At 69.8% G+C, this 103,083-nt stretch carries 82 protein-coding genes, 1 pseudogene, 1 CRISPR repeat array and 1 riboswitch; of the genes and pseudogenes, 40 read left to right on the forward strand and 43 right to left on the reverse strand.

All coding sequences use genetic code 11. The annotated features are described in order from the left end of the window. Window positions 1-180: 180 nt before the first annotated feature. A CRISPR array of direct repeats spans window positions 181-6,373; the repeat unit is 28 nt; unit sequence GGACCATCCCCGCTCGCGCGGGGAACAC. 86 nt (window positions 6,374-6,459) lie between these two features. The 8 genes from cas2e to cas3 are packed head-to-tail and all read right to left on the reverse strand — an operon-like array spanning window position 6,460 to window position 15,305. Further along, window positions 6,460-6,804, reverse strand: coding sequence for a type I-E CRISPR-associated endoribonuclease Cas2e (gene cas2e, locus AAFO60_RS16275; protein ID WP_347957273.1), 345 nt, complete (start codon window positions 6,802-6,804; stop codon window positions 6,460-6,462). Further along, window positions 6,798-7,775 carry a type I-E CRISPR-associated endonuclease Cas1e gene (gene cas1e / locus AAFO60_RS16280; RefSeq protein ID WP_347957274.1) on the reverse strand — a complete coding sequence of 326 codons (978 nt, stop codon included), beginning with the start codon at window positions 7,773-7,775 and terminating at the stop codon, window positions 6,798-6,800. The genes cas2e and cas1e overlap by 7 nt, the downstream gene beginning before the upstream one ends. Before the next feature lie 2 nt (window positions 7,776-7,777). After that, window positions 7,778-8,455: a type I-E CRISPR-associated protein Cas6/Cse3/CasE gene (gene cas6e, locus AAFO60_RS16285; protein WP_347957275.1), complete on the reverse strand. Its 678-nt coding sequence runs from the start codon at window positions 8,453-8,455 to the stop codon at window positions 7,778-7,780. After that, entirely contained in the window at window positions 8,455-9,156 is a 702-nt protein-coding gene (gene cas5e / locus AAFO60_RS16290; RefSeq protein ID WP_347957276.1) for a type I-E CRISPR-associated protein Cas5/CasD, read from the reverse strand. The genes cas6e and cas5e overlap by 1 nt, the downstream gene beginning before the upstream one ends. Continuing rightward, entirely contained in the window at window positions 9,153-10,268 is a 1,116-nt protein-coding gene (gene cas7e, locus AAFO60_RS16295; protein ID WP_347957277.1) for a type I-E CRISPR-associated protein Cas7/Cse4/CasC, read from the reverse strand. The genes cas5e and cas7e overlap by 4 nt, the downstream gene beginning before the upstream one ends. A gap of 29 nt (window positions 10,269-10,297) precedes the next feature. Then, window positions 10,298-10,927 (reverse strand): type I-E CRISPR-associated protein Cse2/CasB, encoded by a 630-nt coding sequence (gene casB, locus AAFO60_RS16300; RefSeq protein WP_347957278.1) that lies wholly within the window; start codon window positions 10,925-10,927, stop codon window positions 10,298-10,300. Continuing rightward, a complete protein-coding gene (casA, locus tag AAFO60_RS16305; RefSeq protein WP_347957279.1) occupies window positions 10,924-12,519 on the reverse strand; it encodes a type I-E CRISPR-associated protein Cse1/CasA in 1,596 nt (531 codons plus the stop codon). Before casA ends, casB begins: the two co-directional genes overlap by 4 nt. Then, window positions 12,516-15,305, reverse strand: coding sequence for a CRISPR-associated helicase Cas3' (gene cas3, locus AAFO60_RS16310; protein ID WP_347957280.1), 2,790 nt, complete (start codon window positions 15,303-15,305; stop codon window positions 12,516-12,518). Before cas3 ends, casA begins: the two co-directional genes overlap by 4 nt. A gap of 344 nt (window positions 15,306-15,649) precedes the next feature. Between cas3 and AAFO60_RS16315 the strand changes: the two genes are divergently transcribed. From AAFO60_RS16315 to AAFO60_RS16325, 3 genes are all read left to right on the forward strand, one after another. After that, window positions 15,650-16,312 (forward strand): Fic family protein, encoded by a 663-nt coding sequence (locus AAFO60_RS16315; RefSeq protein ID WP_347957281.1) that lies wholly within the window; start codon window positions 15,650-15,652, stop codon window positions 16,310-16,312. Between the two features lie 52 nt (window positions 16,313-16,364). Further along, on the forward strand, window positions 16,365-17,951 hold the full coding sequence (gene guaA / locus AAFO60_RS16320) for a glutamine-hydrolyzing GMP synthase (protein ID WP_347957282.1): 1,587 nt from the start codon (window positions 16,365-16,367) through the stop codon (window positions 17,949-17,951). A gap of 129 nt (window positions 17,952-18,080) precedes the next feature. Further along, a complete protein-coding gene (locus AAFO60_RS16325; RefSeq protein ID WP_347957283.1) occupies window positions 18,081-18,248 on the forward strand; it encodes a hypothetical protein in 168 nt (55 codons plus the stop codon). A gap of 10 nt (window positions 18,249-18,258) precedes the next feature. On the opposite strand, the gene AAFO60_RS16330 is transcribed toward AAFO60_RS16325, so the two are convergent. Beyond that, window positions 18,259-18,480, reverse strand: a complete 222-nt coding sequence (locus AAFO60_RS16330; protein ID WP_347957284.1) for a hypothetical protein — start codon at window positions 18,478-18,480, stop codon at window positions 18,259-18,261. Beyond that, a complete protein-coding gene (locus tag AAFO60_RS16335) occupies window positions 18,477-19,808 on the reverse strand; it encodes a PspC domain-containing protein (protein ID WP_347957285.1) in 1,332 nt (443 codons plus the stop codon). The genes AAFO60_RS16330 and AAFO60_RS16335 overlap by 4 nt, the downstream gene beginning before the upstream one ends. Before the next feature lie 98 nt (window positions 19,809-19,906). Between AAFO60_RS16335 and AAFO60_RS16340 the strand changes: the two genes are divergently transcribed. Together AAFO60_RS16340 and AAFO60_RS16345 are read left to right on the forward strand one after the other, a co-directional pair. Beyond that, complete coding sequence (locus AAFO60_RS16340; protein WP_347957286.1) at window positions 19,907-21,166, forward strand: PspC domain-containing protein; 1,260 nt, start codon at window positions 19,907-19,909, stop codon at window positions 21,164-21,166. Further along, complete coding sequence (locus tag AAFO60_RS16345) at window positions 21,163-21,831, forward strand: response regulator transcription factor (RefSeq protein WP_347957287.1); 669 nt, start codon at window positions 21,163-21,165, stop codon at window positions 21,829-21,831. The genes AAFO60_RS16340 and AAFO60_RS16345 overlap by 4 nt, the downstream gene beginning before the upstream one ends. 19 nt (window positions 21,832-21,850) lie before the next feature. On the opposite strand, the gene AAFO60_RS16350 is transcribed toward AAFO60_RS16345, so the two are convergent. Next, on the reverse strand, window positions 21,851-23,185 hold the full coding sequence (locus AAFO60_RS16350; RefSeq protein ID WP_347957288.1) for a serine/threonine-protein kinase: 1,335 nt from the start codon (window positions 23,183-23,185) through the stop codon (window positions 21,851-21,853). A gap of 79 nt (window positions 23,186-23,264) precedes the next feature. Here AAFO60_RS16350 and AAFO60_RS16355 point away from each other — a divergent pair, with 79 nt between their 5' ends. Next, entirely contained in the window at window positions 23,265-24,200 is a 936-nt protein-coding gene (locus AAFO60_RS16355) for a sam dependent methyltransferase (RefSeq protein ID WP_347957289.1), read from the forward strand. Window positions 24,201-24,259: 59 nt separating this feature from the next. Beyond that, window positions 24,260-25,018: an ABC transporter permease gene (locus AAFO60_RS16360; RefSeq protein ID WP_347957290.1), complete on the forward strand. Its 759-nt coding sequence runs from the start codon at window positions 24,260-24,262 to the stop codon at window positions 25,016-25,018. 57 nt (window positions 25,019-25,075) lie between these two features. On the opposite strand, the gene AAFO60_RS16365 is transcribed toward AAFO60_RS16360, so the two are convergent. Beyond that, the gene (locus AAFO60_RS16365) at window positions 25,076-25,591 is read right to left on the reverse strand and encodes a hypothetical protein (RefSeq protein ID WP_347957291.1); all 516 of its coding nucleotides are present in this window, start codon (window positions 25,589-25,591) and stop codon (window positions 25,076-25,078) included. 218 nt (window positions 25,592-25,809) lie between these two features. On the opposite strand from AAFO60_RS16365, the gene AAFO60_RS16370 reads away from it, so the two are divergent. After that, window positions 25,810-26,640 carry a hypothetical protein gene (locus tag AAFO60_RS16370; protein WP_347957292.1) on the forward strand — a complete coding sequence of 277 codons (831 nt, stop codon included), beginning with the start codon at window positions 25,810-25,812 and terminating at the stop codon, window positions 26,638-26,640. A 74-nt stretch (window positions 26,641-26,714) separates the two neighbouring features. Continuing rightward, window positions 26,715-28,340, forward strand: coding sequence for a DNA polymerase Y family protein (locus tag AAFO60_RS16375; RefSeq protein WP_347957353.1), 1,626 nt, complete (start codon window positions 26,715-26,717; stop codon window positions 28,338-28,340). A 67-nt stretch (window positions 28,341-28,407) separates the two neighbouring features. Here the strand turns inward: AAFO60_RS16375 and AAFO60_RS16380 are convergent, their stop codons facing one another. Next, on the reverse strand, window positions 28,408-29,487 hold the full coding sequence (locus AAFO60_RS16380) for an alanine racemase (protein ID WP_347957293.1): 1,080 nt from the start codon (window positions 29,485-29,487) through the stop codon (window positions 28,408-28,410). A 54-nt stretch (window positions 29,488-29,541) separates the two neighbouring features. After that, window positions 29,542-31,458: an SDR family oxidoreductase gene (locus AAFO60_RS16385; RefSeq protein WP_347957294.1), complete on the reverse strand. Its 1,917-nt coding sequence runs from the start codon at window positions 31,456-31,458 to the stop codon at window positions 29,542-29,544. A 187-nt stretch (window positions 31,459-31,645) separates the two neighbouring features. On the opposite strand from AAFO60_RS16385, the gene AAFO60_RS16390 reads away from it, so the two are divergent. Together AAFO60_RS16390 and nagB are read left to right on the forward strand one after the other, a co-directional pair. Beyond that, entirely contained in the window at window positions 31,646-34,930 is a 3,285-nt protein-coding gene (locus AAFO60_RS16390; protein WP_347957295.1) for an error-prone DNA polymerase, read from the forward strand. A 190-nt stretch (window positions 34,931-35,120) separates the two neighbouring features. Continuing rightward, the gene (gene nagB / locus AAFO60_RS16395) at window positions 35,121-35,870 is read left to right on the forward strand and encodes a glucosamine-6-phosphate deaminase (RefSeq protein WP_347957296.1); all 750 of its coding nucleotides are present in this window, start codon (window positions 35,121-35,123) and stop codon (window positions 35,868-35,870) included. On the opposite strand, the gene AAFO60_RS16400 is transcribed toward nagB, so the two are convergent. Next, window positions 35,871-36,989, reverse strand: a complete 1,119-nt coding sequence (locus tag AAFO60_RS16400; protein WP_347957297.1) for a citrate/2-methylcitrate synthase — start codon at window positions 36,987-36,989, stop codon at window positions 35,871-35,873. Between the two features lie 54 nt (window positions 36,990-37,043). Here AAFO60_RS16400 and AAFO60_RS16405 point away from each other — a divergent pair, with 54 nt between their 5' ends. Next, window positions 37,044-38,108, forward strand: coding sequence for a citrate synthase (locus tag AAFO60_RS16405; RefSeq protein ID WP_347957298.1), 1,065 nt, complete (start codon window positions 37,044-37,046; stop codon window positions 38,106-38,108). Between the two features lie 188 nt (window positions 38,109-38,296). Here AAFO60_RS16405 and AAFO60_RS16410 read toward each other — a convergent pair whose 3' ends face one another. Next, window positions 38,297-38,761, reverse strand: a complete 465-nt coding sequence (locus AAFO60_RS16410; protein ID WP_347957299.1) for a tRNA (cytidine(34)-2'-O)-methyltransferase — start codon at window positions 38,759-38,761, stop codon at window positions 38,297-38,299. Window positions 38,762-38,814: 53 nt separating this feature from the next. Continuing rightward, window positions 38,815-39,048 carry a YgaP-like transmembrane domain gene (locus tag AAFO60_RS16415; RefSeq protein ID WP_347957300.1) on the reverse strand — a complete coding sequence of 78 codons (234 nt, stop codon included), beginning with the start codon at window positions 39,046-39,048 and terminating at the stop codon, window positions 38,815-38,817. A gap of 146 nt (window positions 39,049-39,194) precedes the next feature. Between AAFO60_RS16415 and AAFO60_RS16420 the strand changes: the two genes are divergently transcribed. Both AAFO60_RS16420 and AAFO60_RS16425 read left to right on the forward strand, forming a co-directional pair. Continuing rightward, the gene (locus AAFO60_RS16420; protein ID WP_347957301.1) at window positions 39,195-40,052 is read left to right on the forward strand and encodes a bifunctional methylenetetrahydrofolate dehydrogenase/methenyltetrahydrofolate cyclohydrolase; all 858 of its coding nucleotides are present in this window, start codon (window positions 39,195-39,197) and stop codon (window positions 40,050-40,052) included. A 2-nt stretch (window positions 40,053-40,054) separates the two neighbouring features. Next, window positions 40,055-40,417, forward strand: a complete 363-nt coding sequence (locus AAFO60_RS16425) for a DUF3017 domain-containing protein (RefSeq protein WP_347957302.1) — start codon at window positions 40,055-40,057, stop codon at window positions 40,415-40,417. A 58-nt stretch (window positions 40,418-40,475) separates the two neighbouring features. Here the strand turns inward: AAFO60_RS16425 and metX are convergent, their stop codons facing one another. Together metX and AAFO60_RS16435 are read right to left on the reverse strand one after the other, a co-directional pair. Next, a complete protein-coding gene (gene metX / locus AAFO60_RS16430) occupies window positions 40,476-41,636 on the reverse strand; it encodes a homoserine O-acetyltransferase MetX (protein WP_347957303.1) in 1,161 nt (386 codons plus the stop codon). 33 nt (window positions 41,637-41,669) lie between these two features. Then, a complete protein-coding gene (locus tag AAFO60_RS16435; protein WP_347957304.1) occupies window positions 41,670-42,980 on the reverse strand; it encodes a bifunctional o-acetylhomoserine/o-acetylserine sulfhydrylase in 1,311 nt (436 codons plus the stop codon). Between the two features lie 62 nt (window positions 42,981-43,042). Continuing rightward, a riboswitch (SAM riboswitch) is annotated at window positions 43,043-43,157 on the reverse strand. A gap of 314 nt (window positions 43,158-43,471) precedes the next feature. Here AAFO60_RS16435 and AAFO60_RS16440 point away from each other — a divergent pair. Next, window positions 43,472-44,923, forward strand: coding sequence for a cutinase family protein (locus tag AAFO60_RS16440; protein WP_347957305.1), 1,452 nt, complete (start codon window positions 43,472-43,474; stop codon window positions 44,921-44,923). Between the two features lie 19 nt (window positions 44,924-44,942). Here the strand turns inward: AAFO60_RS16440 and AAFO60_RS16445 are convergent, their stop codons facing one another. Both AAFO60_RS16445 and AAFO60_RS16450 read right to left on the reverse strand, forming a co-directional pair. After that, a complete protein-coding gene (locus AAFO60_RS16445) occupies window positions 44,943-45,074 on the reverse strand; it encodes a putative transporter small subunit (protein ID WP_347957306.1) in 132 nt (43 codons plus the stop codon). Beyond that, window positions 45,071-46,813: a sodium:solute symporter family protein gene (locus AAFO60_RS16450; RefSeq protein WP_347957307.1), complete on the reverse strand. Its 1,743-nt coding sequence runs from the start codon at window positions 46,811-46,813 to the stop codon at window positions 45,071-45,073. The genes AAFO60_RS16445 and AAFO60_RS16450 overlap by 4 nt, the downstream gene beginning before the upstream one ends. A 452-nt stretch (window positions 46,814-47,265) precedes the next feature. Between AAFO60_RS16450 and AAFO60_RS16455 the strand changes: the two genes are divergently transcribed. Together AAFO60_RS16455 and AAFO60_RS16460 are read left to right on the forward strand one after the other, a co-directional pair. Further along, window positions 47,266-48,456, forward strand: coding sequence for an MFS transporter (locus AAFO60_RS16455; protein ID WP_347957354.1), 1,191 nt, complete (start codon window positions 47,266-47,268; stop codon window positions 48,454-48,456). Between the two features lie 40 nt (window positions 48,457-48,496). After that, on the forward strand, window positions 48,497-49,375 hold the full coding sequence (locus AAFO60_RS16460; RefSeq protein ID WP_347957308.1) for an exodeoxyribonuclease III: 879 nt from the start codon (window positions 48,497-48,499) through the stop codon (window positions 49,373-49,375). 19 nt (window positions 49,376-49,394) lie between these two features. Here the strand turns inward: AAFO60_RS16460 and AAFO60_RS16465 are convergent, their stop codons facing one another. Then, window positions 49,395-50,117, reverse strand: a complete 723-nt coding sequence (locus AAFO60_RS16465) for a hypothetical protein (protein ID WP_347957309.1) — start codon at window positions 50,115-50,117, stop codon at window positions 49,395-49,397. 150 nt (window positions 50,118-50,267) lie between these two features. Here AAFO60_RS16465 and trpS point away from each other — a divergent pair, with 150 nt between their 5' ends. Continuing rightward, window positions 50,268-51,287 carry a tryptophan--tRNA ligase gene (gene trpS, locus AAFO60_RS16470; protein ID WP_347957310.1) on the forward strand — a complete coding sequence of 340 codons (1,020 nt, stop codon included), beginning with the start codon at window positions 50,268-50,270 and terminating at the stop codon, window positions 51,285-51,287. A gap of 54 nt (window positions 51,288-51,341) precedes the next feature. Next, a complete protein-coding gene (locus tag AAFO60_RS16475) occupies window positions 51,342-52,403 on the forward strand; it encodes a YhjD/YihY/BrkB family envelope integrity protein (RefSeq protein ID WP_347957311.1) in 1,062 nt (353 codons plus the stop codon). 30 nt (window positions 52,404-52,433) lie between these two features. Here the strand turns inward: AAFO60_RS16475 and AAFO60_RS16480 are convergent, their stop codons facing one another. From AAFO60_RS16480 to sdhC, 5 genes are all read right to left on the reverse strand, one after another. After that, a complete protein-coding gene (locus AAFO60_RS16480) occupies window positions 52,434-53,711 on the reverse strand; it encodes a D-alanyl-D-alanine carboxypeptidase family protein (protein ID WP_347957312.1) in 1,278 nt (425 codons plus the stop codon). A gap of 123 nt (window positions 53,712-53,834) precedes the next feature. Next, window positions 53,835-54,611: a succinate dehydrogenase iron-sulfur subunit gene (locus tag AAFO60_RS16485; protein WP_347957313.1), complete on the reverse strand. Its 777-nt coding sequence runs from the start codon at window positions 54,609-54,611 to the stop codon at window positions 53,835-53,837. After that, on the reverse strand, window positions 54,611-56,365 hold the full coding sequence (sdhA, locus tag AAFO60_RS16490; RefSeq protein WP_347957314.1) for a succinate dehydrogenase flavoprotein subunit: 1,755 nt from the start codon (window positions 56,363-56,365) through the stop codon (window positions 54,611-54,613). The genes AAFO60_RS16485 and sdhA overlap by 1 nt, the downstream gene beginning before the upstream one ends. A 16-nt stretch (window positions 56,366-56,381) precedes the next feature. Further along, a complete protein-coding gene (locus AAFO60_RS16495; RefSeq protein ID WP_347957315.1) occupies window positions 56,382-56,813 on the reverse strand; it encodes a succinate dehydrogenase hydrophobic membrane anchor subunit in 432 nt (143 codons plus the stop codon). 15 nt (window positions 56,814-56,828) lie between these two features. Next, window positions 56,829-57,236 (reverse strand): succinate dehydrogenase, cytochrome b556 subunit, encoded by a 408-nt coding sequence (gene sdhC, locus AAFO60_RS16500; RefSeq protein ID WP_347957316.1) that lies wholly within the window; start codon window positions 57,234-57,236, stop codon window positions 56,829-56,831. Between the two features lie 195 nt (window positions 57,237-57,431). On the opposite strand from sdhC, the gene AAFO60_RS16505 reads away from it, so the two are divergent. The 3 genes from AAFO60_RS16505 to AAFO60_RS16515 all read left to right on the forward strand — a co-directional run bounded on the left by AAFO60_RS16505 (window position 57,432) and on the right by AAFO60_RS16515 (window position 60,351). Next, window positions 57,432-57,860: a cytidine deaminase gene (locus AAFO60_RS16505; protein ID WP_347957317.1), complete on the forward strand. Its 429-nt coding sequence runs from the start codon at window positions 57,432-57,434 to the stop codon at window positions 57,858-57,860. After that, window positions 57,857-59,167 (forward strand): thymidine phosphorylase, encoded by a 1,311-nt coding sequence (locus AAFO60_RS16510; protein ID WP_347957318.1) that lies wholly within the window; start codon window positions 57,857-57,859, stop codon window positions 59,165-59,167. The genes AAFO60_RS16505 and AAFO60_RS16510 overlap by 4 nt, the downstream gene beginning before the upstream one ends. Window positions 59,168-59,232: 65 nt before the next feature. After that, complete coding sequence (locus AAFO60_RS16515; protein ID WP_347957319.1) at window positions 59,233-60,351, forward strand: adenosine deaminase; 1,119 nt, start codon at window positions 59,233-59,235, stop codon at window positions 60,349-60,351. 27 nt (window positions 60,352-60,378) lie between these two features. On the opposite strand, the gene AAFO60_RS16520 is transcribed toward AAFO60_RS16515, so the two are convergent. The 4 genes from AAFO60_RS16520 to AAFO60_RS16535 form a co-directional block, all read right to left on the reverse strand. Beyond that, window positions 60,379-61,635: a primosomal protein gene (locus AAFO60_RS16520; protein ID WP_347957320.1), complete on the reverse strand. Its 1,257-nt coding sequence runs from the start codon at window positions 61,633-61,635 to the stop codon at window positions 60,379-60,381. 96 nt (window positions 61,636-61,731) lie between these two features. Then, entirely contained in the window at window positions 61,732-62,922 is a 1,191-nt protein-coding gene (locus AAFO60_RS16525) for a GTP-binding protein (protein ID WP_347957321.1), read from the reverse strand. Between the two features lie 59 nt (window positions 62,923-62,981). Further along, a complete protein-coding gene (locus tag AAFO60_RS16530; protein ID WP_347957322.1) occupies window positions 62,982-63,950 on the reverse strand; it encodes a C40 family peptidase in 969 nt (322 codons plus the stop codon). Then, on the reverse strand, window positions 63,947-64,288 hold the full coding sequence (locus AAFO60_RS16535; protein WP_347957323.1) for a type VII secretion target: 342 nt from the start codon (window positions 64,286-64,288) through the stop codon (window positions 63,947-63,949). The genes AAFO60_RS16530 and AAFO60_RS16535 overlap by 4 nt, the downstream gene beginning before the upstream one ends. A gap of 135 nt (window positions 64,289-64,423) precedes the next feature. Here AAFO60_RS16535 and upp point away from each other — a divergent pair, with 135 nt between their 5' ends. Both upp and AAFO60_RS16545 read left to right on the forward strand, forming a co-directional pair. Continuing rightward, window positions 64,424-65,074: a uracil phosphoribosyltransferase gene (upp, locus tag AAFO60_RS16540; RefSeq protein WP_347957324.1), complete on the forward strand. Its 651-nt coding sequence runs from the start codon at window positions 64,424-64,426 to the stop codon at window positions 65,072-65,074. Window positions 65,075-65,184: 110 nt separating this feature from the next. After that, window positions 65,185-67,071, forward strand: a complete 1,887-nt coding sequence (locus tag AAFO60_RS16545; RefSeq protein ID WP_347957325.1) for an ABC transporter ATP-binding protein — start codon at window positions 65,185-65,187, stop codon at window positions 67,069-67,071. Window positions 67,072-67,078: 7 nt separating this feature from the next. On the opposite strand, the gene AAFO60_RS16550 is transcribed toward AAFO60_RS16545, so the two are convergent. From AAFO60_RS16550 to AAFO60_RS16560, 3 genes are read right to left on the reverse strand one after another with little or no spacing between them, the layout of a single operon-like run. Beyond that, window positions 67,079-67,711, reverse strand: a complete 633-nt coding sequence (locus tag AAFO60_RS16550) for a hypothetical protein (protein ID WP_347957326.1) — start codon at window positions 67,709-67,711, stop codon at window positions 67,079-67,081. Continuing rightward, window positions 67,708-69,267 (reverse strand): phospho-sugar mutase, encoded by a 1,560-nt coding sequence (locus AAFO60_RS16555; RefSeq protein WP_347957327.1) that lies wholly within the window; start codon window positions 69,265-69,267, stop codon window positions 67,708-67,710. The genes AAFO60_RS16550 and AAFO60_RS16555 overlap by 4 nt, the downstream gene beginning before the upstream one ends. 8 nt (window positions 69,268-69,275) lie before the next feature. Next, window positions 69,276-70,088, reverse strand: coding sequence for a purine-nucleoside phosphorylase (locus AAFO60_RS16560; RefSeq protein ID WP_347957328.1), 813 nt, complete (start codon window positions 70,086-70,088; stop codon window positions 69,276-69,278). Between the two features lie 67 nt (window positions 70,089-70,155). On the opposite strand from AAFO60_RS16560, the gene AAFO60_RS16565 reads away from it, so the two are divergent. Further along, window positions 70,156-70,851, forward strand: a complete 696-nt coding sequence (locus AAFO60_RS16565; protein ID WP_347957329.1) for an enoyl-CoA hydratase/isomerase family protein — start codon at window positions 70,156-70,158, stop codon at window positions 70,849-70,851. Then, window positions 70,848-72,026, forward strand: coding sequence for an amidohydrolase (locus tag AAFO60_RS16570; protein WP_347957330.1), 1,179 nt, complete (start codon window positions 70,848-70,850; stop codon window positions 72,024-72,026). Before AAFO60_RS16565 ends, AAFO60_RS16570 begins: the two co-directional genes overlap by 4 nt. A gap of 96 nt (window positions 72,027-72,122) precedes the next feature. Here AAFO60_RS16570 and AAFO60_RS16575 read toward each other — a convergent pair whose 3' ends face one another. Continuing rightward, the gene (locus tag AAFO60_RS16575) at window positions 72,123-72,614 is read right to left on the reverse strand and encodes a gamma-glutamylcyclotransferase (protein WP_347957331.1); all 492 of its coding nucleotides are present in this window, start codon (window positions 72,612-72,614) and stop codon (window positions 72,123-72,125) included. A gap of 144 nt (window positions 72,615-72,758) precedes the next feature. On the opposite strand from AAFO60_RS16575, the gene AAFO60_RS16580 reads away from it, so the two are divergent. Both AAFO60_RS16580 and AAFO60_RS16585 read left to right on the forward strand, forming a co-directional pair. Further along, a complete protein-coding gene (locus tag AAFO60_RS16580) occupies window positions 72,759-74,162 on the forward strand; it encodes an NAD(P)H-quinone dehydrogenase (RefSeq protein ID WP_347957332.1) in 1,404 nt (467 codons plus the stop codon). A gap of 43 nt (window positions 74,163-74,205) precedes the next feature. Continuing rightward, window positions 74,206-75,603 (forward strand): MFS transporter, encoded by a 1,398-nt coding sequence (locus AAFO60_RS16585; protein WP_347957333.1) that lies wholly within the window; start codon window positions 74,206-74,208, stop codon window positions 75,601-75,603. A gap of 9 nt (window positions 75,604-75,612) precedes the next feature. Here the strand turns inward: AAFO60_RS16585 and AAFO60_RS16590 are convergent, their stop codons facing one another. From AAFO60_RS16590 to glpK, 3 genes are all read right to left on the reverse strand, one after another. Next, on the reverse strand, window positions 75,613-76,098 hold the full coding sequence (locus AAFO60_RS16590; protein ID WP_347957334.1) for an SRPBCC family protein: 486 nt from the start codon (window positions 76,096-76,098) through the stop codon (window positions 75,613-75,615). A 94-nt stretch (window positions 76,099-76,192) separates the two neighbouring features. Beyond that, on the reverse strand, window positions 76,193-76,528 hold the full coding sequence (locus AAFO60_RS16595; RefSeq protein ID WP_424311181.1) for an ArsR/SmtB family transcription factor: 336 nt from the start codon (window positions 76,526-76,528) through the stop codon (window positions 76,193-76,195). A gap of 398 nt (window positions 76,529-76,926) precedes the next feature. Beyond that, window positions 76,927-78,435 (reverse strand): glycerol kinase GlpK, encoded by a 1,509-nt coding sequence (glpK, locus tag AAFO60_RS16600; protein ID WP_347957336.1) that lies wholly within the window; start codon window positions 78,433-78,435, stop codon window positions 76,927-76,929. Window positions 78,436-78,486: 51 nt separating this feature from the next. Between glpK and AAFO60_RS16605 the strand changes: the two genes are divergently transcribed. Together AAFO60_RS16605 and AAFO60_RS16610 are read left to right on the forward strand one after the other, a co-directional pair. After that, window positions 78,487-80,229 carry a glycerol-3-phosphate dehydrogenase/oxidase gene (locus tag AAFO60_RS16605; RefSeq protein ID WP_347957337.1) on the forward strand — a complete coding sequence of 581 codons (1,743 nt, stop codon included), beginning with the start codon at window positions 78,487-78,489 and terminating at the stop codon, window positions 80,227-80,229. Window positions 80,230-80,335: 106 nt separating this feature from the next. Beyond that, window positions 80,336-80,758, forward strand: coding sequence for a pyridoxamine 5'-phosphate oxidase family protein (locus AAFO60_RS16610; RefSeq protein ID WP_347957338.1), 423 nt, complete (start codon window positions 80,336-80,338; stop codon window positions 80,756-80,758). A 122-nt stretch (window positions 80,759-80,880) separates the two neighbouring features. Here AAFO60_RS16610 and AAFO60_RS16615 read toward each other — a convergent pair whose 3' ends face one another. After that, window positions 80,881-81,372, reverse strand: coding sequence for a nuclear transport factor 2 family protein (locus tag AAFO60_RS16615; RefSeq protein ID WP_347957339.1), 492 nt, complete (start codon window positions 81,370-81,372; stop codon window positions 80,881-80,883). Between the two features lie 116 nt (window positions 81,373-81,488). Further along, complete coding sequence (locus AAFO60_RS16620) at window positions 81,489-86,153, reverse strand: ATP-dependent helicase (protein WP_347957340.1); 4,665 nt, start codon at window positions 86,151-86,153, stop codon at window positions 81,489-81,491. A gap of 329 nt (window positions 86,154-86,482) precedes the next feature. Here AAFO60_RS16620 and AAFO60_RS16625 point away from each other — a divergent pair, with 329 nt between their 5' ends. From AAFO60_RS16625 to AAFO60_RS16655, 7 genes are all read left to right on the forward strand, one after another. Then, window positions 86,483-86,707: a CbtB domain-containing protein gene (locus AAFO60_RS16625; RefSeq protein ID WP_347957341.1), complete on the forward strand. Its 225-nt coding sequence runs from the start codon at window positions 86,483-86,485 to the stop codon at window positions 86,705-86,707. A 22-nt stretch (window positions 86,708-86,729) separates the two neighbouring features. Next, on the forward strand, window positions 86,730-87,536 hold the full coding sequence (locus AAFO60_RS16630; RefSeq protein WP_347957342.1) for a CbtA family protein: 807 nt from the start codon (window positions 86,730-86,732) through the stop codon (window positions 87,534-87,536). A 14-nt stretch (window positions 87,537-87,550) separates the two neighbouring features. Further along, window positions 87,551-88,027 carry a histidine phosphatase family protein gene (locus tag AAFO60_RS16635; protein ID WP_347957343.1) on the forward strand — a complete coding sequence of 159 codons (477 nt, stop codon included), beginning with the start codon at window positions 87,551-87,553 and terminating at the stop codon, window positions 88,025-88,027. Window positions 88,028-88,101: 74 nt separating this feature from the next. Beyond that, window positions 88,102-88,881, forward strand: coding sequence for a hypothetical protein (locus tag AAFO60_RS16640; protein WP_347957344.1), 780 nt, complete (start codon window positions 88,102-88,104; stop codon window positions 88,879-88,881). Between the two features lie 107 nt (window positions 88,882-88,988). Further along, window positions 88,989-90,215, forward strand: a complete 1,227-nt coding sequence (locus tag AAFO60_RS16645; RefSeq protein WP_347957345.1) for an acyl-CoA dehydrogenase family protein — start codon at window positions 88,989-88,991, stop codon at window positions 90,213-90,215. A gap of 251 nt (window positions 90,216-90,466) precedes the next feature. After that, window positions 90,467-91,408, forward strand: coding sequence for a hypothetical protein (locus tag AAFO60_RS16650; RefSeq protein WP_347957346.1), 942 nt, complete (start codon window positions 90,467-90,469; stop codon window positions 91,406-91,408). 87 nt (window positions 91,409-91,495) lie between these two features. Further along, window positions 91,496-92,359, forward strand: a complete 864-nt coding sequence (locus tag AAFO60_RS16655) for a hypothetical protein (RefSeq protein WP_347957347.1) — start codon at window positions 91,496-91,498, stop codon at window positions 92,357-92,359. Between the two features lie 92 nt (window positions 92,360-92,451). Here AAFO60_RS16655 and AAFO60_RS16660 read toward each other — a convergent pair whose 3' ends face one another. Further along, on the reverse strand, window positions 92,452-93,969 hold the full coding sequence (locus AAFO60_RS16660; RefSeq protein WP_347957348.1) for a flavin-containing monooxygenase: 1,518 nt from the start codon (window positions 93,967-93,969) through the stop codon (window positions 92,452-92,454). Window positions 93,970-94,089: 120 nt separating this feature from the next. Between AAFO60_RS16660 and AAFO60_RS16665 the strand changes: the two genes are divergently transcribed. Beyond that, window positions 94,090-95,307 carry a helix-turn-helix domain-containing protein gene (locus AAFO60_RS16665; RefSeq protein WP_347957349.1) on the forward strand — a complete coding sequence of 406 codons (1,218 nt, stop codon included), beginning with the start codon at window positions 94,090-94,092 and terminating at the stop codon, window positions 95,305-95,307. A 12-nt stretch (window positions 95,308-95,319) separates the two neighbouring features. Here AAFO60_RS16665 and putP read toward each other — a convergent pair whose 3' ends face one another. Together putP and AAFO60_RS16675 are read right to left on the reverse strand one after the other, a co-directional pair. Further along, on the reverse strand, window positions 95,320-96,870 hold the full coding sequence (putP, locus tag AAFO60_RS16670) for a sodium/proline symporter PutP (protein ID WP_347957350.1): 1,551 nt from the start codon (window positions 96,868-96,870) through the stop codon (window positions 95,320-95,322). Window positions 96,871-97,057: 187 nt separating this feature from the next. After that, window positions 97,058-100,585: a proline dehydrogenase family protein gene (locus AAFO60_RS16675; RefSeq protein ID WP_347957351.1), complete on the reverse strand. Its 3,528-nt coding sequence runs from the start codon at window positions 100,583-100,585 to the stop codon at window positions 97,058-97,060. A 107-nt stretch (window positions 100,586-100,692) separates the two neighbouring features. Between AAFO60_RS16675 and AAFO60_RS16680 the strand changes: the two genes are divergently transcribed. Together AAFO60_RS16680 and AAFO60_RS16685 are read left to right on the forward strand one after the other, a co-directional pair. Continuing rightward, window positions 100,693-102,285 (forward strand): PucR family transcriptional regulator, encoded by a 1,593-nt coding sequence (locus AAFO60_RS16680; protein ID WP_347957352.1) that lies wholly within the window; start codon window positions 100,693-100,695, stop codon window positions 102,283-102,285. A gap of 553 nt (window positions 102,286-102,838) precedes the next feature. Next, a pseudogene (locus AAFO60_RS16685) lies at window positions 102,839-103,083 on the forward strand (hypothetical protein); the annotation flags it as partial.

The following is a 103,083-nucleotide window of genomic DNA, read 5'->3' on the forward strand; positions in this document are numbered from 1 at the left end:
GCCGCCTCACCCTGAACACCGACACCAGCCCAACGACGGAGGTAGCCACAGACGACCTGATGCAACTTCCCGCCTGATCACCAACGAAGGATCAGAAACGAGTTACACCACTACCAGGGACTTGACCCCCGCTCGCGCGGGGAACACGATTGGCCGCGAGAGCTGGAAGCGCCGGATGTCGGACCATCCCCGCTCGCGCGGGGAACACTCTTCGATGGTGCCGCCACTGCACGCCGCGACGGGACCATCCCCGCTCGCGCGGGGAACACCGGTCCATCCACGATGATCTCCTGGTCAGGCGCGGACCATCCCCGCTCGCGCGGGGAACACGCCGCAGACACCGGCTTCCCGGCGTCACTCGTGGGACCATCCCCGCTCGCGCGGGGAACACCAGCTCGACGCGGCGTCCGAGAGGCGGGGGTCCGGACCATCCCCGCTCGCGCGGGGAACACGCTTTCTCGTCCGCATCGAGTGACCCGTGGACATGGACCATCCCCGCTCGCGCGGGGAACACGGTACGCGGACGGCGGTTTCAATGCGACGCAGCGGACCATCCCCGCTCGCGCGGGGAACACCAGACGATGCACTCGGTGCTGTACTGCTTGCCGGGACCATCCCCGCTCGCGCGGGGAACACCCGACCAGATCGAGATGCTGCGTGGACGTGACCGGACCATCCCCGCTCGCGCGGGGAACACGAGGGCGATCTGACGGTCGCATCCTGCGCCGACGGACCATCCCCGCTCGCGCGGGGAACACGATTCGGGGGCGTTCGATCAAGTGCAGTCGACGGGACCATCCCCGCTCGCGCGGGGAACACTCCGGCGGTGACCCCGATGTGAGCTACGCCGAGGGACCATCCCCGCTCGCGCGGGGAACACGAAGGATCCGGGGATTCAGTCTCTGGTCCGCGGGGACCATCCCCGCTCGCGCGGGGAACACTCAGTATCCGGATCGATCTGCGGCGGAATCACAGGACCATCCCCGCTCGCGCGGGGAACACCGGCAGGCACCGCACCCGGTCATGACGATTGACGGACCATCCCCGCTCGCGCGGGGAACACAACGCCGACATGGCGCCCGAACAGTCGCCCCAGGGACCATCCCCGCTCGCGCGGGGAACACGCGGCCTGTCCGTGTCGCTCGCGGCCGGGGACAGGACCATCCCCGCTCGCGCGGGGAACACACGACCATCGGCCAGTTCCGGTAGTCCGCGGCCGGACCATCCCCGCTCGCGCGGGGAACACGATAGGGGCGATCCGCACGAGTTGGGGCCGCTGGGACCATCCCCGCTCGCGCGGGGAACACATCGATGCTTCGGCGTGGGATATGGCCGGCAAGGGACCATCCCCGCTCGCGCGGGGAACACCGGCACGGCACCGATGTCGCGAAGAGTGTTTCGGGACCATCCCCGCTCGCGCGGGGAACACCACTGCGTCCCCGACCACACATACAGCTTCCCGGGACCATCCCCGCTCGCGCGGGGAACACGCGAGGGTGTGCTGTCGGTTGACGTCGTGACGGGGACCATCCCCGCTCGCGCGGGGAACACCCGCACCACTGTCGGGCGAGGGTGTGCTGTCGGGGACCATCCCCGCTCGCGCGGGGAACACATGGCACTCTCAGAGAACGCGACCAAAGAGGCGGGACCATCCCCGCTCGCGCGGGGAACACTTGATGATGCGTGGCGAGTTTGATCCGGCGGCGGGACCATCCCCGCTCGCGCGGGGAACACAATGGTGGCCAGACGATCGAGTCGCCGAACGCCGGACCATCCCCGCTCGCGCGGGGAACACGTGACCGGCCTGCGCAGGGAGATGCCCGCCCAGGGACCATCCCCGCTCGCGCGGGGAACACTCCTTGCGGGGCATGCGGGTGTGCTCGCACGGGGGACCATCCCCGCTCGCGCGGGGAACACCGAAGCGTTCCCGGAAGGAAGCTGCGCGACTCGGGACCATCCCCGCTCGCGCGGGGAACACGCGGTGCTCCCGGCGGGGTCGGTGACCGCGGGCGGACCATCCCCGCTCGCGCGGGGAACACATGGTGTGGGATGCGCCTGAGTCTGTGGTGTCGGGACCATCCCCGCTCGCGCGGGGAACACGAACTTCTGGTCCGCTACATGGAGAACGCCGACGGACCATCCCCGCTCGCGCGGGGAACACGGTCACAGGCAACTTTTCGGAAATTCCAGACGGGGACCATCCCCGCTCGCGCGGGGAACACCGGACGGCGACGCGCACTGAGGTGTCGGCGGAGGGACCATCCCCGCTCGCGCGGGGAACACGAAGGGTGGCTCGGCGTTGTCGGGTGTGAAGCCGGACCATCCCCGCTCGCGCGGGGAACACGTGGCGGGGAGCTTGGTGAACTCTGGTTCCCGGGGACCATCCCCGCTCGCGCGGGGAACACGTCCGCAGTCGTCGCAAGAATGTCCGTGCTGCGGGACCATCCCCGCTCGCGCGGGGAACACATCGCGATCCCACCTGAGTTGACGGACCTGGAGGGACCATCCCCGCTCGCGCGGGGAACACATGCGGGCGCGTAGGGCGCGTCGGCGGGCGCCGGGACCATCCCCGCTCGCGCGGGGAACACAGGCACGCCACTGTGGTGTGGCGACGTCCTTGGGGACCATCCCCGCTCGCGCGGGGAACACCGGGCACCTGGATCGACGTCACACCCGCCTGACGGACCATCCCCGCTCGCGCGGGGAACACGGGCTGGGACCATTCACCTGTCGTGGTGGGAGCGGACCATCCCCGCTCGCGCGGGGAACACGATGCTCCGATGCGGCCGAGCGCGGCGACCATGGGACCATCCCCGCTCGCGCGGGGAACACAACCGGTGGCTCCATTGCTTCCGGCCGCGACCGGGACCATCCCCGCTCGCGCGGGGAACACTTCTCGGCCTCGAAATCGGCTTTGAGCTGCTGCGGACCATCCCCGCTCGCGCGGGGAACACGGATGCGCCGGGCAGGGTCGAACCTGCTGGGCCGGACCATCCCCGCTCGCGCGGGGAACACCACGGAAGTCACGATCAGTGTCGGATTTTGCCGGGACCATCCCCGCTCGCGCGGGGAACACCTAGGCCTTTCCCTCTCTGCCTCGATGATTCTGGGACCATCCCCGCTCGCGCGGGGAACACATGCGAGTGACCCCCAGCTCCTGATGGAGTGCGGGACCATCCCCGCTCGCGCGGGGAACACTAGTCAGAGGGGCCAGGCGTGGAGTTCTCCTTGGGACCATCCCCGCTCGCGCGGGGAACACACAACACGATCGGCAAGTACAGGTCGCAGTACGGGACCATCCCCGCTCGCGCGGGGAACACGAGGGAATGGGAGTTCGTAAATGTACAAGTTCGGGACCATCCCCGCTCGCGCGGGGAACACGTCGGCGGATCGGTTGGGGCAGACCATAGTCAGGGACCATCCCCGCTCGCGCGGGGAACACTCGAAGCTCACGACGAGCGTCCCGTACTTGATGGGACCATCCCCGCTCGCGCGGGGAACACTGTGACGGCTGTCGGTACGACGCCGGGCGCGGGGGACCATCCCCGCTCGCGCGGGGAACACCCAAATGCCATTGCAGCCATGCGATCCTGGATCGGACCATCCCCGCTCGCGCGGGGAACACCCGCGGTGGTTCGCGGACGCGGCGATGAGGCGGGGACCATCCCCGCTCGCGCGGGGAACACGCGCCGTCAATGGCGGCACCATCTTCGATGGCCGGACCATCCCCGCTCGCGCGGGGAACACATCCAGCTGACCGGCCGCCACAACTTCGGCCGGGGACCATCCCCGCTCGCGCGGGGAACACGCCCATACCGCGAGCAAGAGTCGTGACGAGAAGGGACCATCCCCGCTCGCGCGGGGAACACGAGTGGGAGGAAACAGCGAATCCCGGCGAGCGGGGACCATCCCCGCTCGCGCGGGGAACACGGCGAAGGCGATCCTGCGTGGCGCGATCCTGCGGGACCATCCCCGCTCGCGCGGGGAACACCTCGTCAGTCGTCAGCGGACGACCGAGCCGCGCGGACCATCCCCGCTCGCGCGGGGAACACGACTTCCCGTCCGGCGTCGTGTCGACCTGAATCGGACCATCCCCGCTCGCGCGGGGAACACGAGCACGGGCACGCGTGATATACACATCCCTAGGGACCATCCCCGCTCGCGCGGGGAACACGTGCGGCGAGCCTGCCGATCGTGTCGGCAGCTGGGACCATCCCCGCTCGCGCGGGGAACACGCGGTCGTCAGCCTGGAGGAGTGCAAGCCGCACGGACCATCCCCGCTCGCGCGGGGAACACGAGACGCTGTATCTGCCGAATGAGACGATCCGGGGACCATCCCCGCTCGCGCGGGGAACACTGATGCGGGTGGCCGAGAATCATCTCGGCGATGGGACCATCCCCGCTCGCGCGGGGAACACCCGCACGCGCACGAAAACCCGTCCGCCGACACAGGACCATCCCCGCTCGCGCGGGGAACACTCACCGAGGAGATGTTATGAGTCGCGGGACGACGGACCATCCCCGCTCGCGCGGGGAACACCTTGCGCGTGTGTTCGAGCCGCGCGGCTTCTAGGGACCATCCCCGCTCGCGCGGGGAACACGACAGGTAGGCGACGACCTGGTCGGGCGTGACGGGACCATCCCCGCTCGCGCGGGGAACACGCCGCAGCCTGCTGGCCGGAACCGACGACCGCCGGACCATCCCCGCTCGCGCGGGGAACACCAGCACCGGGGCCGTTTCTTATGCGGACTTGCGGGACCATCCCCGCTCGCGCGGGGAACACGCAGATCACCCTCGGCCTCGACAGCGGACGCCGGGACCATCCCCGCTCGCGCGGGGAACACGACCTCACCGCGAGCCGGACCCTCGCTGTCGTGGGACCATCCCCGCTCGCGCGGGGAACACGCGGGTCCGACTGACTGGTGCGCCCGAATGGGGGGACCATCCCCGCTCGCGCGGGGAACACCTAGGCCTTTCCCTCTCTGCCTCGATGATTCTGGGACCATCCCCGCTCGCGCGGGGAACACGTGCTTCGCGTCGACTGTCGAGGGTGGCCGGGAGGACCATCCCCGCTCGCGCGGGGAACACCGAGACAGCACCTCATCCTTGGTGCGTGCCGGGGGACCATCCCCGCTCGCGCGGGGAACACAGAAACTGCTTTCGGGACTCAAGATGTTGGGGGGGACCATCCCCGCTCGCGCGGGGAACACCCATCCCTTGGAAGCCGACAGTAGAAGGCGAAGGGACCATCCCCGCTCGCGCGGGGAACACACGTCAATGTCGGCAGAGAGATAGCCGGAGTAGGGACCATCCCCGCTCGCGCGGGGAACACGTCCGCAGCCGATTGCGTGGTCGGATGCGATGGGGACCATCCCCGCTCGCGCGGGGAACACCCAGTCGAGGAAATCAGCCGGGTACGAGGCTTGGGACCATCCCCGCTCGCGCGGGGAACACGCGGCCGTCGTCGACAGTCGGATGCTCGACACGGGACCATCCCCGCTCGCGCGGGGAACACTCCCGCTTCGTCGCCTGCCGCTTCGGAGCCGCCGGACCATCCCCGCTCGCGCGGGGAACACTCGGCTGCGGATATGGCGAAGGGGTGCGGGCAGGGACCATCCCCGCTCGCGCGGGGAACACCTCGTCAGTCGTCAGCGGACGACCGAGCCGCGCGGACCATCCCCGCTCGCGCGGGGAACACCAACGCACCGACCTCCTCGCCGCCGTCGTCGAACTGGGACCATCCCCGCTCGCGCGGGGAACACTTCCCCGCACCCCAGGGACAAGAGCCGATCGTGGGACCATCCCCGCTCGCGCGGGGAACACCCCCGCTGATGAACTCGGATGAGCGACCTCACGGGACCATCCCCGCTCGCGCGGGGAACACGTCGGCATGAGGATCGTCTTCCACAAGGAAGCGGGACCATCCCCGCTCGCGCGGGGAACACTGGCCTTCTGTGGGTTAGCCATTGCGGATGTCCGGACCATCCCCGCTCGCGCGGGGAACACGGTGCTCATGACTCCACCACCTCGGGCTCTGCGGGACCATCCCCGCTCGCGCGGGGAACACCATGACTGTATGGCGACATACAAGCGCTAGACGGGACCATCCCCGCTCGCGCGGGGAACACCGAGAGTGGTCAGGGCATCGGCGTCGCGGACCGGGACCATCCCCGCTCGCGCGGGGAACACTGCTGGCCTTCACAGCTTGGGCCGGCACGAAAGGGACCATCCCCGCTCGCGCGGGGAACACCATCAACCCGCTGACCGGCGCACTGCTGACGGGGGACCATCCCCGCTCGCGCGGGGAACACCCCCACTCATCAAAGACCTTGTCGGCGAACGCGGGACCATCCCCGCTCGCGCGGGGAACACACTTCCTGACCAGCGATATTACAGGCAGGAAGTCGCTTTCAGTATCACTTTGGTTCGCGCCGACGGTCGAACGCGTGTGGAAGGGGCTATCCGCGGCGTCGTCGGCGTTGCGACGCGGTGCTCCAGCCTTTTCGCACCCGACCGCGCGTGGTCGCGTTGTCGGTCGGACGACGCATCAGCATGACGCCGTCGAAGTCGACCGGCTCCCACTCGTGACGGTGTGTTCGAAACGCGAGCCGCTGTTCGCCATCGGAGTTGTGAACCATGATCGCCTTGCCGTCCTTGACGTACTCGATGATCTGGCTCCACAGCAGGTCGCGCACACGCGCAGACACGTGACCGACGTACACGCCGGCACTGACTTCGAGAAGCCAGCGCGTCAGATGGCCGCGGAGCTTCGCCGGACAGTTGGTGAGAACGACGACTACCACGGCAGTTCCTCGTCATCGGGTGCAAAGTTGGTGCCGCCGACCACGTTTCCGCTCCGGTTGTCCCACAACTCGATGACGTCGGCGTAGTCGTCGTCGACGTTCCCGCGATCGTCACCGGGTAGCAGCAGTTGGTGGATGTCGCGGACACAGCGTGTCAGGATCGCACCGGATCGGACGGCGTCGCGGACGGCACGACGGGTGATGCCGCCGACGTCGTCTTCGGGAAGGTCCTCTCGCTCAATGGTTTCGGCGACGTCGAAGGCGACTGGGATGGTGATCTCGGCCTTGTACAGGTCGGCGACGTCGTAGACGAACGAACGGTCGTGACCGGTGTGGACGAATCCGAGGCCGGGACTGCACCCGAGTGCGACGACGACCGAATGCACGATGCCGTACAGGCAGGAATGCGCTGCCGACAGCGCCTGATTCACCACGTCGGAACCGGCGAAGTCGAGGGGATCGTAATCGCGCCGAGCCCACTCGACCCCGGTCCGCTCCGAGTGCGTCCGATACAGGCCGCGCACGCGCGCCCCCTCACGGCCCCGCAACTGCTGCATCGAGCAACCGGCGACGTCGTCGTCCGGGAATCGCATCTCGTACATCGCCCGGGCGACGGCGAGACGTTCGCGCGTATTGCTGACGGCCCGCGCCTGGGCGTCGAGCAGGCGCGTCGTCCGCCCGAGGGGCCGACCGTGCGCGTAGTACCGAACTCCGCGCTCGCCGACCCAGACCGCAGTGGAGCCGCTGTCCGCGAGCAATACCATCGCCTGATGCGTGACCCGTGTTCCGGGACCGAGCAGGAGCGCCCCGAGCGATGCTGCCGGAATATGAACGACCCCGGCGTCATCGGTCGCGGTGATCGCACTGTCGTCGCGACCGATCGTCGCCCGCTCGACATAGACGAACGACAATCGGTCACGGACCCTGACCAGCTCACTCGGGCGCGCGGGCCGGACTCCTGGAATCTCCATCGTCAGTCCACCGGCATCAGGGTGAGGAGACCGCAGCCGTACCCCTTGGCACGACCGATCCCATGCGTGAGGGCGTGCCGCGCGCGGTCGACGTCCGTGACGCGCACTCGGCCCTCGAACGCCGCAGTCACCAGCGTGACGCGACGCGACTGGCGACTGAAGACGGCAGTGTCCCGTTCACGCAGAACGAGTTCCTCCTCTCCCGCCGCATCATCTCCCATCGAATGGCCCTGCCCGGACACGACGACGAACCCGTGATCGGCGATCTTGTCGAGAAACCAGTTCCGCTGCTGCTCGTTCGTCACATGGCCGACGATCTGCTTCCGGCCATCCGCGCCGGTCATCCGATGGGTCGGGTTCCCGGTGAACCGGAACACGTACTCGTGTTCGCTGCGGATCCGTGCGAGGAAATCGGTGTACACGCGGGTCTCCCATACCGAATCCGGCCAGCCGGCCTGCTCGACGATGTGGGTCAGGCACGGCTTCGCCGGACTGACGATCAACAGTTCGGTGCCCTCGTCGCGCCGATCGATCCGCCACAGCACCCGCCCCTCGGCGGTGTCGGTCGGCGTGCCGGGCGGGAACGACGACATCACCGCCGCGTGCATCGCATGGCGGTTGCCGAGGAGTTTGACGGCGCCGCGGCGGCGGCGATTGAGCGCGATTCGCGACATGTACATCAGCTGCCTCCCAACGCCGCGAGCCAGTCGGGCCGACTCTCCGGACGAGCAGAATCAGGATTGGGCACCCGGGCGATCTCGTGCACCACGTCGCGCCATTCGTACTTCCGATGATCGGGGTCGAAACTTACCGGGAAGTCGCGGACGGATTCGGCTGCCGCCTCGCCCGGTTCGGCGTCCCGGACGATCGGCAGTCGGACGGTTTCGCCCTGTTTCCGCCGATACCAGTCGCTCGCAGTCCAGTCCGCGGCCATGAGCGCGTCGCGAACACCCGAGTCGACCAACCGGCCGCGGATCGGTCCCGCCGGCGGGAACGCGCGCCGACCCAGATAGAGCGGGAACGTCGGTTGCCGGAGCCCGGCGACGAGTCCTTCGAGAAGGTCGTCGGGCCCGGACACCGCGGCGACGAACCGCGCATCGGCCAGGTAGTAGCGGTTGGTCAGAGCCTTGGCCTTTCTCGTCCGCCAGTCGATCTCGGTCTGGAAATCGCGCTCGACCCGACCGGCCTGATCGGTGCGGACCCCGAACGTCAAGCCTGCGAGATCCTCGATCGGTTCGGTGCGGCGACGACCGAGGGCGGCCGCGAGCAGTCCGATAACCCCGCTCTTCGTCGGTTCGGGACGTGTCTGACGTTGAGTGAACCGGCTCGCATCACCCCACGACTGCTGGGGTCCGGACAACCCGATGAGCAGGGTGGTCACTGCGCGCTCCCGACACGGTCGCGGACCTGTGAGCCGAGCGCGTCGATCAGTGCGTTCAGACTGACCGGTTCAGCGAACTCGCCCAGGCCCTCCACCTCGACCGTCGACATCGCGTACGAGGCGTCGGGTGCGGCGTCGAACGCGGCGTAGACGCGTTCGGCCTCGGCGATGAGCTTCTCCACCGATCGCTTGGTGAGCCCGCCGGCGGGGCGGACGGCGTCCTCGAAAGCGGCGGCGAGATTGATCGGCTGGTCGGCGCGAATCGTCGCGAGCACGAACGACGGGAGCGTCTTGTTCGCGAACGTGTTGCGCTTACCGGTGGGCATCGACGTGATGAACGCTCGCGCGAAGGCCTCCACGCCGCGCGCGGTGGCCTCGGTCGATCCCAGATTCTCGGTCAGAAGTGTGACGTTGACCGTCGCGTACCGGTACAGCGTGGCGGTGTTGAACTCGACGGTACCGATCATCCCGGCACCCGCATTGTCCTCCGACTGTTTATCGTCGACGGCGGTGAAGTAGTCGAACTCGGGCACCACGGTGTGTGTGCCGAGGGCGTGCGCCACCTGTGCGGCCGCATCGACATTGATGTCGGGAGCGTCGGCGATCATCCGCCCGAACAGTGCGAGGTCGATCGAATTGCCTTTGGCGAGGACTGCTTTCGCCTCCTTCTTGTCGATCTTGTCCTCGGTGGTCGTCGCCAGTTCGGCGAGCGCGTCGATCTGCGGATTGCTCAAGAACAGCAGCGCGCCGGTCTTGGCGTATTCGGTCTGATCGGTATCGGTCTTGCGCGGCTTCACCTTCTCCACCTTGATCCCGGTGGCACTGAGCACCTCGGTGGCCCGCGCCTGGGCGGTGGCGTCGTCGATGGCATCGTCGAACGTCCGAATGCGCTCGGCGATCTGATCCACCATGCGCAACGTGCGGATCCCGAGCTCGGAGGTGTCCAGATGCCCGTCGAAGTCGTGCCGCATGGCGCGCTTCCACGCCTGGCTGGAGACGCGGGCCCGGCGGGTGCCGCCGAACACGGCCGACTTGGGGCTCCCGTCCTCGTCGCGGTTGATGTTGGCGGGCGGAACGGGATGGATCGCGTGGAAATCGATGAAGAGGGACATGGTTGCTCCTAGCGGTGGGGGAAGAGGTATCAGTCGGTTTCGGAGGGGGTGGCGGCCTTGGGCGCCCGGCTGAAGTCGCGGGACCACCGCAACTGCACCCGGCGCCGCCCGGCTCCGTCGGGCTCGCCTTTGCGGCGTCGGCCGGCCAGCGCGGCGAGGTCCGCCGCGAGGAGCCCGTAGTCCAGCGGGATGCCGTGTGCGCGAAGCTGACCGACGAGGCTGCGCAGATGCCACCGCGTCTCCTCGCCGGTGTCTGCGGTGACGAGCGCGTTGAACCGCCGGATCACCGATTCGCTGGGGCCGTCGCCACCGGCGTGCGCCAGTCGGTTCAGTGCGGTTCCCAGGGAGGGGCCGTCGACGTGCATCGGGTCGTTCTTCGACTGCTGGTGCAGGGCGAAGAGCGTCATCGCCAGATAGATCCCCTGCTCGTCGTACGTCGGGAACGGCCAGTCCTCGTCGGGAGCGGGGTAGCCGAGGAACGCGACCTGCCAGGCGGCCGGGTCGGTGCCGGGCTCCGATCCGGCGGCGCGACGGAGCTTTGCGAGGGCGCCGACGGCGGCACCGCTGTCGCGCCGCAGACCGGCATAGAGTTCGGCGGCCCGTTGGGCGACGTGTCTGTCGACCCCGTACCTCGTGCGAGGTTCGTCGGTGCTGGTCATCGGTCGGCGTCCTTTCGGCTGTCGGGGAGGTGTTTGCGCAGATGATGGTGGAACCAGTTGGCGGAGGTGCCCGCGGAGATCTCGCTGCCGTCGACCAGGCGGATCGCCCGCGATCGTGGACTCGCCGAATCGAGCATCTGGTCGGCGAGGTCGGTGAGGGTCTCGCGGACGAGGCCGTACCAGGCCTGAGACAGCTCGTGGCTGTCACGGGAGTTGTCGACGTGCTGAATCCAGGCCCGGAAGTGCTGATCGAGAGCGCTGTAGCCGGCCGCACGGGCCGTCGTCGCCGCGACCGCGCGGTCGCCGCCGTCGGCTGTGGCCAGGTCGCCGGCCAGGCGGGCGAGCGCCGAGACCGCATCGTCGGCGCGGTCGACGGCGTCGATGACGCATGCGCGCGCCGACCCCGCGGCGTCGGCGATGGCCGGGTGGAGCACCAGCCGGTCGGTGAAGATCTCGGCGTACGTCGACATCTGCGGTCCGTACTCGACACCGACCGATACCAGTCCGATCAGTGTGTTCGGAACCTGTTGCCGCACCACCCGCAGTGCCAGCTGCTCGACGATCCGCGACGGAAAGGCGATCACGGTGCCCTTGGCATCGGTCTTCTGCGTCGGTGCGGGGAGCAGGGCGCTCAGGCCGCGCCACAGGGCTCGACTCGGATCGTGGGCGCGCGGCATGTACAGCGGCGTGGCCGACTTCTCCTTCTTGGTCTGCGGTTCGCTGTAGCGCCACGACGTCATCGGCTCGACCTTGCGCTGGTTGGCTTTGGCGATCGGATCGCCGACGCAGATGAGAACCCGACTCACCCGGTCGCCGTCATCGGTCGGGAACAGTCGGATGTGACGAATCGGCCAGGTGAACAGTCCGGCCGGGCCGAACGGCCCGATCCGGGCGGCCGGACGTGGAGCTGGCGTGAGTGGATTGAGTTCCCACAGCGCGGCGTCGTCCTCGTCCCGATCGTCCGACGGCACCCAGTTGTGCAGCAGGGTCTCCCGCAGGTCGGCCCCTTCCAGATACAGTCCGCCGAGCCACCCCGCCCAGCCCACCCCGACGGGATAACCTTTCCCGCCCTTCGTCCTCGGATCGTCGAGGGCACCGGACTTGATGCCGTCGAAGTCGTAGGCCTGGCAGTGGACGAGCCACCGCGCGGCTTCCGCGAAACCGATGTCGGGGACATCTCGACGCATGGTGAACAGAGCGCCGACACCGGGGGCGTCGGGCACCAGGAGGGTCAGCGGTCGCGTCTCGCCCGAGGTGCTCTGCAGTCCGGCGACCTGCATGAACGGATGAGTGTCGTCGAACAGATCGAACCGGTCGTGCCAGTGGTCGAGATAGTCGTCGATGTCTTCCAGCGGCAGGGTCTCGGAGTTCCAGAGCTGGTCGATCTCGTCGTCGGAGCCCCATGCCCGGTACAGCACCGTCAACGCGACCCGGAGGATCGCGAAGTCCTGCGTCGGGAGGTCGCCGGCGATCCGGCGGATCTGCGTGCACCGATGGAACAGTTGGCGCAGCGACACGGTGTCCGGGGTTCCGTCCACCAGCCGGACTCGAATCCACGGTTCGTCGACGAGATTGAAGGCGGGGCCGGTCATGAGTTCTCCGATCGGGTGACGACGAGACCGAGGTCGGTGTCGTAATGGAAGAGGTGGCCGACGTGCTCGGCGTCGCCGTTCGCGTCCAACACCAGGGGCAGCACGCCCTTGAGCCACCGCGAGTTCTGCCAGGTGTCGATGCAGTTCTGCTCGAGGTCGTCGATGAGCAGGTCCCCGATGCCCGCACTGCTGAGATAGCCGGGGAGGCGGAGGGTGTTCTTCGCCGCCGCGACGGCGATGTCGTCGTCGATGACGGTTGCGAAATCCAGTTGCGCGCCGGCATGCTCTGCGGCCCACTCCGGGATGATCGGGCAACCGTTGATCCGCTGGATCACCACCACCTCGATGCTGTCCTCGGCGTCGCGGACCTGAGCGACGGCACGTTCGTCGACTGCATCGGCGGCCGATTGATCGGCCCACCCGACCAGATCTCGTCGCGCCGGCGATGGAATGAGGAAGCCCTTGGCCCGCCGCCGCTTCTCGTGGCGCAGGTCGTCGTCCTTCTCCTGCGCCCGGGCCCAGGCGTCCTCCCAGCCGGCGGGCGGGCCGATGGTCTCGTAGGCGCGGGTCACGAGATCGGCCACGTGATCGGGACTGACGATGGTGTCGTGATTTCCGAAGTGCTCGTCCAAGGTCGCGATGGCACGTAGCAGTGCCGCGGCTCCGTAGACGGCGGTGCAGCCCCGGTCCAGCCGGGGCGGTTCACCCTCGGTGCGCTCGAATCCGGTGAAGATCAACGTCGCGGTCCGATGCGCGGGAGGGCGCGTCTCGTGTTTCCACTCGTGGCGGTGCAGTCGGCCGGCGCGCTGCAACAGCAGATCGACGGGGGCGATGTCGCTGAACATCACGTCGAAGTCGATGTCGAGGGACTGCTCGATGACCTGGGTGGCGACCACGACGAGGGGCCGCTGTCCATCGGTGTGCTGAGCCGACGGCCCGAGCCGGGCCCGCAACCGCTGCTCCTTGTCGATCCGCTCGGGTGTGAGGAACCGTGAATGCAACAGTTCCAGTTCGACGTCGTCGGCGGTCTCACCGATCGCGCGGAACACGTCCTGGGCTCGGCGCACGGTGTTGCAGATGACCGCCACGTTCCCGCCGCGACGTGCGGCCGCCAGCGCCGCGGCGGCGATATCGTCGGTACCGCCCGCCAGCTCGCTCCGTCGGATCGTCGATGACCGAGCGGATGCGGGCAGCGCGACGACCGCGGCGCCGTCGGGCGCGGTGTGCGTGATGCGCGGATACGCGGTGCCGCCGGTGCCGGCGCGAGGGGTCCGGCGCCCGCGGCCGTCGTTGTAGGCGGCCAGCAGTTCGTGGCGGATCGACGGCGTCAGCGTGGCCGACATGGCGATGACGGGGACGTCGTAGGCCGCAAGCCAGGTGAGCATGCGGCACAGGTATTGGCGCATGAACACGTCGGCGGCGTGGATCTCGTCGATCACCACCACCTTCCCGGTTACGCCGAGATGCCGGAGCACGACGTGTTTGGCGCACAGGGCCGCCATGAGCAGCTGGTCGACGGTGCCGACGACGAAATCGGACATCGTCGCGAGCTTGCCCCGCCCGGTGAGGAACCAGTGGGCCACGGCGCGGCCCTCGGTGCCGGAGGTGTCGGTGTCGAAGATGGCCGCAGTCTTGGGGACCTGTTGGAAGTCGGTGTTGAAGGCGGCCTTGCCGTGCGCCAGGCTCAGCGACACGTCTGCGGTGGTCTCGATCGATCCCAGCCAGTCCCGGACGACGCCGAAGATGCCGTCGGAGGTCGCCTGGGTCGGCAGCGCGAACAGCACGCCGCCGAGGCCGAAGCGGGAGGCGAGGATCTCCGCGGCGCCCAGGGCGGCCTTGGTCTTGCCTTCACCGGTCGGCGCTTCGAGGATCAGCAGCTCGGGCTCGGTGAGCGCGCGGGCGAGGTCTACCAGACCGACCTGGAGGGGCCGCGGGCTGTCGAGGCCGAGGTGTCGGGAGAACAGGGCGCGATCGTCGGGCGCTGCCGCCGCCCACGGTGACGGCAGACCGAGCCTGCCCATCGCCGAGGGGGCGGCAGTGGGCGCGCGGGGAGCCGATCGCAGAGGAAAGAACTCGGCGTTCGAGGCGATCCAGTCGGCGAGAATCGTCAGCCCGGTGGCGGCGATCGCAGCCGTCTGCGGCAGGGGGAGGGCTGCGAGGCGAGCGAAGTCGTCGTCGGTCAAGCCGGCGAGCTCGGCGGCGTGGTCTGCGAGCTCGTCTTGGACGCCCTCCCACGCTGTTCCGGTTCCCAGGAGCTCGATGCTGCCGTCGGCGATCTCCGGCGACGGCGTGCGGAATACGCCGTGATGCCCGAGCGGAACGGCGGCCAAGCGGATGGCCTGGGGCGGCGGCAGATCGCGGGCGTGGGTCAACCACCTGACGAGGATGAGGAAGCTCGCCGTCGAATGCGGCAGCTTCGACCGGTTGTGGGGCACGGACGGGTGAAACGGGAGGCCGGCTTCCTCGACGCGCTCCCGGAGTCCGTCGACTTGGATGCTGAACGCCGGACTCGCCTTGCCGAGATCGTGTGCCGCGGCCAGCCACACGGCGACGCGGCGCGTCAGGTCGAGATCGCCGTCGAGAGCCGACGTCAGGACCTCGCGGGTGGCCGGAGGCAGGAACTCGCTCCAGAGGATCTCGGCCACCGCGGCTGCGTCGGCCATGTGCAAGTAGAGGGGAAGCCACGCGGTCGGATCGTCGTAATCAGACTTGGCCCACAGGGACTGAGCTGCGACCGACAAGCGCGGATGCGGATTGTCAGAGGGCTGATGTTGTATGTGAGGCATGGATAGACCGTAATTTAAATGTCCTCTAGAGCAAGGCGCCTAGTTCGTTATTTGACTCGAACGGACGACGTTGGGTGGTGATTGGGCTGCTGGAGCGGCCCAATCACCAAACCCCGCGGTGGCGGGGAACAGTGACTTCCGGATTCGTGGGATCAAGGAGCCTACGGATCATCCCCGGTCGTGGGGAGATTGCGGCCGACGCCGACAATCTGCTCGTCAGGGTAGACCCGACGATGCCGTTGCCAGGGTAGTTTGCGCACAGGCGGTTCGCCTCGAAATGGAGCGTCGCTACGGTGACCGAGGAATGGCCGTCTCGTCGGCCGAAACGGGAGGGAGAGAGCGTCATGGTCCACCTGACCGTGGGTGACCTCGCCGATGTGGTCTACTCGTCCGGCAAAGTCTTCGAGGGCCTCGCCGTTGGTCGCCTGGATGCCGAACGATTCCTGACCTCCGGCAGCCTGGAGGGCATCGCGTCGCGCGCCGACCTCGCGCTCCTCGAAGATCTCCGCGATGCAGCGCAGTTCATCATCGACCATGCCGGGCGGTCGGTGGACACGGCATTCGTCCGAGAGATCAACGCCACCATCACCCGTAGCGGAGCGCTTCACCCCGGGCGACTTCGTATGCGGGAACAGAACATCGGAGTCCTGACCAGGTATGGGCGCCACGAGCCGGACGCGCTCACCGACGATCGGCTGCAGGAGTTGATCGAATCGGCGGTCTCGGGCAGGGATCCGCGCGAGGTCGCGGCAACCCTGTTCGTGACCTTGGCGAAGGCGCAACCCTTCGAGGACGGCAACAAGGGGACTGCGGTGTTCGCGGCGAACGCGTTGTTGCTCGGTGCGGGCGACGATGTGCTCCTCACCATCCCGGTGGACGAGAACGATCCGAGCGTGGCGGCGACGTTCAACGACAAGCTGGCGCGCGCCTACCTGTTCGACGAGTACGACGAGGTGCTGGAACTCCTGCGGACCCGTGGTCTCGTCGACCACGGGAGGCCGATGTGAGCCCGTCCGACCAGCAGCGGTCGGCGGGGCGTGTCGCGATACACTACTGCCCGTGACGAATTCTCCGGCGGAACACCCGCGCCCAGTCCTCGTCGTCGACTTCGGTGCCCAGTACGCGCAGCTGATCGCTCGTCGCGTCCGTGAAGCCCGGATCTACTCCGAAGTCGTCGCCCACGATGCGACGCTCGAAGAGATCAAGGCCAAGAATCCGGCCGCACTGATCCTGTCCGGCGGACCGGCGTCGGTGTACGCCGACGACGCGCCGAGCGTCGACGAGAAGCTCTTCGACCTCGGCATCCCGGTGTTCGGCATCTGCTACGGCTTCCAGAAGATGACCGCGGCGCTCGGCGGCACCGTCGCCAACACCGGCGGCCGCGAGTTCGGACGCACCACGCTGACCGTCGGAGGCGACGGCGGCCGACTGCACCGCGATCTGCCCGACACCCAGCCGGTGTGGATGAGTCACAACGACGCCGTACAGGTGGCCCCGGAGGGCTTCACTGTCACCGCCTCCACCCCGGGTGCGCCGGTCGCCGCCTTCGAATGCGTCGAGCGCGGTATGGCGGGCGTCCAGTACCACCCGGAGGTGCTGCACAGCCCGCACGGGCAGGAGGTGCTGACCCGCTTCCTCTACGACGTCGCCGGGCTGAAGCCGACGTGGACCGCCGCCAACATCGCCGAATCGCTGATCGCCGACGTCCGGGCCCAGGTGGGCGAAGACGGTCTGGCGATCTGCGGGCTGTCGGGCGGTGTGGACTCCGCAGTGGCTGCCGCGCTCGTCCAGCGCGCGATCGGTGACCGTCTCACCTGTGTCTTCGTCGACCACGGGCTGCTGCGCGCCGGCGAGCGCGAGCAGGTGCAGACCGACTTCGTCGCCGCGACCGGCGCCCGCCTGGTGACCGTCGACGCCCAGGACACCTTCCTCGGGCACCTCGCCGACGTCTCGGACCCGGAGACCAAGCGCAAGATCATCGGCCGCGAGTTCATCCGCTCCTTCGAGGGCGCGGTGTCGGAGGTCCTGGGCGATCAGGCGTCCGCGGGTAAGAAGGTCGACTTCCTGGTCCAGGGCACCCTGTACCCGGACGTCGTCGAATCCGGCGGCGGCAGCGGCACCGCCAACATCAAGAGCCACCACAACGTCGGCGGCCTGCCCGAAGACCTCGAGTTCAAACTCGTCGAACCGCTGCGACTGCTGTTCAAGGACGAGGTCCGCGCGGTGGGCCGTGAACTCGGCCTCCCCGAAGAGATCGTCGCCCGCCAGCCCTTCCCGGGCCCGGGCCTGGCGATCCGCATCGTCGGCTCGGTCAACAAAGAACGCCTCGAACTGCTGCGCAAGGCCGACCTCATCGCCCGCGAGGAGCTGACCTCCGCGGGACTGGACGGCCAGATCTGGCAGTGCCCCGTCGTTCTGCTGGCCGACGTCCGCAGCGTCGGCGTCCAGGGCGACGGCCGCACCTACGGTCACCCGATCGTGCTGCGCCCGGTCTCCTCCGAGGACGCGATGACCGCCGACTGGACCCGCGTCCCCTACGAGGTCCTCGAGACCATCTCCACGCGCATCACCAATGAGGTCCCGGATGTGAACCGCGTGGTGCTGGACGTGACCAGCAAGCCGCCGGGCACCATCGAGTGGGAGTGACCGGGCGGCCGCCCGGGTGAGCTCTCCCGTACCAGACAGCGGTTGCGCGGTCTCTCGAACAGAGAGGCCGCGCCACCGCTGTCTGGTCGTGACGGTCCGATCGTGACCAGCGAGGAGGATGCTCGAATCATGGACAGGACCCTGATCGTCATCGTCTACGTGCTGGTGATGGTCGCGCTGATCATCGGCCTCGACGTCGCCTTCCTCCGCGATCACCTGTGGTTGCGGCTCGCCGTCAACGTCGGAGTCGTGTTGGTCTTCGCCGCCGGGTACTACGTGCTACTGCGCCGACAGTGACCGGCAGCGGTCACGATCGGCGGAACCCGCTCGCGATCAGCCCGACGCCGACGACGGCCCCGACGACCAGCAGGATCAACGGCAGTTGCGCCGTCGTGAACAGGGACGGTCCGCCGGCCAGGCACCAGGCGGCGACCAGCAGGGTGGTCAGCGCCGACAGCGCCATCATCAGCGACCGATGCCGCGGCGGCGCGCCGTCGGCGGTCTCGGTGGACGGGTTCTCGTCGATCATCGCTTCATCTCCACGGTTCCGAGGTTGAGGTCGGCCTTCACGGTCAGGGTCGGGGTCTTGGCGTCGGGGTTGACGATGCCTTCGGGGCACGTCTGGTCGCCGACGACGGTGCGGCACTGCGTCTTGACGCGCAGGTGGTCGGGCAGCAGGACGGTGACGTCGCCGATGCCCTGCCGGATCTCCACCGTGCGGTCATGATCGAGAGGGCCCAGGTCGCGCAGGTCGAGGGTGCTGGTGCCGATGCTCAGCTGATAGGTGGTGCTCAGCTGCTCGACGCCCTGCGGGTGCCATGTGCGGTCGCCGATGCCGCCGCCCGCGAACGCCGGACGGCCGCCGGCGAACAGCGTGGCGACGACGGCGACCACACCGACGATCAGGGCCAGCGGGACCAGCCCGGCCGCCCGGCTGTTGGCGGGACGACGCTGCAGCGCGTCGACCAGCATCCCGACGCCGAGGACCGCGAGCGCCAGCGCCGCGATGCGACCCACGCTGAACCACTCGACGCCGCCGACCAGGTGCACCGCCGTCGCCGCGGTCGCGACGATCACCGCGAGGCCGGCGAAGACCGACGTCAGCGGGGAACGGCGCGGTTTGACGGGGACTGGCGGCGCGGGGGGAGTCGGCTCCGGCAGATCCCACGCGAACTGCGCCGCGCCGAGTGGATCCCACGCGGGCGGGGTGGGGACACCGGGTGCGGCCGGCGCGTCGGCGGAGACCGCGTCGGCCGGAATCGGGGGGATCGACTCGGTGTCCGGATTCGCCGGAGGAGTCGGGGCGGCGGTGCCGGGCTGCGGCCAGGTCCACGGCAGGGGTGCGCCTGCCGGGGTGAGGGGCGAGGTGCCCGCGGCCGCCTGGACGTCGGACTGCGCGCCGACGGTGTGCAGCTGGTCGGCGCTGGTTCCGGCCGGCGCCGCCGGGGTGCGCTGGTACAGCAGCCACCAGCCCAACAGCATCAGGATCACACCCAGCAGACCGCTGCTGCCCCAGAACGGCGACGCCCCCGCGTTCCCCAGGGCGATGACGGCGATGACCGCGATGACGATCGCGTACCACGGGATCTCGTGGCGGCCCGAATGTCGGGACTTGGCGGGCCACTGCAGTTTTCGCGGCGCGTTCTCGTCCTCGGCGGGCAAGGCGACCAGCGCGGCGAGATACAGGAGGATGCCGCTGCCACCGAAGAAGGCGGCGACGACGAAGGCGACCTTCACCAGCGTCGGGTCCACCCGGTATCGCATCGCGATGCCCGTGCACACGCCGCCGATGGTCTTGCCGGACCGCCGGCGGACCGGCCTGGTGTTCCAGAGGTCGAGCAGGGTCTTGGTGTCCATGCGCTCAATCATGGTGGCCGGGCGTGATCGGCGAATCGGGTAGAACCCTGAGATGGTCCCTGATGTGTTCCGGCCGCCACCGTGACACCATCGAATCAATGACTCGTGTGATCGAACCCCCGACCGTCGACCGTCTGCGCAGGCGCAGCGGCGGCAAAGTGGTGGGCGGCGTCTGCGGCGGCGTCGCCGACCACCTGGGAGTCGATGTCTTCCGCGTCCGCGTCGTCTTCGTCGTCCTGGCGGCGCTCGCGGGGGCGGGCGTCGCCGCCTACGGTCTGCTGTGGTTCTTCTGCCCGGCGGGAGACGACGTCGATCCGCCCGCACCCCGTGAACGCAGGCAGGCGCAGGGCCTCGTCGTCATCGGTGTCGTCGTGGCGATCCTCAACGGCGTCGTCGCCTCCAGCGCGCCCGCGTCGACGCTGCTGGCGCTGATCGTCGTCCTCGGCGGCGCGGCGCTGGTGTGGCGGGAGGTCGACGTCACGGGGTCGTCGGGCCGCAGCGGGGTCGCCGGCAGCGGAGTCGTGACGTGGCTGCGCCTGGCCGCCGGCGCGTTCCTGGTGGTCGGCGGGCTGATCGTGCTGGTCGCCGCGCCGGACACCGCACTCGCGGGAATGAATCCGACGCTGCTGGCGGTGCTGGGCACGCTGTTCGGAGTGCTGCTGCTGACGATTCCGCTGTGGATGCGGATGTGGCGCACGCTGAACGCCGAACGGGCGGCCCGGATCCGCAACCAGGAGCGCGAGGAGATCGCCTCGCACCTGCACGACTCGGTGCTGCAGACGCTGGCGCTGATCCAGAAGCGCGCCGACCAGCCCGACACCGTCGCCCGGCTGGCGCGACGACAGGAGCGCGAGCTGCGACAATGGCTGTTCGGCGATCAGGCGCGCCGCAACGAATCGCTCGCGGCCGCCGTCTCCGCCGTGTCGGCGGAGGTCGAGGACGCCTACGGGCTGGAGGTCGAGACGGTGACCGTCGGCGACGTGGCCCCCGAAGAACTCCGCGACAAGCGGGTCGCCGACGAGCTGGGGGCGCTGGTGGCCGCGGCCCGGGAGGCGCTGGTCAACGCCGCCAAACACTCCGGCGCCGACAAGGTGGACGTGTACTGCGAGGTCGACGACGAGCGGGTGGAGGTCTTCGTCCGCGACCGCGGCAAGGGCTTCGATCCGGACACGGTCGACGACGACCGCCGCGGCATCTCGAAGTCCATCCGGGCCCGGATGGAACGCGTCGGCGGCACCGCGCGGATCACCTCGACCCCCGGCCGCGGCACCAACGTCGCACTGCTGTTGCCGCGCAGCCGCCCCCACGGATCCGCCCCCGCCGACACCGGCCCGCAGAACACACAGGAGCTCGCATGACCGCCGACAAGACCTACCGGGTGTTCCTGGTCGACGACCACGGGGTGTTCCGCTCCGGGGTGCGCGCGGAGCTCGCCGGAGCGGCGGGCCTGGAGGTGATCGGCGACGCCGGCACCGTGCCGGAGGCGATCGCGGGCATCGTCGAGCTGCGCCCCGACGTCGTGCTGCTCGACGTCCACATGCCCGGCGGCGGCGGCGTCGCAGTGCTGCGCGGGGTCACCGACGCGCTCGGCTCGCAGATGCCGGTGTTCCTGGCGCTCAGCGTCTCCGACGCCGCCACCGACGTCATCGCGACCATCCGTGCCGGCGCCCGCGGCTACGTCACCAAGACCATCGACGGCACCGAGCTCGCCGACGCGGTGCGCCGGGTGGCCGAGGGAGACGCCGTCTTCAGCCCCCGGCTGGCCGGGTTCGTGCTGGACTCGTTCACCGGACGTTCGCCGGTGCCCGAGCCGCAGCTGGATCCCGAACTGGATTCGCTGACCCGTCGCGAGATGGAGGTGCTGCGGCTGCTCGCCCGCGGCTACACCTACCGGGAGATCGCCGAGGAACTGTTCATCTCGGTCAAGACCGTCGAGACGCACGCCTCCAACGTCCTGCGCAAGACGCAGCAGTCCAACCGGAACGCACTCACCCGGTGGGCGGTCAACCGGCAGATCGGGTGATGCGCCGCCGGCCGGCGCATCACATCGTCAGCACGATGATCCCGGCGGCGATCGCAGTGAGAAGGACGAAGACCGCGAAGATCGCCGCGGCCAGCCCCGCGTTGCTGCCGGTCGGCTGCGGCTGCCGGTAGTGCTGCTGATACGGGGTCGGCGGCGGCGTGTACTGGCCGGGGAAGGGCTCGGGGGCGGTGCGCGGCGCGTAATAGCCGCCGGTGGCGACCTGCGTCCGATCCGGTTGCGCCGGGTTCGAGTGACCACCCTGCGGACGGCTCGTGTCGGAGCCGGGTACCGGAGTGGCCTGTGCCAACGGGTTCTGTGATGACGGGTTCTGGGCTGACGGGTTCTGGGCCATCGGCGTCTGGGGGATCGGCGTCTGGGCCATCGCGGTCTGCGGGAAGTCGGCGTGAGAGCCCGGCGGCGGCAACGTCTCAGCGGCGCGTCTGCGTTCTGACAGCGGTTTGGTCGCCACCAGACCGGTCAGCACGTTGTCGGTGGTGCCGAGCGTGCCCGCAGCGAACTGGGCGAGCCGGTCGCGGGCCTGCGACATGGTCGGCCGGTTGGCCGGGCTCGGTTCCAGGAGGTTGAGCAGGACCGACGACAGCGCACCCGCGCGGGTGATCGGATCGATCTGCCCGAGGGCGACCCGGTGCAACGTGGCGATGTAGTTCTCCGCGTCGCCGAAGGGCGGGCGGCCTTCGACCATCGTGTACAGCGTGGAGCCGAGCGAGTAGACGTCGGCGGCCTCACCGGGTTCCTCACCGCGGGCCACCTCGGGGGCGAAGTAGGCGGGGGTGCCGGTGACGATGCCGGTCTGGGTGATCATCGCGTCGTCCTTGGCGCGCGAGATGCCGAAATCGGTGATCTTGACCAGACCCGCCTGGCGGCCGCTGTGAGCGATCAGGATGTTGGCGGGTTTGATGTCGCGGTGGATGATCCCCGCCGCGTGCGCCTCGGCGATCGCGTCGGCGACCTGCGCGCAGATCTGCGCGGCCTCCACCGGGTCGACGACCCCGTTGTCGCGCAGCACGTCGGCCACACTGTGGCTGGGCAGATACTCCATCACCAGCCACGGCTCATCGCGGTCGAGAGCGACGTCGTGCATCGAGATGGCATTGCGGTGCGACAGGCGGGCGGCCAACCGGCCTTCGCGCAGCGCGCGGGCGCGGGAGGTCTGCGCCGCCGACTCGTCCATGCCGCTGGTGGTCAGGACCTGCTTGACCGCGACCTCCCGGTCGAGCAGTTGATCGTGTGCCAGCCACACCGCGCCCATGCCGCCGTGGCCGATCCGGCGGATCAGGCGATAGCGACCGGCGACCAGATAAGACGGGCCGGGCGCGTCGGCGGGAGAAGTCATGGCCCGATGATATCCGGCCGGGTGTCGCCGACTCCGCACCCCTTGACGCGGGTATCGTACGTGTGTTCGGATGGTGGGCATGGCAGCACCGACCGAACTGATGTGCGGCGATCCAGTGAGATCGGTGATCCTCCCCGAGGCGCCCGGGGTCCGGGTGCACGAGGTGCTGACGCGAACCATGCTCGAGTCGGTGACGAGCGATCGACATCACCGACACTCGTTCGCGGCGTCGACCGTGCAGCGTTCGGGTGAGGTGCTGCAGGTCAAGATGAACGCCGCGGCGGTGCTGCGCCGCGAGGTCCGACGACGTTCCTGGCGGCGTGAGACCGTCGCGCTCGGGGTGGCCGAAGATCCCTATCAGTCGGTGGAGGAGCACTACCGGCTCATGCCGCAGGTGCTCTCGGTGCTGTCGGAGTCCCAGACGCCGATCGCCCTGTACACGAGCTCGACGCTGCTGCTGCGCGATCTCCCGTTGCTGCGGTTGATCGGCCGTGCCGTCCCGGTGACGGTGTCGGTGGCTCTGGCGACGCTCGACGCCGGGCTGTCCGCACGCCTCGACCCGGGGGCGGCGTCGCCGCAGGCCCGGTTGGCGATGGTCGAACGACTGGCCGCGGCCGGATTGGCGCCGCACATCCGGATCGCGCCGCTGCCGCCTCTGTTGGCCGACGGCGTCGCGCAGCTCGACGCGCTGCTCGCCGCCCTGTCCGGGGCTGGAGCCTCGCGCGTGTCGGTGGCGCCGCTGCACCTCGACGGCGACGACGGCGCGGCCTTCCTGGGATGGTTGGGCGACGAGCATCCCGCGCTGATCCGCCGGTACCGCGCCCTTTACGGGCGCCGGAGCTTCGTCTCGGCCGAGTACGCCATGACCCTGCGGGCCCGGATGGCCCCACTGGTGGAGCACTACGGGCTGGGCAGTGAGCCGAGTGCGGAGGCGGCTCCGCCGCCGATCCGGCAGGCCGGAGCGGACGAATCGGTCGGGGAGCGGCTCGGTGAGGCGGCGCTGACGTTGTTCTGACGGGATGGTCCGACGGGTGGTCCGAGGCGTCCGCGGGCGATGCGGTGTTTCATTGGGGCATGCCCGATGTGCACGCGCCGCTGAACACGCTCATCGGAGTGCTGTTGCTGGCGGGGTCGGCGACCGGTGTGCTCTGGGCCTACGGAGTCCCGCAGCGGTGGGCTCCGGTGTGGGCGGTGGCCCGCGGGCTGGTGCAGCTGATCGCGTTGAGCCTGGTGCTGAGCGGGATCATCACGCACGGTGCGCTGGTGGCCCTGGGCGTCTCGGCGATGTTCGGGGTGGCGGTGTTCACCGCTGCGCGCCGTCTGGCCGCCGACGGGCGCCCGCTGTGGCCCGCGATGGGGACGGCTGCGGTCGGCATGGGTGCGGGCATCGCGGTGGTGCTGGTGATCGTCTTCGGTTCGGGCGCATTGGAGCTGACCCCGCGCTACGCCTTGGCGTTGGCGGGCATCGTGATCGGCAACGCCATGACGTCGGCGACGCTGACCGGCCGTCGTCTGACCGAGGCCGTCGTCGACCGGTGGGCAGAGGTGGAGGGCTGGCTGGCGCTGGGGGCCACGCCGCGTCAGGCGACGGTGTCGATGGCGCGACAGGCCGTGCACCACGCGATGATCCCGACCACCGATCAGGCCAAGACGACCGGTCTGGTGACCTTGCCCGGCGCCTTCGTCGGCGCGATCTTCGGTGGACTCTCGCCGATCGAGGCCGGACGGTTCCAGATCATCGTCCTCGCCGCGATCCTGGCAGCGGGCGCGGTCACCTCGGTGGTGATCGCCTACGTCATGTCGCCGGTGCGGACGAAGCCGTCGGTGAGGTGAGGCGGGGCGTCCTCGGGCTGGTCGGTCTCGGATGGGGCGGTCTCGGACGGGTCGGGGTCAGGAGTGCCGGTCGCCGACCGGGGCGGTCTGGGAGCGTTCGACGAACAGTGCCGCGCACAGGCCGGCGAGGAGCAGCAGAATCACGATCAGCGCGGTCAGGATCACCTTGCTGACGCTGATGTCGACCTCGGCGTCGGCATAGAAGCCGAGGCCGGAGAGGAAGTCGCCGAAGTACCAGGACGGCCGGATCCAGATGGCGATCGGAACGAAGGCCGCGGCGGTCGCGCCGACGGCGGCCACGGCCGCCATGATCCGGCCCAGCGGACGGGCGGTGGCGGAGGGCATCAGTGCGACCAGGCCGGCCAGCACCGCGAAGACCGCTGCGGCCACGATCAGCCAGCCGCGGGCATTGGGTGCCAGGCCGAGGTCCTGTCGGCTCACTGTTCCCATGCCGAGCCCGTTCCAGGAGGCGTCCATCCCGAGCTTTCGAAGGTTGAACCACGGCAGTGCGGTGACGGCGATCGCGGTGAGTGCGGCGGTGATGACGGCGAACGGGAGCGCGCGGGACGGCATGGGTCCGAATGGTAGAGCATGGCCGGGTGCGAGGGATGTTCCTGCTGTGGTGTCAGGGGCGTGAAAGGGCGTGTGAGGTGCATGTTTCCTGCTCCGTTGACGGTTGTCAGAGGGTGGTTCTAGCATCGAACTGAAGTTCGATGACGGTATCTTCCCTGCCGGTCGCGGACGAGCTCTGACGGCATCGGCATGGGCCGGGCACGACGATGGGAAGAGACATGAGCCAAGCGAGCGGAGTGGGCGCTCCGGTGAGGGCAGCCGACGGCCGAGCCGAGGAACTGGCCGAGCTGCGCCGACGGCTGAGCCGTCTGTCGGAGCGGACGGGAGCGGTGGCGGGGACCGCGTCCGAACTGTCTGACGCGGGAGCGGTGGCGGTGCCGGAGTCGTTGGCGCCGTTGTTCCCTCGGCGGGGTCTGCCACGGGGAGCGGTGACGGCGATGTCGGGGGCGTCGGCGGTCCCGATGTCGATCATCGCCGAGGCCAGTCGGGCGGGCGCCACGGTGGCGTTGGTCGGCCTGCCGCGGCTCAATCTGGCCGCGGCGATGGAGATGGGCGCCGACTTGAGCCGGATCGCCGTGGTCGACGATCCCGGTGCCGATCGATTGGAGGTGGCCGGCGTGCTGCTGGACGGCATCGACCTGGTGGTGCTCGGCTTCGAGGACCGACTCGGACCGACGGGCGCCTCGGTGACGCCCGCGCGGGCCCGAGTGCTGGGCGGCCGCGCGCGTAAGCAGTCGTCGGCGCTGATGGTGCTGGGGCAGTGGCCGACGACCGCGACCCGCATCCACGGTGAAGTGCGGGAGTACCGGCACCTGCCGGTGCGGCGCAGCGGCTACGGCCGCATCGGCGGCTTTCAGATTCAGGTGCGAGTCTCGGCCCCCGGCGCTCGGCCGGTCGAGAGCCTGTTCGACCTGGTGGTTCCCGGCTTGGGCGAGGAGGGGAGCATGCGATTGGTCGCTGCGCAGATGCAGGCCGGCGGCCGTGCGGATCGTCGCGGGCCGGGTCCGGACCGCACCGAGGCGCCTCACAGGCTGGCGGTGGCGAATTGACGGCGTCGGGACCGGCGAGCAACCGCGGAGCCGGCGGACCGGGCCGAGACGAGGGGCCGGGCCGAGACGAGGGATTGGGCCGCCGAGTACTGGCGCTGTGGTGTCCGGACTGGCCGACGACGGCCGCGGCCGCCGCGGCCGGGCAGCACTCGGAGATCCCGACGGCGGTGCTGCGGGCGGGGACCGTCGAGGCGTGCTCGTACACGGCGCGGGCCGGCGGGGTCCGGCGGGGAATGCGCAAACGGCAGGCACAGGCACTGTGCCCGGACCTGGCGGTGTACGAGTCCGACCCCGACCGAGACGGGAGGTTGTTCGAACCGGTGGTCGCCGCGGTGACCGAGGTGGTGCCGATGACCGAGGTGCTGCGGCCGGGACTGGTCGTGGTGGCGGCGGATCGAGCCGCTCGGTTCTTCGGCGGTGAGGACCAGCTGGCCGAACGGCTCGTCGACGCGGTGGCAGAGCTGGGACGGCCCGGTGCTCCCGGAAGCGGTGGACCGGCCGGTCGGGGGCGAGGACCGGTCGGTCTCGGTGCGATGATCGGCGGCGTCACGGCCCGGGTCGGGGTGGCCGACCAGCTGTACACCGCGGTGCTGGCGGCGCGGTCCGGGCAGACTGTGCCGACGGGCTCGGACGCGGCCTATCTGGCGACGCGGCCGATCACCGACCTGACGGTGGAACCGGCGGTGAGCGGACCGGGTCGCGAGGCTCTGGTGAACCTGCTGTGGCGCATGGGTATTCGCACGCTGGGCGCTTTCGCCGAGCTGTCCGGCGCAGACGTCGCCTCCCGGTTCGACGGCGAAGCCATCACGGCGCACCGGCTGGCGAGGGGGCTGCCGGGACGTCGGCCCTCCCGGGCGCCGATCCCGCCGGAGCTGGAGGTGGAGCACCGCTGTGAGCCGCCGATCGACCGCATCGATGCGGCCGCCTTTCTGGGGCGTCGGCTGGCGCAGTCGTTGCACGAGCGCCTGTCGGAGGCGGCGTTGGCGTGCACCCGGCTGACCATTCACGCGTTCACCGAACGCGGACAACGGTATTCGCGTACGTGGCGATGTGCCGAACCGCTCACCCCGGAAGCCACGGCCGATCGAGTGCGCTGGCAGTTGGAGGGATGGCTGACGGGACGAGCCGCAGACGGCGACCCCCCCGACTCGCCGATCGCTCGGCTGGTGCTGGAGCCGGTGGAGGTGGTGAATCCCGGTGCCCTGCAGCATGCGCTGTCGGGGGCGGGGCTGCCGGGGGCGGTGGGTGACGGTCTGGGCGATCAAGCGCGGCGGGCACTGGTCCGCGTGCAGGGGCTGCTGGGCGGTGAGTCGGTCCGCGTCCCGGTGTGCAGCGGTGGGCGAGGCCCGGCCGAACAGGTGTCGTTGGTGGCCTTCGGCGACGAACTGCGGGCTCCGCGTGATCCCGCCGCGCCGTGGCCGGACCGGCTCGCCCGGCCGGCGCCGTCACTGCTCGCCCAGGTCGTCGCCGACGTGCTCGACGCCGCAGACCAGCCGGTGACGGTGACCGCGCGCGGTGCGTTCAGCGCCGAACCGGTGACGGTGCGGTTGGGCGGGCGCGCCTATCGGGTGCACTGGTGGGCCGGTCCGTGGTCGTTCGGTCCGGGCGATGCCCGGGCACAGATGCTGCTGGGGGATGGGCGCGCGCTGCTGCTCTGCTGCCGACAGTCGGACTGGCTCGTCGAAGGGATTTACGAGTGAGGGGCGGCGAACCCGGTTGTCCACAGATTCTCGCGAGTTGTCCACAACCGCCCCCGCGGAGTCCGGCTCACGAGTTCGCACCTCGGGCCACGACCGGCCACGGTTCCAGTTCCCCGTCCGGGGCGGTGCCCGCGTACAGCTCGTCGACCAGGTTGACCGCCGAACAGACGTGATTCGGGATCACCCGAACGGTCTCTCCGAGATCGGGTACCCGACCGTTCGGGGAACCGTCGGACGGCGGGAAGTCGACGACGGCGTGGTGCTCGGACAGCGATACGATCCGCGCGTCGAGGTGATCGGCCAGGCGCCCGAAACCGGTGGTCCAGCCCGGCCGGTCGGCGCCGAGGACTTTGCTGCCCGAGTCGAGCACGATCCGCCGGTCCGACCGACTGACCACGGTCGCGATCGCGGTCAGGGCGATGTCGTCGGCCGTGCAACTGCCGAGTTCGAGCTGTTGCGCGTCATAGAACGGGTAGACCCCGGGCCGCAACTCGGTCACCACCCCGGGGTCGGCGAGCCGGGCGGTCGGGGTGGAGCCGCCGCTGACCACCGGTGCGTCGAAGCCTGCGGCGCGCAGCGCGGCCACCGCCGTCGACAACGACTGCGCTTCCTGCGCGGCGGCGTCGGCGCGGGCCGTACCCGGTCCGTAGCCGTGACCGGGGAAGGTGAACACGCCGGCCACCGTGAGGCCGGCGTCCCGCGCCGCAATCGCCACATCGACGGCCTGCGCGGCGGTGATGCCGCTTCGGTGCATACCGGAATCGACCTCCACCAGCACCGATACCGGGACCTCGGACACCCCGGCGGCCAGCCGGGTGACCCCGGCGACGGAGTCGGCGCCGACCGAGAGCCGCACCCGGCGCGCCAACTCGCGCAGTCTGCGAGCCTTGTTCTCCGACGCCCAGAGCGGATAGGCGATGAACAGGTCATCCACCCCGAGGTCGGCGAGGGCCTCGGCCTCACCGATGGTCGCGACCGTCAGTCCCACCGCGCCGGCGCCGAGTTGGCGGTGGGCGATCTGAGCGCACTTGTGGGTCTTGGCGTGCGGCCGGAGCGCGACGCGATGCCGCGCGGCCCAGTCGGCCATCGCGGCGATGTTGCGATCGAGGCGGTCGACGTCGACGAACAGGAACGGGGTATCGGGCATACCTGATCGTGGCATGCCGGGCCGGCCGCGGCGGATCCGGAGGCGCCGAAGACCTCAGCCCTTGCGGCCGAGCGCGGCGTCGGACTCCTCGTTCAACAGGAAGTCCTGGTGCAGGAGCCGGTTGGTGAGCGAGGGCGCGGCGTGATGGCCGAAGTCGATGAGGTCGCCGAGCACGGTATTGACCCGTTTGGGCCGGTCGATCATCGCGCGCAGCACGCGGTGGGCGGCCTTGTCGACACTCCAGATGCCTCGTACGGTGTCGTAGGCGTTGGTCGGGACGATCATCCGGGTGCGGGTCAGCGGGATCCGGACGTTGCTGAACGTGACGTGATCGGAGAGCGTTTCGGCGCCGGTCGCATCGCTGAACGCCTCCAGCGCCGCCTTCGAGGCGGCGTACGCGCCGAACCGGGGAGCCCGGCTCTGCACTTCGATCGAGGAGACGTTCACGATGTGCCCGGACTGGCGGGCGATCATGTGCGGCAGCAGCGCCAGGGTCAGGTAGACGGCGCCGAAGTAGTTGACGGCCATGATGCGGTGGTAGTCGTGCGAGCGGTCGACGGCGTTGGCGGTGGCCCGGCGAATGGAGCGGCCGGCGTTGTTGACCAGGAGGTCGACGTGATCGTGCTCGCTGATCACCGACTTCACCAGCGTTGCGACAGCGGACTCGTCGGTGATGTCGGCGGGGTAGGCGTAGGCGCGGCCGAGGGGCAGACCGGGCTTGGGGACCTCGGCCTCGAGTTCGGCCGCCGTCTCGACGAGCTGCTCGGCGCTGCGCGCCACGAGGAAGACCGTGGCACCGCGCCGGATGCACATGCGGGCGGTGGCGCGCCCGATGCCCGACGACGCCCCGGTGATCAGGATGTGCTTGCCGACCAGCGGTCCGCGCGGATCGTCGCGCCGGTGGCGCGCCGGATCCAGATGGTCGTACCAGTACCGCCAGAGTCGCGGCCCGTACTCGAACAGGTCCGGTATCGACACCCCGAACTCGGCCAGAACCGCCGTCGTCGTCTCGCTGCGGAAGGTGACGGGCAGGGCGGCGAGGTCGAGGATCTCCGGCGGTATGCCCGCCTGTGCCGCGACCAGGTCGCGAGCCGGCCGCAACGGGCCGCGACCGGTGACCGACAGGATCGGGCGCACCACCGCCGCGGGCAGCGCGGTGAACCCGCGCGGGCCGTCGAAGGCGGGGGAGAGGGCGTTGAACAGCTCGGTGATCGACCGCTGCCGAGGATCGGCCAGATGGAAGGCCAGGCCGCTGCGGCCGGGCTGAACCCCGAGCAGGGTGACGATCGCCTCGGCGACGAAGTCGACGGGCACCAGATTGAGGTGGCCCACGTCGGGCATCGGCATCGGCAGGAACGAGGGCAGCTGGCGCAGTGATGAGAGATGGCCGAAGAAGTAGTAGGGGCCGTCGGCCCGGTCCGTCGCGCCGGTGTGCGAGTCGCCGACCACCGCGGACGGCCGGTAGATCCGCCACGTCAGTCCCTCTGTCTCCCGGATGAGGCGTTCGGCGTCGAACCGGGTGCGGTGGCAGCCGCTCGGCAGCGTCTGGCCGAGGTCGAAGTCGTTCTCGGTGAAATCGCCGTCGTGATCACCGGCCACCGCGATCGACGAGAGGTGATGCAGCATCGCGCCGTGGGCCACGGCGAACTCCGCGACGCGGCGCGTGCCGTCGACGTTGACCTGCCGCTGCAGATCCTCGTCTGCGGTCACATCGTGCACGGCCGCCAAGTGGATGACGTGGTCGAACGGGCCGAGGTCGTCGCGGATCCCCAGCGCGTCCTCGGTGAGGTCGCCGACCACGCTGACGACGCGGTCGCCGCCGTCGAGCTTCGCCATCGTCTCGGCGAAACGGTGCATCGATCCGGCACGCACCAGCGCGTAGACCCGGGCGTCGGCATCTGCGCTCAGGAGTCGTTGCACCACCGTGCGGCCGATGAATCCGCCGCCGCCGGTCACGAAGTAGCTCGTCACGCGGGCCAGCGTCTCACAGATTCGTTCGACATCGAAGGATTTGTCGGCGGGTTGCCCGCGGGTGATCGACTCTTGGCACACGCTTGCGGTGAGCGCACCGCGTCGAGAAGCCGAGGTCGGGCGGCTGCCGTCGCCTCCCGGCAGGCACGCACTGGACTGTATCGAACACCAGTTCTATGATTGCCGGGTGGGCTGGAACAACGGGCCGCCGACTTGGTCGGAGATGGAGCGGGTGCTGTCGGGGCGCGCACCGGCTCCCGGTGACCGCCGCGGCGAGACCTTCCCGCCTGCCTTCAACGGGGCGGGGCCGCCGGGCGACGGCGGCGATTCGCCTGCGTGGTCGCGCAAGCGGGGCGCCTACCGAGCCGCCGACATCGAGTTCGGTGAGTCGACGGTCCCGTATGCGGAGCTGCACGCGCACAGCGCTTACAGCTTCCTCGACGGTGCGTCGATGCCCGAGGCGATGGTCGAGGAGGCGCAGCGGCTGGGGCTGCGCGGTCTGGCGCTGACCGATCACGACGGCTTCTACGGGGTGGTCCGGTTCGCCGAGGCCGCTCGAGAGTTCGGGATGCCGACGGTGTTCGGCGCGGAACTGTCGCTGCAGCGCGACAGCGCGCGGGCCGGCGCGGTGGATCCGCCGGGCGAGCACCTGCTGGTCCTGGCCCGACGCGATGAGGGCTACCGACGACTGTCGAGGGTGATCGCCGACGCGCACATGAGCGGCGGTCAGAAGGGGCTGCTGCGCTACGACGCCGACGCGATCGCCGAGCATGCGGCGGCCGGACACTGGCAGATCCTCACCGGCTGTCGCAAGGGGTCGGTCCGCCGCGCCCTCGACCGCGGCGGCGCGTCGGCGGCCGACGTCGCGCTGGGGGAGATGATCGATCGGTTCGGTGTCGGGAACGTCGCCGTCGAGCTCAGTCCGGGGCCCGGATCCGACGACGATGAGCGCAACGCGATCCTGGCGTCGTTGGCCGCGGTCCACCGGGTGCCGACCGTGGCGACCACCGGCGCGCACTTCGCGGGACCGTCGGCCGGCAGGCTGGCGACGTCGTTGGCCGCGATCCGCGCCCGCACCGACATGGCGACCATCGACGGCTGGCTGCCCGGCATCGGCGGTGCCCATCTGCGCAGTGGTGACGAGATGGTGCGACTGCTGCCCGCGCACCGCGAGGCGATCGAGCACGCGGTCGCCCTGGCCGACGACTGCGCCTTCTCGCTCGCGCTCATCGCCCCCGAACTGCCGCCCTTCGACGTGCCCGCCGGGCACACCGAGGCGAGCTGGCTGCGGGAGCTCACCGAGGCAGGCGCGCGCGACCGCTTCGGCACCAGGCAGCAGCGACCGGACGCCTATCGGCAGATCGACCACGAGCTGGCGATCATCACCGCGCTCACCTTCCCCGGCTACTTCCTGGTGGTCCACGACATCGTCGCGTTCTGCAGACGCAGCGACATCCTGTGTCAGGGGCGGGGCAGCGCCGCCAACTCGGCGGTCTGCTACGCGCTCGGCATCACCAACGTCGACCCGGTCGCCAACCACCTGCTCTTCGAGCGCTTCCTCTCGCCCGAGCGCGACGGTCCGCCCGACATCGACGTCGACATCGAGTCCGACCGTCGCGAGGAAGTGATCCAGTACGTCTACGCCAAACACGGCCGCAGTCACAGCGCGCAGGTCGCCAACGTGATCACCTACCGCGGCCGGTCGGCGATCCGCGACACCGCCCGCGCGCTCGGCTACGCCACCGGGCAGCAGGACGCGTGGAGCAAGGTCCCCGATTCCGCGCCCGACGACGTCCGCGAGCTCGCGGCGCAGATCTCGTCGCTGCCACGGCATCTGGGCATCCACTCGGGCGGCATGGTGATCTGCGACCGGCCGATCGCCGACGTGTGCCCCACCGAGTGGGCGCGGATGGCCGGCCGCAGCGTCCTGCAGTGGGACAAGGACGACTGCGCGGCGGTCGGGCTGGTGAAGTTCGACCTGCTGGGTCTGGGCATGCTGTCGGCGCTGCACTACATGATCGACCTGGTCGCCGAGCACAAGGGGATCGAGGTGGAGCTGGCCCGCCTCGATCTGTCGGAGACCGCGGTCTACGACATGCTGTGCCGCGCCGACTCGGTGGGCGTCTTCCAGGTGGAGTCGCGGGCCCAGATGGCGACGCTGCCGCGACTGCGACCGCGCAACTTCTACGACCTGGTGGTGGAGGTGGCGCTGATCCGCCCCGGCCCCATCCAGGGCGGCTCGGTGCACCCGTACCTGCGGCGGCGCAACGGCCTGGAGAGTCCCGAGCCCGAGCATCCGTCGATGAACGCCGCACTCGGCCGGACCCTCGGGATCCCCCTGTTCCAGGAGCAGCTGATGCAGGTGGCGCGCGATGTCGCCGGATTCGACGCGGCCGAGGCCGACCAGCTGCGCCGGGCGATGGGCTCCAAGCGATCGCCCGAGAAGATGCAGCGGCTGCGGCAGCGCTTCTACGACGGGATGCGCCAGACCAACGGCATCACCGGCGAACTCGCCGACCGCATCTACGAGAAGATGGCCGCCTTCGCCAACTTCGGTTTCCCGGAGAGCCATTCGCAGAGCTTCGCGTCGCTGGTCTTCTATTCGGCGTGGTTCAAACTGCATCATCCGGCGGCGTTCTGCGCGGGACTGCTGCGGGCGCAGCCGATGGGCTTCTACTCGCCGCAATCGCTGGTGGCCGACGCGCGTCGCCACGGGGTGCAGGTGCACCGACCGGACATCAACTCCTCACCGGTGCAGGCGGGACTGGAGAACGACGGCCTCGACGTGCGGATCGGTCTGGGCGCGGTCCGCGGTCTCGGCGACGACGCCGCCGCGCGGATCGTCGCCGCCCGCGTCGGCGGATCCTTCACCTCGGTGTCGGACCTGTCGCGACGGGCCGCGCTCACGACGCCGCAGCTGGAGTCGTTGGCGACCGCGGGAGCGTTCGAGAGCCTGGGGCTGGACCGCCGCGCGGCGCTGTGGGAGACCGGGGTGATCGCGGGCCGGGAGGATCAACTCGACCTCGTCTCGCCGCGGTCGGCGCCGATGCTGCCGGGGATGTCGGAGGTGGAGACGACGGCCGTCGACGCGCTGGCGACCGGGATCTCGCCGCGGTCGTACCCCACCGAGTATCTGCGACCGCGGCTCGACGCGCTGGGAGTGGTCCCGGCCGACCGGTTGCTGTCGGTTCCCGACGGGACGCGGGTGCTGGTGGGCGGGGCGGTGACGCATCGGCAGCGGCCCGCCACCGCCTCGGGGGTCACGTTCGTGAATCTCGAGGACGAGACCGGCATGGTCAACGTGGTGTGCTCGGTGGGGCTGTGGGCGCGCTACCGCAAGCTCGCGCAGACGTCGTCGGCGCTGCTGATCCGCGGCAGGGTGCAGAACGCCGAGGGGGCGGTGACCGTGGTCGCCGACCGGCTGCAGAAGCTCGACCTGAAGATCGGGACCCGGTCACGCGACTGGTGTTGACGCCGATCGCCCCCGAGGGACAGCCGACGCGGTCCCCGCACGGGCGGTGTCAGAGGAATCGGTGATAATGGTCGAAGTCGACGGCGGGGGCGACGAGTCTCGCCCATCGTGACGGGAAAGTCGCAGGCAGGGACGTCGCAGGTGAGTAAGTCGCGGACAGGCGAGTCGCGGACAAGGAAGCAGGGAGCGCATGGAGATCGTGATCGTTGACCGTCCCGAGCAGGTGATGGCCGACATCATCGCCGACGCGGTGCGGGGCGGCGCCTCGACCCTCGGTCTGGCGACGGGCTCCTCACCGGTGCCGACCTACACCGAACTCATCCGCCGCCACACCGAGGAGGGACTGTCCTTCGCGGGGATCGACGCGGTCCTGCTCGACGAGTACGTCGGCCTGCCTCCCACCCACCCGCAGTCGTACGCCCGCTTCATCCGCGACACCTTCACCGATCACATCGACATCGGCGACGTCCACTCCCCGGACGCGATGGCGACCGACAGTCGGGCCGCGGCGCGCGCCTACGACGAGTTGATCGCCGACCTCGGGCCGGTCGACGTTCAGATCCTCGGGATCGGCAGCAACGGCCACATCGGCTTCAACGAGCCGTCGTCGTCGCTGACCTCGCGCAGCCGCGTCAAGACGCTCACCGAGAAGACGCGGCAGGACAATGCGCGCTTCTTCGAATCCTTCGACCAGGTGCCCCGGCATGCGCTCACCCAGGGGCTCGGAACGATCTGCGAGGCGAAGCACCTGGCGCTCGTCGCCACCGGCGAGGGCAAGGCGGAGGCGATCGCCCGGGCGGTGGAGGGACCGCTGTCCGCGTCGTGCCCGGCATCGATTCTGCAGTGGCATCCGCATGCGACGGTGGTCGTCGACCCCGCCGCCGCCGGCAGACTCCGCGAGGTCGAGTACTACCGATACGTGTACGCGAACAAGCCTTAGTCAGCGCCGTGGTTCGGGGCCCACGTACCGCGCTGACGGGCGGATGATCTTGCCTTCGGCGGCCTGTTCGAGGATGTTCGCCGTCCACCCGACGATGCGCGCCACCGCGAAGGTCGGCGTGAACATCGCGGGCGGCAGGCCCACCTCGTGCATCAGCACACCCGCGTAGAACTCGACGTTCGCGTACAACTGCCGGTCGGGTTTGAGTTCTGCCATCGCGGACTCGATCTCGGCTTCCACCGCGACCGCCTGTCGGACCAGCGGGGAGTCGTATCGGGAGGTGACGACCGCCTTCAACAGTTCCGCGCGCGGATCGTGGGTGCGATAGACGGCGTGACCGAAGCCCATGATGACGTGCCCGGCGGCGATCCGATCACGGACCCACTCGCGGGTGTTGGCCGGATCGCCGATCGCTTCGAGCGCGGCGAGGGCCCGGCCGGGCGCTCCGCCGTGCAAGGGCCCCAGGAAGGCGCCGAGGGCGCCCAGGAGCGAGGACGTCATGTCCGACCCGGACGATGCGACCACCCGGCCGGCGAAGGTCGAGGCGTTGAATCCGTGGTCGACGGTGGTGACCAGATAGGTCTGCAACGCGCTGACCGCCTCGTCGTCGGCGGTGCCGGTCGCCATTCGCAGATAGTCGGCGGCGTGCCCGGCCGCCGGATCGGCGTCGAGCACGTCGAGGCCGCGCGCCAACCGGTGGGCCGCGGCGATGATCGACGGGGTGAGGGCGGTGTATCGCAGCGCGGACTGGAGCCGTTCCGCGTCGGGGAGGTCGAACAGCGGGCGCTCCCGGAGGCCCTCGGCCGCCAGGGCCACGCGCAGCGCGGCGAGCGGTTCCACGTCGGGGGTGACGATCCGGCGCAGCAGGTCGACGGTCGCGCCGTCGAGCACTCGCAGCTCGCCGACGCGCTTCGCGAACTCCGCCGACCGATCGGCGTCGGGGAGTTCGCGAAGCAGCATCAGATGCCAGACGTCCTCGAAGGTCGACGACTGAGCGAGCTGCGTCGCGTCGTATCGGCGGTAGTGGTAGAAGCCCTCGTCACCTCGGACATCGCCGATCGCGGTATCGGTCACGGCCACGTTCTTCAGGCCCCTGGGAACGGTGATCAATGCGGTCATGTCTGCGAGTCTGCGCGTGTTGATCAACATCTGCAATGTTGATTGAATCAAGGGGTGGAACGATGGATCACCACCTCGGAGGCTGCGGCGAGGCTCGGCGTCAAGAGGGGCACGCTCTACTCGTATGTGAGCCGCGGGGTGCTGACGTCGCGGCGGATGCCGGGGCAGGCGGAGTCGCTGTTCGACCGGACTCAGATCGACTCGCTGGCGGCGGCCAAGCACGACGGTCGCCGCGCCGGCGATCGTCTGCTCCGGTTCCGGGCGGTCAGCACCTCGGTGTCGGCGATTCGTGACGACCGCCTGTACTACCGCGGCCGCGACCTCCGCGACGTCTGCGCCGAGCTGGATTTCGCGGGCGCGGCCGCCCTGGTGCTCGACGAAGACCGCCCGCACGCGGTGCCCGACATCGAGGTGAGCGCGGTCGGCGCCGTTTCCGTCGAGCGGCGGATTCCGCTGGTCGTGGCGCTCGTGGCGGCGTCGGACCCGTTGCGTGGCGACCTCACCGCGACCGGCGGCCGCGTCCTGCGGCTCCTGCCCAAACTGCGCGAGGCCGTACCCGAGATCGACTTCGCCGATCCGTGGATCGACCTGCTCGCGACCGTGCTGATCGACAACGGGCTGGCGGCGTCGACCACGGCGGCCCGCGTGGCGGCCTCGGCGCGGGCCGGTGTCTTCGATGCACTGCTGGCCGGCTACGCGGCGTTGGCGGGGCCCCTGCACGGAGGTGCACCGGCGTCCTCGCGGGCGCTGCTCGACGCGGTGGTCGCCGGGACCGATGTCGATCGGGCGCTCGCCGACGCCGTCGTCGACGGCCGTGTTCCCGGTTTCGGCCATGTGATCTACGAGGGCCGAGATCCACGCGCGGAGATCCTGGTCCGTCGAATCGAGGCCGACCGGCCCGGTCTGCCTGCGCTGCGGGCGGCGGAGGCCATCGAGCGGCGAGTCGGCAGACCGATGAACGTCGACTTCGCCGGTGCGGTCGTCACGCACGAGCTCGCGCTGCCGCCGCGGGCGGGGGAGGTGCTGTTCCAGTACGCGCGGACCGTCGGGATGGCGGCGCATGTGGCCGAGGAGTACGGTGAGGCGCCGCTGCGATGGCGCGGCAGCCGGACCGGATGAGGGGCGAGCTCGCGGAGACGGTCCGCGGCCGGGGCCGCCGGCTCGCGTGCTGCGGCAATCAGGACGCGGCAATCAGGACGCGGCAATCAGGACGCGGCAATCAGGACGCTCAGTACCCACTGCCGGCAATGTGCCGGCGGAGTGCGGTGAGCGTCCTGATTCCAGCGATACCTCCTACCCGGCGGCTTCTACACGGCGCCGTCGAACCCGTGCTGACGCCAGGCCTCGTACAGGGCGACGCTGGTCGCGTTCGCTAGATTCATCGAGCGTCGGTCGGCGAGCATCGGAATGCGCAGACGGTCGGTGACGTGCGGATCGGCCAGCACCTCGTCCGGCAGGCCCGTCGGCTCGGGGCCGAAGAGCAGGACGTCGCCCGGTTCGTAGGCGACGTCGGTGTGGAAGCGGGTGGCGTGCGCGGTGAAGGCGAAGACCCGCTTCGGCGCGAGCGCCGCCCACGCGGTCGGCAGGTCGGGGTGGACCGTCACGTGTGCCATCTCGTGGTAGTCGAGGCCGGCCCGGCGCACCTGCGCGTCGGTCATGGTGAAGCCGAGCGGCTCGATCAAGTGCAGTTCACAGCCGGTGTTGGCCGCTATGCGGATCGCATTGCCGGTGTTGGGTGGGATGCAGGGCTGAAAGAAGACGATCCGGAACACGCACTGAAGCCTACGCGGGGTCTGTCGGCCTGCGCGGGGTGCATCGCCCCTCGTCAGCGGCCGGGGACGGCGCAGGCGGTGTGGGGGAGGCCGAGCTTGCCCATCACGAATGATGCCGGGCACCAACCGGCGGCGGAGTAGAAGGCCAGGTTCGCGGCGACGAAACCGGTGAGGATCAGCCACCACGGGCCAAACGCGACGACCAGCGCGATGCTGATCGCGATCACGATCGCCGCCATCAACGGAACGGCGCGTTCGACGGTCATCGGGCGAGAGGTCTTGCTCATGGGCTTCTCCTAGCGTTGGAAGTCCCCGAACTATACCCCCAGGGGTATATGAACTGCTGTGAGGTGGCTCTCGCCGTGCGCGGGCGGCGGCGCGAACTGCCGCCCGCGGTGCGGCAGGGGGCCCGAAAGTGGAACAATGGTGCCTCGTGACGGCGATTCGACTGGACGGCAAACTCACCCGCGACGAGATCTTCACCGACCTGCAGGCCCGCGTGGCTCGCCTGCACGAGGCGGGCATCACGCCCGGGCTCGGAACCGTGCTGGTGGGAGACGATCCCGGCTCGCACTCGTACGTGAAGGGCAAGCACTCCGACTGCGCGAAGGTCGGAATCGCCTCGATCCGCAAGGATCTGCCCGCAGATGCGACCACCGAACAGCTCAACGCGGCCATCGACGAGCTGAACGCCGATCCCGCGTGCACCGGCTACATCGTGCAGTTGCCGCTGCCCAAGCACCTCGACGAGAACGCGGCGCTGGAGCGGATCGCCCCGGAGAAGGACGCCGACGGCCTGCACCCGATCAACCTCGGACGCCTCGTGCTGGGCAAGGAGTCGACCCTGCCGTGCACCCCGCGCGGCGTGATCCACCTGCTGCGTCGGTACGACATCCCCCTCGACGGCGCCCGCGTCACCGTCGTCGGACGCGGCGTCACCATCGGTCGCCCGATCGGCCTGCTGCTGACCCGGCGCAGTGAGAACTCCACGGTCACCCTCTGCCACACCGGCACCCGCGATCTCGCCGCCGAAGTGAGCCGCGCCGACATCGTCGTCGCGGCCGCGGGCGTGCCGCACCTGATCACCGCCGACATGGTGAAGCCGGGCGCCGCGGTCGTCGACGTGGGCGTCAGCCGCACCGAGGCCGGCCTGACCGGCGACGTGCACCCCGACGTGTGGGAGGTCGCCGGAGCGGTCTCGCCGAACCCCGGCGGAGTGGGACCGCTGACCCGGGCCTTCCTGCTGGCGAACGTCGTCGAGCGGGCCGAAGCGCAGCTGGCGCAGGGCTGACGATGGTAGCCGACGGCTCCGAGGCCGCTCCGGACGGCGGCCGATCGGCCGCCGCACCGGAGCGGATCGAGTCGATCCGCCGGGCCCGCAAACTGCACGGGTTCATCATCAACATCCCGTACTACACCGTGCTCGTGGTGATCGCGATCGCCGCGCTCCTGGTCCTCATCGACCGATGGCGCCGGGGTGCCTTCGTGTTCGGTGCCGCCATGCTGCTCGGCGCGGTGTTCCGCGCCTTCCTCCCGGCTCAGCGGGTCGGGTTGCTGCAGATCCGCAGCCGCGCCTTCGACATCGGGGCGATGGCCGCTCTCGGCGGCACCGTCCTGTGGCTGGCGACCTCGATCGACTCGCTCGGCACGGCATAGCGGGGGCGGACGGCGGCCCGCAAGACTGGGGCCCGCAAGACGATCGCCGACCCGGCGGCTACCGGCGCCCGAGCGCCTTGCGGGCCAGGTCCATGGTCTCGGCGAGCAGTTCCCGGACGGGCTCGAACTCGGTGAGGAAGCCGTCGTGGCCCGCGTCCGACCGCACCACGCGCAGGCCCCCGACACTGTTCCCGAGCCCGCGGGTGAGCTCTTCCTGCTGATAGAGCGGGTACAGGCGATCGGAGTCGATCCCGCCGACGATGGTCGGCACGGTGCAGGCGCCGAGCGCGGCCTCGACGCCACCGCGACCGCGGCCGACGTCGTGGTTGTTCAACACGTCCGACAGGACGACGTAGCTGCCCGGGTCGAAGCGCCGCTTGAGCTTCTCCGCCTGGTGCTCCAGATAGCTGGCGACGGCGTAGCGACCGTCGACGAGCGGATCCTCGTCGCCCTGCGGGTGGTTCTCGAAGCGCTCGTCGAGTTCGCGGTCGTTGCGGTAGCTCAGATGCGCGATGCGGCGGGCGACGCCCATCCCGGTGCTGGGGGAGCGGCCGGTGCCGTAGTAGTCACCGCCCTGCCAGTCCGGGTCGGCCTTGATGGCCTCGATCTGCGTGGTCTGGGTGCCGATCTGGTCGGCGCTGGCACGTGCGCCCACCGCCAGGACCAGTGCCGCGCCGACTCGGTCCGGGTACGAGACGGCCCATTCGAGAGCGCGGGCGCCGCCCATCGAGCCGCCCGCGACGGCGGCGAAACGAGTGATTCCGAGGGCCTGGAAGGCGACGGCCTCCGAGCGGACCAGGTCGCGGACGGTCAGCCGCGGGAACCGTGATCCCCACGGCCTGCCGTCCGGCGCCGTGGAGCCGGGTCCGGTGGAGCCGAAGCATCCGCCGATCGCATTGGGGGCCAGGACGCACCACTCGTCGGTGTCGACGGCCAGGCCCGGACCGATCAATCCGTCCCACCATCCGGTCATCGAGAACCGGTCGTCGGCGGGGCCGGTGACGTGGGAGTTGCCGGTCAGCGCGTGCAATGCGAGGACGATGTTGTCCCGTGCGGCGTTCGGGGTGCCCCACTTCTGGAAGGTGACGGTGACATCGGCGAGGACGGCACCCGAATCGAGTGCCAGATCGCCGATCGAGACGTCGGTCTGCGTCCCGTCGGGCCGCGTGGGCCAGTCGGGGACGCTCACCGTCGTGGCCGGGTCGATGCTCACCGACACCGGACCTCTCCCTTCCGTGGTGAAGACAATCGTCTACTCGACGCCGGCGGCTGCGGCGAATCCCGCGGTCAGGTCGGCGAGGATGTCGTCGATGCCCTCGATGCCGACCGCCAGCCGCACCAGGCCGGGCGTGACGCCCGCGGACAGCTGCTCTTCGGCCGACAGCTGGCTGTGCGTGGTGGACGCCGGGTGGATCACCAGCGAGCGCACATCACCGATGTTGGCGACGTGGCTGTGCAGCGACAACCCGTTGACGAACGCCTTGCCCGCCTCCACGCCGCCGGCGATTTCGAAGCTGACGATCGCCCCCGCGCCCTTCGGCAGCAGCTTCTGCGCGCGCTCGTAGTAGGGCGACGAGGGCAGTCCGGCGTACGAGACCGAGGTGACCTGATCGTTGGCTTCCAGGAACTCGGCGACCTTCTGCGCGTTCGCCACGTGGCGCTCCACGCGCAGGCTCAGGGTCTCGATGCCCTGGGCCAGCAGGAAGGCGTTGAACGGGGAGATCGCGGCACCGGTGTCGCGCAGCAGCTGCGTGCGGGCCTTGAGCGCGAACGCCGGGGCGCCGAGGTCGGCGAAGACGACGCCGTTGTAGCTCGGGTCCGGGGTGGTGAAGCCGGGGAACAGGTCCTGACCGTCGCGCTGGGCCCGCCAGTCGAAGTTGCCGCTGTCGATGATGACGCCGGCGATCGAGGTGCCGTGACCGCCGATGTACTTGGTGGCCGAGTGCACGACGATGTCGGCGCCGTACTCGATCGGGTTCAGCAGGTACGGGGTAGCGACGGTGTTGTCGACGATCAGCGGCAGGCTGTTGTCGTGGGCCACCCCGGCGAGTCCCTCGATGTCGAGGATCTGGTTGTGCGGGTTGGCGATCGTCTCGGCGAACACCGCGCGCGTGTTCGGCTTGATCGCGGCGCGCCACGAATCGAGGTCGTCGGGATCCTCCACGAAGGTGACCTCGATGCCGAACTTGGGCAGCGTGTAGTTGAAGAGGTTGAACGTGCCGCCGTAGATGCGCGGGCTGGTGACCACGTGGCCGCCGGCCTCGACGGCGTTCATGATCGAGTAGGTGGTCGCCGCCATTCCCGAGGCCACGAGCAGCGCCGCGACGCCGCCGCCGAGGGCCGCCAGTCGCTGTTCGACGGCGTCCTCGGTCGGGTTCATGATGCGGGTGTAGATGTTGCCCGGCTCGGCCAGCGCGAACAGGTTCGCCGCGTGGTCGGTGTCGTCGAAGACGAACGAGGTGGTCTGGTAGATCGGAAGGGCACGGGCCTTGGTCGTCGAATCGACCACCTGACCGGCGTGCACCTGGGTGGTCTCGAAGCTCCAATTTGCGGCGTCAGACATGGACGTCAATCACTTTCTTCGGTCGGCAGCCCCGGGAGGCTGATCATTGGGTCCGACCCTCGGACCCGCGCTTGCTGCGGCGACTGGGGTCGCAGCCAGGTCATCACCCGGAGCACCCCACCGCGGATGGAGGGTTGCCGGTCAGCAAGCCGGGGCTGTGAACTGACACTCATGACCTGTCGCTGAGGATATATCAACTCATATGGCGCGCCGAAACGGCCAGACCGACACTGCGTTTAAGTCTTCAGGCACGCGTCTGACTGTGCTAAAGGTCGAATGGAATGCCGCTGCCTCGATCGCGCCGACGCCGTCCGTGGGCACACCGTCGCGACGAAGACCGGCGTTAGATCGAACAGTCGACGTACATCGGGTTACCGGCGAGTCAGGAAGTTGACGCGAGGTGGGCGCATCGATGCACAGTGCGCGAACACCGACTCGATTGTGACCCGGATCGCTGGACGGGAGCGGTCGGCTGCCAACAATTCTCATCCGTGCATACACCTCCCAACGCCCCCTCATCCACCACCGGCACCGCATCCGTGCGCTCCGAGCCGGCCGCGCCGACCTCGGGCAGACCGTTCCGCTACCTGCTCGCTCCGCTGTTGATCGCCGCGGCCGCAGCGTCCGTGATCGGGGTCGCCGGCGGCCCGGCCCGTGCTGACACCTGCGGCAGCGGCGGCGCGGTGGTGGTGGCCGGCACCCAGGCCTCGCGAGACGCGCACGGAAAGCCGACCGGCGGCGTCACCGGCATCGGCTCCCGATACGCCGCCCAGGGCTACCGCGTCACCTACGTCGACTACCCGACCGATCTGTGGCCGCTCGGCCCGATCAGCTACAACGACGACGTCGCTCTCGGCAAGGCGGCCACCGAGCGGGCGATCGTCGACTACCAGCGGCGATGCCCGGGCAAGCCGGTGGTGGTGGCCGGCTACTCGCAGGGGGCGCGGATCGCCGGAGACGTTCTGTCCGACGCGGCCAACGGTCGCTCGCGCAACGTGCGGACCGCCGGACTGTCGGGCGAGCTGTACTCGGATCCGCGTCGGGACGGTCGCGGCGGCGCCGGCGGCGTCGAGAACACCCTGATCGGCCTGATCCCGGGCATTCTCATGTCCGGGCCCCGCGCCGGCGGCTTCGGAACGGTTCCGGTGACGCAGGTCTGCGTGCGCGGCGACGGCGTCTGCGATGCGCCCGACCCGCTGGCCGATCCCGTCGGGGCCGCCGACAGCCTGCTGGGCTACTGGGCCAAGCACGGCGACTACCCGTGGCAGATGCGCGTGGCGCCCGTCGCCTGGCGGAACATCGAGTGCGTCCCCAGCGGCGCCACCCGCGACTGCGTGGTGGCGGCCGGTCCGTCGGGGGCCGAGCTGGCCCGTCGCCGCGGGGCGACGCCGGCCGTGACGACCGCGCTGACCCGGGTGGTCGACGGTCGTCCGATGACCGACCCCGGGTTCTCGATCGCCACGTTCCGACCCCTCGCCGGCGGCGGGCGCGACTCGGTGGCGGGCGATGTGAATCTCGGCGTCAAGGCGACGGCGCTGAACCGAGTGCAGGTGGACGCCGGACTGAGGCTCGGCAGCGTCAACGAGGCGACGGCGGGGGTGTCGGCGCCACGCGTGGCGCCGGTGCGGCCGGTCGCGAAGGTGCCGGTGTCGCCGACCCGGATCGCAACGACCCAGCCGGCATCGGCCCAGGCCGGAACCACCCAGGCCGCAACCACCCGGCCGGCGCCGACGCCGACCGAGCCGATTCTGCTCGCGTCGGCGCCCGCGGAGCCCGCGAGGTCTGAGCAGGCACAGCTCCGGGTCACCGTCCCGGTGATCGACATGCGCCGCGTCGGCGACATCGCCTTCAACCCGTCGCGGGCCATGGGTGCCGGGGCGCCGTCGAGCGCCATCGAGGCGCAGCAGCAGCCGCGGTCGGCGGCCGCGGTGACCCGCAGCTGAGCATCGGCGGGGGTCGGGGTCAGATCAGATCCCGGCCCTCCTCGCGAGCCGAACGCCACTCACGGTAGAAGGCGCGCACGATCACCCCGAGCGTGCCCGCGGTGATCACGGGCCACGCCAGGACGTAGACGGTCAACCAGAACTCGGTCATCGGGGATCCTCCTCGAGGCGGGCGGCGGCGACGGCGTGCTCGTCGCGCGAGGTGTCGGAGCGGGCGTCGTCCAGGTCGACCGGAGTCTCCGATCCGGCGAGCGGGTCGATCTCCCGGTCGTCGAAGTCACCGGTGGTCACGGCGATCTCCGCGAAGTCGAAGCGCCTGCGGGTGTTGAGCATGGTCAGGGCCACGCAGACCAGCGTGCTGACCGAGTACGAGATCAGCGACCCGGACAGGACCTCGTACTGGTGCAGGAAGCCGATGCTCCACGGCGCGGCGGCGACGATCGACACCGCACCGACGATGAGTGCGACGCGTTTGCCGAGGAAGCCGAAGGCCATCAGGCCGAAGACCACGCCGATGCCGATCGTGGCGAGGACGTCGAAGGCGATCCCGACCCCGCCGGCCATGTCGATCCAGGAGAAGCGGACCGGGATGAACAGGGCGAGGGCGGCGACCACGGCGACGCTGAAGGCCACGTTGGTGACCCGATCCCAGTAGAAGCTCGCGATCACCGGGAACACGAGCGCACCCCAGAGCGCGCCGACGAAGACGAGAAGGTCCAGGATGTTCAGGTTCGACCCGGCGAAATAGAGCGCGGCGCCGATGGCGACGATCATCGTGATCCGACCGATCAGCACCATCTTGGCCGGATCGGCATTGCGGCGTCCGACCCGCTGGCCGTACACGTCGGCCATGACGATCGACGCGAGTGCCGTCAGATCGGCGTCGGCGGTCGACGACAGCGAGCCGATGATCATGATGAAGAACAGGCACAGCAGCGCAGGCGTCAGATAGGTGGCGGCCATCTGCGGAATCAGATTGTTCACGTCGTTGTCGACGGGCGTGATTCCCGCGTAGAGGGCGATGACGCCGAGCATCCCGACGCCGATGATGGTGGAGCCGTAGCCGAAGGTCGCGGTGACGAAGGTCTTCTTGATCAGGTCTTCGCGGACGGCGAAAAGACGCTGCGCGATGGTCTGATTGCCGATCGCATAGGCGAGCACCGCCGCGATGTACGGGGCGCCCTGATTGAAGAAGGCTTCAGAGGAGAAGAAGTCCCGCTGCTCGGCGGTCAGTTTCGACGCGCCTTCGGTGAACAGCTCCGGACCGCCCGCAGCGAAGAACACCACCGGGATGATGATGATCACCGCACCGAGCATGAACACCACCTGCACGAAATCGGTGAGCACCGAGGCGCGGAATCCCGACCACAGCGTGTACAGCAGAATGCCGCCGGCGATCGCGACGACGCCCTGGGTGAAGCTGAACGGCGACAGCATGTCGATCAGTGCACCGCCGGCGATCAGATTGGCGGTCAGGCTGATGACACTGCCCAGGACGTTCGAGCCGGCCAGCAACAACTGGCTCGACCGACCGTGCCGAGCGAACATGACCTCGGCGATCGTGTGGGCACGGGGTGCGACCTGCCGGATCCGCCTGCCGAACGGATAGATGAGCAGAATCATCAGCGCGCCCCAGAGCCCGTAGTGGATGGGGCCGGAGATGCCGTAGGTGAATCCGGACGTCGCCGACGCGTACATCGACGCCGCCCAGATCCAGGTCGCGGTCATCGACGCCGACGAGATGCCGAAACCGATCTGACCGCCCGCCGTCATATAGCTGTCGGCGTTCTCCGTCTTCTTGCTGATGCGCATCGCGATGTATGCGCTGGTGCCGAAGAACAGCAGAAACAGGGCCACGACGACGGGCCCGGACAATTGTTGGAGATCCATTCAGATGTGTTCACTTTCTTCAGTCTCGCGAGCACCGCGGTCGGCACTCGGGCGGGGGAAGAGGTGAGCACAGCTAGTTGTCCGGTGGCTCCTGAACCGCGAACGCGAACGCGAATGCGTCGGTGGCGGTCGAGGGGTGGAACAGCCCAGAACAACTGGCGGACGGCAACGTATCGCTCCTAGCGAGAATCGGGATCACTGGTCATTTGAGTCAATGGTGTGAGTTGTACCGCAGATGTGGTCAAAAAGGCCAATTCGCGACCCGCAAACGAGGCCCGAGTGGGCGATCTGAACGGTGGGTGAGATCACCTCTTTCACCGGGAATAGGCACGCGAAGCCGACTCGTTGGATTACCGGTGACGGCGCAGCGTAGAGACAGCACAACGGACCCGAATTCGACCGGACGCGCGGACCCCGCCGCGACGGAGACAGACCCCGCGCGCGGGCGGGGAATCGGCTGGGTGATCGTGGCGCTGGCCCTGGGCGGCTTCGGGATCGGGACCACCGAGTTCGTGGCGATGGGGCTGCTGCCGAACATCGCCGCCGACCTCGACATCACCGAGCCGACGGCGGGGCACCTCATCTCGGCGTACGCGCTCGGCGTGGTGGTCGGTGCCCCGGTCATCGCGGCGCTGGCCGCCCGCGTCTCGCGGCGGACCCTGCTGATCGGGCTGATGATCGCGTTCACCGTCGGCAATGCGCTGAGCCTGGTGGCACAGACCTATCCGACGCTGATGGCCGCACGCTTCGTCGCCGGACTGCCGCACGGCGCGTACTTCGGGGTGGCCTCGCTGGTCGCGGCGCACCTGGCGGGTCCGGGGCGGCGCGCGCAGGCCGTCGGACAGGTGATGATGGGTCTGTCGGTGGCGAACGTGCTCGGCGTCCCGGCCGCCACCTGGCTCGGGCAGTCGCTGGGGTGGCGCTCGGCGATGGCCTTGGTCGTCGTGGTCGGCGTCCTGACGGTCGCCGCCCTGTGGCGGGTGGTCCCCGATCTTCGCGACATGCACACCACCGACCCGCGGACCGAGCTCAGCGGGCTGCGCAGCAGCCAGATCTGGCTGACCCTGCTGGTCGGCACCGTCGGCTTCGGCGGCTTCTTCGCCTTCTACACGTACCTGAACACCGCCCTGACCTCTCTCGGCGGCGTCGCCGAGAGCGCAGTGCCGATCGCGCTGATGCTCTTCGGTCTGGGCATGGTCACCGGCAACTACGTCGGCGGGCGCCTGGCCGACCGACTCGGCGACAAGGCCATCGGCATTGGAATGGCCGGAGCCGCTGTGTCGCTGGTGGTGTTCGCGGCACTGGTCTCCACCGGCTGGCCCGCGGTGATCGTCACCTTCTTCGTCGGCTGCGCGGGCTCGTCGGCGATCCCGGGTCTGCAGACCCGCCTGATGGACGTGGCGCACGAAGCGCAGACCATCGCGGCCGCGCTCAACCACTCCGCGCTCAACGTCGCCAATGCGCTCGGTGCCTGGCTCGGCGGCATGGTCATCGCGCAGGGGCTCGGCTACCGGGCGCCGTCGCTGGTGGGCGCCGTCCTGGCGGTGGCGGGAGTGCTCCTGCTGGGCGTCGCCGCGGCGGCCGCGCGGCGATCGGGTCTGCGCGTCCCCGACCGCGAGCAGGCCGTCGAGGTCGGTCGGTGACCGGGCGGGCGAGCCGACGACGGGCCGATAGGGTGGTCGGGTGACCACTTCGGCCTCTTCGCTCCCCAGCTCTCCTGATTCAGGCGCCTTCTCCGTGGTGACGGTCAACGTCAACGGAATCCGCGCAGCCGTCAAACACCGTTCGGAGAACAACCTCGGCATGCTGCCGTGGCTGGAGGCGGCGGCGCCCGACGTGGTGCTGATGCAGGAGGTGCGCGCCACCGATGCGCTGGCACGCAAGGCCCTGCAGCCGGCCCTCGACGCCGGATGGCACCTGTCGCACGCGGAGTCGGAACTCAAGGGACGCGCCGGCGTCGCGATCCTGTCGCGGCAGGAACCGGCGGCGGTCCGGGTCGGCTTCGGCAGCGACGAGTTCGACGTCGCGGGCCGCTACCTGGAGGCCGACTTCGGCTTCGGCGGCGACACCGTCACCGCGGCGAGCCTCTACCTGCCGACCGGTGCGGCACTGACCGAGGATCCGAAGGACGTCGAGAAGTACGAGGAGAAGCTGCGTTTCCTGCAGGCGTTCGGGCCGTATCTGGACAAGCTGCTCGCCGCGGGCGGGCAGACGGTCGTCGCGGGCGACTGGAACATCGCCCCGGATGAGCGCGACATCAAGAACTGGAAGGGCAACCGCAAGAACGCGGGCTTCCTTCCCCACGAGCGCGAATGGGTGGCCGCACAACTCGACGCCGGCTGGACCGACCTGTCGCGCACGCACCACGGCGACGTCGCCGGCCCGTACGCCTGGTGGTCGTGGCGGGGGAAGGCGTTCGACAACGACGCCGGCTGGCGGATCGACTACCACCTGGCGACGCCCGCGCTCGCCGAGCGGCTGCGCACGACGTGGGTCGATCGCGCCGGCGCCTACGATCTGCGCTGGTCCGACCATGCGCCGGTGACCGCGGTCTTCGACTGACCGCGATCACCGCGCGGTGCTAGCTACCGGTCGCGCCGCCGATCAGGCCCCGCACGACGCCGCCGACGATGTCGCCGGTCAGGTCTTCGACGGATCCCTCCGACGAACCGAGCCCCAGGCCGTCGGCGACGCTGCCCGCGCCCTCGACGGGGTTGGGCACCCGGGTGGTGAAGCAGACGCCCAGGTCGGGGAAGGACTCCTTGACGCCGATGGTCCCGCCGGCCGAGAGGCCGCCGCTGGTGACCTTGGTTCCGACGCCGGGCTTGGACGGCACCTGGTAGGTGAACGAGGCGATCACCGGCTGCCCGCTCTTCACCGACCAACCCGACGAACCGACCCGCCAGCTCCCGTCCGGCCCGGCCGTCACCTGCACGGTCTCGTTGCGCATCCCGCTCGGGACACCGAGGTGCCAGGCGCGGACCTTGGCGGTGGGCTTGCCGAAGCCTGCGGGCGGGACATCGGTGATCGAGTTGACGTACGAGTTCCCGCCGCTGGTTCCGACGGTGATCTGGTAGGTCACGCTCGTGCCCGCACCCGCGGTCGACGGCACGGATTTGGTGTAACTGTGGGTCGCGCCCACGGTGGAGGCGTCCTTCTTGGTGTCCGATGCGGTGTTCCTGCATTCGGCGGCCGACGCCGCGCCGACCGCGGCGGGAGCGGAGGCGACGGCGGCCGCGGTGCCGCCGACCAGCGCGACTGCGGCGGTCAGCGTGACGACACGGGACAGATGCGAACGAGTCATTGTACGGAATTCCGTTTCAAGAGAAGGGGAATGGCGCAGATGCGTCTGAACGGCCGAACGTTATCATTCCGGCAGGTCGGGTTTCCAAAGGCTTCGCCGCCGCACTGACCGGGGCACCGACCGCCGCAGGCGATCTGAGACAATCGGCTGATGAGCACCCCTGAACCACGCCGCCGCGTCCTGTCCGGAATCCAGCCGACCAGCGACTCCTTTCACCTCGGCAACTATCTCGGTGCGGTCCGGCAGTGGGTGCAGCTGCAGGACGAGTTCGACGCCTTCTACTTCATCCCCGACATGCACGCGATCACCGTGCCGCAGGATCCGAAGGTGCTTCGCGAACGCACCCGCCGCAGCGTCGCCCAGCTGCTGGCCGTCGGCGTGGATCCGAACCGCGCGACGATCTACGTGCAGTCCCACGTTCCCGAGATCGCGCAGCTGACGTGGGTCCTCACGTGCCTGACCGGATTCGGTGAGGCGAGCCGGATGACCCAGTTCAAGGACAAGTCGGCCAAGTCGGGAACCGACGCCGCCGGCGTCGGCCTGTTCACCTACCCGATCCTGATGGCGGCCGACATCCTGGCCTTCCAGGTCCAGCAGGTGCCGGTCGGTGAGGACCAGCGTCAGCATCTGGAGCTCACACGCGACCTCGCGCAGCGGTTCAACAAGCGATACGGCAAGGCCCTCACCGTGCCCAAGGCGTACATCGTCGAGGAGTTCGCCAAGATCTACGACCTGCAGAACCCCACCGCGAAGATGAGCAAGTCCGCCGAGTCCGACGCCGGGTTGATCAGCCTGCTCGACGACCCGAAGCGCTCGGCGAAGAAGATCCGGTCGGCGGTCACCGACAACGATCGCGTCGTCGCCTTCGATCGGGAGAACAAGCCGGGCGTATCGAACCTGCTCACCATCCAGGCCGCCCTCACCGGGCGCGGGATGGAGGAAATCGTGTCGTCGTACGACGGCAGGGGTTACGGTGACCTGAAAGGCGATACCGCTGACATTCTCACCGAGTTCGTCACGCCGCTGCGGGGACGGGTGGAGGAGATCCTCGCAGATCCGACCCATCTCGACGGCATCCTCGCCGACGGCGCCGCGCGTGCTCGGAAGATCGCGGCGGCGACGGTGGCCGACGTCTACGAGAAGGTCGGTTTCCTGCTGCCGGGGCAGTGACCCGAGGGCCGCGAGGGGCGGTCCCCGGTGAGGGACGAGGGGAGAGGGGCGAGCGTGGACGCGATCAAGAGGACCATTGCGCAGGCCAAGGCCCGATACGAGGTCTTGACGACCCGGTGGCGGCTGTTGGCGCACCTGCTGGGGACCTTGGAACGCTACGGAAATCGGCGCGGCAACACGTACGCCGCCGCGATCAGCTTCATCGGGATCCTCTCGCTGGTTCCGATCCTCATGGTGTCCTTCGCCGTCGCCGGCTTCGTCTTGGCGTGGAATCCGTCGCTGCTGACGCAGCTGACCGATGCGGTGGTCGAGAACATTCCGGGTTCCCTCGGTGAGCAGCTGAACTCGGTGATCGACTCCGCGATCGCCTCGCGTCGCGCGGTCGGCGTCATCGGCTTGATCTCGGCGGCGCTGACCGGCATCGGCTGGATGGGGCTGATGCGCAACGGGCTCACCGAGATGTGGGGCGGCAGGATCAAGAACAATGCGATCCTGGGCAAGATCTACGACCTCGGCACCTTCGTCGGCATGGGCGTGCTCTTCGTGGTGACGATCGCCCTGACGGTCGTCTCGGCCGGACCGCTGGGGACGATGATCATCGACTTCCTGCATCTGCCCGACACCGGCGTCATCGCGTTCCTGCTGCGGGCGGGGACCACCGTCGTCAGCGTCGCGGCCACGTGGCTGCTGTTCATCGTCGTGCTCGCGTGGCTGCCCCGTCACCCCATCCCGGTCCGCGCCATCGCGTGGCCGGCCCTGGGGACCGCGGTCGTCTTCGAGATCCTCAAATCGGTCGGCGGGATCTACCTGCGGTCGGTGCTCGGCAGTCCGGCCGGCGCCGCCTTCGGCCCCATCATCGGTGTCATGGTCTTCGCGTACCTGGCCTCACGGATCGTTCTGTACGCCGCGGCCTGGTGCGCGGCCGATCCCGCCAACGAGAAGTACCTGGTCGTCGACGAGGTGGAGGCGCCCGCCGAACCCGAACCCGCGACGGTCGTCCTGGCGCCGGTCTACGAGGCCGAGCCGGAGCGGCAGACCGGCCGGCTGATCGCCGCTGCGGGCCTGGGCGCGGCCGCAGCCGGCATCGTCGGATGGCTCGGTCGCGACGGCCGGTGACCTGTGACCGTCGGTGACCTGCGCAGTCGGTCAGCGGCGGCGGCGAAGCCGGACGGCCCCGGCTGCCGCCAGACACACGGCGGCGAAGCCGAGCAGACCGACGCTCCAAGCGTTGCGGCCTACCGCCTGCAGACCCCACGCGTTCCGGCCCGTGGCCCGGTCGTGCTGCATCGCGGCGTGGTCGCCGCCGTCGGGCGATCCGCTGCTCGAACCGACGGCCAACGTGCCCACGGAGGCCGACGGCGGCGCCGCGAAGCCGTACTCGAAGAGTCGCTCGGCCTGCTGGGCGTACGAGTTGTCCTGCTCGTTGAGCCCGAACATCTGAACGACCACCACCGTGCGTCCGTCCCGTTCCGCGGCGCCCACGAAGGTCTTCTGCGCATCGTCGGTGAACCCGGTCTTGCCGCCGAGCATGCCCGGCCAGTCGTCGCGCAGCAGGGTGTTGGACGTGCCCATCGTCCACGCCGGATGGTCGACGTCGCCGGGCACGTCGGGACGAGGCGGATACCCGGGGAACAGGTAGGTCTTCATCCCGATCAGCTGCCGGAAGGTGGGGTGGGCCATCGCGGCGCGGAAGATCGTGGCGAGGTCGAACGGGGACGTCGACATCCCGGCGGCGTCGAGTCCGGAGGGGGTCGCCGCGCGCGTGTCGTGTGCGCCGAGCGCGGCCGCCTCGGCGTTCATCTTCGCCAGTGCGGCGGGCACGCCGCCGAGCTGTCGGGCCAAGGCGTTGGCGCAGTCGTTCCCCGACACCACCAGCAGCCCCGACAGCAGATCGCGGACGGTGTAGGTCCCGCCCGGTCCCATCCCGCACGAGTCGCCCTCCATGGACCAGTCCTCGGGCGTGGCCGCCACCGACCTCTGCAGGTCGAGCTCGTCGAGCGCCACCAGCGCCAACAGGACCTTGATCGTCGACGCCGGACGATACCGGCCGTGCGGGTCCTTGGCCGCGATCACCCGGCCGGTGTCGAGGTCGGCGACCAGCCAGCCGGCCGAGTTGATCCGATCGGGGACCGCTCCGGCGGCCGGGTCGGCGACCAGCCCGCATTCGCCGAGCCGACCGCCGCCGACCGGCGCGGCCGGCACCGGCAGCGGGGTCGGTGCTGTGGCGCCCGGGGCGACGACCTCCGACTCGTCGACAGGCGGCGGTGTGTGCGAACGATGCGGGCAGTCGTCGGTGCGAGGCGTCGTCATCGTCGCGGTGGGGACGACGGCCGGGTCCGCGGCGACGAGGGGAGCAGGCAGCGCGGCGGCCAGGACGAGGACGCCCGCCGCCGCTGCGAAGCGAGTGAACAGTGACGTGCGCATGACGACCGTCACCCTACCCGGGCCGGTCGGGCCGGTCGGCGGCGGGCGATCCGCCGAAGAGACGATGAGGCCCCCGGACGGATCCGGGGGCCTCATCGGGGCTGCAGAGTGGTCTCTCTAGCGCTAGCGGGCGAACATCAAGGCGCGCTTGACCTCGGTGATCGCCTGGGTCACCTGGATGCCGCGGGGGCATGCGTCGGTGCAGTTGAAGGTGGTGCGGCAGCGCCACACACCGTCGATGTCGTTCAGGATGTCCAGACGCTCGTTGGCGCCCTCGTCGCGGCTGTCGAAGATGAAGCGGTGAGCGTTCACGATCGCGGCCGGACCGAAGTACGAGCCCTCGTTCCAGAACACCGGGCAGCTGGTGGTGCAGCACGCACACAGGATGCACTTGGTGGTGTCGTCGAAACGGGCGCGGTCGGCCTGCGACTGCAGGTTCTCGCGGGTCGGCTCGTGGTTGGCGCCGGTGATCAGGAAGGGCTTGATCGCGCGGTAGGAGTCGAAGAAGGGCTCCATGTCGACCACGAGATCCTTCTCCACCGGCAGGCCCTTGATGGGCTCGATGGTGATGGTGATCTCCTTGGACGAGTCCTTCGGCAGCAGGTCCTTCATGAGGAGCTTGCACGCCAGCCGGTTGGTGCCGTTGATCCGCATCGCGTCGCTGCCGCAGACGCCGTGGGCGCAGCTGCGTCGGAACGTGAGGGTGCCGTCGAGGTAGCCCTTCACGTAGAGGAGCAGCGTCAGCAGTCGGTCGGACGGGAGCGCCGGTACGCGGAAGCTCTCGAATCCCTGTGCATCGGGATTCTCCGGGTTGAACCGGTAGATCTTCAGCGTGACCATCGTCGCCTCCGGCGGGACCGGGGGAGCACCGGTGGCATTGCTTTCGATGGTGGCAGTCATCAGTACTTCCGCTCCTTCGGCTCGTAACGGGTGATGACGACGGGCTTGTAGTCGAGCTCGATGTCCGAGTTCAGACCCTCGCCCTTCTTGTAGGCCATGGTGTGAACCAAGAAGTTCTGGTCGTCACGCTTGGGGTAGTCCTCGCGGGCGTGGCCGCCGCGGGTCTCCTTGCGGTTGAGCGCACCGACGACGGTCACCTCGGCCAGCTCCAGCAGGAAGCCGAGTTCGATGGCCTCGAGCAGGTCGGAGTTGAACCGCTTGCCCTTGTCGGTGACGCTGACGTGCTCGTAGCGCTCCTTGAGGGCGCGGACGTCGGCGAGCGCCTTGCTGAGCGTCTCCTCGGTGCGGAACACGGCAGCGTTGTCGTTCATGGTCTGCTGCAGCTCGGTGCGGATGGTCATGACGTTCTCGTGACCGTGATCGCTGAGCATCTGCGCGACCCAGGCCTGCACCATCGCGTCGGGGTTCTCTTCGAGTTCGACGAAGTCGTTCGCGTTCGCGTACTCCGCGGCGGCGATGCCGGCGCGACGGCCGAAGACGTTGATGTCGAGCAGCGAGTTGGTGCCGAGGCGGTTGGCGCCGTGCACCGAGACGCAGGCGCACTCGCCGGCAGCGAACAGACCGTGGACGACCTGGTCGTTGTTCGCCAGGACCTGGCCCTGGATGTTGGTCGGGATGCCGCCCATCACGTAGTGGCACGTGGGGTAGACGGGGACCAGTTCCTTCACCGGGTCGACGCCCAGGTAGGTGCGCGAGAACTCCATGATGTCCGGCAGCTTGGCCATCAGGGTCTCCTCCGGGATGTGCGTGACATCCAGGAGCACGTAGTCCTTGTTCGGTCCGGCGCCGCGGCCTTCGAGCACCTCGAGGACCATCGAACGGGCCACGATGTCACGCGGCGCGAGGTCCTTGATGGTGGGGGCGTAGCGCTCCATGAAGCGTTCGCCGTTGGCGTTGCGGAGGATGCCGCCCTCGCCGCGGACGCCCTCGGTGATGAGGATGCCCAGGCCCGCGAGGCCCGTCGGATGGAACTGGTGGAACTCCATGTCCTCCAGCGGCAGGCCCTTGCGGAAGATGATGCCCATGCCGTCACCGGTGAGGGTGTGCGCATTGGAGGTCACCTTGTACATGCGGCCGCTGCCGCCGGTGGCGAAGATGATCGACTTCGCGTGGAAGACGTGGATCTCGCCGGTGGCCAGCTCGTAGGCGACGACGCCGTTGGCGACGGGCTCGCCGTTCTCGTCCGTCGTCATGTTGATGTCGAGGGCGTAGAACTCGTTGTAGAACTCGACGTTGTGCTTGACGCAGTTCTGGTACAGCGTCTGGAGGATCATGTGACCGGTGCGGTCGGCGGCGTAGCAGGCGCGACGGACCGGAGCCTTGCCGTGGTCGCGGGTGTGGCCGCCGAAGCGACGCTGGTCGATCCGACCCTCGGGGGTGCGGTTGAACGGCAGACCCATCTTCTCCAGGTCGAGGACCGCGTCGATGGCCTCCTTGGCCATCAGCTCAGCGGCGTCCTGGTCGACGATGTAGTCGCCGCCCTTGATGGTGTCGTAGGTGTGCCACTCCCAGTTGTCCTCTTCGACGTTGGCGAGTGCGGCGCACATGCCGCCCTGAGCCGCGCCGGTGTGGGAGCGGGTGGGGTACAGCTTGGTCAGGACTGCGGTACGGGCCCGCGGCGCGGCCTCGATGGCAGCACGCATCCCGGCGCCGCCGGCGCCGACGATGACCACGTCATAGCGGTGTTCCTGCATTGGTTTCTAGTTCTCCTTAGCTGGCGCTGCCGAAGGTGAGGATCGCGTAGGTACCCAGCACGAGGATCAAGATCATCGACAGGGCGAGCAAGGTGTTCAGCCAGTAGCGGGTCGAGTCCTTGCGCGAGTAGTCGCCGATCACCGTGCGGACGCCGTTGCCGCCGTGCAGCTGCGCGAGCCAGAGCATGGTGAGGTCCCAGACCTGCCAGAAGGGCGACTTCCAGCGGTCGGCGACGAACGAGGCGTCGATCCGGTGCACGCCGCTGTCCCACATGAGCATGATGAACATGTGGCCGAACGTGAGGACGATGAGGGCCAGGCCGGAGAAGCGCATGAACATCCATGCGTTCTTCTCGAAGTTGCCGCGGTTGCGGGCGCGCGGCGCGTTGGGGGCGTCGAGGCTGGCCGGGCGGTCGTAGGCGGTGCCGAGGGTCTTTGCTTCAGTCATTTGTTCTCAGCTCCCTTAAAGCGCGTGCGTGAACAGCAGCTGCAGCATGCGCACTGCCGCGGCGATGAACACGATCCCGAAGACGGTGAGGATGGCCCACAGCAGCTGACGCTGGTACTTGGCGCCCTTCGACCAGAAGTCGATGAGGATCACGCGCAGGCCGTTGAGGGCGTGGTAGAGCACGCAGAAGACGAGACCGATCTCCATCAGACCGATCAGCGGGGTCTTGTAGGTCTCGATGATCTCGGTGTACGTGTTCTCGTTCACCCGGATGACCGCGGTGTCGAGCACGTGGACGAAGAGGAAGAAGAAGATGGAGACGCCGGTGATGCGGTGCAACACCCACGACCACATTCCTGGGTCACCTCTGTAGAGAGAGCGCTTGTGCACCGGTGCCGGTGCAACCTCTGTGGGGGTGCTCATCGCTAAACTACGCCTCCGTTGTCGTCGACTTGAGTGGGGCCGGCAAGCGGACGCGAAGGTCGCCGCAAGACCCGATGCACCTGACTTTAAACCTAAGCTGAGTCTGGTCGTAAATTGCACGAACAATGTGACCAAGCTCCACTGATTAAATTAGGTGTGCCTAACCTTCGGCTTTCTGGGTGGATAGGGGATGAAATGTCTGCGACGATTGACTTCCAATCATTGCGTGATGCAGCAAAAGTGGCTATGACCAGGTCGTATGCACCTTACTCGAGATTTCCGGTAGGTGCGGCGGGAATCACACGGGCAGGTCGGATCGTCGTCGGAAGCAATGTGGAGAATGTCTCATACGGTTTAGGGCTTTGTGCCGAGGTCTCGATGGTCTGTTCAGCGGTCTCTCTCGGTCATCTCTCCGGCCCGAGCGACGGTGAGCCCGCCGATCTGATCGCGGTCAGCGTGTGTGATCTCCACGGCAGTCCGCTGACCCCCTGCGGGCGGTGCCGACAGGTGCTCCTCGAGTTCGGCGGCGACGACCTGCTCGTCGACTCCGCGACCGGTCCGCGGGCCCTGCGGTCACTGCTGCCCGACGCCTTCGGGCCCGGCCACCTGGCGGGTCGGCGGTGAGCGCGCGGTTCGATCCGGTCGCCGCGATCCTCACCAAGAAGGACGGCGGTGAGCTGACCGCGGAGCAGATCGACGGGATGGTCGGCGGCTTCACCTCCGGCGAGGTCGCCGCCGAACAGATGTCGGCCCTGCTGATGGCCGTGGTGCTGCGGGGGATGACTCGAGACGAGATCGCCCGGTGGACCGCCGCGATGATCGAGTCCGGAATCCGTCTGGACCTGAGCGATCTGGCGCGAGACGGGCTTCCGCTGCGGACCGTCGACAAGCACTCGACGGGCGGGGTGGGGGACAAGATCACGCTGCCGCTCACACCGCTGGTCGCGTCGTTCGGGGTGGCGGTGCCGCAGCTCTCGGGCCGCGGCCTCGGCCACACCGGCGGCACTCTCGACAAACTCGAAGCCGTCCCGGGGTGGCGCGCCGACCTCACCGTCGACCAGATGCGCGCGCAGCTGTGCGAGGTCGGCGCCGTCGTGTGCGCGGCGACCGCCGACCTTGCGCCGGCCGACCGCAAGCTCTATGCGCTGCGCGATGTGACCGGCACGGTCGCCTCGATCCCGCTCATCGCCAGCAGCATCATGAGCAAGAAGATCGCCGAGGGCACCGCGGCGCTGATCCTCGACGTCAAGGTCGGTGCGGGCGCGTTCATGACGAGCCTGGACGAGGCCCGCGAACTGGCGCAGACGATGGTGGCGCTCGGTGCCGACGCCGGTGTCGCGACCACCGCGCTGCTCACCGACATGTCGACGCCGCTGGGACGCAGCGCGGGCAACGCGGTCGAGGTCGCCGAAGCGTTGGAGGTCCTCGCGGGCGGCGGACCCGACGACGTCGTCGAACTGACGCTGGCGCTGGCGGCGGAGATGCTCGCCGCCGCCGGGATCGACGACGTCGATCCGGCCACGCACCTGCGCAACGGTCGGGCGATGGACGTGTGGCGGGCGATGATCGCCGGTCAGGGCGGCGACCCGCGGGCGCCCCTGCCCCGGCCGCGGCACACGCACACGGTCCGGGCCGACGCCGACGGCTTCCTCGAGTCGTTCGACGCGCTCGGGGTGGGTCGGGCCGCCTGGCTGCTCGGCGCCGGTCGGGCGCGGCCCGGCCAGCGGGTGTCGGCGACCGCGGGAGTCACCTGGAGCGCCTCGCCCGGCGACCGAGTCCGGCGAGGTCAGCCGCTGCTGACCCTGCACACCGACGATCAGTCGCGGATCCCGGCGGCCGTCGAGGCGCTGGCCGGTGCGGCAGCCGTGGTGCCCGAGCTCCCACAGGCGCCGGCCTCCCGCGTCCTGGGCCGGGTGGGCGCCGACCGGTGAGCGATGCGGCGGCGGCCGTCGGTCGCCGCCGCGCGGCCGATGGGGTTCGGCGCTACCGTCGGGGCATGAGCACCACAGCTGCCTTCACCGTCGACGACGTCCGGCTGGCGCCCAAAGTCCTGCTGCACGATCACCTCGACGGGGGCCTGCGGCCGGCGACCGTCCTGGAGCTGGCTCGGGAACAGGGGTACGACCGGCTTCCCGCGGACACCGCGCCGGATCTGGCGCGCTGGTTCGCCACCGCCGCCGACAGCGGCTCGCTCGAGCGCTACCTGGAGACCTTCGAGCACACCGTCGCCGTGATGCAGACGGCGCCCGCGCTGGAGCGGGTGGCGCGCGAATGCGTCGCCGACCTGCACGCCGACGGTGTCGTGTACGCCGAAGTCCGATTCGCTCCAGAACTGCACCTGGAACGCGGCCTCTCGCTCGACGAGGTCGTCGACGCGGTCCTGCGCGGCTTCGCCGCGGGGGAGGCCGAGGCCGCCGAATCGGGTCGGCCGATCATCGTCGGCTGCCTGGTGACGGCGATGCGGCACGCGGCGCGCTCCCGCGAGATCGCCGAACTGGCCATCCGGTTCCGCGGCCGCGGCGTGGTCGGCTTCGACATCGCCGGCGCCGAGGCCGGGAACCCGCCGACCAGGCATCTGGACGCCTTCGAGTACCTGCGCGGGGAGTGCGCGCGCTTCACCATCCACGCGGGCGAGGCCTTCGGGCTGCCGTCGATCCACGAGGCGATCGCCTTCTGCGGAACCGACCGGCTCGGACACGGGGTGCGGGTCATCGACGACATCGTGCTGCCGGCGGGCGCCGGACCCGCCGACGCCTCATTCGACGGCGCCGCGCTCGGCGAGATCGCCGCCTACGTGCGCGACAAGCGGATCCCGCTGGAGCTGTGCCCCAGCAGCAACGTCCAGACCGGCGCGGTCGGCTCGCTGGCCGAGCATCCGTTCAACATCCTGGCCCAGCTGCGCTTCCGGGTCACCGTCAACACGGACAACCGCTTGATGAGCAACACCAGCATGAGCCGAGAGTTCATCGTCCTGCACGAACAGTTCGGCTACGGCTGGGCCGACTTCGAGCGCTTCACCGTGAACGCGATGAAGTCGGCGTTCCTGCATTTCGACGAACGGCTCCGGCTGATCGACGAGGTGATCAAGCCCGGCTTCGCGGTGCTGATGGGGTGAGACCCCGGGCGCGGGCCCGGCTCGGCCTCAGCCGCGCCGGGTCAGCCGGTCCTCGAAGTCGTGCACCAGTGCGCGCCACACCTCGGCCTCGTTGTCGAACGGGCCCGAGGGCGCCAGCCGCTTGGGGTCGGGGTGGACGGCGTAGTCGACGAACCAGCCGAGCGGCGTCGTCGTCGCCAGCGCCTCGTTGACCGTGTCGATGCCCGCGTAGTCGGCGGCGTCGGTGAGCAGTTCCACCGCCAGGTCGAGCTGATGCTCGTCGATGCGGCGCGGTCCGTCGAGGATGTCCTCGCCGATGCCCTGCAGGGCGTACACGTTCTCCGGCAGCACCTCGTACTCGAGGTCGTTGGTCTCCGCAGCGGCCTGGACGTCGTTGAACGTCGACAGCCCGGCTAGGTCGTGGTCGTCGTTGTCGGCGAGGAACCGGGTCAGGGCGCGTTCGGAGCCGAAACCGAAGATCTGACCCTTCTTGCCGAGGAAGACCGGGTCGTCGCCGAGATAGCACCGCAGCGTGAGGAACTCGCCGCCGTCGGTGTAGATGCGAATCGGGTCGATGCCGACGCCTGCCCAGAAATCGTCCTCGTCGACCTCGTCCTCGTCGGCCGAGTCGTCGTCCTCGTCGTCGCCGTTCTCGTACAGCGGATCCACCGAATCGAACTCCGGCTCGTCCTCGTCCTCGGCCGAGGCGGCCGCAGCCAGTTCGACCTCGGCCGCGGCGAGCGCCTCGGCGTCGACCTTCGGGGTGGTGATGACCTCGTCGAGCGCGTCGATGACGTCGTCCCAGTGCTTGGCGATCAGTCGGCCGATGCGGACCCAGAGGTCGATGCCTTCGCGGCCGGCGAAGTTGGTGGTGCCGACGGTGACCGCACCCAGGATCGGGTTGCCGTTGAAGAACTTGGTGACCGGCGTCAGCTCGCACACCTCACCGATGATGCGGACGATCTCGAGGGCGTCCTCGAGTTCGGCGAGCACTTCGGGCTTGGGGTCCTCGGCGGCGAGCTCGGGCACGCCGATGAGGTCGTAGCTGTGCTTGTCGTCGGGCGCCAGTTCGGCCGCCTGGACCTGCTTGATCGTCTCCCACGCGGGGTGATCGACGAGGTCGTTGTCGTCGTCGGTGCGGACGAAGGCGACCAGCGCGGCGACGCTCGGGAGCGCGTACAGGTCGTCTTCGAGTCCCAGGAACGCCTCCCACTCGTCGTCGCCCTCGCGCCACCGCGGAGCCCACAGGGTGAAGAGGTTGCCTTCGGTTAGTCCGAGTTCGATGGGAACGATGTCACCGGCCATGGTCACAGAGCCTAATCAAGAACGTCCGGGTGTGCTGCACGGGGCCTGGATCGGGTGACTCGATCCGGGCCCCGGCGTCGTGTCGGCCCGCCGCGGTCAGTGGGTGTGCACGTTCGGCCAGGGCGGCAGCGGATCGTCGTACCGACGCCAGCCGAGCGGTCCCTCGGCCATCTCCGCATCGGTCAGCGTCGCGGCGGTCAGCAGCTCGCGCACGCGGTCGTGGTCCAGGCGGGCCCCGATCAGCACCAGCTGCTGCCCGGGGGAGCCGTCCAGATCGTCCCAGTACGCGGCGGGCTCGATCGTCAGGTTCGGTCCGGCCTGCGACCAGACCGCCGCGATGTCCGGGCGGGTCGCGAGTCGGCAGAACCCCTTGCTCCGCAGCACGCCGCCCAGCTGGTCGAGCACCTGAGCCAGGCGGGCCGGGTGAAACGGGCGGTCGCTGCGGAAGGCGACCGACGAGATCGAGTACTCCTCGGTCTCCGGGGTGTGCGCGGCGCCGAGCACCTCGTCGTCCCAGCCGGCGATCGCCGACGCCGCCTCGTGGTCGAACAGTCCGGTGTCGAGGATCGCGTCGATCGGCACCTCGCCGCGGCGGGCGAGGAGGATGCGGGCGCGCGGGTTGAGTCGTCGCACCATCGCCTCCACCGCACCGCGCACCCCGTCGGCGACCAGGTCGGACTTGGTCAGCAGGATCACGTCCGCGAACTCGACCTGGTCGACGAGGAGGTCGGCGATGCTGCGGGCGTCGCCGTCGGCGGCGGCCAGGTCGCGGTCGGCGAGTCCCTCGCCGCGGACGATCTCGGTGAGGAAGGTGGCGCAGTCGACCAGGGTGACCATGGTGTCCAGGCGGGCGACGTCGCCGAGGCGCCGACCGTCGTCGAACTCCCAGTCGAAGGTCGCCGCGACCGGCATCGGTTCGGAGATCCCGGTCGACTCGATGACCAGGTGGTCGAAGCGCCGGGTGCCGTCCGGCGCCACCTGTCGGGCGATGGCTCCGACGGCCTCGTGGAGGTCCTCGCGCAGCGTGCAGCAGATGCAGCCGTTGGTCAGTTCGACGAGCTTCTCCTCGGTGCGGTCGAAGCCGCCGAGGGCGATCAGCGAGGCGTCGATATTCACCTCGCTCATGTCGTTGACGATCACCGCGATTCGGCGGCCGTCGCGCCCGGACAGCAGGCGGTTGAGGACGGTGGTCTTGCCCGCGCCGAGGAATCCGGACAGGACCGTGACCGGCAGGGGCTCGGCTGCGGGGTGCGGGGCGGGCGGGTGCGGTTGGTCGTGAGAAGTCATTTGCTAATGATAATCATTTGCAAATAACGGGCGGTGGTCGGCCTCCGGGGGATCGGGCTTCAGCGCGGCCGATAGAACCCCTCGAAGGTCTGATCGGCGTTGGTGGTGCGCAGCGGGGTCACACCCACCGGATCGCCACCGGTCTCGACGAGCTGGCCGTTGCCGATGTACATGGCCACATGCCCCGACCAGACCGCCAGGTCGCCGGGCTGCAGCTCGTCCTGCGAGACCTGGAAGCCCGCGGTGTCCTGATCCTGGGCCAGCCGGGGCAGCTCCAACCCGGCCTGCTGGTAGGCCCACCGGGTGAAGCCGCTGCAGTCGAAGCCGTCGGTGGTGGTGCCGCCCCAGACGTACGGGGTGCCCTGCACGCTCAGTGCGGCGCGGACCGCGGTCGCCGCCCGCTGGTCGGGGGCGTAGGCCACCGAACCGTCGGGCAGGGTGATCGGGATCGAACCGTCGGCTCGCGGGCCTCCCGCCGGGGCGCTCGAGCCGACGGTCTGCACACCCGCCGTCCCCGCGGCGGACGTCGCCGCCCGCGAGGCGGCCTCGTGGCGGGCCAGGGCGTCGGCGTCGGCGGCCAACCGCGATTGAGCCCGGCCCACCACCTGGACGCCGCGCGCGAGGTGGCTCATCGCCAGCGGCACCAGCGCCGCCAGGCCTGCGGGGGTCGCGACGGCAGGCACCGTTGCCGCGGCGGAGACGAAGGACTCGAACAGGCCGTTCAGTTCGGTGTTCGCCTCCTTCACGTGCGCGGCCGCGGTCTCGATGATCGTCGCGATATCGGTTCCCGCCGCGCCCACCGAGTCGTCCACCGCGACCAACCGGCGGGCGGTGGCCGCCGCCTCCCCGCCGCCGACTCCGCGCCAGCCGGCGTCGGTGGTGCGTGCTCCGGACGCGGACAGGACGGCGGCCTCACCGAGCGCGGACCGGGTCCCGGCGAAGGACTCCGCGGTTCCCGGCGGCAGCACGCCGGTGCCGAGCGTGGCGACCAGCGCCTTGAGCGGAGCGATCAGCAGCTGTGCACTCACGCCGGGACTCCGGTCAGGTGCCGCGCGCCGACCTCGTCGCAGCAGTCGTACGCGGCCCGCGCGGCGCGGATGCGGTCGGCGGTGGCGTCGTGTCCGGTCGCCACCGACTGGAGTTCGGCCGCGCGGGCCGCACCCACCCGGTTCAGCGCGGCCAGAAACGATGCGCCGATGATCCCGAATGTCGGTGTGAGCGCGGCGGTGTCGACACGTTCGGCGCTCACCCGAGCCGAGACGGCCTGGGCGGCGTCGGATTGGGCGTGCGACGCGGTGGCGGCGGCAGCCGGGTCGACGCTGGTGAAGCGACCCGGATCGGACGCGGTGGCTGCTTGTGCGTTCATACCCCTTGGACGCAGCGCGGCGCCGATCGGTTCCAAAACCGGTGCCGTCGGCGTGTCGCGCCCGGGACGGAGTCTCGGGGCGCGCGCTAGGTCAAGGCGCCGAACGATCCCAGCCGCGGCCTCTACCATGAGCCAATGATCGATTCCGTCACCGCAGCAGGCCTCCAGATCCAGGTGGTCGACCATCCGCTCACACGAGCCTGGCTCGCCGTTCTGCGCGACGAGCGGACGCCGAACACCGGTTTTCGGGAGGCGCTCGCGCGGTTGGCGCAGATGCTCGTCTACGAGGCGATGGCCGCCGCCCCCGAGCAGCCCGTCGACGTTCGCACACCGGTCGGCCTCGCCCCCTGCACCGAACTCGTCGCGCCCCCGCTGTTCGTTCCGGTGCTGCGGGCGGGCCTGGGGATGCTCGATCCGGCGCTGTCCACCGTGCCGGGCGCGGCGGTCGGCTTCGTCGGCGTCGCTCGCGACGAGGCCACCGCCCGTCCCGTGGAGTATCTGGCCTCGCTTCCGAGCGACCTGACCGGTCGTACGGTCGTGGTGCTCGACCCGATGCTGGCCACCGGCGGTTCGCTGGTCCACACCCTGGACCTGCTCGTCGCCCGCGGCGCCACCGATCTGACTGCGGTTTGCGTCGTCGGCGCCCCGGAGGGCATCGACGCCCTCCGCGCATGGGGGCGGCCCCTGCGGCTGGTGATCGGCGCGATCGACGAGTGCCTCAACGACGACAAGTTCATCGTTCCGGGACTGGGCGATGCGGGCGATCGCCAGTTCGGTCCCCGCTGACCTGCCCGGACACCGGGTACCTTGGCATCGAGTCGAGTCGATGAGGCCGCCTTGATCAGTCGACCCCGGTCAACCGCACGACCCCGGCCAACCACACGAGGTGACGTTCGATGAGCATGGAATCCGTGGCGTGGGACGTCATGTACAAGTCGATGCACGCCGCCGACCGGCAGGCGGCCCGCGCCGATCGGCGCGCCACACTGCGGCGGATCGGCGGTTTCGCCAGGCCCCATCGCAAGCGCATCACCGTCTTCCTGCTGCTGTCGGTGGTGATGGCGGTCCTCACCGTCGTCACCCCGCTGCTGGCCGGCCGCGTGGTCAATCTGATCAGCTCCGAGAGTCCGTCGGCCGGTTCGGAGATCATCGTGCTGGCGCTGGTGATCGCGCTGATCGCCGTCGCCGAGGCGGCGTCGTCGATCGGGACGCGCTGGCTCTCGTCCAACATCGGGGAGGGGCTGATCCTGGACCTGCGGCGCGCGGTCTTCGACCACGTGCAGCGGATGCCGGTCGCCTTCTTCACCCGCACCCGGACCGGTGCGCTCGTCAGCCGACTCAACAACGACGTGATCGGGGCGCAGCGGGCCTTCAGCGACACCCTCTCGGGGGTCGTGTCGAATGCGGTGACCCTGATCCTGACCCTGGGTGTGATGATCGCGCTGAGCTGGCAGATCACCGTGCTGACCCTGATCCTGCTGCCCGTCTTCGTGGTGCCCGCCCGGCGGATGGGGCGGCGGATGGCCGGACTGGCCCGGGAGAGCGCCGACCACAACGCGCGGATGTCGACGCAGATGACCGAACGGTTCTCGGCACCCGGCGCGACCCTGGTCAAGCTGTTCGGCCGGCCCGACATCGAATCGAAGGAGTTCGGCGACCGCGCCGACGCCGTGCGCGACATCGGGGTCCGCCAGGCGATGCTGCAGAGCTACTTCTACACCGCGCTGATGCTGGTCTCCGCGCTGGCCCTGGCGCTGGTCTACGGCCTCGGCGGGTGGCTCGCGGTGCACCAGCACCTGTCCGCGGGCGCCGTCGTCTCGCTCGCCCTGCTGCTGACCCGCATGTACGCGCCGCTGACCGCGCTGGCCAACGCCAGGGTGGAGGTGATGAGCGCGCTGGTGAGCTTCGAGCGCGTCTTCGAAGTCCTGGATCTGACGCCCTTGATCGTCGATCGGCCCGATGCCCGCGACGTCCCCGACGTCGAGAACGGGGTCACCCTGCGATTCGACGACGTCTCGTTCGCCTACCCGGCCGCAGACAAGGTCTCGCTGGCCTCGTTGGAGGAGGTCGCGCAACTCGACTCGCGCGGCGGCAGCACGGTCTTGCACGAGGTCGACCTGGCGGTGCCCGCGGGCGCGATGGTGGCGCTGGTCGGCAGTTCCGGGGCGGGCAAGTCGACAATCGCCTCGCTCGCCACCCGGCTCTACGACGTCGACGCGGGCCGCATCAGCCTCAACGGCGTCGACCTGCGCGACCTGTCCACACGATCGGTCCACCGCACGGTGGGACTGGTCACCCAGGACGGACACCTGTTCCACGACACGGTGGCCGCCAACCTGCGTCTGGCACGACCGACCGCGACCGACGAGGAGCTGTGGTCGGCGCTGGAGCGAGCCCGGTTGGCGGAGCTGGTCGGCTCCCTGCCGAACGGGCTCGACACCGTCGTCGGCGAGCGCGGCTACCGGCTCTCCGGCGGCGAACGCCAGCGGTTGACGATCGCCCGACTCCTGCTCGCCCGACCATCGGTGGTGATCCTCGACGAGGCGACCGCCCACCTGGACTCGACGTCGGAGGCGGCGGTGTCCGCCGCGCTCGCCGAGGCGCTGTCCGGGCGCACGTCGTTGGTGATCGCGCACCGGCTCTCGACCATTCGGGCCGCAGACGAGATCGTCGTGCTCGAGGGCGGACGGGTGATCGAACGCGGCGACCACGAGACGCTGCTGGCAGCCGACGGCCGCTACGCCGAGCTGTACCGGACGCAGTTCGCGCCCGCGGCGCCCTGATCGTCGGTCAGTCGACCCAGCTGGCGATCATCGGCTCGGTGGCGATCGCGGATCCGTTCTGTCGGATGACCAGGGCCGACGGTGAGACCACGTAGTCGACGTTGCCGTTGGTGGCGACGAAGGTGTTGCCGCTGCGCGCCGGGTAGCCGACCTCGATGGTGTCGCCGCCCGCGGTGCCCTTGTAGTAGTAGCGGCCGGTCTGCGTCCCGACCTGGCAGATCACCACGTGCGAGCGGCTGGTGTAGCCGATGAACACCGCGTCGTCGCCGGCGGCGTTGCAGCGCGGACCGCTCAGGAAACCCTGCCGGTCGGCGCCGGGAACGGTCACCGGACCGGACCCGGGGGCGGTCGGAACGGCCGCCGTCGGCTGCGGCGGCGCCGCGGTGATCGTGTGCGTGGTGGGGCTGCCGATCTGGGTCTCGGTGACGGTCGCGGGGGCCGCGGTCGTCGGCGTGGTCGCGGTCGTCGTCGTCGAGTTCTTCGAGTACACGACGGCGGCGACGATCCCGCCCGCCAGCAGGATCACGCCGGCGATCACCGCGACCAGGACGGCAGGCGACGACCACGGCGACGGCTTGGGCGGCGGCGGTTGGTGCTCCGGCCCCGGATACGGGGCTCCCGGGTACTGCGGATAACTCATCGTCGGTGTCCCTCCCCGGATCCGGTCGGCGGCAGATCGGCCAGCGCCCGCGCCAACAGCTGCGACAGCTCGTGCCGCGTGGGGCTGAGATTACCCGTCGCCGGCGGCGCACTCACCTGCCCGTAGTACTTGAGCTTGGGCTCGGTGCCGCTGGGCCGGGCGAAGACGCGGACCTCGACGCCGTCGTCGCGGCGCCCGACCAGCTCGACTCCGTCGGTCGTCGGGCCGTCGGTGCGGCAGGCGAAGTCCGTGCAGGACACCGGGACGCCGGCGAGGGAGCGCGGCGGATCGGTGCGCAGCGCCGTCATGATCGCGGCGATCTCGGCCGGCTCGTCCAACCGCAGGGAGCGGGGTGCGGTCACGTGCTCACCGTGCCGCGCGGCCAGTTCCGCGAGCGCTGCGGGCAGCCCGCCGCGTCCGGCCCACGCGGCCGCCAGCAGCGCGCTCGCCACTGTCGCGCTGATGCCGTCCTTGTCGCGGACGACCGCCGGATCCACGCAGTGACCGAGTGCCTCCTCGTAGGCGTAGACCAGCGGCTCGCCCGCGCGCACCAGCCACTTGAAGCCGGTCAGGGTGCGCCGGGAGACCGCCCCGCGCTGTCGCGCGGCGGTGTGGAGCAGGGTCCCGGACACGATGGAACTGGCCACCACCGGGGTCGGGCCGCCCGCAGGCAGGCGGTCGAGGACCCAGGTGCCCAGCAGCGCGCCGGTCTCGTCGCCGGTCAGCATCCGCCAGCCCTCGGTCCCGGCGACCCCGATCGCGCACCGGTCGGCGTCCGGGTCGAGGGCGATCGCCAGGTCGGCGCCGACGTCGGCGGCCAGCCGCAGCAGGCGATCGGCCGCTCCGGGCTCCTCCGGGTTGGGGTAGGCGACCGTGGGGAAGTCGGGGTCGGGTGCGAACTGCTCGGCCACCACGTGGACGTCGTCGAAGCCGTTGCGGCGCAAGGCTTCCACCGCCAGCTCGCCACCGACGCCGTGCATCGGGGTCAGCGCGATGCGCAGCGGCCCGCGCGGGTGCCCGGCGAACCTGCGGTCCAGCGCCGCGAGGTAGTCCGCGCGGACCGCGCGGGCCCGGGCGTCGGGCACCACGCGCTGCCGGGCGGGCAGCGAGACCTCGCCGGCCGCGCCGATCGCGGCCTCGATCTCGCGGTCGGCCGGACCGGTCAACTGCGCGCCCCGGCCGGCGGGGTCGGCGACGTCGGCGCCGAGATAGACCTTGTAGCCGTTGTCGCCGGGCGGATTGTGGGAGGCGGTGATCATCACCCCCGCCGCGGCGTCCAGCGCTCGGGTGGCGAAGGCGACCAGCGGCGTCGGACCCGGGTCGGGCAGCGCGACGACGTCGAAACCCGCCGCCGCCAGCACCTCGCAGGTCACGGTGGCGAACTCGGCCGAGCCGTGCCGGGCGTCGCGGCCGACGACCACGATCTCGCCCGCTGCGCCGCGCCCGATCAGCCAGGCCGCCAGCCCGGCGGTGGTCCGCGCGACGGTCTCGGCGTTCATTCCGTCGGGGCCGGGCCGGACCGGTCCGCGCAGTCCGGCGGTGCCGAACGACAGCATCGCGCGGCCTATCGCTCGGCGAGCGTGGCGATCAGCGAGGCCAGCAGCGCGCCCATCCGGGCGGCCGACTCGCGGCCCACCGCCAGCACCTCGGCGTGATCGAGCGGTTCTCCGGTGATGCCCGCGGCCAGGTTGGTCACCAACGACAGGCCGAGGACGTCGAGCCCGGCGGCTCGCGCGGCGATCGTCTCGTGGACCGTCGACATGCCGACGAGGTCGGCGCCGAGCACCCCGAGCATCCTGATCTCCGCGGGCGTCTCGTACTGGGGCCCGGGCAGTCCGGCGTAGACCCCTTCGGTGAGGGTCGGGTCGACGCGGTGCGCGGCCTCGCGCAGGGACGGGCGGTAGGCGTCGACCATGTCGACGAAGTGGGCGCCGTCGAGCGGGGACCGTCCGGTCAAGTTGAGCTGGTCGGAGATCAGCACCGGCTGTCCGACCGCCAGGCCCGGCCGGATGCCGCCGGCCGCATTCGTCAGGACCACCGTGTGCACGCCGGCGGCGGCCGCGGTGCGGACCGGGTGGACCACCCGCGCCGGCGGGTGTCCCTCGTAGGCGTGGATGCGGCCGAGCATCACCAGGACCCGCGTGCTGCCGACGCGGATCGACTGCACGGTGCCCGCATGGCCCTGCGCCGACGGCTCCCCGAAGCCGGGCAGCGCCGACATCGGCACCGTCGCCGACGGCTCGCCGAGCGCCGCGGCGGCCGGCGCCCACCCCGACCCGAGGACGACGGCGACGTCGTGGCGGGGGCAGTCGGTCTCGGCGGCGATGGCAGCAGCGGCGGCCGTCGCCGCCGCCTCGTGGTCGACGGTGGGATCCATGCCATCACCCTAAGCGGCGCGACCCTCGTCTGCTCTTCGGGAGGCTTCCGGCGATAAGGTTTCTGCCATGCCTTACTTGACTGTGACCGATCACGCCGCCGAGCTGTACCTGGGCACCGAGGGTGTGGAGCTGGACGAGACGAACCCGGAGAACCGGTTCGGGCGCGAGTGGATGGCTCGGGTCGCCGACCTGACCGACGAGGCGGTCGCCGCGCGCAAGCCGCTCATCATCAGCGCCACCGGCAAGTTCTTCACCAACGGTCTCGACACCGACTACATCTTCTCCGGCGCCGAGCCCCTCCCGAGCTACCTCGATGCGGTGCATGCGCTGTACGCGAAGGTGATCTCGGCCGCGACGCCGACCATCGCCGCGATCAATGGTCACGCCTTCGGCGCGGGCGCCATGCTGGCGCTGTGCGCCGACTACCGCATCATGCGCTCCGACCGCGGCTTCTGGTCGCTGCCCGAAGCGGCGCTGAACATGCCCTTCCCGCGCGGCATGGCCGCCCTGCTGCGCACCCGCATCCCCGATGCCACGCTCACCGAGGCCATGCTGACCTCGCGCCGGTACGGAGCCGACGACGCGGTCGCCGGCGGCATCGTCGACGAGGCCGCGTCCGCCGAGCAGTTGCTCGACCGCGCTCGCGCGGTGGCCGCCGAGCGCGCCCAGTTCGCCGGCGACAACCTCGGTGCGGTAAAACGCGCTCTGCGGCAGCCGCTGCTGGTCGACCTGAACGCGCCGACGCCGGCGACCCTGCTGTGACCTCGGCGGTGATCGACGACTGGCTCGCCGCCAACCTGGGGCGGGTGGTCGGCTGGCGTCGGGCCATCCACGCCGAGCCGGAGTTGTCGATGGCCGAGTTCTCCACCACCGCGACCGTGGTGAAGATCCTCAGTGAGGCCGGGCTGGCGCCCCGGGTCCTGCCCAAGGGCACCGGAGTGGTGTGCGACCTCGGTCCGACCGACCGCCCCCGCGTGGGCTTGCGCGCCGACCTGGACGGGCTGCCGATCCCGGAGCAGACCGGCCTGCCCTTCACCTCCCGCGTCGAGGGCGTCTCGCACTCGTGCGGGCACGACGCCCACATGGCGGTGCTGCTCGGCACCGGGGTGCTGCTGGCCGACCGTCTGGCGGCGGGGCACGATCTGCCCTTCGGCGTCCGACTGCTGTTCCAGGCGGCCGAGGAGGTGATGCCGGGCGGCGCGCTCGACGCGATCGACGCCGGCGTCACCGACGGCCTGAGCTGGATCTTCGCGCTGCACTGCGAGCCGCACCTGGCGGCGGGCACGGTCGGCCTGCGGGCCGGGGCGCTGACCTCGGCGGCCGACCGCGTCGAACTGCACCTGCGCGGGCCGGGCGGGCACACCTCCCGTCCCCACCTCACCGCCGACCTGGTCTACGCGATGGGCACGATCATCACCGGGCTGCCCGGATACCTCTCGCGGCGCGTGGACCCGCGGTCGGGCACCGTGATGACTTGGGGCGCAGCGCATTCGGGCGACGCGCCCAACGCGATTCCGCAGGAGGGGCGCCTGCGGGGCACCGTCCGCACCGGTGACCGCGAGGTGTGGCAGGACCTCGAACCGCTGGTGCGCAACATCATCGGCGAACTGGTGGGTCCGCTGGGCGTCACCTACGACCTCACCTACGTGCGCGGTGTGCCGCCCGTGGTCAACGACGAGGACGCCGTCGCCATGCTGCGCCGCTCGGTGGAGGCGATCGGTCCGGGCGCGCCGGTCGACACTCCGCAGTCGGCGGGCGGCGAGGACTTCGCGTGGTACCTGGAGACGGTGCCGGGAGCGATGGCGCGCCTGGGCGTGTGGAGCGGCGTCGGTCCGCAGTGCGACCTGCACCAGCCGAACTTCGACATCGACGAGCGGGCGCTCGGAATCGGCATCGCGACGCTCGCCGGCGTCGTCCTCGGCGGCGAACTCGACTGACCGGAGGATTTCGGTGCACTCGGGGTTCGCCACGAGGGTTCGCTACGAGGGGTTAGCTACGAACCACGAGTGCACCGAAAGACGCTGCGGCGCAGCTCAGCTCTCGTTGTCCATCGGTTCGTCGGGACCGGGGCCCACGTTGCGAGCCTCGTGGAGCCGCAGCCGTTCGACGTACTCGGCGGGCGCACCGGCGATCTCCGCGGCATCGGCCATCACTCCGAGGTAGCGGGCCGAGGGCAGCCCGCCCTCATAGCCGTCGATCACATACAGCCAGGCCAGGACGGGTCCGTCGGCGGTCGTGACGCGAGCGCGGATCTTGCGGTGGACGCCGAGCTCGGTGCCCTCCCAGCTGTCCAGGTTCTTCTCGTCCTCGACGGTGACGTCGTAGAGCACCACGAACACCTTGGACTCGCAGTCGTCGCGGTCCTCGGTCACGGTGGCCAGCGAACCCTCCCAGCCGATGTCGTCGCCCGCGAAGGTCAGCCGCCAGCCGTGCAGCCAGCCGGTGGACGCCATCGGCGAGTGCGGCGCCCGCTCCAGCATCTGGGCGGGGTCCATGTTCGACGCGTAGGCGGCATAGATCGGCACGCCGCCCAGCTTATCGGTCGGAGGCGGTCGGGTGACAGTTGTTCGCGGTCCGGCGAGGCCGCGGGCCCGCCGGTAGGCGTCCGGGGTCGGCAGGCGATAGGTTTGTTCGCGGAGTATATGCAGTCAGTCGAAGGAGAGTGCACAGTGGCGAAGATCGTGATCATCGGTGGCGGGCCCGCCGGCTATGAGGCGGCCCTGACCGGTGCGGCTTACGGAGCCGACATCACGGTCATCGATTCGGACGGGATCGGCGGCGCATGCGTGCTGTGGGACTGCGTGCCGTCGAAGACCTTCATCGCCTCCACCGGCATTCGCACCGAGGTGCGTCGCGCCGAGGGCCTGGGTGTCAAGATCGACGCCGAGCACGCACAGGTGACCCTGACCGAGGTCCATCAGCGGGTCAAGGATCTGGCCTTCGCGCAGTCGGCCGACATCCGATCCCGCCTGATCAGCGAGGGTGTGACGATCATCAACGGCACTGCGCGACTGGGCGAGGTCCGTCCGGGAGTTGGCCTGCAGGAGGTCGTCGCGACCCTCGCCGACGGCAGCGAGCAGACCTTCGAGAGCGACGTGGTGCTGCTGGCCACCGGCGCCTCCCCGCGCATCCTGCCGACCGCGCAGCCGGACGGCGAGCGCATCCTCAACTGGCGCCAGCTGTACGACCTGACCGAACTGCCCGAACACCTGGTGATCGTCGGCTCGGGCGTCACCGGTGCCGAATTCGCGCACGCGTACACCGAACTGGGTGTCAAGGTCACCCTCGTCTCCAGCCGCGATCGCGTCCTGCCGCACGAGGACGAGGACGCCGCCCGCGTGCTCGAGGAGGCCTTCTCCGAGCGCGGTGTGACGCTCATCAAGTTCGCGCGCGCCGACCGCGTCACCCGCGACGAGAACACCGCCACCGTGCACCTGGCCGACGGCAAGGAGGTCACCGGCACGCACGTGCTGATGACCGTCGGCTCGGTCCCGAACACCGAGTCGCTCGGGCTCGACGAGGCCGGGGTGGCGGTGGACCGATCCGGCTACATCACCGTCGACCGCGTCTCGCGCACCTCCGTGCCCGGCGTGTACGCCGCGGGCGACTGCACCGGCGTGCTGCCGCTGGCGTCGGTGGCCGCCATGCAGGGCCGGATCGCGATGTACCACGCGCTCGGCGAGGGCGTCAGCCCGATCCGCCTCAAGACGGTCGCGTCGGCCATCTTCACCCGGCCGGAGATCGCGACCGTCGGCGTCTCGCAGAAGTCGATCGACGCGGGCGAGTATCCGGCGCGCACGGTGATGCTGCCGCTGTCGACCAACCCGCGCGCCAAGATGAGCGGGCTGCGCCGCGGTTTCGTGAAGATCTTCTGCCGCCCCGCCACCGGTGTGGTGATCGGCGGCGTCGTCGTCGCGCCGAACGCCTCCGAGCTGATCCTGCCGATCGGGATCGCGGTGGAGAACAAGCTGCAGGTCTCCGAACTGGCGAACACCTTCTCGGTGTACCCGTCGCTGTCCGGCTCCATCACCGAGGCCGCGCGCCAGCTGGTGCGGCACGACGATCTGGATTGAGCACGCGTCTGCCGGCCGCCCGCTCGGCGACGGGCGATGACCGGTGAGTAGTTGGCGCGAGCTGCTGGGCCGCGAGCACCGGGCGCCGATGACGGTCATGGCCGGCGGCGTCGCCCTGTTCGCGATCAACGTCTACCTGACCACGTCGTTGCTGCCCAGCGCCGTCGCCGACATCGGCGGCGAGGAACTCTACGCGTGGACGATGACCGTCTTCCTGGTGGTCTCGGTGATCTCGTCGATGCTGGTCAGTCGCGCCCTCGCGGAGTTCGGGGCGCGCCGGGCCTACGTCTTCGCGTTCGTCGTGTTCGCGCTCGGCACCGTCGTCGCGGGGGCGTCGCCGACGATGACGGTGATGCTGGTGGGGCGGGCCCTGCAGGGATTCGGCGCCGGGCTGCTGGGCGGCCTGGGTTTCACGGTCGTCCGGCTGGTGCTGCCCCCGCACCTGTGGCAGCGGTCGATCGCGCTGATGTCGGCGATGTGGGGAGTGGGCAACTTCGTCGGGCCCGTGGTCGGCGGCCTGTTCGCGCAGATCCACTTCTGGCGCGGCGCCTTCGCGGCGTTGGCGGTGCTCGCGGTCGTGCTCATCGCGATGACGCGTCGCGCGCTGCCCGCGCGTGCCGCCGAGGTCGGCGATGCGGGACCGGTGCCGTGGGCCTCGCTGGCGCTGCTGACCGCGGCGGTCGGCACGATCAGCGTCGCCTCGCTGGTGCACGGCACGGCCACGTGGGTGCTGGTCGCGGCCGCCATCGCGGCGGGTGTCGCCTTCGTCGGCTGGGAACGGCGCGCCACCTCCCGGGTGCTGCCGGAGATGACCTACCGCGGTGCGTCGCCGCTGCGGTGGATCTACCTGGCGATCGTGGTCCTCGCGGCGGTGTCGACGATCGAGACCTTCCTGCCGCTGTTCGGGCAGCGCCTCGGCGGGCTGGGGCCGCTCGCGGCGGGCTTCCTCGGTGCCGCCATCTCGTGGGGCTGGACCGTCTCGTCGATCGCGGCGAGCGGGATCGAGAGCGATCGCGGCCGACGCGCGGTCCGGGTCGGTGGGCCGCTGCTGCTGGGCAGCGGCCTGATCGTGTACGGCATCCTGCAGCGCGACGACCCGTCGATCGGGGTGCTCGTCGCCTGGTACGGGGTGCTGTTCGTCAGCGGCTGCGGCATCGGGATGGCGATGGCGCACTGGTTCGCCGCGGGGCTGCGCGTGACCGACGACGAGGCGCAGGCCGCGCAGGCGTCGGCCGGCCTCAACACCAGCCAGCTGATCGCCAACGCGGTCGGGTCCGCGTTCGCCGGACTGCTGGTCTCGCTCGGCGGCCCCGACATGGTCGGCTCGGCGCGCCTGCTCAGCTTCGGCTTCGCCGTGCTCGCCTTCTGCGGCGTGCTCGTCGCCCTGCACGAGTTCGGCGTGGACCGACGCTGGCGCGAACGCCGGAGCGCCGGTCCGTAGCGACGGCGATTACGCGGCCAGCAGTGCGTCGATCTGGTTGATCGCCGCGGTCGAGCCCTCGATCACGCCCATGTCGAGCACCTTCTGCAGGCTTTCGGCGTCGGCGAAGATCGCCGCGTACACCGCGCGGGTGCCGGTCGCGGTCGCGGTGAACTCGTAGCGGTTGCGGGAGACCGGCATGTCCTCGGCGGGCAACAAGTCGGCGTCGGCGAAGCCGTCGGTGAAGGTGAACGACGAGGTCGGGTCGATGGTCTCGAACTGCCACCAGCCGCCGAACTTCTCGCCCTCGGGGCTGGTCATGTAGTAGGTGGCGCGGCCGCCGGGGGTGAAGTCGTGGTCGACGAAGGTCGCCGGGTACTCCGGCGGACCCCACACCTTCTCGAGCTGTCGCGGGTTCGCGTACACGTCCCAGACGCGTTCGACGGGGGCGGCGAACTCGGCGGTGATGATCAGGGTGAGGGCGGCGGTGTCGGTCTGGACATCGATGACAGGCATGACGGAATCCTTCGGGAGGCGATGGGAACGGAGAGTCGGGAGCGGTTGACCAGGGTCCGGTTGATCCGGGTCTGGGTGATCGGAGTTTGGGCGATCAGGGTGGGGAGTCGGTCGGTTCGGCCGCGAGCAGTTCGTCGACGCGGGCGATTCGTCCCCGCCAGATCTGTTCGATGCCGGTGAGCATCGCGGTCACCGACCGCACAGCCTGCACATCGCCGGAGGCCAGCTGTCGACGCCCGTCGCGCCGCTTCACCACCAGCCCCGCACGTTCTAAGACGGCGACGTGCTTCTGTACCGCGGCGAAGGTCATGTCGTAGTTCTCCGCCAATGCGCTGACCGAGTGCTCTCCGGCGAGGACGCGACGCAGGATGTCGCGTCGGGTCCGGTCGGCGAGCGCGTGGAACAGGGCGTCTGCCCGGTCCTCGTCCATCTCGGTCACACCTTCAATTTACAACTAATCGGTTGTATGTCAAGGGTGTGGTGTCTCGATGCGCTGTGCTTGCTCGGTAGCAGGGTGGTCGAGTAGTCACCGAGCGAAGCGAGGCGACGTATCGAGACCTGTGCGTGTGGTGTCTCGATGCGCTCCGTCGCTTCGCTCCTGCGCTTACTCGACAAGCCTGGGTGGCGGCCGGTGGTGGGCCGGGTGCGTCTCGATGCGCTGGTGCGCTTTCTCGACAAGCCTGGGTGGGCCTGTGCGGCAGTAGTTCTCAGTGTTGCGGGAGTGTGTCTCGGTGTGCTGTGCCTGCTCGGCAGCAGGGTGGTCGAGTAGTCACCGAGCGAAGCGAGGCGACGTATCGAGACCCGCGGCAGTGCCCCCGATACGTCGACTCAGGCCAAGTCGAAGCTGTGGGTGACCGCGCGGTTCCAGCCGTCGTAGAGGCGGGCGCGCTCGTCGTCGCCCATCTGCGGTTCCCAACTGCCCCCGCGCGCCCAGTTCTCGCGGATCTCGTCGGTGTTGCGCCAGTAGCCGACGGCCAGACCGGCCGCGTACGCCGCACCCAGCGCGGTGGTCTCGTTGACCACGGGGCGGATCACCGGCACGCCCAGGATGTCGGACTGGAACTGCATCAGCAGGTCGTTGACGACCATCCCGCCGTCGACCTTGAGCGTGGCGAGCGGGACGCCGGAGTCGGCTTCCATCGCCTCGATGACCTCGCGGGTCTGGTAGGCGCTGGCCTCCAGCACGGCGCGGGCGATGTGGCGACGGTCGGCGAACCGGGTCAGTCCGACGATGACCCCGCGCGCGTCGGGGCGCCACCGGGGCGCGAACAGACCCGAGAAGGCGGGGACGAAGTAGACGCCGCCGTTGTCGTCGGCTGCACGCGCCAGCTCCTCCACCTGGGCGGCGGAGTCGATGAGGCCGAGATTGTCGCGCAGCCACTGGACGAGGGACCCGGTCACCGCGATCGACCCCTCGAGGGCGTACCGCGCGGGCTCGTCGCCGAGGCGGTAACAGACCGTGGTCAGCAGGCCGTGCTTGCTCAAGACCGGCTCGGTGCCGGTGTTGAGCAGCAGGAAGTTGCCGGTGCCGTAGGTGTTCTTGGCTTCGCCGGGCTCCAGGCAGGCCTGCCCGAACATCGCCGCCTGCTGATCGCCCAGGATGCCGCCGAGCGGGACGTCGGGCAGCGGCCCGGCCGTGCGCAGCTGGCCGATCACACCCGAGCTGGCGTGGATGGTCGGCAGCATCGACATCGGAATGCCGAAATCCGCGCAGATCTCCGGGTCCCACTCGAGGCTGCGCAGATCCATCAGCATGGTGCGCGAGGCATTGGTGACGTCGGTGACGTGCACGCCGCCGTCGACGCCGCCGGTCATGTTCCAGGCCAGCCAGGTGTCCATGGTGCCCATCAGCAGATCGCCTGCCTCGGCGCGGGCGCGGGCGCCGTCGACGTTGTCGAGGATCCACCGCACCTTCGGGCCGGCGAAGTAGGTCGACAGGGGGAGTCCGGTGCGTTCCCGATAGCGGTCGACGCCCTCGTCGCCCGCGAGCCGCCCGCACAGTTCGTCGGTGCGAGTGTCCTGCCAGACGATCGCGTTGTACACCGGCCTGCCGGTGTGACGATCCCAGACCACCGTGGTCTCGCGCTGGTTGGTGATGCCGCACGCCACCACATTCGTCGGACCCAGCTGGGCGGCGGCGAGCGCCGCGGCCGACACCCGGCGGGCATTGCGCCAGATCTCGATCGGATCGTGCTCCACCCATCCGGCGCGCGGGAAGATCTGTCGGTGCTCGAGTTGCTCCACCGCGACCACCGAACCGCTCCGATCGAAGACCATCGCCCTGGTAGACGTGGTTCCCTGGTCGATGGCGGCGACGTATTCGGCTTCCGGATTCACGCATCACAGTCTCGCATGAGCGCGGGTTACCGTCGGGTACCGTTGGGAAATATGGAGAGCGAGTTCAATTCCGATCGTCCCGCCGACCTCAGCCCCGCCTACCGCGACGAGGCCTGGCGCAGGCTCGGCAGCGAACAGTTCGACATCGTGGTCGTCGGCGGCGGGGTGGTCGGCGTGGGTGCGGCGCTCGACGCCGCCACCCGCGGTCTGCGGGTGGCCCTCGTGGAGGCCCGCGACATCGCCTCGGGCACCTCGAGCCGGTCGTCGAAGATGTTCCACGGCGGACTGCGCTATCTGGAGCAGTTCGAATTCGGTCTGGTACGCGAAGCGCTGCGCGAACGCGAACTGTCGCTGCGACTGCTCGCACCCCACCTGGTGAAGCCGCTGCCCTTCCTGGCGCCGCTGACCCACCGCTTCTGGGAGCGGCCGTACATGGCCGCGGGCCTGTTCCTGTACGACCGGATGGGCGGCGCCAAGTCGGTCCCCGGCCAGCGGCACGTGTCCCGGGCCGGCGCGCTGCGCGTCGCGCCCAGCCTCAAGCGCGACTCGCTGATCGGCGGCATCCGCTACTACGACACCGTCGTCGACGACGCCCGCCACAGCCTGACCCTGGCGCGCACCGCCTCGCAGTACGGGGCGGTCGTCCGCACCTCGACCCAGGCCGTCGGCTTCCTCACCGAATCCGACCGGGTGATGGGCGTGCGCGTCCGCGACTCCGAGACCGGAGAGACCACGGAGGTCCGCGGGCACTGCGTCATCAATGCGGCCGGCGTGTGGACCGACGAGGTGCAGGCGCTGTCGAGGCAGCGCGGCCATTTCACCGTGCGGGCCTCCAAAGGCGTGCACATCGTGGTCCCGCGCGACCGGATCGTGTCCGAGACCGCAATCATCCTGCGCACCGCCAGCTCGGTCCTGTTCGTCATCCCGTGGGAGACGCACTGGATCATCGGCACCACCGACACCGACTGGAACCTCGACCTGGCGCATCCCGCAGCGACCCGCAAGGACATCGACTACCTGCTCGACCGCGTCAACCAGGAGCTGGTCACCAAGCTGACCCACGACGACATCGAAGGCGTCTACGCGGGACTGCGGCCGCTGCTGGCCGGCGAGGACGATCAGACCTCCAAACTCTCGCGCGAGCACGCCGTCGCGGTGGTCGCGCCGGGGCTGGTGTCGATCGCGGGCGGCAAGTACACCACCTACCGGGTGATGGGCGCCGACGCCGTCGACGCGTGCAACGACTTCATCCCGACCCGGGTGGCGCCGTCGATCACCGAGCGGGTGCCGCTGGTCGGCGCCGACGGCTACTTCGCCCTCATCAATCAGTGCGAGCACCTCGGGCAGCGGTTCGGGCTGCACCCGTACCGGATCCGCAGGCTGCTGAACCGGTACGGCTCCCTGCTCGACGACGTCCTGTACTACGCCGACCTCGACGAGTCGCTGCGCGAGCCGCTCGCGGCGGCACCGCAGTACCTGCGCGCGGAGATCGTCTACGCGGTCTGGGCCGAAGGCGCCCTGCACCTGGAGGACGTGCTCGCCCGCCGCACGCGCATCGCCATCGAATACAGCCACCGCGGCGTCGACTGCGCCCAGGAGGTGGCCGATCTGATCGCGCCGATCCTCGGATGGGACGAGGAGAAGACGGCCTGGGAGGTGGCGAACTACACCGCGCGGGTGGAGGCCGAGGTCGCCTCGCAGCGTCAGCCCGACGACGCCTCCGCCGACGCCCTCCGTGCCGCGGCACCCGAGGCGCGCCGCGAGATCCTGGAGCCGGTGCCGGTACCTGACTGAGGGGTGCCGGGCGGGGTGCCGGACCGGGTGCCGGACCGGTCGGCGGGGCGGGTGTCACAGACCAAATGCCCTGTGCAGAGGGCCCTTCGTGGGACAGACTGGAGTCATGACTGCGGATCCGGTGGAGTACCTGAGTGAAGAACAAGCGTGGGAGCTGCTGGGCGGAAGCGTTCTCGGCCGCCTGGCGGTGAGCGTCGACGGCAGACCCGACATCTTTCCGTTGAACATCTACGCAGCCAACGGCAAGATCCTGTTCTGGACGGCCGAGGGAACCAAACTGGCCGAACTCGCCGTCAACAACCGCGTCGTCGTCGAGACCGACGCCTTCACCAGCCGGATCGGTTGGAGCGTCGTCGCCAAGGGCCACGCCCGCATCCTCACCGGCTCGGCGGAGATCGAGGCCGCGAGAAAGACGCCGCTCGACCCGTGGATCCCGATACCTCGCACCACCTATGTGGAGATCGACGTCGACGAGATCACCGGCCGCCGGTTCGTCTTCGGGCCGGACGGGGACCGCGAGATCCGCTGACCCCGCCGCCGTCGCTCCCATCCGCGCGGTTCGACGAGAGCCGCGGTGGTCGGGCATCCGCGGATGTCATCGAGCCACGCGGATGGCCCGACCTCCCGCGGGCGCTCGGGCGACGCGGATGCTCAGGCGCCGAACGTGCCCTCGGTGACCGTCGCCGCCGGGTCGAGCGGCCTGGTCATCGACCAGGTCTCGATCGAAGTGCAGCTCGACATCTTCCACGCCCCGTCCTCGATGACGTACTCGTCCCGGTACTCCAGGGTCGAGACCGTCTCGGTCCGCGCGAGCAGATTGACCTGACGGAAGCGCAGGGTCCACTTGCCGGTGGCGGTCTCCTCACCGGTCAGTTCGATCTCCGGGTGCATCCCGTGGTGCATGTCGAAGATGACGTGCTTGCCGTCGACGGTGTGCAGGGCGACCTTGGTGAAGATCTCGACCATCGGTTCGACGTCGTCGAACGAACCCAGCGCGCCGTAGTCGATGCGGGCGCCCGAGGCGATGAAGCAGTCGCGGAAACCCTGCGGGTCCTTGCCGTCGCAGGCACGCCAGTAGCGGTACTTGAGGGCCTTGATCGCCTCGATCTTCTCCAGTGCCGCGATGCGCGCTTCGATGGACATGGGTGCCTCCTGGGCCGGGACGGGGTGGACGGGGACGGCAGGAACCGTTGTGCCCGAGCGTAAACGGCAGACGACCGCCGCGGCGGCGAGGTGACCGCCCGACGGGAACCGGCCGGTCACCGCATGCGCGGATCGTAGTGCATGCGGAGCCCGCGCGGCGTGGTGGCGAACCCCGCCGCGACGAGCCGTTCGCCCAGTGGGGTGCGGCGTACCGGTTCACCGTCGACCTGATCGATGTGGATGCGCGCGATGGCGCCGTCGGCGACGGCGCGGTGCAGGGCGTCGGCGGCAGCCGTCAATGATGCGTCGTCATCGGTGAAGGTCAGCACGGTCTTGCCGCCGCGCTCGACGAACACCGTCGCCGCACCGCCGACCAGGACCACCACGGCCCCCGGCTTGCGGCCCGGGCGGTGCCCGCCCTCGGCGGTGCGGTCGGGCCAGTCGAGCGCGGCGCCGTACGGATTCGCGGGATCGGTCGCGGCGAGCACCACCGCTTCGGCGCGCCGTTCGCGGTCGCGCACCGCGAACTCGCGGAGCACGTCGACGGTGTGGCCGGCCGCGAACTGGGCACCGCCCAGACCGTCGATGTAGTAACCGCGGCGCACCTGGCCGTTGTCCTCGAACACCCCGAGCGCGCGATAGATCCGGGAGAACCCGCCGTCGATCGCCTCGGCGACCACCGACCCCTTCGTGACCACCCCGTAGCGGTCGAGCAGGACCTCGCAGGTGGCGGCCGTGGCGGCGGTGGGATCGACGTCGACCCGGCGGATCAGCGACCATCGGCCGCCCACTCGAGGCGGTGTGGCGGCCGCCCCGCCGGCGCCGGCCAGGTACTGCGACGACAGGCGCGCGGTCCGCAGCCGCGGCGCGCGGCCCCGCGTGCGGTGAGCGGCGGTCGCGGTGCGCGGGGGATGGAGTGCGGCGCGCACCACCGAGAACGAGTCGTTGGTGACCAGCCCCGCCCAGACCAGATCCCACAGCAGATCGGCCAGTTCGTCGTCACCGAGCGACCGCCCGCCCGCGGTCACCGCCGCCGACACGTCGCGGAACCGCAGGGCGCCGGCGGTGAGTGCGTCCAGGATTGTGCGATGGTCGTCGGTGGCGTCGAACTCGGCGGCGCGGCGCAGGGTCAGCGGCGCGGCGTCGGCCAGGTGCAGCGCCACCCAGCCGTCGGCGCCGCCGATGCCGCCGTGCCCGGACCAGATCACCTCGCCCGACGCCGTCAGCTCGTCGAGCATCGACGGCCGGTAGTCGGGGATGCGTGCGGGCAGCACCAGCGATTCCCACGCCGAGGCCGGAACAGGTTGTCCGGCAAGCTGTTCGACGACCGCGGCGACACCGTTGACGCCCGTGAGCGCGTCGTGTCCCGCAGCATGGCCGGTGACCCGCTGCCAGTCCAGCAGGAACCGCGCGTAGGCGGCGGGCGGCACCGGCTCCACCTCGGCCCGACCCGCGGCCAGCGAACCGCGCCGCAACTGCGTGAGCACGTCGGCGTGGCACCACTGGCTCGACCGCCCGACGCCGTCGGTGGGGACGAACTCGCCTTCGATGACCGCGCGACGGCCGGCCAGCTCCTCGAGCGCGCGGGCGACGACGGCCGGGGCCATGCCGAGCGCGTCGGTGATGTCGGCGGCGAGGAACGGACCGTGCGTGCGCGCATACCGGTGAACCAGGTCCGTCACCGCGTCGGCGGCCGGCTCCAGGTAGGCGGCGGGCACCCCGAGCGGAAGAGGGACGCCGAGGCCGTCGCGCAGGCGGGCGGCGTCGTCGACCGCGGCGAGCATCGACCGTCCGCGCACCTTGACCGGGAGGAGGACGCCGTCGGCGGTGAGCGCGTCGAGCAACTCGCGCAGGTCCTCCTCGCCCCGGTACCGGTCGGCGAGCTCGGCGCTCGTGCAGGGCCCGAGCCACCGCAGCAGGTCGACGACGTCCTCGCGATCGCGTGCCTGCCGCTGCGGGGCGGTCCGCTGCAGGCGGGCGACGACGTCGACGAGGACGGTCGGGTCGAGCAGGTCGCGCAGGTCGACGCGGCCGAGCAGTTGCGCGAGCAGCGCGGTGTCCAGGGACAGGGCGGTGGCCCGCCGCTCGGCCAGCGGCGCATCGTCGTCGTAGATGAACGCGCCGACGTAGCCGAGCAGCATGGAGGCGGCGAAGGGCGATGGCGACGGCGTCTCGCACTCGACGACGCGGATCCTGCGGGCGGCGATCCGCGTCAGGAGGTCGGTCAGCGCGGGCAGGTCGTAGACGTCGGCCAGACATTCGCGGACCGTCTCGAGGATGATCGGGAAGTCGGGGAAGCGGGCGGCGACCGCCAGGAGCTGGGCGCTGCGCTGGCGTTGCTGCCAGAGCGGTGCGCGGCGGCCGGGGTCGCGGCGCGGCAACAGCAGTGCCCGGCCGGCGCACTCCCGGAAGCGGGAGGCGAACAGCGACGACCCCGCCAACGCGTCGGTGACCTCGCCCTCGATCCGGTCGGGATCGAGCACGAACACGTCCGCACCGGGAGGGGCGTCGTCCGTGTCGGGCAGGCGCACGATGATCCCGTCGTCGGTCGCGGTGACGCCGCCGCCGAGGCCGAGGCGAGCCGACAGATCGGCGCCGATCGCACTGGCCCACGGGGCGTGCACGCGCAGGCCGTACGGCGAGTGCAGCACCAGCCGCCAGTCGCCGAGCTCGTCGCGGAACCGTTCGACGACCAGGATGCGGTCGGTCGGGAGCGTGCCGGTCGCGGTGCGCTGATCGGCGATCAGCGCCTCGAGGTTCCGGTGCGCATTGCTGCTCAGACCCAGCTCACCGGCCAGCGTCGCCAATCTCTCCGCGTCGGCGGCGACTCCGGTGAACCTGCCGATCGCCGCCCCCAGTTCGGCCGGTCGGCCGACGGCGTCGCCGATCCAGAACGGCAGCCGCCCCGGCATCCCGAAGGCGGGCGAGACGAGCACGCGATCGTGCGTGATCTCCTCGATCCGCCAGCTCGAGGCGCCGAGGGCGAAGACGTCGCCGACCCTCGACTCGTAGACCATCTCCTCGTCGAGCTCACCCACTCGGCGAGGCTGACCGTCGGCGCCCCCGTCGCTGCCGATCAGGAAGACGCCGAACAGGCCGCGGTCGGGAATGGTGCCGCCGGAGGTGACGGCCAGCCGCAGCGTGCCGCGGCGGGCGAGCAGCACACCGCGGCTCCGGTCGTAGTCGACTCTGGGACGCAGTTCGGCGAACTCGTCGGACGGATAGCGGCCGGAGACGAGGTCCAGGACGGCGTCGTAGACGTCGCGGGTCAGTGTCCGGTAGGGCATGGCGCGGCGCACCGTCGCGTACCACTCGTCGACGTCGAGCTCCTCGACGGCGGTCGCCGCGATGGTCTGCTGCGCGAGGATGTCGAGCGGATTGGTCGGGACCGACAGCGACTCGATCTGCCCGCCCAGCATCCGCTGCGCGGTGACGGCGCAGTGCAGCAGATCGGTCCGGTGCTTGGGGAACAGCACACCCTGACTCACCTCGCCGACCTGGTGCCCGGCGCGGCCGATGCGCTGCAAGCCGGCGGCCACCGAGGGCGGCGACTCCACCTGGATCACCAGATCGACCGCGCCCATGTCGATGCCCAGCTCCAGGGAACTGGTCGCCACCACGCACCGCAGCCGCCCCGATTTCAGCGCGTCCTCGATGTCGGCGCGCTGCTCTTTGCTGACCGAGCCGTGGTGCGCGCGAGCCAGTACCGGCGGCGCACCGCCCACATCGGTGCTCGCGCCGACATGGGCCGGCATGCCGCCGGGGACCTGCGCATTCGGTGACGCGTCGAGGTCGACGCCCGCGCGGATCGCGGCGATCTCGTTGAGACGCGCGGTGAGCCGTTCGGCCAGGCGACGGGAGTTGGCGAAGACGATGGTCGCGCGATTGGCCTCGATGAGGTCCACGATCGCCGCCTCCACATGCGGCCACAGCGACCCGGCGGTGGGGGAGAAGGCGTCGTCGAGGTCGTCGGCACCGGTCGACGGCGGCGGGATGTTGACCATGTCCGCCACCGGCACGTCGACCCGCAGATCGAAGGTCTTGGTCGCGGGCGGTTTCACCACGGTGCAGTCGGCGCCGCCGGCCAGGAACTCGCCGACGAGTCGCTCCGGGCGCACCGTCGCCGACAGCCCGATGCGCTGTGCGGGCTCGGCGAGCAGGCGGTCCAGGCGTTCCAACGACAACGCCAGATGCGTGCCGCGCTTGGTCGCGGCGACGGCGTGGACCTCGTCGACGATCACCGTCGTCACCGTCGCGAGAGTCTCCCGGACCGCCGAGGTGAGCATCAGGTAGAGCGATTCGGGCGTGGTGATGAGGATGTCGGGCGGGTGCGTCTGCAAGCGCCGGCGGGCGGCCGTCGGGGTGTCGCCGGAACGCACCCCGACGGTGATCGAGGGCGGCTCGGCGTCCAGGCTCGCCGCCGCGTGGGCGATGCCGATCAGCGGGGCCGACAGATTCCGTTCGACGTCGACGGCGAGGGCCTTGAGCGGTGAGATGTACAGGATGCGGACCCCGGCCGGGGAAGAGGCGGGCGGGGAGGACTCGGTCGGTGAGGAGGCGGGCGGTGGGGAATCTGGCGATGGGGAGACGGGCGGGCGGGTCAGGCGCTCGCGGTACAGCGAGTCGATCGCCCACAGGAACGCCGCGAGGGTCTTCCCCGAGCCGGTCGGGGCCACCACCAGGGTGTGGTCGCCGCGCGCGATCGCCGACCACGCACCGGACTGGGCTCGGGTCGGCGCGCCGAACGCGTCGGTGAACCACCGCTGCGTGGCCGGATGCATACTGCGCAGAATCGCCGCTCCCGGTGCCACAGGTCCATTCAAGCCGATGCCTACGACAGGCGGTGTGAACGTCTGTGGTGCAGCGGTCTGGAGTGCAGAGGTCTGAGGTCACATCGTCGGCGCGGCCCGTTCTCCGGGCAGGTGCCTGCCGCCCGGTGCGCAGCGCTACACTTTGCCGGATCGATGCGACTAACCCGGTGAGAGCCCGGGGCGGTCGCGCCACTGTATGCGGACGTCCAAGTGTGGACGGCCACTGAGCCAGACAGCCGCATCGATCAGATTGCAATCACCTACCCGGACGCGAACTCCGGGAGAACAGGATCGATCAGATGACTGCTTCGACAGCAACCGGCCAGAGCACTCGGAGCCTGGCCGTACCGGACCTCTCCGCAGCCAGTGTCGCTCTCTGGCTCACCGCCACCGTGCTGGTGGCCGCGCTGGCCTACTACTTCCTCGGCTACGACCAGGGGGCCGTGTCGGTGTTCGGCAGCGACACCCACGTCCACGAGTTCGTGCACGACGCGCGCCACTTCCTCGGCTTCCCCTGCCACTGAGAGACGGGGAGACAACCGAACAATGGAGCGCAAATTCACCGGCGCAGGCGTCCTCGCGGGCCTGATCGCCGGTCTCGTGGCGTTCGTCTACGCCCGGATCTTCATCGAACCCCAGGTGGCCGCGGCGATCGAGTACGAGGACGTCCGCTCGCACGCGGAGGCGATGCTCACCGGCGCGGACGAACACGGCCATGAACTGTTCAGCCGCAGCGTCCAGGAGAACATCGGTGCCGGGGTCGGCACCGTCGTCTTCGCCGTCGCGATGGGTGCCTTCTTCGCCGTCGCCTTCACCGTCCTGTGGGCATACCTCGGACGTCACCGGCCGGCCTCCGACCCGCGCCTGGCAGCGGCCGCCCTCGGCGCCGTCGGATTCGTGGCCGTGGTCGGCGTGCCCTTCTTCGTGTATCCGCCGAACCCGCCCGCGGTCGGCGAGGAGGACACGATCGGCGCCCGTTCGGGCGCGTACCTGACGATGACGCTGGTCTCGGTCGCACTGATGATCGCGGCGGTCGTGCTGGCGCTCAGTCTCTCCGGCCGGATCGGCGGACTGTGGTCGGGCATCGTCTCAGCCGTCGCGTACCTGGTCGGCGTCACGATCACCGCGGCGCTGCTGCCGGAGTTCAAGGAGGTCCCCGGCCCGGTGATGAACGGCGACGAGATCATCGCGCCGGGATTCCCCGGCCAGGTGATCGCCGACTTCCGGATCTATGCCGTCGCCGACCAGGTGGTGCTGTGGACGGTGCTGACCGTCGTCTTCATCGCCCTGCTCGGCGTCATCATGAAGCGCACCGAGGCGGCCGGTCGGGCCGCCCGCGAGGTGGCGGCCTGACCGGGCTGGCCCTCGTGGTCGCGGCCCGGACCGCACCCAACCGTGCGGTCCAGTTCGGCGGCGAGCACGACCATCTGGACGAGCGCGGCCGACGTGATGCGGCCGCGCTCGTCTCGTCGTTGCGCGGCGCGGCCGAGCCGACGCTCGTGGGTCCGGAGCCGTCGGTCGTTCAGACCGCCGCGGCGTGCCTGCCTCGCTACGCCGTCCACGCCGAGTTCGCGAGCCTGGACGTCGGCCGCTGGCGTGGCCGGTCGCCGGAATCCATCGAGGGAACCGACCTGGCCGCCTGGTTCACCGACCCGGACTGGCGAGGCCACGGCGGGGAGTCGGTGCGCGCGTTCATCGCGCGGATCCGAGCGGCGGTCGTCGCCGCGGCACCGGGAACGCTGGTGGTCGCCGGGCCCGTCGCACAGGCGCTGCTGTCCGGTGCGCCGGAGACCTACTTCGCCCACGATGTGGTGCCCGGCCGGCGGTACGTGCTCGAGAGGTGAGGACGGCGTCGATGTCGGAGGGGCGTCGAAGCCGGAGGTCCGTGGATGTCAGAGGGCCGTGCCACCATGCGTGCATGGACGACGTCGACGCTCACCTGGTGATTCCCGCGGAATGCCTCGACTGGTGCCGCCGTCAGCCGTACGCCGAGACGGTGCTCGAAGATGTGGTCCCGATCGATCTGGACTGGTGGAACGAGCGTCTGGCCGCGGCGCAGATTCCGGCGCGGGTCAGCGGTCGAGGTCAGGACGGGCAACAGCTGTGGAAGGGCAGGGCCCACCTGCGGCGCGGTGATCTCGAACCCGGCGTGCACGGCCTCCAGTTGGGCGAGGAGCCGGAGTTCGATCGCCTGTACATGTGTGCCGCCTGGCTGGCCGAGCATCCGCTGCGCGGTGGCGTGCGCCGCTTCGTCGACGTCGCCGAACCGGATGTCCCTGCCGTTCCGGACGACCCCGCCCGTCGTTTCGACGCCATCGCCCGAGCCCTGGTGGCGTGCCGCAGTGCGCCCGCCCTCTTCGACGTCGCGGCGTACCGGGACTGGTCCGGATGGCCGACGGCTCCCGGCGTCGGCCACGCCCTGATGTCGCTGTACTGCTGGGCCGTTCACCCGCGCGGCGACGACCGGCCACAGCTGCTCGACAACTGTTCGGCGGGCAGTCTCGTCTGGCACGGTTGGCTCGTCTCGTCTTCGGTCTCGCTGTACTCGGTGCGGAAGTACGCGCGGTACTCGGCACTCCTGCACCGCTGGGCTCGGCAGGCGGACGTGGCGCCGGAACTGGTGGAGATGTGGCTCAATCGGCAGTGGCACGTGCGCCTGACGGCGACCTCGGCGCACCGGAACGGCTCGACGCTGTAGATCTCGCTTCCCAGCGGAGCGTTCAACAGGTGGTGACGCGGGCGATGTGTGAGCGATTACGCTACCGTCGAGTCAAAGATTGAAACGTGTTCCAGTTTGGAGGCTTGATGTTCGAGTGGTCTGAGGAAGACTTGATGGTGCGCGACGCGGTTCGCGGATTCATCGACAAGGAGGTGCGGCCCAACGTCGACGCGCTGGAGTCGGGTGAACTGCCGCCCTTCGACATCCTGCGCAAGATGCTCAAGGCGTTCGGCATGGACGCGATGAACACCGAGAGCCTCGAGAAGGAGCTCGCCGCCGAGGAGGCGGGCGAGAAGCGCGCCTCGGCCGGCGGATCCAACAGCCTGGCCAATTCGATGTTCCTGATCCTCAACATGGAGATGGCCGGCGTCAGCCTCGGCCTGATCGCGTCGATGGGCGTGTCCCTGGGGCTCACGGTCTCGACCATCCGCAGCCGTGGCACCCTGGCGCAGAAGAAGCGCTGGCTGCCCGAGCTGGTGACGATGGACAAGGTCGGCGCCTGGGCGATCACCGAGCCCGACAGCGGCTCGGATGCGCTCGGCGGCATGAAGACCACGGTCCGGCGCGACGGCGACGACTACATCCTCAAGGGCAACAAGACCTTCATCACCAACGGCCCCTACGCCGACACGATGGTCGTCTTCGCCAAACTCGACGAGGGCGACGGCACCCCCATGCGCGACCGCAAGGTCCTCACCTTCGTGCTCGACAAGGGCATGGAGGGACTGACGCAGGGCAAGGCGTTCAAGAAGATGGGCATGATGAGTTCGCCCACCGGCGAGCTGTTCTTCGACAACGTGCGCGTCAGCAAGGACCGGCTGCTCGGTGAGACCGAAGACACCGGGTCCGACAAGCGCGGTGGCGACAGCGCCAAGGCTGGTTTCACCGCGGAGCGCATCGGTATCGCGGCGCTGTCGCTCGGCATCATCAACGAGTGCCAGCGGCTGTCGCTCGAGTACGCCAAGACCCGCACCCTGTGGGGGCAGGAGATCGCGAAGTTCCAGCTCATCCAGCTCAAGCTGGCCGAGATGGAGATCGCCCGGCTGAACGTGCAGAACATGCTCTTCGTCGCGATGGAGGCGTCGAAGGCGGGCAAGCCGCCGACGCTGGCCCAGGCCTCGGCGATGAAGCTGTACTCCTCGCGCGCGGCGACCGAGGTCGCGATGGAAGCGGTGCAGCTCTTCGGCGGCAACGGCTACATGGCCGAGTACCGCGTCGAGCAGTTGGCGCGCGATGCCAAGTCGCTGATGATCTACGCCGGGTCCAATGAGATCCAGGTGACGCACGTCGCGAAGGGGCTGCTGGCTCAGTAGCCGCTGATCCACGCGCGAACTACGCCCGCCGGACCGCCTGGTCCGGCGGGCGTTCTCGATTCGCCGGGCGATCGGTGCAGGCTATCGACCGAACAATCGAACGTTGTTCCGTTTTGTGCGGTGAGCACGGAATCCGGGACATCTCACCCTCCAGCGGTGTCGATACGGCCGTGCAATCAATACATTGACGCGAACGCAATCGCTGAGGCACGGCATCGAATCCTCGGCACCCGCGACGACGAGGAGGGCGTGTGAGGAATCCGAATGTGCTGAAGCGAGCCGCAGCGGCGGCCGCGGTAGCGGTGATGGGCGCAGCCGCGGCGTTGAGCGGGGCGGGTGCGGCCGCCGCCGACAGCGTCGGGCCGGTCAGCGGAAGCAGCGACGCCGTCAATTTCACCCGCACCGTGAGCGGGGTCAAGCTGGTGAACGGCGCGATTCCGAACGGCGAGGTCGTCACCGTCTCGAACAAGCTCAATCGCAAACTGGCGTGGCTCATCTACTACGTCAAGGACACGCACCCGACGTGCATGAAGGCGGTGCCGAACACCTCGGTGTGGAAGGTCAGCGGAAAGACCTACACCAACAACCCGAGCGGTGAGGGCACCTACAAGGGCAGCGAGTTCACCTCCGGCCCGGGCTGGGCGCAGATCAAGCCCGCCGCGGCGAACTCCTGGGAGAGCATCGAATGGTCGCAGGACTACCTGCTCACCTGCGCCACCGGTCCGCTCAACACCGGCGGCCTGCAGTGGTCGAGCACCTGGGCCGGCGAGAGCGGCAACAACAAGCCGAACGTCGGCCCCACGATCAACGTCACCCCGGGCGTCGCCTCGGTCTCTGCAACTCCGCAGGACGCCATGGCGAAGAACGATGTGATGCTCACCGTCAAGAACCCCGACGGGCTCCCCGGCGACAAGGTCACCTTGACTTCCAAGGGCAAGACCCTCGACGGCTGCGGCAACCTCGAACTCGATGAGAACCGCATCGTGACCTGCATCTGGGTCCCGAAGAGGAAGGGTGACTACCCACTCAAGGCGGTGATCGCCAGCCAGCCTCCGGTGACCGTCACCGGCTCGGTGTACGTCTCCCCGGCACCCGTCAGCGGCAGCATGAGCGGCGGCAGTCTGGACGGCAGCCTCGGCGGCGGTGACAGCGGCAGCCTTTCAAGCGGCAGCCTCGGCGACCTGATCGGCTGACCGCCGCTCGGCCGGTACCGAGCACCACACAAGACCTGCCGCCCCACCAACTGGGATCGCGGCGACAGCATCCAGAGAGGGATCTGCATGACAATCACTTGGAATCGCCGCCTGCTCGCCGGGCTCGGCACGGGCGCGCTGGCCGTGTCCGTCCTGGGCGGTCTGGGAGTGGGTGCGGGCAATGCCGACGCCGCCGAGGCGAGTGCGACCGGCAGCGTCCGCATCTACAACTACAACGACGGCATGCTGATCAACAGTCAGCAGTGGGTGGACTTCACCCGCACCGTCAGCGCGGCCAGCGTCGTGCAGGGCGACACCGTCACCGTGTCGACCACGGTGACCACGCACAAGGTCGGCGCCGGCATGACCATGACGTTGAAGAACTTCCAGGACTGGACGCCGGCCTGCATGGAGTACGTCGCAGATTCGGGTGTGGCGACCGCCTCCAACACCATCGGTGGCCCGGCGACCAAGACTGCCGACCTCATGGACAGCACCACCATCGAAGCCAACCCCGGCACCGCCTGGGGACTGGGTGATGGTGGAGCGGCTCGCAGCGTCACCCTGACTGCGCAGTACAAGGTCACGTGTGCCCCCGGGACGCACAACAGCGGCGGTCTGAATGCGTGGACCACTCCGTCGAGCAACTCTGCCGGAGTGGGCGGCGGATGGCTCGACGCGCTCAGCACCGGCACCGGCGTGGCGAACCCGCCGTCGAACCTGAAGCAGTCCGGTCCCCAGCTGACCGTCACCGCGCCCAGCACCGGCGGTGGTGACAACGGCGGGGGCACCGGTGGCGGCGACAACGGCGGGGGCGACAACGGCGGAGGCACCGGCGGCGGTGGCAACGGCGGAGGCACCGGCGGCGACAACGGCAGCAGCGGCAGCTCCGACGGAAGCTCGGGCGGCAGCCTCGGCAACCTGTTCAAGGGCCTGTTCGGCTCCTCCTAGGCGGCCCTGAAACCGACTCGCACCCCTTTCGTTCTTCGCACCTCGGCGCGACCGAGTGCACAGAACGAAAGGGGTGCGATGTCGTTGGTCGATCAGGCGTCGACGGGTTCCTTGACGGTCCGGTACTGCAGGAACTCGTCGTCGATCGCGCCCCTGCGCAACTGCTTGACATCGGCGGAGACGGCCATCGTCATGGTCCAGGGGCTCTGCGTGCCCTGCTTGGGCAGCCGGTCGAGGGCACGCTTGACGTAGCCTGCGCCGAAGTCGAGCAGCGGGCGAGTCTCCATCGCCGGGTCGGCGACGGGCTCGACCGACGTGGCTCCGGTCTGGTCCATCCGGGTCAGGATCCGGCAGAAGTACTCGCAGAGCATGCCGATCTTGAGCGTCCACGACGAGTTGGTGTAGCCGATCGCCAGCACCCAGTTCGGCACGCCCGAGAGCATGACGCCGCGGTAGGCGACGGTCTCGGCGAGGTTGATCGACTCGCCGTTGCGGCTCAGCTCCATGCCGCCGAAGAGCTGCAGGTTCAGGCCGGTCGCCGTGACGATGATGTCCGCCTCGAGGACCTCTCCGTTCTCGAGCTCGATGCCGCCGGCCACGAAGCGCTTGATCCGACCGGTCTCGATCGACGCCGTGCCCTTCTTCACCGCCTTGAACAGGTCGCCGTCGGGGACCACGCACAGGCGCTGGTCCCACGGGTTGTACGGCGGGTTGAAGTGGGTGTCGACGTCGAAGTCGCGGGGGAGGAGGGCGGCGTTGGTCGCGCGGATGATCTTGCGCGCCGGACGCGGATACCGCTGGCAGAGCTGGTACACGATCTTCTGCTGCAGGATGTTCTTCTGGCGGCTGAGCTTGTAACCGCGTTCGGCGCCGAGGGTCTTCTTGAGCGCGTTGGCGATGACGTCCTCGCGGGGCAGCGGGATCACGTAGGTGGGGGTCCGCTGCAGCATCGTGACGTGCGCGGCGTCACCGGCCATCGACGGGACCAGCGTGACCGCGGTGGCGCCCGACCCGATCACCACGACCTTCTTGCCGCGGTAGTCGAGGTCCTCGGGCCAGTGCTGCGGGTGAACGATCTGCCCGGTGAAGTCGTCGGCGCCCGCGAAGTCGGGCGTGAAGCCCTCCTCGTAGTTGTAGTAGCCGGTGCCTGCGAAGACCCATCGGGTCTTGACGGCGGACGTCTCACCGGTGTCGCCGTGCCGGACGGTGAGCGTCCACAGCTGATCGGCGTCGGACCAGTCCGCGGAGATCGCGCGGCGGTTGAAGACGATGCGCGACTCGAGGCGGTCGTCGGCGACGGCCTCGTGCAGGTAGTCGAGGATCCGCGGGGCGTCGGCGATGGCCTGGGGGTCGCGCCACGGCTTGAACTCGTAGCCGAAGGTGTTCAGATCCGAGTCGGAGCGGATCCCGGGGTAGCGGAACAGGTCCCAGGTGCCGCCGAGGCGCTCGCGGGATTCGAGGATCACGAAGCTCTTGCCCGGATGCTCGGTGGTCAGATAATGGGCGGCACCGATGCCGGAGATGCCTGCGCCGAGAACGACGACGTCGAGCGGTTGATCGCTCAGGAGCCGATCTGCGGCGGCGTTCGGGGCATTCGATTCGGAGGACATTGATGATCCGTTCGTCCGGGGGTGGTTCTGCCTTCATTAACAATGATCGTTGTAACTATCGCCCAATATCAAGGATGAAACAAACCAGAACGTCACCCATTTGGGTGCATAATCAACCAGATGGCCCGTGAACAGGATCGATGGACAGCGCCGAGTGAAGCGGTCGCCGACCTGATTCGAGCCGGCGTGACATCGGTGCTCGATGCGCCGACCGAGTGGCTCGACGACATGAACCGCGCGGTGATGCATCCGTCCGGCATGGAGCAGGTGATCGGTGACCGGGCACTGCTGGCGGTGGCGCTGCGGATCAACGAGGGCAACCTGCGGCACTGGGCGGAAAGCAATCTGAGCCGCCCCGGCGCCCGGGTCAGCGTCAACATCACCGACGAATCGACGACCTTCATCCGTGATCTGGTGCGACGCGGGTTCGACTCCGGCGCGCTGGACTCGTTCCGCACCGGTCAGAACTCGGCGTGGCAGAGGTGGATGCAGATCTGCTTCGGACTCACCGACGATCCGGTGCTGCTGCGGGAACTGCTCGAAGTGACGTCGGCGTCGATCGCGACCTTCGTCGACGACACCGTCGCCGAGCTGGCCGGTCAGATCGACGTCGCGCGGGCCGAACTGGCCGGAGACACGCACGCCCAGCGCCGGGCCGCGGTCGCCTTGATCCTCGAGGGGGCGCCCATCGCGCCGGCCCGCGCGGCCGTGCAGTTGCAGTACTCGATCGAGGGACCGCAGATCGCGCTGGTGCTGTACGGCGACGCCGGCGTCGGACCGGACGACCTGGAAGAGGCGTGTGAGGCGGTGATGCTCGCCTCCGGTGCCACCCGACGCCTGACGGTGCTGGCCGGCGCCGCCGAACTGTGGGTATGGCTGCCCACCGGGCAGCTGGTGGTCGAATCTGTACTCGCCGCTCACCCGCGGGTCCGGGTGAGCGCGGGGTCGCCGGGCCGCGACCGCGAGGGCTTCCGGCGCAGCCACTTCGAGGCGTTGGCAGGTCGCGAACTGCTCACCAGGCTCGGGTCGTCGGCGCAGTTCGCGACCTACGACGACCTGGCCCTGCCGGCACTGATGGCCGACGACCTGACGCGGCTCGACGAGTTCATCGCGCAGACGCTCGGCGATCTCGCCGTCGCCGACCACAGTCTGATCGAGTCGATGCGGACGTGGTTCGCGGCCGGCTGCAATGCCAGCGCCGCGGCGGCCCGGATGTACACGCACCGCAACACCGTCGTCCGACACGTCGCCCGTGCACAAGAACTGCTGCCACGGCCGCTGATGGTCAATTCAGTGGCCGTGGCAGCAGCGCTGGAGGTCCTCCGCTGGCGCGGCTGAGGCGAGCGTGGGTCAGACGTTGGTCAACTGCTCGGACGCCGGTGCGCGGTACGGCTCGGTCGAGCGGCTGAGCTCCACCGCGCGGGTGAACTCGTCGTCGATCACATCACTCGGTCGGAAGGTCAGCAGGCTCACGACGATCGTGACGACCATGCTGGCGACGAAGCCGGGGATGATCTCGTAGAGGTGGTCGCTGAGCGAGGACTGACCCCAGATGTAGGCGACGACGGCGCCGGTCACGATGCCCGACAGGATGCCCGCGGTGCTGACTCGACGCCAGTACAGGCACAGGATGATCGCCGGGCCGAAGGCCGAACCGAAGCCGGCCCAGGCGAACGCCACCAGATCCAGGATGCTGTTCGACGGCGACAGCGCGAGCAGGGCGGCGATGACCGCGATCGCCAGGACGCCGAATCGGCCCAGCATCACGTACGTCTTGTCGGCCAGGTCTCGACCGCGGCCCGTCTTCTCGGCAACCAGCTTGTAGAGGTCCTCGACCAGGGCCGACGAGCACACGACCAGCTGCGAGGAGATGGTCGACATGATCGCCGCGAGCACGGCGGCCAGCACCAGACCGGCGATGAACGGGTGGAACAGCAGCTGCGAGAGAGCCAGGAAGACGGTCTCCTCGTCGGCGGGCGCCTGCGCGGTGTGCTTCGCGAAGTAGGCGATGCCGACCAGTGCGGTGCCGACTGCGCCGAGCGCGCACAGGAACATCCAGCCGATGCCGATGCGACGTGCCACGCCCGCCTCGGACGGGGTCCGCAGCGCCATGAATCGGACGATGATGTGCGGCTGACCGAAGTAGCCGAGGCCCCACGCGGCCGACGAGATGATGCCGATGACGGTGCTGCCCGCGAAGAAGCTCAGCCCGTGATCGCGGGCGGCGTTGACGCCGTCGATGGTGGCGCCGATGCCGCCGAGGTTGATGATGCCGATGATCGGCACCGCCAGCAGGGCCACGACCACCAGCAGGCCCTGGGCGACGTCGGTCAGGGACGCGCCCAGGAAGCCGCCGAACAGCGTGTACAGCATGGTGATGCCCGCGACGATCAGCATGCCGACGGTGTAGTCGACGCCGAACGAGCTGTCGAAGAACTTGCCCGAGGCCACCATGCCGCTCGACACGTAGAAGGTGAAGAACACCAGGATGATGACGCCGCAGGTGATGCGCAGAATGCGGGAACCGTCGCGCAGGCGCGTCTCGAAGAAGCTGGGAATGGTGATCGAATCGCCGGCGACCTCGGTGTAGGCGCGCAGTCGCGGAGCGACCAGCTTCCAGTTGGTCCAGGCGCCGATCAGCAGACCGATCATGATCCACGACGCCGACAGGCCCGACAGGTACATCGCTCCGGGCAGGCCCATCAGCAGCCAGCCGGACATGTCCGACGCGCCGGCGCTCAGCGCGGCGACCCACGGCTTGAGTCCGCGGCCGGCGAGCATGTACCCGTCGAGGTCGTTCCGGGTGCGGCGGTAGGCGTACCAGCCGATGCCGAGCATCGCTGCAAAGTACAGCGCGACTGCGACCAACTGAATGGTCTTCTCGTCGGGCGCGACGGTCATGTGTTCAACTCCTCGGGATCATGTTCTGCCGGAGAACTCGCTCCGCGACGGCCGCCTGAGACGTGCGGTGCGCCGACGGGCCGTGTCTCAATGTGACACAGGTCTCGGACTTAGAAGATTCTTCCCGTTGATCCCGCGCACAGGTATGTGGGGGCGTACAAGACGTACGCCCCCACATTGTGTCAAATCACGAAGACTTGATTTCTTCGGCCAGTTCGACGAAGGCACGGTCGGCGTTGCCGAAGCGGTGCAGGGTCATCGACACGGCCTGCTCGGCAAGCCAGTACCGCAGTTCCACCCGGCCCGACGCGGTGATCGCGTCGTCGAGCAGAGCCAGGTCGGGCCGGCTCACGACCAGCGTGGTCAGGTCCGGCGATGCGGTGCCGGCCAGGCGGATGCGGGCGACGCCGCGCTCGGCGAGTCGGGCGACGAAGGCCTGATCGTCGCGCGGGGACTCGACGGTGACGCTCAGTCGCGCCGCAGCACGCAGGACTGCCTGGAGCGCATCGTCCAACCCGGGTTCCGGGGAGACCGTGACGTGGGCGCCGCTGCGGTGAGCAGCGGCCAGCAGGCGCGCGACCCGGGAGGGCCGGGCGTCACGCGCCACGCGCAGGGCGACGGCGGCCGGCCGGTAGCGGAAGATGTTCGCCTCGCTGACCAGCCCGGTCTCGTCGCGCGGGGTGCCGAACTCGGCGTCCCACGCGCGGTCGTCGTCGGCCAGGGCCGCATGCAGCCACGCGACCTCGTCGGCCGGCAGTGATCCGGCGACGGCTTCGGCGAAGACCGACAGTGCGGACAGACGCGGTGCCGCCGCGACCGGTGCCGTCGCCGCATCGGCCCACGAACCCATCAGCATCAGGTAGTTGGGGCCGCCGGCCTTGGAGCCCAGGCCCACCGACGAGCGCTTCCAGCCACCGAAGGGCTGACGGCGCACGATCGCGCCGGTGATGCCGCGGTTGACGTACACGTTGCCCGCCTCCACCCGGTCGAGCCAGGTGCGGACCTCGCGGGTCTCCAGTGAATGCAGACCGGCGGTGAGGCCGAAGTCGGTGGCGTTCTGCAGCTCGATCGCCTCGTCGAGGGTCTCGGCGCGCATCAGACCCAGCACCGGACCGAAGCACTCGGTGCGGTGGAAGAACGAGCCGGGTGCCACGCCGTCCTTGATGCCGGGCGACCACAGGCGGCCGGTGTCATCGAGCTGGCGGGGCTTGAGCAGCCACCGCTCACCCGGCTCCAGGGTGGTCAGGGCGCGAATCAGCTTGTCGCTGGGATCCTCGGTCAGCGGGCCGACGGTCGCGGCCAGGTTGGTCGGCCAGTCGACGACCATCGACGACGCGGCGTCGATCAGCTGCCTGCGGAATCGCTCGGAGTCGTAGGTGCTGCCCACCAGAACGGCGAGCGAGGCCGCCGAGCACTTCTGGCCGGCGTGACCGAACGCGCTGTGCACCAGGTCGGCGATCGCCAGGTCGCGGTCGGCCGACGGCGTGATGATCAGCGCGTTCTTACCGGAGGTCTCGGCGTTGATCTTCAGCTCCGGACGCCACGACGAGAACAGTGCGGCGGTGTCCGACGCACCGGTCAGGATGACGCGGTCGACGCCCGGGTGGCTGATCAGCTTGCGGCCCGCGGGGCCCTCGTCGGGGAACACGCCCTGGCACGCGTCGCGGGGGACGCCCGCCTCCCACAGGGCTTCGAGGACGGCCATCGAGCAGTGCGGGGTCGGCTTGGACGGCTTGTGGATCACGGCGGCGCCGACGGCGAGCGCGGCGAAGGTGCCGCCGGCCGGGATGGCGATCGGGAAGTTCCACGGCGGGGTCACCACGACCACCTCGTCGGGGGTGAACTCGGCGCCCGCGACCTCGTCGAGCTCCAGCGCGCGGTGCGCGTAGTAGCGGGCGAAGTCGATGGCCTCGGAGATCTCCGGGTCCGACTGCGCCACCGACTTGCCTGCCTCGGCGGCGGCGATCGAGACCAGCAGGCCGCGCCGGCGAGCCAGGATGTCGGCGGTGCGGTACAGAATGGCGGCACGCTCGGCGGCCGGACGGGCGCGCCACTGGGCGGCCGCGGCACGCGCGCGGTCGACGAGGGCGTCGACCTCGTCTTCGCTCACGCTCGCCGGAACCGGCTGCGTCGCGAGCCACGCGGGATCGGCGGCGCGGGCGATCGCCGCCCGGGCCCATGCCTGGTTGGCGGGCAGTGCCGGGTTGGTGTCGGGTTCGTTGGCGAATCCGGGCAGCGGCAGCGAATCGTCGAACTGCGGGCCCGCGGTCTCCTCTGCGCCGCGGTCCTGGCGGTGGTTGGGCAGCGGCGCGGTGTGGCCGTCGGCGGCGAGGGCGTGATCGAGCTTGCTCACCGAATCGTTGAAGCGCGCGGCCTCGCGGCGGAAGATGTCGCTGCCGGGCGCGAGGTCGAAGATGCCCGACATGAAGTTCTCCGACGCGGCGTTCTCCTCCAGGCGGCGCACCAGGTACGAGATCGCGACGTCGAACTCCTTCGGCTTGACCGTCGGCACGTACAGCAGCAGTCGGCCGACGTCGCCGCTGATGACCTCGGCCTGCTCGGTGGCCATGCCCTGCAGCATCTCGAACTCGACGCGGTCGGAGACGCCGCGGCGGTCGGCGAGCAGGTGCGCGAAGGCGATGTCGAACAGGTTGTGGCCGGCCACGCCGACGCGCAGGCCCGCCATGTGCTCGCGGTCGAGCAGCCAGTGCAGGACCAGCTTGTAGTTCGCGTCGGTGGCGGCCTTCGACGGGCAGGTGACCTTCGGCCATCCGGCGACCTCGGCGTGGACGGTCTCCATCGCCAGGTTGGCGCCCTTGACCAGGCGCACCTTGATTCCGGCGCCGCCGTCGGCGATCCGCTTGGTCGCGAACTCCGAGAGCCGCTGCATGGCGCCGAGCGCGTCGGGCAGGTAGGCCTGCAGCACGATCCCGGCCTCGAAGTTCTTCAGCTCGGGGCGGCTCAGCAACCGCGTGAAGACCTCGATGGTGAGTTCGAGGTCGCCGTACTCCTCCATGTCGAGGTTGATGAACTTGGTTCCGGCCGGAGCCTTCGCGGCCTCCAGGTACATCGGGGTCAGCCGGTCGAGGACGTATTCGACGGTCTCCTCGAAGGCCCACATCGAGATCTGCGAGGCGACCGACGAGACCTTGATCGACACGTAGTCGACGTCGCTGCGACGTAGCAGGTTCTGCGCGTCGGCGAGGTGGTTGTCGGCTTCGTCGTCGCCGAGGACGGCCTCACCGAGGGGGTTGATGTTGAGCTTGTGGCCTCCCTCGCGCAGCTTGGCGACGGACTTCGCGAACTTGCGGTCGCGGGCGTCGACGATCATGTGGCCGACCATCGAGCGCATCCGGGCGCGTGCCACCGGGATCACCACGTCGGGGAGCTTGGTGGCCATGGTGCCGCCGGCCTTGATCTGGACCCGGTCGAGCGCACCGAGCGTCGACGGGGTGGCTGCGGCGATCTCCGAGAGGGCCTCGGCTGCCGCAGAGGTGTCTTCGGTGCCGATGACGCGGTCGACGAATCCGACCGTGAAGTCGAGGCCGCTCGGGTCCGACAGGACGGCGGCCAGGCGGCGCGCGGAGGCGTGCGGCTTGGTCTGCGTCTTGGCCGCGGCGCGCAACCAGTCGGTCACGAGCCGCTCGGAGTCTGCGGCGAGCGCCGTCAGTTCAGCGGTGGTGGCGGCGCGGTCGATGCGCGAGGCTGTGGTCATGCTGCCAGTAGACGACGTCGGGCACCTTCCAGGCGTCGTGAATTCGTACGAACCCTGGGGGCAGATCTTGTGAGTTCGTCCACAAGGTCATGGCAGAATCGCAGACCATGGTCAGCGAATCCGGAGCAGTGCTCATCGACGTCATCGCCGGACTCGACACTGCGGTCCACAGCGTGCCCGTCCCGCCCGATCCCGCGATCAGGATCCGGTCGGTGTCGATGGTCGACGCCGACGATCTGGCGCACCCGCGAGAGCGGTTCACCGACGCGATTCTGCTGGTCGGGGTGGCGGCCGTCGAACTGGAGGCCTGGCTGACCGAGCACCGCGGGACCGCTCCGGCAGCAGTGCTCGCCAAGGTCTCCGGAGACGATGCGGCACTGGCTCGGCAGGCCGCAGCCTCTGGTTCGACACTCATCGTGATCGATCCGCGAGCGCGGTGGGATCAGGTCCTCGGCTCGGTCCAGTCGCGGCTGGACCGGTACGACGACGATCCCGCGGGCGGTGAGGCCGTCGACGTCGACCTGTTCGGTCTGGTCGGCTTGATCGCGCAGGGCACCGGGGGACTGGTCTCGATCGAAGACGCGACGAGTGCGCGGGTGCTTGCGTACTCGCCGTCGAAGGGCGAGGCCGACGATCTGCGCGTGCAGACGATCCTCGGCCGGGCCGGACCGCCCGCGTATCTGGAACTGCTGCGGGCGTGGGGAGTGTTCGACGCGATCCGGCGCGGCGGGGAGGTGGTCGACGTCCCCGAGCACCCCGACCAGCACATGCGCCGCAGGCTGGTGGTCGGCGTGCACTCGAGGTCGGGCCGACATCTCGGCTCGATCTGGGTGCAGGAGGGCGGTCGGTCGCTGGCCGACGACGCCGCGGAGGTCCTGCACGGCGCAGCGGCGATCGCCGCGCGGATTCTGACCCGCGAGATGCAGGCGCCGTCGACCGAGGGGCAGCTGGTGCAGCGGGTGTTCGGCGCGCACGGAGGCGTCGATCCGTCGACGGCTGCGGCCTATCTGCGACTGTCGGTCGACGAGTCGGTCGGTGTGGTCGGAGTGGCGGTGGTCGGCGGCGACGAGGCCGGCCACGCCGATGCGATGAGTTCGGTCGGCGGTGCCTTGCGGCTGCACGCGAGTGCGTTCGCGCCCGCAGCGTTGACGACGGTGCTCGACGAGCGGGCGTACATCCTGCTGCCCGCGACCTCGAGCCCGTCGATCACTCGATGGGTCCGCGGGCTGGTGAGCAGGTTCGACGGTGATCCGGCGCTGGGAGGTGCGCTGCTGCGGGCGGCGGTCGTCGCACCGATCGCCGGCCTGGCCGACGTGCCCGCGGCGCGGATCGAAGTGGATCGGGTGCTGACCGCGACGGCCGGCGACCCGGAACGGGTGACCTCGCTCGCCGAGTCCCGGACGGCGGTCCTGCTCGGCGAGATCCTCGACGCCATCGCGGCGCGCGATGATCTGGCCGACCCGCGGGTCACGGTGCTCGCCGACTACGACGCCCGCCATGACGGGGGATTGGTGCCGAGCGTGCGCGCCTACCTCGATGCGCACGGCAACGTCCGCGACGCGGCCAAGGCGGTGGGCGTTCACGCCAACACGCTGCGCTACCGAATCGAGCGTGCCCAACAGTTGTCGGGCCTGCGATTCGACGACCCCGCCGACCGCCTGCTGACGACGATCCAGCTGGCGGTTCTGGACCGGGGCTGAGCGGTCCGACGCGCTCGAAGCTTGTACTGAGACCCCGCAGGGTGACCCCTTGTCCTAGTCAAATGTGATGTGTATCATAGAACACATGATCGATTGGAGTGGCCCCCAGGGGTTGCTTCTCGTTCTTTGAGAATTTGATAGCGCGTCGCGTACATGGCGACACCGACTACGCCCACGGCACTGCTGAGGGCGCAAGGGTGGGTACGCGGCGGCAAATGTCAGACCGCCGCCGGCTCTGGAGGGATTCTCGGGCTGGGTGGCTGCTCCTTTTAGGGTGGTCGAGTAGTCCGAGGCGCTAGCCGAGGACGTATCGAGACCCCGGGGTGAGGCTCCCTCCCGCGGAGGCGGCGGTCTGACATCCGGGTGACGGACCACGCGCAGCGCATCTGTATTTCCAACTGCTTTGTCGTTCAACCGTATTTCGCCTCGCAGGACGGCGGTCGGTGACCGACACAGTCTTCTGCGGGGAGTTCAAGACCGGAATCACGTCCGCCGCCAACGGTTTTCGGTGATCCCGAAACTGTTGGTGACCGGGTTGTGGAGAGGGGGAGTCATGACCATGACGATGACCAGGACCGTGGTTGATGCTGTCACCGAACTCGCTGACTTGCTCAGTGATGCACTCGATCCGCCGGAGTCGGCGGGTTCACCGGGCGCCTCGGGTGGGGAGCTGGCCCGGGTGTTCGCGTCCCCGTCGCCGACCGGCGCCGACGACCGGCTCATCCTGGCGGTGATGGTGGAGGTGACCAGACTGCTCAACCTGTGCACCACCACGCTCGCTACCGCGACCGAGGCGGC

This window comes from Gordonia aichiensis (genome assembly GCF_039946255.1).
Taxonomy (GTDB): Bacteria; Actinomycetota; Actinomycetes; order Mycobacteriales; family Mycobacteriaceae; genus Gordonia; species Gordonia aichiensis_A.

Excerpts from the sequence above, each read along its gene's own strand:
- AAFO60_RS16610 (WP_347957338.1), top strand. The coding sequence starts at position 80,336 with ATGACTGCGGATCCGGTGGAGTACCTGAGTGAAGAACAAGCGTGGGAG.
- AAFO60_RS16480 (WP_347957312.1), bottom strand. The coding sequence starts at position 53,711 with ATGCGCACGTCACTGTTCACTCGCTTCGCAGCGGCGGCGGGCGTCCTC.
- AAFO60_RS16515 (WP_347957319.1), top strand. The coding sequence starts at position 59,233 with ATGAGCACCACAGCTGCCTTCACCGTCGACGACGTCCGGCTGGCGCCC.
- AAFO60_RS16545 (WP_347957325.1), top strand. The coding sequence starts at position 65,185 with ATGAGCATGGAATCCGTGGCGTGGGACGTCATGTACAAGTCGATGCAC.
- AAFO60_RS16325 (WP_347957283.1), top strand. The coding sequence starts at position 18,081 with ATGGACAGGACCCTGATCGTCATCGTCTACGTGCTGGTGATGGTCGCG.
- cas1e (WP_347957274.1), bottom strand. The coding sequence starts at position 7,775 with ATGGAGATTCCAGGAGTCCGGCCCGCGCGCCCGAGTGAGCTGGTCAGG.
- AAFO60_RS16465 (WP_347957309.1), bottom strand. The coding sequence starts at position 50,117 with ATGACTCGTTCGCATCTGTCCCGTGTCGTCACGCTGACCGCCGCAGTC.
- AAFO60_RS16640 (WP_347957344.1), top strand. The coding sequence starts at position 88,102 with ATGGACGACGTCGACGCTCACCTGGTGATTCCCGCGGAATGCCTCGAC.
- AAFO60_RS16535 (WP_347957323.1), bottom strand. The coding sequence starts at position 64,288 with ATGAACGCACAAGCAGCCACCGCGTCCGATCCGGGTCGCTTCACCAGC.
- AAFO60_RS16665 (WP_347957349.1), top strand. The coding sequence starts at position 94,090 with ATGGCCCGTGAACAGGATCGATGGACAGCGCCGAGTGAAGCGGTCGCC.
- AAFO60_RS16605 (WP_347957337.1), top strand. The coding sequence starts at position 78,487 with ATGGAGAGCGAGTTCAATTCCGATCGTCCCGCCGACCTCAGCCCCGCC.
- AAFO60_RS16525 (WP_347957321.1), bottom strand. The coding sequence starts at position 62,922 with ATGACTTCTCACGACCAACCGCACCCGCCCGCCCCGCACCCCGCAGCC.
- AAFO60_RS16450 (WP_347957307.1), bottom strand. The coding sequence starts at position 46,813 with ATGGATCTCCAACAATTGTCCGGGCCCGTCGTCGTGGCCCTGTTTCTG.
- AAFO60_RS16675 (WP_347957351.1), bottom strand. The coding sequence starts at position 100,585 with ATGACCACAGCCTCGCGCATCGACCGCGCCGCCACCACCGCTGAACTG.
- sdhC (WP_347957316.1), bottom strand. The coding sequence starts at position 57,236 with ATGAGCACCCCCACAGAGGTTGCACCGGCACCGGTGCACAAGCGCTCT.
- trpS (WP_347957310.1), top strand. The coding sequence starts at position 50,268 with ATGAGCACCCCTGAACCACGCCGCCGCGTCCTGTCCGGAATCCAGCCG.
- AAFO60_RS16505 (WP_347957317.1), top strand. The coding sequence starts at position 57,432 with ATGTCTGCGACGATTGACTTCCAATCATTGCGTGATGCAGCAAAAGTG.
- AAFO60_RS16485 (WP_347957313.1), bottom strand. The coding sequence starts at position 54,611 with ATGACTGCCACCATCGAAAGCAATGCCACCGGTGCTCCCCCGGTCCCG.
- AAFO60_RS16620 (WP_347957340.1), bottom strand. The coding sequence starts at position 86,153 with ATGCATCCGGCCACGCAGCGGTGGTTCACCGACGCGTTCGGCGCGCCG.
- AAFO60_RS16520 (WP_347957320.1), bottom strand. The coding sequence starts at position 61,635 with ATGGCCGGTGACATCGTTCCCATCGAACTCGGACTAACCGAAGGCAAC.
- casA (WP_347957279.1), bottom strand. The coding sequence starts at position 12,519 with ATGACCGGCCCCGCCTTCAATCTCGTCGACGAACCGTGGATTCGAGTC.
- AAFO60_RS16355 (WP_347957289.1), top strand. The coding sequence starts at position 23,265 with ATGGCAGCACCGACCGAACTGATGTGCGGCGATCCAGTGAGATCGGTG.
- AAFO60_RS16425 (WP_347957302.1), top strand. The coding sequence starts at position 40,055 with ATGGTAGCCGACGGCTCCGAGGCCGCTCCGGACGGCGGCCGATCGGCC.
- AAFO60_RS16380 (WP_347957293.1), bottom strand. The coding sequence starts at position 29,487 with ATGCCCGATACCCCGTTCCTGTTCGTCGACGTCGACCGCCTCGATCGC.
- AAFO60_RS16330 (WP_347957284.1), bottom strand. The coding sequence starts at position 18,480 with ATGATCGACGAGAACCCGTCCACCGAGACCGCCGACGGCGCGCCGCCG.
- cas6e (WP_347957275.1), bottom strand. The coding sequence starts at position 8,455 with ATGTACATGTCGCGAATCGCGCTCAATCGCCGCCGCCGCGGCGCCGTC.
- AAFO60_RS16680 (WP_347957352.1), top strand. The coding sequence starts at position 100,693 with ATGGTCAGCGAATCCGGAGCAGTGCTCATCGACGTCATCGCCGGACTC.
- AAFO60_RS16365 (WP_347957291.1), bottom strand. The coding sequence starts at position 25,591 with ATGCCGTCCCGCGCGCTCCCGTTCGCCGTCATCACCGCCGCACTCACC.
- AAFO60_RS16415 (WP_347957300.1), bottom strand. The coding sequence starts at position 39,048 with ATGAGCAAGACCTCTCGCCCGATGACCGTCGAACGCGCCGTTCCGTTG.
- sdhA (WP_347957314.1), bottom strand. The coding sequence starts at position 56,365 with ATGCAGGAACACCGCTATGACGTGGTCATCGTCGGCGCCGGCGGCGCC.
- cas7e (WP_347957277.1), bottom strand. The coding sequence starts at position 10,268 with ATGTCCCTCTTCATCGATTTCCACGCGATCCATCCCGTTCCGCCCGCC.
- AAFO60_RS16435 (WP_347957304.1), bottom strand. The coding sequence starts at position 42,980 with ATGTCTGACGCCGCAAATTGGAGCTTCGAGACCACCCAGGTGCACGCC.
- AAFO60_RS16350 (WP_347957288.1), bottom strand. The coding sequence starts at position 23,185 with ATGACTTCTCCCGCCGACGCGCCCGGCCCGTCTTATCTGGTCGCCGGT.
- AAFO60_RS16625 (WP_347957341.1), top strand. The coding sequence starts at position 86,483 with ATGACTGCTTCGACAGCAACCGGCCAGAGCACTCGGAGCCTGGCCGTA.
- AAFO60_RS16590 (WP_347957334.1), bottom strand. The coding sequence starts at position 76,098 with ATGCCTGTCATCGATGTCCAGACCGACACCGCCGCCCTCACCCTGATC.
- AAFO60_RS16335 (WP_347957285.1), bottom strand. The coding sequence starts at position 19,808 with ATGGACACCAAGACCCTGCTCGACCTCTGGAACACCAGGCCGGTCCGC.
- cas3 (WP_347957280.1), bottom strand. The coding sequence starts at position 15,305 with ATGCCTCACATACAACATCAGCCCTCTGACAATCCGCATCCGCGCTTG.
- AAFO60_RS16370 (WP_347957292.1), top strand. The coding sequence starts at position 25,810 with ATGAGCCAAGCGAGCGGAGTGGGCGCTCCGGTGAGGGCAGCCGACGGC.
- AAFO60_RS16550 (WP_347957326.1), bottom strand. The coding sequence starts at position 67,711 with ATGAGTTATCCGCAGTACCCGGGAGCCCCGTATCCGGGGCCGGAGCAC.
- AAFO60_RS16630 (WP_347957342.1), top strand. The coding sequence starts at position 86,730 with ATGGAGCGCAAATTCACCGGCGCAGGCGTCCTCGCGGGCCTGATCGCC.
- AAFO60_RS16655 (WP_347957347.1), top strand. The coding sequence starts at position 91,496 with ATGACAATCACTTGGAATCGCCGCCTGCTCGCCGGGCTCGGCACGGGC.
- AAFO60_RS16555 (WP_347957327.1), bottom strand. The coding sequence starts at position 69,267 with ATGCTGTCGTTCGGCACCGCCGGACTGCGCGGACCGGTCCGGCCCGGC.
- putP (WP_347957350.1), bottom strand. The coding sequence starts at position 96,870 with ATGACCGTCGCGCCCGACGAGAAGACCATTCAGTTGGTCGCAGTCGCG.
- AAFO60_RS16565 (WP_347957329.1), top strand. The coding sequence starts at position 70,156 with ATGCCTTACTTGACTGTGACCGATCACGCCGCCGAGCTGTACCTGGGC.
- casB (WP_347957278.1), bottom strand. The coding sequence starts at position 10,927 with ATGACCAGCACCGACGAACCTCGCACGAGGTACGGGGTCGACAGACAC.
- AAFO60_RS16660 (WP_347957348.1), bottom strand. The coding sequence starts at position 93,969 with ATGTCCTCCGAATCGAATGCCCCGAACGCCGCCGCAGATCGGCTCCTG.
- AAFO60_RS16445 (WP_347957306.1), bottom strand. The coding sequence starts at position 45,074 with ATGACCGAGTTCTGGTTGACCGTCTACGTCCTGGCGTGGCCCGTGATC.
- AAFO60_RS16400 (WP_347957297.1), bottom strand. The coding sequence starts at position 36,989 with ATGACCGCATTGATCACCGTTCCCAGGGGCCTGAAGAACGTGGCCGTG.
- AAFO60_RS16615 (WP_347957339.1), bottom strand. The coding sequence starts at position 81,372 with ATGTCCATCGAAGCGCGCATCGCGGCACTGGAGAAGATCGAGGCGATC.
- upp (WP_347957324.1), top strand. The coding sequence starts at position 64,424 with ATGATCGATTCCGTCACCGCAGCAGGCCTCCAGATCCAGGTGGTCGAC.
- AAFO60_RS16595 (WP_424311181.1), bottom strand. The coding sequence starts at position 76,528 with ATGGACGAGGACCGGGCAGACGCCCTGTTCCACGCGCTCGCCGACCGG.
- AAFO60_RS16645 (WP_347957345.1), top strand. The coding sequence starts at position 88,989 with ATGTTCGAGTGGTCTGAGGAAGACTTGATGGTGCGCGACGCGGTTCGC.
- AAFO60_RS16315 (WP_347957281.1), top strand. The coding sequence starts at position 15,650 with ATGGTCCACCTGACCGTGGGTGACCTCGCCGATGTGGTCTACTCGTCC.
- AAFO60_RS16360 (WP_347957290.1), top strand. The coding sequence starts at position 24,260 with ATGCCCGATGTGCACGCGCCGCTGAACACGCTCATCGGAGTGCTGTTG.
- AAFO60_RS16560 (WP_347957328.1), bottom strand. The coding sequence starts at position 70,088 with ATGGATCCCACCGTCGACCACGAGGCGGCGGCGACGGCCGCCGCTGCT.
- AAFO60_RS16345 (WP_347957287.1), top strand. The coding sequence starts at position 21,163 with ATGACCGCCGACAAGACCTACCGGGTGTTCCTGGTCGACGACCACGGG.
- nagB (WP_347957296.1), top strand. The coding sequence starts at position 35,121 with ATGGAGATCGTGATCGTTGACCGTCCCGAGCAGGTGATGGCCGACATC.
- AAFO60_RS16495 (WP_347957315.1), bottom strand. The coding sequence starts at position 56,813 with ATGACTGAAGCAAAGACCCTCGGCACCGCCTACGACCGCCCGGCCAGC.
- AAFO60_RS16340 (WP_347957286.1), top strand. The coding sequence starts at position 19,907 with ATGACTCGTGTGATCGAACCCCCGACCGTCGACCGTCTGCGCAGGCGC.